General features: G+C 34.8%; 106 protein-coding genes, 1 tRNA gene and 1 pseudogene (1 of these 108 running past the window's edge). 61 read left to right on the forward strand and 47 right to left on the reverse strand.

Translation table 11 applies throughout. The features are described 5' to 3' along the window. Nucleotides 1-3,015: DUF7507 domain-containing protein (locus KBJ98_RS08905; RefSeq protein ID WP_449536184.1), on the reverse strand; the 3,015-nt coding region annotated here is incomplete at its 3' end. Nucleotides 3,016-3,336: 321 nt separating this feature from the next. Between KBJ98_RS08905 and KBJ98_RS08910 the strand changes: the two genes are divergently transcribed. Together KBJ98_RS08910 and KBJ98_RS08915 are read left to right on the forward strand one after the other, a co-directional pair. Next, nucleotides 3,337-4,806: a sensor histidine kinase gene (locus KBJ98_RS08910; RefSeq protein ID WP_210789707.1), complete on the forward strand. Its 1,470-nt coding sequence runs from the start codon at nucleotides 3,337-3,339 to the stop codon at nucleotides 4,804-4,806. Between the two features lie 26 nt (nucleotides 4,807-4,832). After that, on the forward strand, nucleotides 4,833-5,471 hold the full coding sequence (locus KBJ98_RS08915) for a response regulator transcription factor (RefSeq protein ID WP_210789709.1): 639 nt from the start codon (nucleotides 4,833-4,835) through the stop codon (nucleotides 5,469-5,471). Nucleotides 5,472-5,500: 29 nt separating this feature from the next. Here the strand turns inward: KBJ98_RS08915 and KBJ98_RS08920 are convergent, their stop codons facing one another. From KBJ98_RS08920 to KBJ98_RS08930, 3 genes are all read right to left on the reverse strand, one after another. Continuing rightward, nucleotides 5,501-6,355, reverse strand: a complete 855-nt coding sequence (locus tag KBJ98_RS08920; RefSeq protein ID WP_210789711.1) for an EamA family transporter — start codon at nucleotides 6,353-6,355, stop codon at nucleotides 5,501-5,503. A 124-nt stretch (nucleotides 6,356-6,479) separates the two neighbouring features. Beyond that, the gene (locus KBJ98_RS08925; protein WP_225899099.1) at nucleotides 6,480-7,937 is read right to left on the reverse strand and encodes an AAA family ATPase; all 1,458 of its coding nucleotides are present in this window, start codon (nucleotides 7,935-7,937) and stop codon (nucleotides 6,480-6,482) included. A 142-nt stretch (nucleotides 7,938-8,079) separates the two neighbouring features. Next, the gene (locus KBJ98_RS08930; protein ID WP_210789713.1) at nucleotides 8,080-9,198 is read right to left on the reverse strand and encodes a vWA domain-containing protein; all 1,119 of its coding nucleotides are present in this window, start codon (nucleotides 9,196-9,198) and stop codon (nucleotides 8,080-8,082) included. Nucleotides 9,199-9,481: 283 nt separating this feature from the next. Between KBJ98_RS08930 and KBJ98_RS08935 the strand changes: the two genes are divergently transcribed. Beyond that, entirely contained in the window at nucleotides 9,482-10,114 is a 633-nt protein-coding gene (locus KBJ98_RS08935) for a hypothetical protein (RefSeq protein WP_210789715.1), read from the forward strand. Between the two features lie 196 nt (nucleotides 10,115-10,310). Here the strand turns inward: KBJ98_RS08935 and KBJ98_RS08940 are convergent, their stop codons facing one another. Genes KBJ98_RS08940 through KBJ98_RS08950 form a run of 3 tightly spaced genes read right to left on the reverse strand, consistent with a single transcriptional unit; the run spans nucleotide 10,311 to nucleotide 11,112 of the window. Beyond that, nucleotides 10,311-10,694, reverse strand: coding sequence for a YchJ family protein (locus KBJ98_RS08940; RefSeq protein WP_210789717.1), 384 nt, complete (start codon nucleotides 10,692-10,694; stop codon nucleotides 10,311-10,313). 7 nt (nucleotides 10,695-10,701) lie between these two features. Further along, nucleotides 10,702-10,944 carry a hypothetical protein gene (locus KBJ98_RS08945; RefSeq protein ID WP_210789720.1) on the reverse strand — a complete coding sequence of 81 codons (243 nt, stop codon included), beginning with the start codon at nucleotides 10,942-10,944 and terminating at the stop codon, nucleotides 10,702-10,704. Nucleotides 10,945-10,962: 18 nt separating this feature from the next. After that, the gene (locus KBJ98_RS08950) at nucleotides 10,963-11,112 is read right to left on the reverse strand and encodes a hypothetical protein (protein WP_210789724.1); all 150 of its coding nucleotides are present in this window, start codon (nucleotides 11,110-11,112) and stop codon (nucleotides 10,963-10,965) included. Nucleotides 11,113-11,430: 318 nt separating this feature from the next. Here KBJ98_RS08950 and KBJ98_RS08955 point away from each other — a divergent pair, with 318 nt between their 5' ends. Both KBJ98_RS08955 and KBJ98_RS08960 read left to right on the forward strand, forming a co-directional pair. Then, complete coding sequence (locus KBJ98_RS08955) at nucleotides 11,431-14,277, forward strand: PAS domain S-box protein (protein ID WP_210789727.1); 2,847 nt, start codon at nucleotides 11,431-11,433, stop codon at nucleotides 14,275-14,277. Beyond that, nucleotides 14,274-14,675, forward strand: a complete 402-nt coding sequence (locus KBJ98_RS08960; protein WP_225899100.1) for a response regulator — start codon at nucleotides 14,274-14,276, stop codon at nucleotides 14,673-14,675. The genes KBJ98_RS08955 and KBJ98_RS08960 overlap by 4 nt, the downstream gene beginning before the upstream one ends. A gap of 27 nt (nucleotides 14,676-14,702) precedes the next feature. Here KBJ98_RS08960 and KBJ98_RS08965 read toward each other — a convergent pair whose 3' ends face one another. Continuing rightward, a complete protein-coding gene (locus KBJ98_RS08965; protein WP_210789729.1) occupies nucleotides 14,703-15,257 on the reverse strand; it encodes a hypothetical protein in 555 nt (184 codons plus the stop codon). An 86-nt stretch (nucleotides 15,258-15,343) separates the two neighbouring features. On the opposite strand from KBJ98_RS08965, the gene KBJ98_RS08970 reads away from it, so the two are divergent. The 6 genes and pseudogenes from KBJ98_RS08970 to KBJ98_RS08995 all read left to right on the forward strand — a co-directional run bounded on the left by KBJ98_RS08970 (nucleotide 15,344) and on the right by KBJ98_RS08995 (nucleotide 20,220). Beyond that, nucleotides 15,344-15,589 (forward strand): hypothetical protein, encoded by a 246-nt coding sequence (locus KBJ98_RS08970; RefSeq protein WP_210789731.1) that lies wholly within the window; start codon nucleotides 15,344-15,346, stop codon nucleotides 15,587-15,589. 136 nt (nucleotides 15,590-15,725) lie between these two features. Next, nucleotides 15,726-16,166, forward strand: coding sequence for a KTSC domain-containing protein (locus tag KBJ98_RS08975; protein WP_210789734.1), 441 nt, complete (start codon nucleotides 15,726-15,728; stop codon nucleotides 16,164-16,166). Between the two features lie 215 nt (nucleotides 16,167-16,381). Then, a complete protein-coding gene (locus tag KBJ98_RS08980; protein WP_210789737.1) occupies nucleotides 16,382-17,146 on the forward strand; it encodes a DUF4369 domain-containing protein in 765 nt (254 codons plus the stop codon). An 18-nt stretch (nucleotides 17,147-17,164) separates the two neighbouring features. Then, nucleotides 17,165-17,551 (forward strand): annotated as a pseudogene (locus KBJ98_RS08985) (TlpA family protein disulfide reductase); the annotation flags it as partial. Between the two features lie 173 nt (nucleotides 17,552-17,724). Then, nucleotides 17,725-17,805, forward strand: a tRNA-Tyr gene (locus tag KBJ98_RS08990). Nucleotides 17,806-18,066: 261 nt separating this feature from the next. Further along, on the forward strand, nucleotides 18,067-20,220 hold the full coding sequence (locus KBJ98_RS08995) for a S9 family peptidase (protein ID WP_210789740.1): 2,154 nt from the start codon (nucleotides 18,067-18,069) through the stop codon (nucleotides 20,218-20,220). A 78-nt stretch (nucleotides 20,221-20,298) separates the two neighbouring features. On the opposite strand, the gene KBJ98_RS09000 is transcribed toward KBJ98_RS08995, so the two are convergent. After that, nucleotides 20,299-21,342: an NAD(P)-dependent alcohol dehydrogenase gene (locus tag KBJ98_RS09000; protein ID WP_210789743.1), complete on the reverse strand. Its 1,044-nt coding sequence runs from the start codon at nucleotides 21,340-21,342 to the stop codon at nucleotides 20,299-20,301. Between the two features lie 216 nt (nucleotides 21,343-21,558). On the opposite strand from KBJ98_RS09000, the gene KBJ98_RS09005 reads away from it, so the two are divergent. Beyond that, complete coding sequence (locus KBJ98_RS09005) at nucleotides 21,559-22,128, forward strand: pentapeptide repeat-containing protein (protein ID WP_210789746.1); 570 nt, start codon at nucleotides 21,559-21,561, stop codon at nucleotides 22,126-22,128. 114 nt (nucleotides 22,129-22,242) lie between these two features. On the opposite strand, the gene miaE is transcribed toward KBJ98_RS09005, so the two are convergent. Together miaE and glyA are read right to left on the reverse strand one after the other, a co-directional pair. Continuing rightward, nucleotides 22,243-22,836 carry a tRNA-(ms[2]io[6]A)-hydroxylase gene (miaE, locus tag KBJ98_RS09010; protein ID WP_210789748.1) on the reverse strand — a complete coding sequence of 198 codons (594 nt, stop codon included), beginning with the start codon at nucleotides 22,834-22,836 and terminating at the stop codon, nucleotides 22,243-22,245. Nucleotides 22,837-22,957: 121 nt separating this feature from the next. Then, entirely contained in the window at nucleotides 22,958-24,232 is a 1,275-nt protein-coding gene (gene glyA, locus KBJ98_RS09015) for a serine hydroxymethyltransferase (RefSeq protein WP_210789751.1), read from the reverse strand. A gap of 108 nt (nucleotides 24,233-24,340) precedes the next feature. Here glyA and fahA point away from each other — a divergent pair, with 108 nt between their 5' ends. The 12 genes from fahA to KBJ98_RS09075 all read left to right on the forward strand — a co-directional run bounded on the left by fahA (nucleotide 24,341) and on the right by KBJ98_RS09075 (nucleotide 38,547). After that, a complete protein-coding gene (fahA, locus tag KBJ98_RS09020) occupies nucleotides 24,341-25,624 on the forward strand; it encodes a fumarylacetoacetase (protein WP_210789754.1) in 1,284 nt (427 codons plus the stop codon). A gap of 145 nt (nucleotides 25,625-25,769) precedes the next feature. Further along, a complete protein-coding gene (locus KBJ98_RS09025; protein ID WP_210789758.1) occupies nucleotides 25,770-26,954 on the forward strand; it encodes a hypothetical protein in 1,185 nt (394 codons plus the stop codon). A gap of 464 nt (nucleotides 26,955-27,418) precedes the next feature. Further along, the gene (locus KBJ98_RS09030; RefSeq protein WP_210789760.1) at nucleotides 27,419-28,042 is read left to right on the forward strand and encodes a GNAT family N-acetyltransferase; all 624 of its coding nucleotides are present in this window, start codon (nucleotides 27,419-27,421) and stop codon (nucleotides 28,040-28,042) included. Between the two features lie 102 nt (nucleotides 28,043-28,144). Then, nucleotides 28,145-29,347, forward strand: a complete 1,203-nt coding sequence (locus KBJ98_RS09035) for an argininosuccinate synthase (RefSeq protein WP_210789763.1) — start codon at nucleotides 28,145-28,147, stop codon at nucleotides 29,345-29,347. Nucleotides 29,348-29,540: 193 nt separating this feature from the next. Continuing rightward, nucleotides 29,541-30,518: an N-acetyl-gamma-glutamyl-phosphate reductase gene (gene argC / locus KBJ98_RS09040; RefSeq protein ID WP_210789767.1), complete on the forward strand. Its 978-nt coding sequence runs from the start codon at nucleotides 29,541-29,543 to the stop codon at nucleotides 30,516-30,518. Between the two features lie 87 nt (nucleotides 30,519-30,605). Continuing rightward, nucleotides 30,606-31,751: an aspartate aminotransferase family protein gene (locus KBJ98_RS09045; RefSeq protein ID WP_210789770.1), complete on the forward strand. Its 1,146-nt coding sequence runs from the start codon at nucleotides 30,606-30,608 to the stop codon at nucleotides 31,749-31,751. Between the two features lie 91 nt (nucleotides 31,752-31,842). After that, a complete protein-coding gene (locus tag KBJ98_RS09050) occupies nucleotides 31,843-32,784 on the forward strand; it encodes an N-acetylornithine carbamoyltransferase (protein ID WP_210789773.1) in 942 nt (313 codons plus the stop codon). 75 nt (nucleotides 32,785-32,859) lie between these two features. Continuing rightward, a complete protein-coding gene (gene argB, locus KBJ98_RS09055) occupies nucleotides 32,860-33,645 on the forward strand; it encodes an acetylglutamate kinase (RefSeq protein WP_210789776.1) in 786 nt (261 codons plus the stop codon). A 78-nt stretch (nucleotides 33,646-33,723) separates the two neighbouring features. Beyond that, entirely contained in the window at nucleotides 33,724-34,794 is a 1,071-nt protein-coding gene (locus KBJ98_RS09060; protein ID WP_210789779.1) for a M20 family metallo-hydrolase, read from the forward strand. 191 nt (nucleotides 34,795-34,985) lie between these two features. Then, entirely contained in the window at nucleotides 34,986-36,266 is a 1,281-nt protein-coding gene (gene argH / locus KBJ98_RS09065) for an argininosuccinate lyase (RefSeq protein WP_210789781.1), read from the forward strand. A gap of 132 nt (nucleotides 36,267-36,398) precedes the next feature. Then, complete coding sequence (locus tag KBJ98_RS09070) at nucleotides 36,399-37,400, forward strand: DUF2157 domain-containing protein (protein WP_225899101.1); 1,002 nt, start codon at nucleotides 36,399-36,401, stop codon at nucleotides 37,398-37,400. Next, nucleotides 37,384-38,547, forward strand: a complete 1,164-nt coding sequence (locus tag KBJ98_RS09075; RefSeq protein WP_210789784.1) for a hypothetical protein — start codon at nucleotides 37,384-37,386, stop codon at nucleotides 38,545-38,547. Before KBJ98_RS09070 ends, KBJ98_RS09075 begins: the two co-directional genes overlap by 17 nt. Before the next feature lie 124 nt (nucleotides 38,548-38,671). Here the strand turns inward: KBJ98_RS09075 and KBJ98_RS09080 are convergent, their stop codons facing one another. Beyond that, nucleotides 38,672-39,349: a hypothetical protein gene (locus KBJ98_RS09080; protein ID WP_210789787.1), complete on the reverse strand. Its 678-nt coding sequence runs from the start codon at nucleotides 39,347-39,349 to the stop codon at nucleotides 38,672-38,674. 41 nt (nucleotides 39,350-39,390) lie between these two features. Beyond that, nucleotides 39,391-39,780 carry a bacillithiol system redox-active protein YtxJ gene (gene ytxJ / locus KBJ98_RS09085; RefSeq protein WP_210789789.1) on the reverse strand — a complete coding sequence of 130 codons (390 nt, stop codon included), beginning with the start codon at nucleotides 39,778-39,780 and terminating at the stop codon, nucleotides 39,391-39,393. A gap of 144 nt (nucleotides 39,781-39,924) precedes the next feature. On the opposite strand from ytxJ, the gene clpB reads away from it, so the two are divergent. From clpB to KBJ98_RS09105, 4 genes are all read left to right on the forward strand, one after another. After that, entirely contained in the window at nucleotides 39,925-42,528 is a 2,604-nt protein-coding gene (gene clpB / locus KBJ98_RS09090; RefSeq protein ID WP_210789792.1) for an ATP-dependent chaperone ClpB, read from the forward strand. Between the two features lie 287 nt (nucleotides 42,529-42,815). Beyond that, on the forward strand, nucleotides 42,816-44,147 hold the full coding sequence (locus KBJ98_RS09095; protein ID WP_210789795.1) for an amidohydrolase family protein: 1,332 nt from the start codon (nucleotides 42,816-42,818) through the stop codon (nucleotides 44,145-44,147). Nucleotides 44,148-44,502: 355 nt separating this feature from the next. Further along, nucleotides 44,503-45,378, forward strand: coding sequence for a DUF808 domain-containing protein (locus tag KBJ98_RS09100; RefSeq protein ID WP_210789798.1), 876 nt, complete (start codon nucleotides 44,503-44,505; stop codon nucleotides 45,376-45,378). Nucleotides 45,379-45,621: 243 nt separating this feature from the next. After that, nucleotides 45,622-45,876: a PH domain-containing protein gene (locus KBJ98_RS09105; protein ID WP_210789801.1), complete on the forward strand. Its 255-nt coding sequence runs from the start codon at nucleotides 45,622-45,624 to the stop codon at nucleotides 45,874-45,876. A 701-nt stretch (nucleotides 45,877-46,577) separates the two neighbouring features. On the opposite strand, the gene KBJ98_RS09110 is transcribed toward KBJ98_RS09105, so the two are convergent. The 3 genes from KBJ98_RS09110 to KBJ98_RS09120 all read right to left on the reverse strand — a co-directional run bounded on the left by KBJ98_RS09110 (nucleotide 46,578) and on the right by KBJ98_RS09120 (nucleotide 53,055). Beyond that, nucleotides 46,578-47,582: a PorP/SprF family type IX secretion system membrane protein gene (locus KBJ98_RS09110; protein ID WP_210789803.1), complete on the reverse strand. Its 1,005-nt coding sequence runs from the start codon at nucleotides 47,580-47,582 to the stop codon at nucleotides 46,578-46,580. A gap of 16 nt (nucleotides 47,583-47,598) precedes the next feature. Next, a complete protein-coding gene (locus KBJ98_RS09115; protein WP_210789805.1) occupies nucleotides 47,599-51,957 on the reverse strand; it encodes a PKD domain-containing protein in 4,359 nt (1,452 codons plus the stop codon). 267 nt (nucleotides 51,958-52,224) lie between these two features. Next, entirely contained in the window at nucleotides 52,225-53,055 is an 831-nt protein-coding gene (locus KBJ98_RS09120; RefSeq protein WP_210789807.1) for a M57 family metalloprotease, read from the reverse strand. A 544-nt stretch (nucleotides 53,056-53,599) separates the two neighbouring features. On the opposite strand from KBJ98_RS09120, the gene KBJ98_RS09125 reads away from it, so the two are divergent. After that, complete coding sequence (locus tag KBJ98_RS09125) at nucleotides 53,600-56,305, forward strand: S8 family serine peptidase (protein ID WP_210789809.1); 2,706 nt, start codon at nucleotides 53,600-53,602, stop codon at nucleotides 56,303-56,305. A 134-nt stretch (nucleotides 56,306-56,439) separates the two neighbouring features. Continuing rightward, nucleotides 56,440-57,327, forward strand: a complete 888-nt coding sequence (locus KBJ98_RS09130; RefSeq protein WP_210789811.1) for a carbon-nitrogen hydrolase — start codon at nucleotides 56,440-56,442, stop codon at nucleotides 57,325-57,327. Nucleotides 57,328-57,403: 76 nt separating this feature from the next. Here KBJ98_RS09130 and KBJ98_RS09135 read toward each other — a convergent pair whose 3' ends face one another. After that, nucleotides 57,404-58,924 carry a choice-of-anchor I family protein gene (locus tag KBJ98_RS09135; protein WP_210789813.1) on the reverse strand — a complete coding sequence of 507 codons (1,521 nt, stop codon included), beginning with the start codon at nucleotides 58,922-58,924 and terminating at the stop codon, nucleotides 57,404-57,406. 183 nt (nucleotides 58,925-59,107) lie between these two features. Between KBJ98_RS09135 and KBJ98_RS09140 the strand changes: the two genes are divergently transcribed. Next, the gene (locus KBJ98_RS09140; RefSeq protein WP_210789815.1) at nucleotides 59,108-60,148 is read left to right on the forward strand and encodes an agmatine deiminase family protein; all 1,041 of its coding nucleotides are present in this window, start codon (nucleotides 59,108-59,110) and stop codon (nucleotides 60,146-60,148) included. 70 nt (nucleotides 60,149-60,218) lie between these two features. On the opposite strand, the gene KBJ98_RS09145 is transcribed toward KBJ98_RS09140, so the two are convergent. Next, on the reverse strand, nucleotides 60,219-62,489 hold the full coding sequence (locus KBJ98_RS09145; protein ID WP_210789817.1) for a M1 family metallopeptidase: 2,271 nt from the start codon (nucleotides 62,487-62,489) through the stop codon (nucleotides 60,219-60,221). Nucleotides 62,490-62,651: 162 nt separating this feature from the next. On the opposite strand from KBJ98_RS09145, the gene KBJ98_RS09150 reads away from it, so the two are divergent. The 3 genes from KBJ98_RS09150 (at nucleotide 62,652) to KBJ98_RS09160 (ending at nucleotide 64,732) form a co-directional block, all read left to right on the forward strand. Beyond that, the gene (locus KBJ98_RS09150) at nucleotides 62,652-63,503 is read left to right on the forward strand and encodes an aldose 1-epimerase family protein (protein WP_210789820.1); all 852 of its coding nucleotides are present in this window, start codon (nucleotides 62,652-62,654) and stop codon (nucleotides 63,501-63,503) included. Nucleotides 63,504-63,515: 12 nt separating this feature from the next. Next, nucleotides 63,516-64,064 carry a GNAT family N-acetyltransferase gene (locus tag KBJ98_RS09155; protein ID WP_210789823.1) on the forward strand — a complete coding sequence of 183 codons (549 nt, stop codon included), beginning with the start codon at nucleotides 63,516-63,518 and terminating at the stop codon, nucleotides 64,062-64,064. Nucleotides 64,065-64,180: 116 nt separating this feature from the next. Next, the gene (locus KBJ98_RS09160) at nucleotides 64,181-64,732 is read left to right on the forward strand and encodes a DUF3575 domain-containing protein (RefSeq protein ID WP_166133852.1); all 552 of its coding nucleotides are present in this window, start codon (nucleotides 64,181-64,183) and stop codon (nucleotides 64,730-64,732) included. A 5-nt stretch (nucleotides 64,733-64,737) separates the two neighbouring features. Here KBJ98_RS09160 and KBJ98_RS09165 read toward each other — a convergent pair whose 3' ends face one another. Next, nucleotides 64,738-64,968, reverse strand: a complete 231-nt coding sequence (locus KBJ98_RS09165) for a VF530 family protein (RefSeq protein WP_166133850.1) — start codon at nucleotides 64,966-64,968, stop codon at nucleotides 64,738-64,740. Nucleotides 64,969-65,014: 46 nt separating this feature from the next. Here KBJ98_RS09165 and KBJ98_RS09170 point away from each other — a divergent pair, with 46 nt between their 5' ends. The 3 genes from KBJ98_RS09170 to KBJ98_RS09180 all read left to right on the forward strand — a co-directional run bounded on the left by KBJ98_RS09170 (nucleotide 65,015) and on the right by KBJ98_RS09180 (nucleotide 67,049). After that, nucleotides 65,015-65,500, forward strand: a complete 486-nt coding sequence (locus KBJ98_RS09170) for a SixA phosphatase family protein (RefSeq protein ID WP_210789827.1) — start codon at nucleotides 65,015-65,017, stop codon at nucleotides 65,498-65,500. Nucleotides 65,501-65,540: 40 nt separating this feature from the next. After that, nucleotides 65,541-65,996 (forward strand): SsrA-binding protein SmpB, encoded by a 456-nt coding sequence (gene smpB, locus KBJ98_RS09175; protein WP_166133846.1) that lies wholly within the window; start codon nucleotides 65,541-65,543, stop codon nucleotides 65,994-65,996. 81 nt (nucleotides 65,997-66,077) lie between these two features. Further along, a complete protein-coding gene (locus tag KBJ98_RS09180) occupies nucleotides 66,078-67,049 on the forward strand; it encodes a helix-turn-helix domain-containing protein (RefSeq protein WP_210789830.1) in 972 nt (323 codons plus the stop codon). Nucleotides 67,050-67,104: 55 nt separating this feature from the next. Here KBJ98_RS09180 and KBJ98_RS09185 read toward each other — a convergent pair whose 3' ends face one another. After that, nucleotides 67,105-67,746: a protein-L-isoaspartate(D-aspartate) O-methyltransferase gene (locus KBJ98_RS09185; protein ID WP_210789833.1), complete on the reverse strand. Its 642-nt coding sequence runs from the start codon at nucleotides 67,744-67,746 to the stop codon at nucleotides 67,105-67,107. 156 nt (nucleotides 67,747-67,902) lie between these two features. Between KBJ98_RS09185 and KBJ98_RS09190 the strand changes: the two genes are divergently transcribed. The 9 genes from KBJ98_RS09190 to KBJ98_RS09230 all read left to right on the forward strand — a co-directional run bounded on the left by KBJ98_RS09190 (nucleotide 67,903) and on the right by KBJ98_RS09230 (nucleotide 76,423). Continuing rightward, nucleotides 67,903-68,868: a Gfo/Idh/MocA family protein gene (locus KBJ98_RS09190; RefSeq protein ID WP_210789836.1), complete on the forward strand. Its 966-nt coding sequence runs from the start codon at nucleotides 67,903-67,905 to the stop codon at nucleotides 68,866-68,868. Nucleotides 68,869-68,949: 81 nt separating this feature from the next. Continuing rightward, nucleotides 68,950-69,837 carry a 3-hydroxyacyl-CoA dehydrogenase family protein gene (locus tag KBJ98_RS09195; RefSeq protein ID WP_210789839.1) on the forward strand — a complete coding sequence of 296 codons (888 nt, stop codon included), beginning with the start codon at nucleotides 68,950-68,952 and terminating at the stop codon, nucleotides 69,835-69,837. Between the two features lie 89 nt (nucleotides 69,838-69,926). Further along, nucleotides 69,927-71,150, forward strand: a complete 1,224-nt coding sequence (locus tag KBJ98_RS09200; protein WP_210789842.1) for a DUF1015 domain-containing protein — start codon at nucleotides 69,927-69,929, stop codon at nucleotides 71,148-71,150. Nucleotides 71,151-71,171: 21 nt separating this feature from the next. Continuing rightward, complete coding sequence (locus KBJ98_RS09205; RefSeq protein WP_210789846.1) at nucleotides 71,172-71,831, forward strand: YggS family pyridoxal phosphate-dependent enzyme; 660 nt, start codon at nucleotides 71,172-71,174, stop codon at nucleotides 71,829-71,831. Between the two features lie 31 nt (nucleotides 71,832-71,862). After that, nucleotides 71,863-72,111 (forward strand): four helix bundle protein, encoded by a 249-nt coding sequence (locus KBJ98_RS09210; protein ID WP_225899102.1) that lies wholly within the window; start codon nucleotides 71,863-71,865, stop codon nucleotides 72,109-72,111. A 250-nt stretch (nucleotides 72,112-72,361) separates the two neighbouring features. Then, entirely contained in the window at nucleotides 72,362-73,723 is a 1,362-nt protein-coding gene (locus tag KBJ98_RS09215; RefSeq protein ID WP_210789848.1) for an exonuclease domain-containing protein, read from the forward strand. 20 nt (nucleotides 73,724-73,743) lie between these two features. Beyond that, entirely contained in the window at nucleotides 73,744-74,574 is an 831-nt protein-coding gene (locus KBJ98_RS09220; protein ID WP_210789852.1) for an ion transporter, read from the forward strand. Between the two features lie 160 nt (nucleotides 74,575-74,734). After that, nucleotides 74,735-75,652, forward strand: coding sequence for a tRNA (adenosine(37)-N6)-dimethylallyltransferase MiaA (gene miaA / locus KBJ98_RS09225; protein WP_210789854.1), 918 nt, complete (start codon nucleotides 74,735-74,737; stop codon nucleotides 75,650-75,652). Nucleotides 75,653-75,682: 30 nt separating this feature from the next. Next, nucleotides 75,683-76,423, forward strand: a complete 741-nt coding sequence (locus KBJ98_RS09230) for an acyl-[acyl-carrier-protein] thioesterase (RefSeq protein WP_210789857.1) — start codon at nucleotides 75,683-75,685, stop codon at nucleotides 76,421-76,423. 56 nt (nucleotides 76,424-76,479) lie between these two features. Here the strand turns inward: KBJ98_RS09230 and KBJ98_RS09235 are convergent, their stop codons facing one another. The 12 genes from KBJ98_RS09235 to KBJ98_RS09290 all read right to left on the reverse strand — a co-directional run bounded on the left by KBJ98_RS09235 (nucleotide 76,480) and on the right by KBJ98_RS09290 (nucleotide 88,389). Continuing rightward, nucleotides 76,480-77,196, reverse strand: a complete 717-nt coding sequence (locus tag KBJ98_RS09235) for a response regulator transcription factor (RefSeq protein WP_210789861.1) — start codon at nucleotides 77,194-77,196, stop codon at nucleotides 76,480-76,482. 3 nt (nucleotides 77,197-77,199) lie between these two features. Next, nucleotides 77,200-78,783 (reverse strand): sensor histidine kinase, encoded by a 1,584-nt coding sequence (locus tag KBJ98_RS09240; protein WP_210789863.1) that lies wholly within the window; start codon nucleotides 78,781-78,783, stop codon nucleotides 77,200-77,202. 59 nt (nucleotides 78,784-78,842) lie between these two features. Then, on the reverse strand, nucleotides 78,843-79,439 hold the full coding sequence (gene coaE, locus KBJ98_RS09245; protein ID WP_210789866.1) for a dephospho-CoA kinase: 597 nt from the start codon (nucleotides 79,437-79,439) through the stop codon (nucleotides 78,843-78,845). A 1-nt stretch (nucleotide 79,440) separates the two neighbouring features. Further along, a complete protein-coding gene (locus KBJ98_RS09250) occupies nucleotides 79,441-80,439 on the reverse strand; it encodes a glycosyltransferase (RefSeq protein ID WP_210789868.1) in 999 nt (332 codons plus the stop codon). Nucleotides 80,440-80,562: 123 nt separating this feature from the next. Continuing rightward, entirely contained in the window at nucleotides 80,563-81,753 is a 1,191-nt protein-coding gene (gene fabV, locus KBJ98_RS09255) for an enoyl-ACP reductase FabV (RefSeq protein WP_210789870.1), read from the reverse strand. A 93-nt stretch (nucleotides 81,754-81,846) separates the two neighbouring features. After that, the gene (gene recN, locus KBJ98_RS09260; protein WP_210789872.1) at nucleotides 81,847-83,499 is read right to left on the reverse strand and encodes a DNA repair protein RecN; all 1,653 of its coding nucleotides are present in this window, start codon (nucleotides 83,497-83,499) and stop codon (nucleotides 81,847-81,849) included. A 55-nt stretch (nucleotides 83,500-83,554) separates the two neighbouring features. Continuing rightward, nucleotides 83,555-84,439: a type IX secretion system protein PorD gene (gene porD / locus KBJ98_RS09265; protein ID WP_210789874.1), complete on the reverse strand. Its 885-nt coding sequence runs from the start codon at nucleotides 84,437-84,439 to the stop codon at nucleotides 83,555-83,557. A 63-nt stretch (nucleotides 84,440-84,502) separates the two neighbouring features. Then, nucleotides 84,503-85,714, reverse strand: a complete 1,212-nt coding sequence (gene coaBC, locus KBJ98_RS09270) for a bifunctional phosphopantothenoylcysteine decarboxylase/phosphopantothenate--cysteine ligase CoaBC (protein WP_210789877.1) — start codon at nucleotides 85,712-85,714, stop codon at nucleotides 84,503-84,505. 9 nt (nucleotides 85,715-85,723) lie between these two features. After that, nucleotides 85,724-86,041, reverse strand: coding sequence for a DNA-directed RNA polymerase subunit omega (locus KBJ98_RS09275; RefSeq protein ID WP_026709525.1), 318 nt, complete (start codon nucleotides 86,039-86,041; stop codon nucleotides 85,724-85,726). Nucleotides 86,042-86,049: 8 nt separating this feature from the next. Next, nucleotides 86,050-86,844, reverse strand: a complete 795-nt coding sequence (locus KBJ98_RS09280) for an outer membrane protein assembly factor BamD (RefSeq protein WP_210789880.1) — start codon at nucleotides 86,842-86,844, stop codon at nucleotides 86,050-86,052. Nucleotides 86,845-86,972: 128 nt separating this feature from the next. Beyond that, entirely contained in the window at nucleotides 86,973-87,860 is an 888-nt protein-coding gene (gene dapA, locus KBJ98_RS09285) for a 4-hydroxy-tetrahydrodipicolinate synthase (protein ID WP_210789883.1), read from the reverse strand. Nucleotides 87,861-87,870: 10 nt separating this feature from the next. Continuing rightward, on the reverse strand, nucleotides 87,871-88,389 hold the full coding sequence (locus tag KBJ98_RS09290) for a DUF6913 domain-containing protein (RefSeq protein WP_210789885.1): 519 nt from the start codon (nucleotides 88,387-88,389) through the stop codon (nucleotides 87,871-87,873). 47 nt (nucleotides 88,390-88,436) lie between these two features. On the opposite strand from KBJ98_RS09290, the gene KBJ98_RS09295 reads away from it, so the two are divergent. Further along, a complete protein-coding gene (locus KBJ98_RS09295) occupies nucleotides 88,437-89,216 on the forward strand; it encodes a 5'-nucleotidase C-terminal domain-containing protein (protein ID WP_210789888.1) in 780 nt (259 codons plus the stop codon). A 149-nt stretch (nucleotides 89,217-89,365) separates the two neighbouring features. Next, nucleotides 89,366-90,277, forward strand: a complete 912-nt coding sequence (locus KBJ98_RS09300) for a bifunctional metallophosphatase/5'-nucleotidase (RefSeq protein WP_210789891.1) — start codon at nucleotides 89,366-89,368, stop codon at nucleotides 90,275-90,277. Between the two features lie 65 nt (nucleotides 90,278-90,342). On the opposite strand, the gene KBJ98_RS09305 is transcribed toward KBJ98_RS09300, so the two are convergent. From KBJ98_RS09305 to rpsF, 7 genes are all read right to left on the reverse strand, one after another. Then, nucleotides 90,343-91,053 carry a hypothetical protein gene (locus KBJ98_RS09305; RefSeq protein ID WP_210789894.1) on the reverse strand — a complete coding sequence of 237 codons (711 nt, stop codon included), beginning with the start codon at nucleotides 91,051-91,053 and terminating at the stop codon, nucleotides 90,343-90,345. 7 nt (nucleotides 91,054-91,060) lie between these two features. Beyond that, complete coding sequence (gene ligA, locus KBJ98_RS09310; protein ID WP_210789896.1) at nucleotides 91,061-93,061, reverse strand: NAD-dependent DNA ligase LigA; 2,001 nt, start codon at nucleotides 93,059-93,061, stop codon at nucleotides 91,061-91,063. 74 nt (nucleotides 93,062-93,135) lie between these two features. Next, nucleotides 93,136-93,609, reverse strand: coding sequence for a DUF6495 family protein (locus KBJ98_RS09315; protein WP_210789899.1), 474 nt, complete (start codon nucleotides 93,607-93,609; stop codon nucleotides 93,136-93,138). 127 nt (nucleotides 93,610-93,736) lie between these two features. Beyond that, nucleotides 93,737-96,913: a TonB-dependent receptor gene (locus tag KBJ98_RS09320; protein ID WP_210789902.1), complete on the reverse strand. Its 3,177-nt coding sequence runs from the start codon at nucleotides 96,911-96,913 to the stop codon at nucleotides 93,737-93,739. A 98-nt stretch (nucleotides 96,914-97,011) separates the two neighbouring features. Further along, nucleotides 97,012-97,452, reverse strand: coding sequence for a 50S ribosomal protein L9 (rplI, locus tag KBJ98_RS09325; protein ID WP_210789905.1), 441 nt, complete (start codon nucleotides 97,450-97,452; stop codon nucleotides 97,012-97,014). 62 nt (nucleotides 97,453-97,514) lie between these two features. Further along, complete coding sequence (gene rpsR, locus KBJ98_RS09330; protein ID WP_026715037.1) at nucleotides 97,515-97,811, reverse strand: 30S ribosomal protein S18; 297 nt, start codon at nucleotides 97,809-97,811, stop codon at nucleotides 97,515-97,517. A gap of 5 nt (nucleotides 97,812-97,816) precedes the next feature. Then, nucleotides 97,817-98,158, reverse strand: coding sequence for a 30S ribosomal protein S6 (gene rpsF, locus KBJ98_RS09335; RefSeq protein WP_166133788.1), 342 nt, complete (start codon nucleotides 98,156-98,158; stop codon nucleotides 97,817-97,819). A 166-nt stretch (nucleotides 98,159-98,324) separates the two neighbouring features. Here rpsF and KBJ98_RS09340 point away from each other — a divergent pair, with 166 nt between their 5' ends. Continuing rightward, nucleotides 98,325-99,020, forward strand: coding sequence for a LytR/AlgR family response regulator transcription factor (locus KBJ98_RS09340; RefSeq protein ID WP_210789907.1), 696 nt, complete (start codon nucleotides 98,325-98,327; stop codon nucleotides 99,018-99,020). Here KBJ98_RS09340 and priA read toward each other — a convergent pair. The 4 genes from priA to nadC all read right to left on the reverse strand — a co-directional run bounded on the left by priA (nucleotide 99,017) and on the right by nadC (nucleotide 103,772). Then, nucleotides 99,017-101,464, reverse strand: a complete 2,448-nt coding sequence (gene priA, locus KBJ98_RS09345; protein ID WP_210789910.1) for a replication restart helicase PriA — start codon at nucleotides 101,462-101,464, stop codon at nucleotides 99,017-99,019. The genes KBJ98_RS09340 and priA overlap by 4 nt on opposite strands. A 69-nt stretch (nucleotides 101,465-101,533) precedes the next feature. Beyond that, a complete protein-coding gene (locus KBJ98_RS09350) occupies nucleotides 101,534-101,962 on the reverse strand; it encodes a DUF2147 domain-containing protein (protein ID WP_210789913.1) in 429 nt (142 codons plus the stop codon). A 47-nt stretch (nucleotides 101,963-102,009) separates the two neighbouring features. Then, nucleotides 102,010-102,918, reverse strand: a complete 909-nt coding sequence (locus KBJ98_RS09355; protein WP_166133780.1) for a YihY/virulence factor BrkB family protein — start codon at nucleotides 102,916-102,918, stop codon at nucleotides 102,010-102,012. Next, nucleotides 102,915-103,772: a carboxylating nicotinate-nucleotide diphosphorylase gene (nadC, locus tag KBJ98_RS09360; RefSeq protein ID WP_210789916.1), complete on the reverse strand. Its 858-nt coding sequence runs from the start codon at nucleotides 103,770-103,772 to the stop codon at nucleotides 102,915-102,917. Before nadC ends, KBJ98_RS09355 begins: the two co-directional genes overlap by 4 nt. A 194-nt stretch (nucleotides 103,773-103,966) precedes the next feature. On the opposite strand from nadC, the gene KBJ98_RS09365 reads away from it, so the two are divergent. From KBJ98_RS09365 to rlmH, 3 genes are read left to right on the forward strand one after another with little or no spacing between them, the layout of a single operon-like run. Then, on the forward strand, nucleotides 103,967-104,389 hold the full coding sequence (locus KBJ98_RS09365) for a hypothetical protein (protein WP_210789919.1): 423 nt from the start codon (nucleotides 103,967-103,969) through the stop codon (nucleotides 104,387-104,389). A gap of 3 nt (nucleotides 104,390-104,392) precedes the next feature. Further along, the gene (locus KBJ98_RS09370) at nucleotides 104,393-104,902 is read left to right on the forward strand and encodes a CIA30 family protein (protein ID WP_210789923.1); all 510 of its coding nucleotides are present in this window, start codon (nucleotides 104,393-104,395) and stop codon (nucleotides 104,900-104,902) included. Between the two features lie 59 nt (nucleotides 104,903-104,961). Further along, nucleotides 104,962-105,435, forward strand: a complete 474-nt coding sequence (gene rlmH / locus KBJ98_RS09375; RefSeq protein ID WP_210789928.1) for a 23S rRNA (pseudouridine(1915)-N(3))-methyltransferase RlmH — start codon at nucleotides 104,962-104,964, stop codon at nucleotides 105,433-105,435. Between the two features lie 12 nt (nucleotides 105,436-105,447). Here the strand turns inward: rlmH and folP are convergent, their stop codons facing one another. Further along, complete coding sequence (gene folP, locus KBJ98_RS09380; protein WP_210789931.1) at nucleotides 105,448-106,269, reverse strand: dihydropteroate synthase; 822 nt, start codon at nucleotides 106,267-106,269, stop codon at nucleotides 105,448-105,450. 151 nt (nucleotides 106,270-106,420) lie between these two features. On the opposite strand from folP, the gene KBJ98_RS09385 reads away from it, so the two are divergent. The 4 genes from KBJ98_RS09385 (at nucleotide 106,421) to tpiA (ending at nucleotide 109,602) form a co-directional block, all read left to right on the forward strand. Then, nucleotides 106,421-106,969, forward strand: coding sequence for a DUF1599 domain-containing protein (locus KBJ98_RS09385; RefSeq protein ID WP_210789935.1), 549 nt, complete (start codon nucleotides 106,421-106,423; stop codon nucleotides 106,967-106,969). Between the two features lie 9 nt (nucleotides 106,970-106,978). After that, on the forward strand, nucleotides 106,979-108,079 hold the full coding sequence (locus KBJ98_RS09390; RefSeq protein ID WP_210789938.1) for a BT_3928 family protein: 1,101 nt from the start codon (nucleotides 106,979-106,981) through the stop codon (nucleotides 108,077-108,079). A 220-nt stretch (nucleotides 108,080-108,299) separates the two neighbouring features. After that, nucleotides 108,300-108,797, forward strand: a complete 498-nt coding sequence (locus tag KBJ98_RS09395) for a TlpA family protein disulfide reductase (protein WP_210789942.1) — start codon at nucleotides 108,300-108,302, stop codon at nucleotides 108,795-108,797. Nucleotides 108,798-108,849: 52 nt separating this feature from the next. Continuing rightward, a complete protein-coding gene (tpiA, locus tag KBJ98_RS09400) occupies nucleotides 108,850-109,602 on the forward strand; it encodes a triose-phosphate isomerase (protein ID WP_210789944.1) in 753 nt (250 codons plus the stop codon). A gap of 56 nt (nucleotides 109,603-109,658) precedes the next feature. On the opposite strand, the gene KBJ98_RS09405 is transcribed toward tpiA, so the two are convergent. Further along, nucleotides 109,659-110,882, reverse strand: a complete 1,224-nt coding sequence (locus KBJ98_RS09405) for a porin (RefSeq protein ID WP_210789946.1) — start codon at nucleotides 110,880-110,882, stop codon at nucleotides 109,659-109,661. Between the two features lie 94 nt (nucleotides 110,883-110,976). Between KBJ98_RS09405 and prmA the strand changes: the two genes are divergently transcribed. After that, on the forward strand, nucleotides 110,977-111,810 hold the full coding sequence (prmA, locus tag KBJ98_RS09410; RefSeq protein WP_210789949.1) for a 50S ribosomal protein L11 methyltransferase: 834 nt from the start codon (nucleotides 110,977-110,979) through the stop codon (nucleotides 111,808-111,810). Nucleotides 111,811-111,858: 48 nt separating this feature from the next. Then, entirely contained in the window at nucleotides 111,859-112,134 is a 276-nt protein-coding gene (locus tag KBJ98_RS09415) for an ATP-dependent Clp protease adaptor ClpS (RefSeq protein ID WP_210789951.1), read from the forward strand. Nucleotides 112,135-112,223: 89 nt separating this feature from the next. Here the strand turns inward: KBJ98_RS09415 and KBJ98_RS09420 are convergent, their stop codons facing one another. Both KBJ98_RS09420 and KBJ98_RS09425 read right to left on the reverse strand, forming a co-directional pair. Next, entirely contained in the window at nucleotides 112,224-112,640 is a 417-nt protein-coding gene (locus KBJ98_RS09420) for a DUF6691 family protein (protein ID WP_210789953.1), read from the reverse strand. A 19-nt stretch (nucleotides 112,641-112,659) separates the two neighbouring features. Further along, entirely contained in the window at nucleotides 112,660-113,220 is a 561-nt protein-coding gene (locus KBJ98_RS09425; protein WP_210789956.1) for a YeeE/YedE family protein, read from the reverse strand. A gap of 162 nt (nucleotides 113,221-113,382) precedes the next feature. Here KBJ98_RS09425 and KBJ98_RS09430 point away from each other — a divergent pair, with 162 nt between their 5' ends. The 3 genes from KBJ98_RS09430 to KBJ98_RS09440 all read left to right on the forward strand — a co-directional run. Next, nucleotides 113,383-113,832 (forward strand): 2-dehydro-3-deoxyphosphooctonate aldolase, encoded by a 450-nt coding sequence (locus KBJ98_RS09430; protein ID WP_210789959.1) that lies wholly within the window; start codon nucleotides 113,383-113,385, stop codon nucleotides 113,830-113,832. A gap of 158 nt (nucleotides 113,833-113,990) precedes the next feature. Beyond that, a complete protein-coding gene (kdsA, locus tag KBJ98_RS09435; RefSeq protein WP_210789962.1) occupies nucleotides 113,991-114,809 on the forward strand; it encodes a 3-deoxy-8-phosphooctulonate synthase in 819 nt (272 codons plus the stop codon). A gap of 18 nt (nucleotides 114,810-114,827) precedes the next feature. Continuing rightward, a protein-coding gene (locus KBJ98_RS09440; RefSeq protein ID WP_210789964.1) for a hypothetical protein crosses the window boundary here: on the forward strand, nucleotides 114,828-115,343 show its 5' portion. It continues 330 nt past the right edge of the window; the window shows 516 of its 846 coding nt (coding positions 1-516); its start codon is at nucleotides 114,828-114,830; its stop codon lies off the right edge, out of view.

A 115,343-nucleotide genomic window follows, 5' to 3' on the forward strand; every position in this document is an offset into this window, starting at 1 on the left:
GGCTGTTTTTACTAACGCTACGCTTGATGTCTTTGGAAGATTTGTAACCGTTGCGGTATCGTTTGTAGTTGTTGTTCCCGATGTATCTGAAACAGTAACATTTGATGTATCTGTTGCGCTTCCTACTGCCGAATTCGTTACCGTTCCCGCATCGATATCAGCTTGGGTAATGGTATAGTTTTGTGTTAAAGTGCCGCTTGCATTTGGAGCTAAAGTACTCGGACTTACCGCTACATTGGTCAATCCTAATTTAGCATCCGTAACCACTGCATTGGTAAGAGTTGTATTGCCTGTGTTGGTGATGGTGAAGGTATACGTAATGGTATCGCCTACTTGAGCTGCTGTCGCATTGCCATTGTAAACGGCTGTTTTCACTAATGCGATAGAATTAACTTGAGGTAATGCCGTAGCAGTACAAGTGGTACAAGACGGGTTAGGAGGACATACCAAACATAAAGTTGGATCTGTAGAAGTTGCGGTAATAATTGTCCCAAAAAAAGTACGAGCTGATACAGTAGCTAAATTATACACGACACCAGCATCAATATCCTGCTGGGTAATGTTATATAGCGCAGAGTAAGAAGTTGTATCGGTCGCACCGGCAGGCATTGATGCAATTGGAGAACCAGAAACAACAGCATTATTATCAGTAAGAGTAACATTTGTTAAAGTATCTGTACTAGTGTTTTTTATTTCAAAAACATAATCTATTCTATCTCCAACATTAACAATACCATCAGCATTAAAATCATTGTATGTGCCATCCTTGGTTAATAATAAAGAAGAAGGAAAACAATTAAAATTTCCTGAAGCCCCATCATTACTTTCTGATGTATTTACAAAAGCACCGTAAACATTTATAGAATTAATTACTGATGCTAATCCATTTACGCTGATTCTAACCTCATCAAATTCTTGTGAGGTTTTAAAACCCACATTATAAACTCCGGGAACAGAACCTAAAACATTTATTCCAAGTGCGGCAAGATCAATCAAATTGGCAGCTGATTTTGATTCAACAAAGATTCCATTGTTGTAAGTGCTAATAGTTAACGATTGAAACAAGTCTACCTGTGCCAAAGTACCCAAATCATCAATAACAAATCCTGCAAAGGTACCAGGAGGATAGGTGAACAACTGATCTTGAACAGCAATAGAACCAGTACTTGCTACACCTGCAACCAATGTAATATTTGCAAAATCATTAATATCAGCAGTTACAACATTTGATGCATTTGCAACATCACAACCCACGCAAACAAGACCAGAAATTCCGCTACGAGATGAATTAACTTGAACTGGAAATTCTGGATTTGATAAAAAGTAAGTCGCATCACATACAACCGTTGGTGCACAAAACTGTTGAACTACTGCATCATAAACTCGAATAGTTCCGAAACTTACCGCAACTGTATTTTCAAAATTAATTTGCACCTCATCATAGGCTGTTGTTGTCACAAAACCAAGTGTTTGCTTTCCAGAACCAGTCAATAAATTAGATCCTACTGCAACTAATGCTCCAGAACCTGATTTAGTTTCTTGCACTACACCATTTAGATAGGTTTTAATGGTAATACCGTTTAATGCATCTACATTTGCTAGAGCTGGCGTTTCAATAGTAAATCCAGCAAATGATCCTGATGAATAATCTGTTATTTGATTTTTAACCGCCAACTTACCTATTACACCAACTCCTACTGTGTTATTTATGGTTGCAAAATTAGAAGGATCACTATCTACCAAAAATTGAGTATCAGTTGCATTACAACCTACACAAAGTACACCATCAAAACCTGTGTTTGCTGAATTTACAAAAACAGGATATAGCGGAGCAGTCATAGCTGTTGGTGTATTACAAACTAAATTAGGGCCAGCACAAAAATTTTGCAAAACGGAGCCATACACTCTAGTTGTACCTAAATTTAAAGCCAAGGTTTGATTAATGGTGAGTCGAATTTCATTAAAAGTTTGAGTAGCCACAAATCCTACTGGCATACGACCACCAGCATTTAATAAACCAGCATTTGCAATCAAATTACTGCCGCTGCTTTGTTCTCTAAAAACACCATTTAAATAAGTCGCAACAACCACATTGCCCAAAGCACCAACTGCAGCTAAATTTGAATTTTCGATTTCAAAACCTGCGAAAGTGTTTATTGGGTATATATCTACTTGATTTTTAATCGCAAACGTTCCTGTAGCAACAACACCCACATTCAAATTTATGGCTGCAAAATCATTTGAATCGGAATTAATGGCGTTTTCAGCATCGGCTATACTTCCTAAAGAAACTCCTGACAAACCGGTAGCAGCTTGATTTATTGCAACGGGAAAGTTAGGAAGTTGTGGTTTTGTACTTACATTACAAACCAAAGCTGGACCAGCGCAATATTCTCTGATTACCGCATGGTAGATTGATGTTGAACTTAAAGCTGAAATGCCTGAGTTTATAGCAATTTCTATTGAATCAAAAGCAGAAGAGGTATTGAATCCAACTATAAAATCGCTAGGATTACCCAAAACACTTAAGCCAAGTAAAGACGTTCCCGAAAAAGATTGCACTAAAGTACCCCCTAAATAAGTGTTGATACTGATGCCATTCAGTACATCAAGATTTAAAACACCCACCGATGATTGTATTTTAAAACCGGCAAATGAACCAGCACTGTATACTGTGTTTCCATCAGAAACACGCAAGCGATGTGTAGTACCCACACCGAGCGCTCCAAAACTAGCAGTAGCGCTATTAGTTAAATCTGCGTCAATCAAATTATTTCTATCTGATATACCACATCCTAGAAGAGCAACACAAAGACCACTAGTAGAAGAGGAAACGGATAAATTATCAAAATTTGTCGTCGTAAAAGGACGAGGTATTTCAGAATTACATTGGCTGTGTGCGACGTTAACCCCGGAGAAGAATAGACTTAAAATAACTAGCTGCAGAATGTTTATTTTCAAAGTTTTATTAAGCTTTAGCCAATTTAAACTGGATAGTAGGTAGTGCTGTTTCATAAGGACTAATTTTAATTTAATCGAAAAAACTTTGTTGTTGTTGTGCGGCTGCTCCTACAGCCTAACACTGATTTGTATATTACATGATTTGGGTTTCCCTAAAGTAAAATAATTTTTTAGTAAAAAGTAGGAAAAAATACAAACAAAAAACTATCGACAACTAAAATTAAATCGACTTAAAAATCATTATAAATAAATAATAAAGTTGACACTTTCTTACAAAACTAACATGAACCACTCTTTTTTAAGCAATTAGATATACTAAACAAAAAAGTTTTTAATTATATTTGGTAAGAAATAACAAACTTAAAACGATAACACTTGGTCAACAAATTACCAAAACTGAATTTGAAGGCATTAAATTTGCAACAAGTTATCAGCATAACTGTTATAGCTTGTACTATTTTAATTCTCGTAAATTACTATACGATTAAGATCATGTCAGCCACTAGGTCTTACGTAAATGGTGAATCTCTTTACTCCAAAGGTCACAATAAGGCAGTTAATAGCTTACTCCTATTTTTGTTCACCGAGCAAGATTTGTATTGGCAACAATTTGAAGATGGTTTAGCAGTAAATTTTGGAAATGAAAAAGCACGAATTGCTATGCAAAGTGGCGCCGAAAAAAAGATTATTGAAAATGCATTAAGTGAAGGAAAAAATTCTGTTGAAGATTTAGACGATATGATTTGGTTGTTTAATACCTTTAAATCAGTACCATTTTTTAAAAAAGCTATTTATCATTGGGAACTTGGTGATCAACTAAACAGAGAACTATTTCAACTTGGTCAGAATATCCATCAGGAAAACAACAAAAATAAATTAAATGAAAATTATCGATCCGAAATGGTTCTGAAAATTAACGTATTGAGTTCTAAAATCGAACTTAATCAAGATGCTTTTTCACAAAGTTTTGGCATTGGCACTCGCGCCACAAAAAAATACCTTATCTGGTTCAATGTAATGTTCAGTTTAATTCTCATCAGTACAATCACGCTATACTACTATGCTAGTGCCAAACGCATACAAAGATCACAATTAAAGATAAGCGCTCGAACCAAGCAACTTTTGAGCACTATCAAGGATTTAAAAAAAGCCAAATACAACCTGTCAAAAGAAATCATACAACACAAAAAAATTATTGGAACCATAAGTCACGATATACAAAGTCCTTTAAAATATATTCAAGTCATTGCAAAGCATCTTTTAGATAATCCGCAGCAAGACCCTTTGTCTAAAAAATATATTGCTTCCATTTATAAGTCATCAACACAACTGAATGATTTTACAAAAAATCTAGTTGATTATTCGAAAATTTATATTGAAGATCGACACGGCGAAAAAAAAACCTATTCTATCCTTGAACTAATTGAAAATAAAATTTTGTTCTTTGGGGAAGTTGCTGCAAACAATGCAACAACCTTTATTGCAGAGGTCGCCGTTGATTTGCTATCAAATATCAACAGCCGAGTCGTTTCGGTAATTATTCATAACCTAACAGATAACGCGGTCAAAAACACACATAATGGAACGATAACTATTGGCGCTAAAATAGAAAACCAAAATCTTATATATTACGTAAATGACACAGGGATAGGGATGAAAGAGGAGCAAATAAACTATTATATGACGCTTCAAAACAACCGAGACCTTGAAAAATTAATACTAAGCACCTACGGAATTGGTTTACATTTAGTACTAGAGTTACTCCTAATAATTAAAGGAAAAATACATTTTGAAAGTAATGTAAGGCAAGGAACAAAAGTAACAGTTACCATACCACTCGAGTAACTTGTATAGAATTAAAATAGAATACAATGCAAAAAAATGTCTTAATCGTCGATGATCATTTTGTAGTAAGCATAGGGATTTCCATAATACTAAAGGAAAGGTTCCCTGAATTTAGTATTGATACTGCCGATACTTATTTTGAATTGCTAAATAAATTAGATCAAAGTAACTTGGATTTAATCCTATTGGATATCAATATACCAGGGGGTAAAAATACCGATATGATTCAAGAAATTAAGAGCATTCAGCCCGAGGTGAAAATTCTAATGGTTTCTGGCTACGACGAAAAAACTCATGCTTGCCCTTACATAATGGCTGGTGCCAATGGATATTTAAATAAACTTTGTGATAAAAATCAAATTACAACAGCTGTTGATTTAATTCTGCAAAATGGTTCGTACCTACCGCCAAGTACCTTACAAAATTTAATCCAAATTAGTACCAATAAAATCAGTTTGAATCCTTTGGAACAACTGTCTAAAAGAGAAAAAGAAATTACTGAATTGCTGATTTTAGGGGATGGCAATATCGAAATAGCAAACAAGCTAGACATAAATCTAACTACTGTAAGCACGCATAAGAATAAAATTTTCAGCAAATTGAAAGTCAAGAATGTGATAGAACTTTCTCAACTAAGCAATAAAATGCCTGGTTTGAATATTTAATAGATGATCAATATCGGAACTTTTATAATCTATGATTGTTGCGAGAGAACTATCAAAACAATGGCGGTAATTGCCGCAAGAAGTCCTACGTAATTAAGTTTAGACAACTTTTCCTTAAATGCTAATACGCCAACTAAACTGCCTAGCACAATAACTCCCATATTCATTCCTGCGAAAACAGTAGAAGGATTTTGGGCAAATTCTTGATGTGCTTTCAAATAAAACAAAATATTCCCGAAATTAAAAAGTCCGACCCCGATGCCAAAAAGAATATTTTTGAAAACAAATTTTTGCTTTTGAATACCTATTTGATACAATAACACACCAACCATAATTGTTAGTGAAATAGCGAAAACTACAAATAGAGATGTGGTATATGGCAAAGTAGTATTCAGTGCCACTTGTTTGAACAAAATATCAATAGCACCAAAACCTACCAATACGATCGCAGGATAAATCCATTGCGAATTTTGATCTTGATTCGGCTTATTTAAAATACAAAGCAAAGCCGGAAAAGCAATAACTAATGCACTTACTTTAAAAACAGAAAAGCTCTCACCAAAAAGTAACCAAGCTGCAAGAATGGGAATAAACAAGGATAAGCGCTGAGCTGCATCGGTTTTTACAATGCCTACTTGTTGAATTGATTTTGCTAAAACTAAAAAAATAGTAGGTAGCAAAATACCTAAAAGTATATACAATTGCCAAGGAAAAACTACTGTTTCATCGGCAAAATTAGGTTCAAAAAAGAAGTAACAAAGTAGTATAGCAGTAGCATAATTAAAAGCTACAATTTGTTTTGGATTTGCATCATAATGACGTGACAGTTTAAAGATAACGCCAACGGTAACACTGCAAACAACACTTAAAAGTAAAAACAACATCTTATTTTATTTTGAACTGCAAAAATACATTTTTTAAAACGCTACATATGCAAGTTTTTCTTGGATAATTTTTTTAAATGAAGAAGTAAAAAAAGGGTTTAACCGAAGCTAAACCCTTTTAAAATTACAATTTACTGATAAAACTACCGTAAATATCTTTGAACTGATAGCCTTCTGCAAAGCGGTCTTTACTCAGTTTTTTATATTCAACTAATCCCCACAAGATAAATTCTTTCATGAAATTTTGATCCTGCTTTTCTAACTGCGGTTGGTATTTTTGAATCAGCGCATCTAATGGCGCGATATTACTCAAAATTCTTTCGTATTCTGCATTGCTGCAATCGTCTAGCAACTCAAAACCGCTTTCCGCAAAAAACCATTCAATTAAATCAGTGTATGGCGTTTTTTGATCTTGTTTTTCTAACTTTTCAATTTTTGGAAAAAAGGCCGGGAAAAAAGTATGAATAGCATCATTAAGTAAATGTTGTGCAACGGCTGCAGCTCCTTCTTGCTCTCCTTCGTACACCAATTCTACCTTTCCAGTAATGGCAGGAATGATTCCCATAAAATCAGACAAGCGTAAGGTTGTTTTGTCATCACCTGCGCGCAATGCACGTCGCTCCGCAGTGCTTAGTAAATTTTCGAAAGCTGTAATGCTCATTCTGGCACTTACTCCACTTTTGTTATCGATATATTCACTTTCTCTAGCTTCAAAACTAATTTGCTCTAACAAATCACGCGCTAACGAAGGTACGTAAACCAAATCGCTCTGATTTGCATCGAGCTTTGCTTCTTGCTCCGTGATAGTACGTGCAATTTTTATCGATTCTGGATAGTGCGTTAATATTTGAGAACCAATTCTGTCTTTTAATGGCGTAACAATACTACCACGATTGGTGTAATCTTCAGGGTTTGCGGTAAAGATAAATTGCATATCGAGCGGCATACGCAATTTAAAACCACGAATTTGAATATCGCCTTCTTGTAGAATATTAAACAAAGCAACTTGAATTCGGGCTTGTAAATCTGGCAACTCGTTGATGACAAAAATACAACGGTTGGCACGCGGTATCATTCCGAAATGAATGACACGGTCGTCAGCATAAGATAGTTTTAAATTAGCAGCTTTGATAGGATCTACATCGCCAATTAAGTCGGCAACAGTTACATCTGGAGTAGCTAATTTTTCAAAAAAACGTTCACTACGGTGCAACCATGCAATTGGTGTGGCATCGCCATGTGCGGCAATTAAGTCTTTTGAAAAACGTGAAATGGGCGCCAACGGATCATCATTAATTTCAGATCCAGCCACATACGGAATATACTCATCAAGCAATTCAATCATTTTGCGAGCCAATCTCGTTTTAGCCTGACCACGTAGGCCTAATAAATTGATGTTGTGGCGGGATAAAATTGCGCGCTCTAATTCTGGAATTACGGTGTTTTCGAAACCGTGAACGCCTTCGAAAGTTGGTTTTCCTGATTTTATTTTATCGCGTAGGTTGTTGCGCAATTCGTCTTTGATACTTTTAGTTTGGTATCCGGCTTGTTTTAATTCGCCAAGTGTTTTTATGTGGTTCATTGAGATCTATTTTGAAAATGTATATTATTTTTATGGTATTTGAGTTTGCGTTAGGGATGGAAGCGGCATCCTTTTGTGCAGCGACAGCGAAACAAAAGATACAGCCTACAGCCCGACCCGCCGCCGCGGGTAACGCCCTACTCTACTTTATTCTTTTTTTTCGATTGGTTTCATAATCTTCAAAAATCATTTCGCCTAAACCTTTTAATCCGGTATAAAAGGCTTTCCCTTGGTTGGACTCTGTGAATTTGTTGACGAATTTTTGCAAATACGGATCGTTGGCAATCATAAAAGTCGTAATCGGAATGTGTAACTTTCGAGCTTGTTGCGCCTGATTGTAGCATTTGTCAACGATGTATTCGTCGAGACCGTTGCTATTCATATAATACGATCCGTCTTTTTCGCGCACGCAACTTGGCTTTCCATCGGTAATCATGAAAATTTGTTTGTTGGTGTTTCTTTTTCTACGTAAAATATCCATGGCCAACTGCAAACCTGCTACTGTGTTGGTGTGATACGGTCCAACTTTCAGGTACGGTAAATCGCGAATAGCAATTGTCCAAGCATCGTTGCCAAATACCAAAATATCAAGCGTGTCCTTTGGGTAGCGCGTGGTGATTAATTCGGCCAACGCCATGGCAACTTTCTTAGCGGGCGTAATACGATCTTCGCCGTACAATATCATACTATGGCTGATGTCAATCATCAAAACTGTACTCATTTGAGCTTTGAATTGCGTGTCTTCAACAATCAAATCATTTTCAGTAAGCATAAAGTCGGCCACACCATTATTGATTTGGGCGTTGCGTAAACTCTCTGTTAACGAAATGCGTTCGAGACCATCGCCAAAATGAAATTCGCGAAACTCACCAGTGTGCTCATCACCATTTCCGCTGTGTTTGGTTTTGTGATTTCCGTTTCCAGCTCGTTTTAAGTTTCCGAAAATTGTATCTAAGGCTTGCTGGCGAATGGCTCTTTCTGTTTTGGCGGTAATTCCCAAGCCTGGAGTTCCGTCGTCTTTGATTTCCTCACGTAGGTAACCTTTTTTCTTTAAGTCTTCGATAAAATCATCGATGGTATATGAATCGTCTGTGAGTTTGTACTCTACATCAAGTTCTCGCAACCAATCAATAGCTTCATCAAAATCACCTGAGGTATGGGTGATTAGCTCCTTGAATATACCAAAGAGCCTATCGAAGGGCGACTGATAAGGCGCCTCATACGACTTGAAGTAAAATCCTTTAGTAGTCTTGTTTCTCATAATTGTTAAAATTACGGCTTTTTGAAAGTATGCTGTAGAAACGTTTATTAATTTTTAGTTAAAAACTTTTGGATGCTAAATAATCCATTATCGAACGTGCATTGTAGTTATTTGGAAATAAAAAAAAAGTAAAAAAACCTACAAACTATAAAAAATGATATCTTTGATTTTTAAAATTACGTGAAGCAATACTTTATTCCTGACAGCAGTAATTCTTGAAGTTATTTACCAAAAAATGATCACCCTTAAAACCACAAATCAATTCCTCAAAATCAATTAAAAAATGAAAAAATCAATTCTCTTTTTAACATTACTATTGTTTACCTGTTTCGTTGTCCATTCACAAACCTTTGAAGGCAAAATTGTTTATCAAAACAATATTAAAAGTAAATTACCCAATGTAACTGATGCTCAATTTGCAGCAATGATGGGCAATACAATGGAGTATTACATAAAAAATGGTGATTATAAAACGATTTCTAATGGTAGCTTACTGCAATCTCAAAATTACATTAATTCCGAAAATAAACTGTATACAAAAATGGCTAACTCCGAAACATTTATGTGGAATGATGGCGCTACTAACCCCGACGAAGTACTCAAGGTAGAAATTAATAAAGCAGTTACTACTGTAGCAGGCCATAGCTGTGATGAAGTAATTTTAACCTGCAAAAGCGGTATTCAAAAATATTACTACAATGCCAAAATAGCTGTAGATGCTGATAAATTTGTGAATCATAAATTTGGAAATTGGTATGCCTTTGTATCGCAATCAAAAGCATTGCCACTAAAGTACACCATTGAAAACCCTCAATTTTCAATGGAAGTAACTGCAACTAGTGTTGAAAACATAGTTTTAGAACCTAGTTTTTTTGCTTTACCAGCAAATGCAAAAACGGCTAAAAATCCGTATTAAAACGTTATAAAATAATGCTTTCGCAATACAAAAAAAGTCGCACTGCTTTTGATGCTATAAGAACTGTAAAAAAACAAGGTACTGCTTATTTTTTCTTTACACATAATTAAAAAATGCCCCAATTAATATTTTACTTTTTGTGGCATTTTCTTGTTTTAAACAAATTTATTTATTGCTGCCGAGAGGTTGGGTTATATTATAAAAAGATTCCATCAACATAATACCAAAAACCACCTTCGTAGGCAAAGGTAGATCGTTCGTGATGTACGCACAATATTTGCTCTTCATTGCGATACCACGCTTTAAACTCAATAACGGTGGCTGTTGCGCTTATAATTTGTAATTCAATCCACTCGTTTTTGGTGGCCCATTCAAGTAACTCAGTCTTACAATAAAGTTTTCTTTGGGTTTCGTGTGTTGTTGACAATAAATAATCGGCGTTGTGCAAAGCATAGGCACTATATCGAGAACGCATCAAGGCCTCGGCAGTATTTGCTTTTGAATGGTCTAAATGTGCCAATTGACAACACTTACAGTAGGTTTTACCAGAGCAACAAGGACACAAATCGTCAGTTTTCATTCCTGTCCTAATTTATTTGTGAACTCGAATCATTAAAACTAACAATTTTTTGCTGCAATTGATTCAGCAAAACTTGGTATTTACTAATTTCAATTAGATCATCGTCTTCATCAGAATAGTCGAGTAATTCATCCAGTTCGTCACTTACATCTGCTAAAGTTAATAAGGCTTCTTGTGCATTCTTTACAGCGATACAATCAATAATATGCTGTACACTTTTTTTTATATCTTCAAATTTAGGATTTTCCATTTTTATTTGCTGTTAACCTTATTCTTGACTGTTTTTATCCTCATTAAATTTCTTGGTAATTTGCTTCAACTTTTCTTTTCTAGCAATTACGGCTTGCTTTGCTTTGTCCTGCGCTTTGTGCAATTTATCATTGTGTTTTTTGATATTGCGTTCGTTATTTCTTCCCACAATTTGTAGTTTATTTATTTTCAATTCTGGTGACAAAGTTCGGCTTTATTGTTCAAACAGAATTGTTTTTTTAACATTGTTTCAACTTAATTTATTTTGTTACCTACAAATACAATTGATTTTCAATTATTTAAATAAAAAATTTTAAATGTTACATGATTTTAGATTAATCAAATATTAAAATATTTAAAAATTACTTTTTTATTCCTACAAAACAGTCGTCAGAAAATTTAATTCTCTATCTTGCATGACATAATAGATATTTTTCTTATCTTTAGTTGCTGAATGCCTAGGCTTTGTTAACATATCTTTAAATACATGAACTTTGACAAAAAACACAATAAGCTCATTACTTGGTTTTTAGAAAGACCTGTTAGCACCAGCCTTCTAACATTTTTGCTTTTGACGGTTTTGGCAGCTTACGTTGTGCATCAGCAATACCAATTATTAAAAGAGCATGACCAAAAAGAAATGAACAATATCCTTCAGGTTGTGCATCAAAACATTGAGCAATCTCTTAAAAATTATACCACAACAACACTCACTTTGGCGCTTTCGATAGATGATGAAGGAATTCCCAAAGATTTCGAGTACGTAAGCCGACGATTAATAGAATCTAACAAATCGATATTCGCTGTACAATTGGTGCCCAATGGAGTAATTAAATATCTTTATCCTTTAGAGAAGAACAAAGCAGCGCTTAATGTAAATATATTAACAGACCCTTATTTAAAAAATGAAGCCCTACGTTCTATTGCAAACCGTAAAATTTATTTTGCAGGGCCTTTGAAATTGCGCCAAGGTGGTTTAGGAATTGTAGGGCGTTTTCCTATTTTTTACAAAAATAAATTCTGGGGATTTTCTGCTGTAGTTATCAAATTAGATACCTTTTTAGATGTTTCAGGGATCAAAAATATTGATAATTCAAAATATTATTTTCAATTCTCAAAATTTGACACTACACTCAAAAAAGAAGTTTTCTATTTGCCGAATGCAAATGATGACTTTTCGAAACATTATAATATTTCAACTAGAATATCAGATGGAGACTGGAAATTATACCTAATTTCCAAAAATAAAAATTCTTTGTATTCCCAAATTCTAATTCCTGGTATTATAGGGGTTATCCTTGCTGCTATGCTCAGTTTTTTATTGTACAGATTACTGCATTTACCAAGAGAATTGCGGTCTTTAGTTACTATGCAAGCAACCAAATTATTAGACTCTGAAATTAAATTCCGATCTATTTTTGATCAAGCAGCGCTCGGTATTGCTCATGTAGATGCCAATTCTGGAAATTTTATTGAAATTAACAACCAATTTTGCTCCATATTGGGTTACTCGCAGCAAGAAATGAAAGAAAAAAACTTTCAAAACATTACGCATCCTGAAGATTTGGCATTAGATTTACACATGTTGGAGAAATTAATGAACGGTCAAATAAATGAATATGCTGTAGAAAAAAGATATTTTACCAAAAGCGGAACAATTGTTTGGATGCATTTGACCGTTTCACCTTTACTTAGAAAAGAGAAAAAATTAAACTCGGTTATTTCAATTGTAGAAGATATTTCACAAAAAAAAGAAGCTGAATTTTTAATTAAAAAAAATGAAACTCGCTTTAAAAGTCTTTTTGATGATTCTCCTTTACCATTACGAGAAGAGGACTTTTCTGCTATTAAACACTATTTGAAAGAAAATAATCTTTACAAAAAAAACAAAACACTGTTAGTTGAATTTTTCAAAAACAATCAAGACGTTGTCAATACTTGCTACTCTTTGATCAAAATGATTAACATTAACAAGGCCTGCCTTAAATTGTACAAAGTAAAAACCAAAGAAGAATTAACCTTGCACCAAGCAGCTTTACAAAACACCTATTCACATCAACATTTCATAGAAAGCTTAATTGCTATATCTCAAGGCAAAAAACAGTTTGCTATTGATACTCAAATGAGAAACGCAGAAGGCGAACTTAGAGATATAAATTTAAGATGGAACGTTATTAAAGGAAACAAAAAAAGTTTTGAGCGCGTAATTGTTTCTAGTGAAGATATTACCGAACGACTTATTTCTGATAAAATCATCCTCGAAACCAAACAAAAAGTAGAATCGTTAATCAATACCATTGATGGAATTGTATGGGAATGTGACGCTAGCACTTTGACATTTAATTTTGTAAGTCAAAAAGTAGAAGACATATTAGGTTATACACCCGAGGAATGGTTGTCAAAGCCTTCTTTTTGGCAAGAACATATCTATCAAGAAGATATAGATTGGGTACAAGAATATTGTCAAACAAAAACCTTACAACGTGAAGATCATGACTTTGAATACCGCATGATAGCCAAAGATGGTACTGTAGTATGGCTAAGGGATATTGTCAACATTATCTATGAAAACGGAAAAGCTGTTAGTTTGCGCGGTATCATGATTGATATCACTAAAACAAAGCAAGCGCAAGATGAATTAAATAATTCGTTCACCATAGTAAGCGAACAAAATAAACGATTACTTAATTTCTCTTATATCGTTTCACATAATTTACGATCGCATACTAGCAATATAGCCTCTGTTATAGCATTGATAGAATCGTCAGAATCCGAGAAGGAACGCCAAGAAATGATGGAATTATTAAAGTCTGCTAGCGATTCCTTAAACGAAACCATGTTGCATTTGAATGAGGTAATTAATATTCGAAATAATATCGGACTGATATCTGAAACCGTAAATTTAAAAGAGTATGTCGGTAGAGCAGCTACTATATTATCCGATGAAATCTCAACACAAAATGTTATCTTTCAAAATCAAATTCCAGACAACGTTTTAATTAAATACAATCCGGCATATTTAGAGAGTATATTATTTAATTTAATATCTAATTCCATTCGATACCGAGATCATTCGCGTCAACCTCTGATTGCAGTTAGCCTGCATGAAGAAAATAAAAAGAAAGTAATTCAAATTACAGATAATGGAATCGGAATTGATTTGGTTAAAAACGCAGATAAAATTTTTGGTATGTACAAAACTTTTACCTCACATGCCGATGCTCGAGGAATTGGCTTATTCATAACAAAAAACCAAATTGATGCAATGGGTGGAAACATTACAGTAGAAAGTGAACCAAATATTGGTACAACATTTAAAATTTATATAAAATGATCACAAAAAAATCAATATGGATTGTAGATGACGACCCAATTTATCAAATTATCGCCAATAAAATAATCCAGAGATCTGATATGTTTTCAGAGGTAACAACCTTTAAAAATGGCAGAGAAGCAATGAACATTGTGCATCAAGTTTTAGAAAACAAAAATACAATTCCTGACATTATTTTACTGGATATCAACATGCCTGTAATGGACGGTTGGGAATTTATGGAAGAACTAACGGCAATAAAACCACAAATTCAAAAAGAATTTTCGGTTTACATTGTTAGTTCTTCTATTGCGGTAGAAGACAAAAGCAAATCGAAAAAATATAATGACATTTTGGGTTACCTTTCTAAACCAATATCAGTTAATGACCTTCTATTAATTGCTTTAAAAGACGAGTAGTTGTATTTTGCAAAGATAAAGCGAAGTTTAGCTCTCTAGCTTCACTTCGTTTTTTATTTCATCTAACCCTTTATCTGTTTCAATTAACCTTGTAATTATTTTTTTTCGCAGTAGATCAATGTCTTCCTCATCAAAATATTTAGACCAAGATTCCAATTCAAACAAGTTACGAACTTGTTTGATACGTTTTCTTGTATCTAGACTATTCCTTACTACTGCTTTTTTATCATATAAAGGATTATTAATATGCTGATATTGCACCGTTTTTGTTTCAAAATTAGCTTCTAAATAATATAATTTATCTGTTGCATTATCCGGATAGAAGGAATCCCATTTAGCAAAACCAAGCTTTCTTTTTGATACTGACTCAGGATTCATCGGTTCTAAACGCCACTTACTATTTGCAAGCCGCCCCCAATGATTAGAATAGCGATACATCCCTTCTTTAGTGTAATAATAGGTACTACCTGCTTTGCTTTCGTATTGAATTTTTAAATTATCAATAGCTGTCAATTCAACTTCGGTAAAAATACAAAAAGTATTTTTAAATGATCCGGGACGTGGTTTAAAATTAGAATTCATACTACAAAGGTACACACATCTTATAAAATAAAACAGAGCTAAGGATATTTGCATAACTTTGCAACCTGAAAATTAAAAATTACAACATGACAAAATCTCAAGACGATAAGATATTACAAAAAGGAATTTACACCGGAATCATGGAGAAAGACGATAAAAATAACTTTTTTTGCGGCATTTATCTCCTTGATTATAAAATGGCTTTGAAACACACATTGGGAGAATTAATTACCATCAAATCTGTAATTGAAAACCCAAGTGATATCAGTCATGGACAGTATCCTAAAAAGTCAAAAAACTTTGACAAAGCCAATCATAAACCACAACAGTAAAGAAAACTAAACTTTTACAGTAATTTTTGAGGTGACAAACGTCAAAAATAAAAAAAAGTGTACCTTTGCAAAAAATTGTCGATTTTGAAATCAAGACCTATTCATTTCATCTTAAAAGACAAGTAGTTACATATTTATGAAAAAAATAGTTGAATACCGCAAATTGCTTAATGTAGACAAAACTGCAGAGCTGAAAGATTTAAAAACCATTTATCGCAACGCGATGAAAGAAGCACATCCTGATAAGTTTCAAGGTGACGAAGCTGGATTGAAAGCAGCAGAAGAAAACAGTAAGAAGATTATTGAAGCTTACCATTTCCTTGTTAGTATCAACCCAGAAACTATCAAAGCTAATTTACCTGAGTATACTGAAACTATTTCTACTTCAACTATTACAGATTACAAATTTGTTGACGGTAGATTAATCATTAATTTCTCTAACGGTAGTGTTTACGAATACATTAGCGTACCTAAAGCAACTTATGTAAAAATGGTAAATGCTGACTCACCAGGTCGTTTTGCTAAAAGACACATTTTAAATGCTTATACTTGGAGAAAAACAACAAACCAAGACTAAGGTTTACATATCAATATATAAAAGGCATTCTTGTTTCAAATAAGAATGCTTTTTTTTTGGTTATAAATTGTGATTTCTAAAGCATACAATTTGATAATTTGACTTTTAGATACAGAATAAATAGTGAATTATAACAAAAAATTAGGTTGAAAAATTATTTTTATTTTACAATTTTTAAATACTTTTGCAACCATAACTCAATTAACTAATTAATAATGAAAAAAATAATTTTATTACTTTCAGCAGCTCTTGTTTTTATTTCATGTAGTAAAGTAGGAAAAGATGAGTACTTAATTACTGGAACTGCAAAAGGAATTGACAATGGCAAAACAATCATTTTAGAAACTCAAGATGTTACTGGAATGATGTTGGCAAAAGATACTGTAAAAGTTGAAAACGGTAAGTTTGAAATGAAAGGTAACATTACAGAACCTGCTTTTTATACACTTCAATTAGAAGGTGCACAAGCAAAAATTCCTTTTATTCTTGAAAATGCTGAAGTTGTAGTTGAAATTAACAAAGATAGCATCCAAAAATCAAAAGTTTCAGGAACGTATAACAATGACGAATACATGACTTTTAACGAAGAAATCACAAAAGTGCAAAAACCACTAATGGATTTCCAAACTAAAAACATGGCTGCAATGCAAGCAGCACAACAAAAAAATGATCAAACTGTCATTAACCAATTGATGGGTGAATTTGCAAAGATTCAAGAAGACGTAACTGCAAAATCAAAAGCAAAATACAACTCTTATGCTGAATCACACCCAAAATCATTCATTTCTGCTTTAATCGTGCAAGGTATGTTGAATGACCCTAGTATGGATGTAGCTAAAGCTGAAAAAATGTACAATGGTTTAGACGAATCATTGAAAAAAACAAAACCAGGTTTAGCTATCAAAACTAAATTGGCTGAAATGAAAGCTCCTGCTGCTGTTGGTGCAACTCCTGCTCCTGCTGCACCAGCTGCTAACTGAAGAGCAGATTTTTCAGCACCTAATCCCGAAGGGAAAGTAATTTCCTTAAAAGAAAGCTTAGGAAAAGTAACTATCGTTGATTTTTGGGCGTCATGGTGCGGACCATGCCGAAGAGAGAATCCTAATGTAGTTGCACTTTACAAAGAACTCCATAGTAAAGGATTAAATATTGTTGGTGTTTCTTTAGATAAAGATGCTAAAGCATGGAAAGAAGCCATTGCAAAAGACAATTTAACTTGGACACACGTTTCCAACTTAAAATTTTGGGATGAGCCAATAGCTGCACAGTACAAAGTACAATCGATACCAGCTACTTTTATACTAGATGCCTCTGGTAAAGTAGTTGCTAAAGATCTTCGAGGCGATGCACTACGTGCAAAAGTTATCGAATTATTAAAGAAATAACGCTTGAAAAAGCAACATTTAAAAAAATCTCCTTCTTGGAGATTTTTTTATTTTATTCACTACCAATACGTTAAAAAAAAGTACAAAATTAAGTTCATTTTTTGTTTGGAAACATCAAAACAGTTCCTATATTTGCACCCGGTTAGCAAAACAAGTACACTTGTTTAAGTCTTGGGGAGATACTCAAGCGGCCAACGAGGGCAGACTGTAAATCTGCTGTGAAAACTTCGCAGGTTCGAATCCTGCTCTCCCCACTAAAGCGTTTCAAATTTCTGAAGCGCTTTTTTTATTCCCAAAATTTACATTACCTATTTAAAAATTATTGTTTATTCAAAACGATAGCACAACACTCCATTTTATGACTTAATAAGATTTTAGACATTTCCATAAGAATAGAAGCAACATAGTTTAAAGTCCAATTACATTCCAATTAGAATTTTGAATCCTGACAAAGAATAATTAACTTAGGTCTTTTAAAAGCAGCTTCGACAAGCCGATTAACAAACAAAAAAACTATGAAAAAAATTCTAATCCTTTTACTGTTCATTCCCATTCATTTTGCAAGTGCGCAAAATGACAGTGATCGAATTGAACTAACCGATCTCTTAAAAATAAAAAACGTAAACAGTATCACTAGTTCTCCAGATGGAAAAAAAGCGGCCTTTACAGTAACTTCCATTGAAAACGACGAAAACAGTTCGTTAGACTACACTTATCGCACTCAAATTTACACTTGGACAAAAGATGCTAAAAATACTTTAAAGCAACTTACATCGGATAAAAATGGCGCATCTAGACCAGCATGGAGTCCTGATGGTAAAAAGCTAGCTTTTACGAGGTTTGTAAAAGATAAAACTCAAATTTTTGTCCTTGATATGGATGGCGGTGAGGCGACTCAGCTTACTAATTTTAAATATGGAGCCAATAACCCAAAATGGTCGCCTGATGGTAACAAAATACTGTTTTCAGCTAGCATTTCGCTTCAGGAACTTTTGAAAGACTCCATTTTAAATCCTAAGAAAACAGTTCCAAGTTGGAATACAGAAAAGCCTGGTTTTACATCAAATGATTATTTAGCCAATACTAAAATCAAAGCCAATCCGAACGGTTCATTGGCAGAAGTAAGAGCCTATTTGAACCAAAATGCTACCGATAAAAAAGCCATTGTTTTAAACAAGTTAAACTTTCAAAGCGAAAGTAATTTATCGTCTGAAATTAACTTTAATCACTTTTTTGAGACCGATGCAAAAATCAACAGCACACCAAAAGCCATTACCACCGGATTCTATAGCTTTTCATCAGCAGATTATATTACAAGTGGAACTCAAATCCTTTTGTCTGGCGATGTAGACAATATCGAAAACCCTGACCGTTCCCAAGAAAGTGAAATATTCACGGTAGCCACAGACGGTAGAAATTTCAAAATGATTTTAGGCGAGAACGGTAAACGCTACAGCAATGCGTCTGTTAGTACTTCTGGAAAATGGATTGCATTTTTATCAGGAGCAACTTCATTCGTAAGCATACCAACTTTATCAATTATGCCATTGAACGGCGGGCCAGAATCAATTCAGACGATTCTGTTTGACCGCAACATCTCTAATCTAAAATGGAGCAAAGACGACAAATTCCTTTATTTTACATCGCAAATGAACGGTGGGAATGTTTTACACCGAATTGCGCTATCATCTAAAAAAATTGAGGCTTTATCAGCAGCAGATCAAGGAATCTCTAGTTATGATTTAGTTGCAGATGGTTTTCTTTACAGCAAGACTCAAGTAAGCAATCCATCAGAGTTGTATACAGCTGACTCCAATTTCAAGAAAGAAAACAAAGTAAGCACCTTCAACAATTGGGTTTTAGCCAAAAAACTATCTTATCCGGAAAAGAAAAGTTTTGTAAACGAGTTAGGACTAACCGTTGAATATTGGGTAATGAAACCAACTCAAACCACAAGTGGTGAAAAAGCGCCTTTGTTACTAGAAATTCATGGCGGACCATCTGCTATGTGGGGACCGGGTGAGGAAAGTATGTGGCATGAATACCAATATTTTTGTAGCAAAGGATATGGCGTAGTATACAGCAATCCGCGTGGATCTGGAGGTTACGGTCTTGATTTTTTAAGAGCTAATGTTAATGATTGGGGCAAAGGACCCGCAAGTGATGTTTTAACCGCTCTCGACAAAACAGTTGCCGAGGGTTGGGCAGATCAATCTAATTTATTCATCACCGGTGGTTCTTACGCAGGATATTTAACCGCATGGATTATTAGTCATGACAACCGATTTAAAGCGGCTTGTGCTCAAAGAGGTGTGTACGATTTGAATACATTTTTTGGAGAAGGAAATGCATGGCGATTGGTTCCAAATTATTTTGGAGGATATCCTTGGGAACCAAAAGTTAAAGAAATACTAGCTCGCGAATCGCCAATTAACTACGTTCAAAACATTACAACGCCTTTTATTATTTTTCATGGAGCCAACGATCGCAGAACAGGATTTGTTCAAGCCGAAATGATGTTTAGAAGTTTAAAAGTTTTAGAACGTCCAGTAGAATTTGTGGTTCATCCTGGAGCTACACATGAAATTACTCGAAATGGAGATAACAGACAACGCATGGATCAAATGTTGAGAACTTACGAGTTTTTTCAGCGTTTTTTGACCAAGTAATAAAATCTCCTAAAATGAAAAAAATCGCTACCAACAATTTGCTTGTAGCGATTTTTTATTTGAATGCAGCTCTTTTTTTTACAAAGTAGCCATATCGATTACAAAACGATAACGAACATCCCCTTTTTCCATACGGTTGTAGGCCTCGTGAATGTTTTTGATATCGATCATTTCAATTTCTGAGACAATACCGTGTTCTGCGCAGTAATCTAACATTTCTTGTGTTTCTGGCAATCCTCCAATTAACGATCCGGCTAAACTACGTCGGCCACCAATCAAACTAAAAGCATGCACTTGATAAGGCGTAGGTGGCACTCCAACACAAATATGAACTCCGTTTACGCGTAACAATGACAAATACAAATTTAGATCATGTGGCGCAGAAACCGTATCTAAAATAAAGTCAAAAGTCCCCGCTACACTTGCTAATTGCGCTTCATCTGATGTTACCACAAAATTGTGAGCTCCTAATTTTTTAGCATCTGCCTCTTTACTTGCAGAAGTACTTAATACCGTAACTTCAGCACCAAAAGAAACTCCAAATTTAACAGCCATATGTCCTAATCCGCCTAAACCTAAAACAGCTAATTTATGCCCCTTTCCTACTTTCCAGTGACGCAACGGAGAATAGGTTGTAATTCCGGCACACAATAATGGTGCAACAGCCGCTAAGTCAAGTTTATCCGAAATATGCAATACAAAATCTTCATGCACTACAATAGTATCCGAATAACCTCCGTAAGTAGGCGTCACTCCATCTTGACCCAAAGCATTGTAAGTATCTGTGCGTCCTTTTAAACAATATTGCTCTAAACCTTCTTTACAATTGTCGCAACTTCTGCAAGAATCAACCAAACATCCCGTACCAGCAATATCTCCTACTTTAAACTTGGTAACATGACTTCCTACTTGTACCACCTTACCTACTATTTCGTGACCAGGAACCATTGGGTAAATTGAACCTCCCCAATCGTCTTTTATTTGATGTAAATCACTGTGACAGACTCCACAAAACTGAATATCAAATTGTACATCATGCGGCCCTAATGTTCTTCTTTCAAAATTCCAAGGAGCTAAATCTGAAGTAGCACTTTGAGCTGCGTAACCTTTTGATGGTATCATATTTTTTCATTTTTAATTAAGTTTTAAATTTACACATAAAGCAGCAGTAAAAACTGTTTTTTAACGTTTTTTAAGAATCGTTCATCATGTAAAAAATTCGAACAACTGCCAATCAAGAATTTAGAAACAAAGGCGAGAGCCTTACTCCTATTTTAAATTGATAAGGTTTTTTTGAGTAATTTTAGCCAGTAAAATATAAATAAGTAATACTTCCACATGGCTCAATACAAGGTAGAACAAATTTTTCTAGACACAATATTTAGTGAAACAGCATTGAACTTTCAAGAGTTCGAATCGTGCACTTTTACGAATTGTATTTTTTCTGCTTGTAGTTTTATCGATGTTACTTTCATTGACTGTACTTTTACTAATTGTACTTTTAACAAGGCAAAAATCAATCATGTCGCACTGCGAACAGTAACTTTTGAGTCTTGTAAAATTGTAGAAGTCAATTTTGCTATGTGCGATCGGCTGATTTTTGAAATTACTTTCAAAAATTGCATTTTAGATTTCTCACAGTTTTACGATTTAAATTTGAAAGAAACCGTCTTAACCAATTGCAGTTGTGTAGCTGTCGATTTTATGAAAGCCAATTTGACTGCTGCCATTTTTGAAAAATGCGACTTGTACCGAGCTGAATTTGCGCAAGCTAACCTTAGCAAAGCAAACTTTGCAAGTAGTTTTAACTTTGCCATCAATCCTAAAAAAACTAAAATTACCAAAGCAGTATTTAGTAACGCTAACGTAAAAGGATTGTTACAACATCATGATATTGTAGTGCAATAAAAAACCAAATAAAATCAGTTTAAGTGCAGGAATAATGCTAAACTGATTGTATTTGGTTCTTAAAAATTATAAGCTGTAAAAATAATGCTTATTAGGGCATCATAAAAAAACTTATTATCCGTGGATAGTTTGACCTGTACCGTAATTAGCAATTACAGATTCTTCAAAAGCCAGCCATTCTCTCCAGCGTTTTTCAACATCAATTCCTTTTCCATACTTGCGTGCATAAGTAATAAAAGTGGTGTAATGACCTGCTTCGCTTTCCATTAATTCTCTGTAAAACAAAGCCAATTCTTCATCTTGAATATTTTCAGAAAGTACTTTGAATCGTTCGCAACTTCTAGCTTCAATCATTGCCGAAAAAAGTAAACGTTCTACCAAACCGGAAACGCGACTACCATCTATACTTTTTTTCATGTACATATATAGCTCATTCACATAATCGTCTTTGCGCTCGCGACCAAGTGTCAAGCCTCTTTTGATGATAATGTTGTGTACTTGTTCAAAATGATCTAACTCCTCTTTGGCTAAAGCCAATAAATCCTTAACCAAATCCTGATGCTCTGAGTTGTTGGTAATGATTGTAATGGCGTTGGTGGCGGCTTTTTGTTCGCACCAAGCATGATCTGTTAGGATTTCCTCTATATTTTTTTCTACAATATTTACCCATCTTGGGTCAGTAGGCAATTGCAATCGTAATACTCCCATTTTTTTAGTCTTAAAGTTAGAAAGTCATAAAGTCAAAAGTCGAAAGCCAAAAGTAAGACAGAATATTAAATTCTATACAAAGACTTTCGACTTTCGACTTTAAAACCTTGTGACGTATTTATTAGTATACGAAAATAGCTCTCTCGCTCATCATTTCGTTTACTTCATTTGCTACCTGTTCGATAACATCTTCGTTCGTGTGATCAACTAAAACTCTGTCGATTAAATCAACAATTGTTTCCATATCCGCCTCAACCAAACCACGAGTGGTAATTGCAGCTGTACCCACACGAATTCCAGAAGTTACAAATGGTGATTTATCATCAAAAGGAACCATGTTTTTATTTACTGTAATTTCAGCTTTAACCAATGCGTTTTCAGCTTCTTTACCAGAAATGTTTTTGTTTCGTAAATCGATCAACATCATGTGATTATCAGTTCCGCCTGAAATAATTTTATATCCTCTTTTTACAAAAGCTTCTGCCATGGCAGTCGCATTTTTTTGCAATTGTAAAGCATAAGTAAAAAACTCATCTTGCAAAGCTTCACCAAATGATACTGCTTTCGCAGCAATAATGTGCATTAAAGGTCCACCTTGATTTCCAGGAAAAACGGCTAAGTCAAGTAATGAAGACATCATTCTGATTTCTCCTTTTGGAGTAGTTAACCCAAACGGGTTTTCAAAATCTTTGCCCATCAAAATCAAACCTCCACGCGGACCACGTAATGTTTTGTGCGTAGTTGTAGTTACAATATGACAATGCGGGATTGGATCACTCAACAATCCTTTAGCAATAAGTCCCGCTGGATGTGAGATATCTGCTAACAAAATAGCACCAACGCTATCAGCAATTTCTCTAAAACGAGCAAAATCCATGTCACGTGAGTAAGCCGAAGCTCCTGCGATGATTAATTTTGGTTGCTCTTTGGTAGCTATTTCTTGTATTTTATCATAATCTAAACGTCCTGTTTCTGGATCAACTCCGTAAAAAGAAGGAGAATATAAACGACCAGAAAAATTAACTGGTGATCCGTGAGTTAAATGTCCACCGTGCGACAAATCAAAACCTAAAATCTTGTCACCTGGTTTTAAACAAGCATGAAAAACAGCAGTATTGGCTTGAGAACCAGAGTGTGGCTGCACGTTTGCGTAAGCAGCACCAAACAATTCCTTTGCTCTATCTATTGCAATTTGTTCTACCACATCTACTACTTCGCAACCTCCGTAGTATCTTTTTCCTGGGTATCCTTCAGCATATTTGTTGGTTAATACAGATCCTGCTGCTTCAAGCACTTCGTCACTTACAAAGTTTTCTGATGCAATAAGTTCTAATCCGTGAATTTGTCTTTCTTGTTCTTCAAGAATAAGGTCAAAAATTTGTTCGTCGCGTTGCATTTTTTTGATTTTCGTTAATTTGATGCAAAAATACAAAAAAACGTTTGCTTAGTACTTAGATTATAATATATTTGATGAGTAATTTTTTAACAAAACAATTAACAAAATATGCCAATAACAGCTAACGATACGAATAGAAAATCATGGCTTGAAGTACCTTCAAACAGCGATTTCCCTATTCAAAATATACCTTTCGGAGTTTTCCTTACCAAAGAGAACATCGTAACAGTGGGAACTAGAATTGGCGATTACGCCATTGATTTGGGTGCTTTACAACAATTGAACTATTTTGAAGGTATAGAATTGACCGATGATATGTTCATGCAAGATACATTGAACGATTTTATTTCGGACGGTAAAAAAACATGGCGTTTAGTGCGTAACCGAATTGCAGACATTTTTGATGTTAACAATCCAAAATTGCAAAACAATCCCAAAGACAGAGATATTGTTATTTTTGATATCAAAGATGTCGAAATGCAATTACCAGTTCTTATTGGTGATTATACTGATTTTTATTCTAGTAAAGAGCACGCTACCAATGTAGGAAAGATGTTCCGCGATCCAGAAAATGCTTTGCTACCAAACTGGTTACACATTCCCGTAGGTTATCACGGAAGAAGTTCTTCAATTGTGCCATCTGGAATTCCGGTACACCGACCAATGGGACAAACTTTACCTAACGGAGAAACCACTCCGGTATTTGGTTCTTCACGCTCTGTTGATTTTGAATTAGAAACCGCTTTTATCACCACTGATGTTAACATCATGGGCGAAAATATTCCAGTTACTGAGACCGAAGATTATATTTTTGGAATGGTTTTACTAAATGACTGGAGCGCGCGTGACATTCAAAAATGGGAATACGTGCCACTTGGACCATTTTTAGCGAAGAATTTCGCATCTTCTATTTCACCGTGGATTGTAACTATGGATGCTCTAGAGCCTTTTAGAACAAAAGGTCCAAAACAAGAGCCTACACCATTGCCATATTTACAGCAAAAAGGAAAGCACTCTTTTGATATTAATTTAGAAGTAGCAATACAACCAGAAAACGCTGAAGCAACGGTAGTATCTCGCTCTAATTTTAAATACTTATATTGGAGTATGTGCCAGCAATTGGCTCATCATACTAGCAACGGTTGCCGTGTAAATTCAGGTGACATGATGGGATCTGGAACCATTTCAGGACCAACTCCAGACAGTTTTGGATCGATGCTAGAACTTACTTGGGGAGGTAAAAATCCATTAAAAATGAGCGACGGAACTGAACGTAAATTTATTAACGATAACGACACTGTTATCATGAAAGGTTTCTGTCAAAACGGACAAGTTCGCATTGGTTTTGGTGAAGTTTCAAGTAAATTATTACCGCCTTTTGTACGTCAATAAAAAATCATCAAACTAAAAAATCAAACCTAACAATTAACTTATTTTTGTTAGGTTTTTTTTTGGCATTATATTTGAATTTTTCAAAATAGAAACAACCTAATTATCAATCAAAACAATAATCAATTACGAACTCAATCATTCGCTTATGAAAAAAATTACGCTCCTAATCGCTTTTATCGTTCTTGCCTCAGCTTGCGGAGTCAAACAAACACAAAACGCATTGAGTTCAGGCAATTATGATCAAGCTATAGAAAATGCCGTATCGAACTTACGCAGTAGCAAAGATAAAAAAGGCAAACAAGATTACGTTTACATGCTTGAAGAGGCATTTGCCAAAGCAAAAGAACGCGATTTAAACACCATTAATTTGCTAGTCAAAGAAGCTAATCCTGCGCAGTTAGAAAAAATTTACAACATTTACCTGCAATTGAATCAACGTCAAGAGTTAATTAAACCCATTTTACCATTGAAACTGCTCAAAGAAGGACGCAATGCAATATTTCCTTTAGACAATTACAATGACAAATTAGTTGAGAGTAAAAATGCGCTCTCTGCTTATTTATTTGGAAATGCTAAAAAGCTAATGGGAACGACTGATAAAATGAAGTACCGTGCAGCTTATGATGATTTGCAGTATTTGAACAAAATCAATCCCAATTACAAAAATACGATTGATTTAATTGACGAATGCCTAGCAAAAGGCGCTGACTATGTGCATGTTTATACCAAAAACGAAACCAACATGATCATTCCGGTTCGTTTGCAAAATGATTTACTCGATTTTAGTACTTTAGGATTGAACGACAGATGGACAGTATATCATAGCAACAAGGTTAGAAATTTAACTTACGATTATGGCATGTTGATCAATTTTAGACAAATCAATATTTCACCAGAACAAATCAAAGAACGTGAATTTGTAAAAGAGCGAGTTGTTAAAGATGGCGTAAAAAAACTCATTGATGCAAACGGGAAAGAAGTCCTAGACGAAAAAGGAAAACCAGTTATGGTAGACAATTTAGTTACGGTTAATGCACGTATTTACGAGTTCAAACAATTCAAAGCTTGCCAAGTCACAGCTAAAATTGACTATATCAACTTACGATCGAACCAACTTTTACAATCTTTCCCATTGGCGAGTGAGTATGTTTTCGAGAATATTTATGCTACGTACAAAGGCGATCGTCGTGCTTCTGACGACAATTATTTCTCCTATTTTGATCGCAGAGCAGTGCCTTTTCCAAGCAGCGAACAGATGGTTTATGATTCTGGCGAGGACTTAAAAGCGAAATTAAAAGACATTATTACAAGAAATCGCTTTCGAAATTAAAATATAAAACAAAAATTTTTTACATTACAACTCCTTGATAAACAATAATCAAGGAGTTTTTTTTATTCCAAAAATCAAACATACCATTAAAAATTTGTTAGATTTTTTAAAAATAGGTTTCACTTTTAAAAATAAGTGTACTTTTGCAGCAATGAATCAGACAAGTTTACATACTACATTGTCACGGACAAACACACCTACTACTTCGCCCGAAGTACGGACGCTATCTGTATAGTCTCCACGTTGTTCGTTTAGTATTCATATTTCATTTTTCTCGTTTTGATTTTATCGCTCAAACCTATTGGATATTCGCATCCAATACCAACTCATAATTTATTTACAAACTATTCAAATACAATAAGTTACACTTATTTATTGGCAATAACCCTTATTCTTAGGTATTATTTCATTGATACCAATCCAATTTTTTATTCCTTTTCTAACTCTAAAATTCAGCTTTTGAAATGAATATTTCTATTGTAACCGCTCAGGAAGAACACTATAAATATGCGCAAGAAATTTGCGATACCATCGAACTTTCAGCCTTGCTGAGAGGCACTGGTATTGCCAAAAGAACGCCTGAGTACATCCAGAAAAAAATGGAAACCAAAGATGCTGTAATTGCTCTTGAAAACGGCAATTTTGCAGGATTTTGCTATATCGAAAGCTGGCAACACGGCCAATTTGTAGCGCATTCTGGTTTAATTGTGCACCCAGATTATCGCAATCATGGTTTGGCCAAAAAAATCAAAACTTTTGTATTTACGTATTCTCAACAAAAATATCCAGGCGCCAAAGTATTTGGAATTACAACGGGATTGGCGGTGATGAAAATCAATTCAGACTTAGGTTACAAACCAGTACCTTTTTCAGAATTGACCAATGATCCTACTTTTTGGGCAGGCTGTAAAACCTGTACTAATTTTGAAATTTTAAAAAGTAAAGAATACAAAATGTGCCTTTGTACAGGAATGTTGTATGATCCTGCAGAGAAACCGAAGATTCCACCAAAACACGATTTTAATGTCCGGATTTGGAACCGTTTAAAGAAAATAAAGCAAGCCCTCTTTTTACCAAAAATTTTTTAAAAGGTTCACTATTAAAAAATTAAAAGTATGCTGTAAAATTAAAACAGCATCTAGAAAAAACAGACATTAAGCGGCAATAGCCCAACAAAAAATAAAACACAAATGGAAAATAAAAAAGTAGTTTTAGCCTACAGCGGCGGATTAGATACCTCATATTGTTTAAAATATCTAAAAAACGAAAAAGGCTTTGAAGTACACACCGTACTAATCAACACAGGAGGTTTTGATGAGGCCGAATTACAAGCTATCGAAGCAAGAGCCTATGAATTAGGAAGTGCCAAACACGCCAATCTTACCATTTTAGATAAATATTACAACAAAGCCATCAAATATCTTATTTATGGTAACGTCTTAAAAAACAATACGTACCCACTTTCTGTAAGTGCTGAACGTGTTTTTCAAGCTATTGAAGCCATCAAATACGCCAAATCTGTGGGAGCTACCGCAATTGCACATGGAAGTACTGGTGCCGGAAATGACCAAATTCGTTTCGACCTAATCTTTCAAACCATTGCTCCTGAGATTGAAATCATCACTCCTATTCGTGACTTAAAACTTTCGCGTCAAGAAGAGGTTGATTATTTAGCCAAAAACGGCGTGCACTATTCTTGGGAAAAGGCCCAATATTCTATCAACAAAGGACTTTGGGGAACAAGCGTAGGTGGAAAAGAAACCCTTACCTCGGGAAAACCTTTGCCTAATGAGGCTTATCCCTCGCAGTTAATCAAAGAAGGGCACGAAAAAGTAACATTGGAGTTTCAAAAAGGTGAACTCGTTGCTGTAAACGGCATTTCAGACAAACCATCAAACAACATCGTCACTCTCGAAAAAATTGCCAGCGCGTACGCCATCGGCCGTGACATCCACGTAGGCGACACCATTATTGGTATCAAAGGTCGTGTTGGTTTCGAGGCTGCGGCTCCTATGATCATCATCAAAGCGCACCACTTGCTCGAAAAGCACACTTTGGGCAAATGGCAGCAATACTGGAAAGAACAACTAGGCAATTGGTACGGCATGCTTTTTCATGAAGGTCAATTTCTTGATCCCGTAATGCGAAACATCGAAACTTTTCTTGAAGACACCCAAAAAACTGTCAACGGAATTGTGACCGTGACCTTGCAACCCTATCATTTTTCGCTTGACGGCATCGAATCGGAAAACGATTTAATGAACACTGGTTTTGGTCAATACGGCGAAATGAACAATGCGTGGACCGCTGATGATGCCAAAGGATTCATCAAAATATTAGGTAATGCGCAAAATATCTTTTCATCGGTAAACCAATTGACATACGAGGATTAAGCTGCTATTCTTTTGGGCGTGACCCTTCGTAAAAACTGCGGGTCGGGTCATCCGCTTTATCTTTTGCTCGGCAAAAAGCCTCACAAAAGGATACCGCTGCTACCCCTCACGCACACGCGCAGGAATACAACAATACATTTACATCGCTACAAGAATCAAATAGGCAACAATGCCAAGGACAAAAAATAGAATTATGATAACAATTGGAATTATAGGAGGATCAGGCTATACAGCTGGCGAACTCATTCGTATTTTACTATACCATCCGTACGCTACTATCGATTTTGTTTACAGCACCACAAATGCAGGCAAACCAATTTCAGTAGCGCACCATGATTTATTAGGCGATACTGATTTGCATTTTACCAATGTCATAAATCCAAACGTCAACGTAGTTTTTTTATGCCTCGGACATGGCAAGTCAAAAGCTTTTCTTGAAGGCAATCAATTTGCAAATCATACCAAAATAATCGATTTAGGTAATGATTTTAGATTGCACGATGATCAAAAATTTCAAAACAAAAACTTTGTTTACGGACTACCTGAATTGCAAAAAAGCAAAATTAAAACTGCCAATTACATTGCAAATCCAGGTTGTTTTGCTACCGCAATTCAACTTGCCTTATTGCCTTTGGCGCAAGCCAATCAAATTACAACCGAAGTGCATATTAACGCCACAACGGGAAGCACAGGCGCTGGTGTAAGTCCATCAGAAACAAGTCATTTCAGCTGGAGAAACAACAACATGTCGCACTACAAAGCTTTTGAACATCAACATCTTGCAGAAATCAATCAAAGTATAGCTTCATTACAAGAAAATTTCAGTCAAGAGCTTCTTTTTATTCCCAATCGCGGAGATTTTCCACGCGGAATATTTGCAACGTTGTACACCCATTGCACTAAAAGTTTAGAAGAAATAGTAGCACAATACGAAGCCTTTTATAAAGAACACCCATTTGTTACCATCACCACAACCAACATCAACATGAAGCAAGTGGTACAAACCAACAAATGCATTATCAGTTTAATGAAAAAGGGCGACCGACTATTAATCACCTCTATTATTGACAATCTTGTAAAAGGAGCCTCAGGACAAGCCATTCAAAATATGAATTTAATGTTTGGCCTTAATGAAACAACTGGTTTACAATTAAAACCATCAGGATTCTAAAAAAATCATAAGATTGATGGATTTAAAATTTTATACAAAACTAAATTTTTGAATTCTTAAATCTTTAAATCTTTAAATTTAAACAAAATGAACTTATTCGACGTTTACCCATTATATCCAATTACTCCCGTAAAAGCCTTAGATTGCATCATCACTGACGACAAAGGAATTGAATATTTAGATTTATATTCTGGCCACGGAGTGATTTCTATTGGCCACAGCCAACCAGAATATGTTGCCAAAGTTAGCGCACAGCTTGCTCAATTGAGTTTTTATTCAAATGCCATTCAAAATCCACTACAAGTTGAATTAGCTGAAAAACTCGGTCAAATGTCTGGCTATACGGATTACAGCCTATTTTTATGCAGCTCTGGTGCCGAAGCAAACGAGAACGCTTTAAAAATGGCTTCTTTTCATACGCAAAAGTCTAGAATTATTTCGTTTGACAACGCTTTTCACGGACGCACATCAGCAGCCGTAGCTACTACCGATAACAAAAAAATTGTAGCACCAATTAATGCGCAACAAGTGGTTACTTTTTTACCACTCAACCAAATCGAACTTGTTGAAGCCGAATTAGCCAAAGGCGATGTTGCAGGCGTAATTATCGAGCCAATTCAGGGAGTTGGTGGACTTGACCAAGGAACCACGGCCTTTTTTCAAGCCTTAGAAAAAGCTTGCAAAGCACATGATGTGGTTTTAATTTTAGATGAAGTACAATCAGGTTTTGGACGTAGCGGTAAATTTTTCGCACATCAGTTTCATGGTATTCAACCTGATATCATTTGCATGGCAAAAGGTATGGGCAACGGTTTTCCTATTGGCGGAATTTTAATAGCACCACATTTTAAAGCGAGCTATGGTTTGCTTGGGACTACTTTTGGAGGCAGTCATTTGGCTTGTGCAGCTAGTATTGCCGTTTTAGACATCATCGAAAAGCAGCATTTAATGCAAAATGCGCAAAAAGTCGAAGCTTACTTTATGGAAGCCATCAAGGTTATTCCAGAAATCATCAAAGTAAAAGGACGCGGCTTAATGCTTGGTGTAGAGTTCGATTTTGATGTAAACGACTTGAGAAAGAAAATGATCATCGAAAAACACATTTTCACCGGAGGATCAAGCAATAAAAACATATTGCGCATTTTACCACCTCTTACAATTACAACTGCTGCAATAGATACTTTTATCAAAGCGCTTAAAGAATCATTAGTAGAATTAAAACAATTAGGATAAATTGATTACGTATATTACTTAAAGTAAACAATTACCTTAAATCAATACATTGCACAACAAATCGATTTTAAAAAATTAAATCAATTGTACCATGAATTACACTTCAATTAAAGACATAGATAATTTGGACCAATGGGTTCAACAAGCCATAAAAATCAAGAAAAAGCCTTTAAAGAATAAAAAACTAGGAAAAAATAAAACCTTAGTAATGTTGTTTTTTAACCCAAGCCTTCGTACCCGTTTGAGTACGCAAAAAGCAGCCTTAAACCTTGGCATGAATGTTATGGTGATGAACTTTGGCAGCGAAGGTTGGACACTTGAGTACGAAGATGGCGCTATAATGAATTCTGGTTCGTCAGAGCATATCAAAGAAGCCGCAGCCGTGGTTTCACAATACTGTGATATTATTGCTGTACGTGCATTTGCGGGATTGCAAGACAAAGAAAAAGACAATGCCGAAACAGTAATGTCGGGCTTTTTAAAATACGCTACAGTTCCTGTTGTCAATATGGAAGGTGCTACTGGTCATCCGCTACAAGCTTTGGCCGATGCCATCACGATTGCCGAGTACAAAACAAAAGCTCGACCCAAAGTAGTACTCACTTGGGCACCACATCCTAAAGCTTTGCCTCAAGCCGTAGCCAATTCTTTTGTAGAAATGATGCAGTTACAAGATGCCGAGTTTGTAATCACTCATCCGAAAGGCTATGAGCTTAATCCCGAAATCACAAAAGATTCGCACATTGAATACGATCAAGACAAAGCATTTGAAAATGCTGATTTTATTTACGCCAAAAACTGGAGCAATTACAACGAATACGGTCAAATTACAAATTCAGACCCAAATTGGACAGTTACGGCCGAAAAAATGAAACTGACCAACAACGCTAAATTCATGCATTGTTTGCCAGTACGTAGAAATGTAATTGTCACTGATGAAGTACTTGACGGTCCCAATTCTGTTGTAATTGAACAAGCCAATAATAGAACCTATTCTGCGCAATTGGTCTTGCAAAAAATATTAAAAAAATAAGGCATTGAGATGCAAAGTTCTAAGGCCATAAGTCCTCAGACGGTTTGTATCTCATCGCCTCAGAACCTTTTTTAAATGGAAAATAAAAAACCGATCACGATAATAAAAATTGGTGGCAATGTCATTGACAATCCAACCGAATTAGCGCTGTTTTTAAACGATTTCGCAAACATGGAAGGGTTTAAATTACTAGTTCACGGTGGCGGAAAATCAGCTACTAAAATGGCTGAGAGCATTGGCTTAACTCCTGTTTTAATTGATGGACGACGTATCACTGATGCCGCAATGCTTGATGTTGCCGTAATGATTTATGCAGGCCAAATCAATAAAAACATTGTGGCACAGTTGCAAGCCAACCAAATCAACGCAATGGGATTTACCGGTGCTGATGGGAATTTGATCCAATCACAAAAAAGAAATCACCCCACTATTGATTACGGCTTTGTCGGCGATGTCACCCATGTAAATTCGAGTTTGCTACAAATACTAGTAAATACCGGAATTGTACCTGTTTTTTGCGCCATAACGCATGATAAGCAAGGGCAATTACTTAATACGAATGCTGATACTATTGCTAGTGAATTGGCTATTGCACTTTCATCTCATTTTGAGGTAACTTTAAATTACTGTTTTGAAAAAGCAGGCGTTCTATCTGATAGCAATGATGATAATTCGGTAATCGAACATCTAAACGCAAGCTTGTATGCCAACTTAAAACAAAAAGGCGCCATACATTCAGGCATGATTCCAAAACTTGATAATTGTTTCAATAGCTTAAAACAAGGTGTACAAAGCATCAAAATTGGCCAACGCCAAATGTTACAAAACAACAAAACCATTTGTACCACTATTAACTTATAAACCACCAAGGAACTGTACTATTTACAATTTATTGAAACCTTTTACCGTTCCTAACCCATATTTGTGGCAACCCAACTTATGAAAAACACAGCACAACTTACACAAGAGGCCATCAGTTTGCTCAAAGCACTCATCGCAACACCTTCTTTTTCCAGTGAAGAGCAGCAAACCGCATTATTGATTGAAAATTGGTTTCGCACCAATGCCATTCCTTTTGAGCGCGAAAACAATAATATTTGGGCCTACAATCGCTTTTTTGATGCATCAAAACCAACCTTACTGCTCAATTCACATCATGATACGGTAAAACCCAATCAAGGTTACACCCTCGATCCATTTGAGCCAATCGAACAAGAGGGCAAGCTTTTTGGCTTAGGTAGCAATGATGCTGGAGGTTGCTTGGTATCGTTATTGGCTACTTTTACACATTTTTTCCCACTTGAAAATTTACCATACAATTTAGTAATGGTAGCTTCGGCAGAAGAAGAAAGCAGCGGGAAAAATGGTTTAAACAGCGTTTTGCAACACTTACCTGAGCTAGACTGCGCCATTGTGGGCGAGCCAACTTTGATGCAACTAGCCGTTGCCGAAAAAGGATTATTAGTGCTTGATGTAGTCGTTAAAGGTACCGCGAGCCATGCCGCACATCACAATCCGGATAACGCGATTTACAACGCCATTCCGGTTATCGAGTGGTTTAACAGTTTTCAATTCGATAAAGTTTCAGAAGTTCTTGGGCCGGTTAAAATGACGGTAACGCAAATCAATGCAGGCAAACAACACAACGTAGTTCCCGCCGAATGCCATTTGGTGGTCGATATTCGAGTAAATGATTGCTACAGCAATGAAGAGATTTTACAAACCATAGCAGCACATCTTACAGCGCAAGTTACCCCAAGATCCATGCACCTCAACGCCTCGTCTATTTCTTTAAATCACGGGCTAGTTCAGGCAGGAGTTGCGCTAGGCCGAACAACATATGGCTCTCCTACCCTTTCTGATCAGTCGGTTTTGAGTTGCCAATCTTTAAAACTTGGTCCTGGCGATACACTGCGGTCACACTCTGCTAACGAATTTATATACCTCAACGAAATCGAAAAAGGAATTCAATTGTACATTCAAATCCTAAGCGATTTTTTTAGGAGCTAATCCTGCTATCCTTTGCAATCTTTCTTGGCGAACCCCGCCATAAAAGGATTTTCACTTTAAACGGAGTTCACTGAACTCCTCTGAAAATAGAAATCAAGTGAAGTAATCAGGGCTACAAACAACACAAATAAAAACCTATTTTACCTTTTCAACCACAAAATCGAAACGGTAAATATGAAACAAAAACGAATATGAAACTTTGGGAAAAAGGAATACCTACCGACAAACAAATAGAACATTTTACCGTTGGCAACGACCGAGAATTAGACTTAGTACTTGCTAAATACGATGCACTGGGCTCAATTGCACATGCCAAAATGTTAGGCTCCATTGGCTTATTAAGCAACGAAGAAACGCACTCTTTGGTCGAAGCCTTGGAACAAATCATAAAAGATGTGGAAGCTGGCCAATTCGAAATTGAAGATAGTTTTGAAGATGTGCATTCAAAAATTGAATACCTACTAACCGAAAAACTCGGCGATGCTGGTAAAAAAATACACACCGCTCGTTCTCGTAACGATCAAGTTCTTGTAGACGTGAATTTGTACCTTAAAGATGTCGTAACCGATTTTAAAACTCAAGTAAAAGCATTATTCGATTTGTTGATGGATTTGGCTAAGCAGCATCAAAACGTGCTGCTGCCGGGTTATACGCATTTGCAGATCGCCATGCCTTCCTCGTTCGGGATGTGGTTTTCAGCATACGCAGAAACTTTAATTGACGATGTAAGCATGCTCAATGCTGCACTTGCAATTGTCGACCAAAATCCGCTTGGCTCCGCAGCCGGTTATGGCAGTTCATTCCCCATCAATCGAAGTTTTACTACTACCGAATTGGGTTTTAAAACTCTAAAATTCAACTCGGTAGCTGCACAAATGAGCCGAGGAAAATCAGAAAAAAGCGTTGCTTTTGCTATGAGCAGTGTAGCAGCAACTTTGGCAAAATTCTCAATGGACGTATGCTTGTACATGAGTCAGAATTTTGATTTTATTGGTTTACCTGCTCATTTAACCACCGGTTCGAGCATTATGCCTCATAAAAAAAACCCCGATGTTTTTGAATTAATTCGTGGAAAATGCAACAAAATTCAAGCTTTGCCTTATGAAATTACGCTAATAACCAACAATTTACCAAGTGGTTACCACCGTGATTTACAACTTTTAAAAGAAGGCCTGTTTCCGGCCATTCAAAACTTAAAAGCTTGTTTGGATATCGCTTTATTTTCAATCAAAGACATTCAAGTTAAGGAACACATCCTGAACGATAAAAAATACGATTATTTGTTTACTGTAGATACCTTAAATGAAATGGTAGTAGCTGGAATGCCTTTTAGAGATGCCTACAAAGCCGTAGCAGAACAATTGGAAAACGGCAGCTACCAATCGCCTCAAGCTACGCAACACACTCACGAAGGCAGTATCAACAACCTCTGCCTAGATGAAATAAAGCATAAAATGAACAACACATTTTAAAAATGCAACTACTGCAACAACTACAACTACTTTTAAAAATCCATTCGCTCTGAATGGATTTTTTTTTACAATTGTCCGAAAGATTTCATTAGCAATTAATGTTTATATTTGAAATACAAAAAGTCAATTTCAATGATGCATAACCACCAAGAACAACTTACTCAGGAACTTTTTGATCGAAAACTTATCGACAAATCACAGTTCGATGCAGTTCAAGACTACCGAAAATTGAAGATATTTTCATTGCACAACGAACTAAAATTGTTGCTTTATGGATCAGTATTGGCAATAAGTAGCGGTATCGGAATACTAATTTACCAAAACATTGATTCCATTGGCCACACGATACTTTTAGCATTAATTTTAATGGCGACTATTGGTTGTTTTTACTTTTGCAATAAGAATGCAAAAGGTTTTCACAAGCAGGAAGTTTCCTTTGACAATCCGATTTTGGACTATCTCCTTTTAGCGGCTCAGTTGTTAACTTGTGTGTTTTTTGGCTATTTGCAATACCAATATAAAGTTTTTGGCACTTTTAACAACTTAGCCACATTGGTGCCAACCGCAATTGGTTTTTATTGCGCATACTATTTCGATAACAAGAGTATTTTATCGCTTTCTATTACCGGACTTGCTGCTGCAGTTGGACTAACTGTAAGTCCACAGGCTTTACTAAATAACGAAACCATCGCCACCGATTTTCTTTGTTACACCTCAATTATACTTGGATTTGCATTAATAGTTTGGTCGCAATACAGCAAACGAATCGGTTTAAAAACCCATTTTACATTTTTGTACCTCACTTTCGCACTGCACCTTATTGCATTGGCTTGTCTTTCGCAGCTTGTTGAAACATATTGGCCTATTTTTACCATTATACTTGGTTCAACTTGTTATTTGTTTTACAAATTTAGTTATCAGGAAAAAGCAGTTTCGCTTTTTGTCTTTACTTGTCTTTATGGCTATATCGGCTGCAACATTCTACTAGGAAGACTGCTTTCGCTTATTGATCTTGGTGAATTAGTAAGCCTATTTTTTATGATAATTCCAGGCTATTTTATAGGTTCCATTGTTTTGTTCATAAAAGTAATTAAAGACTTCAATAAAAAAATTGCACATGATAGTACACGATAAAACACTACTACAAAATAAATACCTGCGCGAAGAAGCCAAAGCATTACAGGATGCCGGCTTCATTTCTGAAGAGCATTACAGCAACATTAAAAAAGATTTAGCCGATTTTAAAAGTAACCAAAATTGGTTTTTACGAGTTGCATTTTTACTACTTGGGAGTTTTTTATATTCATCGATATGTGGATTTATTGCACTATCAATTCTTCAAGTTACAGGTGAGCATTTTGAAGTTCTCTTTTTTGTATTTGCTTTAATTGGTCTTGCAGGAACTGAATTTTTTGCACGACAAAACTATTTCGGTCATGGCTTAGATGATGCTTTTATCATCGGATTTCAAATATGCTTGGCAGCTACCATCGGAATTTATACCTCGGGAAACGAATTTTTGATAGCCATTGTAGTAACAACATCAGCCGCATTCTGTTATTTGCGTTATTTACACCGTAGCATGTTGCTGTTAGCTTGTGTTGCCGCAACGGCAAGTATTTTTTACGGAATCCTTAACCTTGGTACTGAAATTGCAATAATACTACCATTTGTAAGCATGGTGTTTGCATTGCTCCTTTTTTTACTTTGGAACAAAAAGCTACAGCATACTTCAACGTTTTATAAATTTGATTTAAATTTAATTCGTTATTACAGCTACCTGTTGTTTTATCTTTCGGGGAATTATTTGGTAGTTCGTGAACTTTCGGTAGTTTTACTGCAGCAAGCCATCAATCATGGTCAAGATATACCTTTTGCATGGTTTTTCTATATTTTTACTTTTATTATACCTGTTGGTTATATCTATCAAGCATTACAACAAAAAAATAAAATTATACTTTGGCTTGGTTTTGCAGCATTGGCATTTTCAATTTATAGTATACGGTTTTACTACGCTTTACTGCCATTGGAATTAGCACTAACTTTTGGCGGGTTATTTTTATTTGGAGTTACCTTGGTGTTGATCAAAAAATTACAAAATCAAACAACTGGAATTACCTTTAAACCTGACCGTTTTAGCAATTCTACTCCCTTTCAAGCGGCTGAAATTATAGTCTCCACACAAGTTGGTGGTACGCAATCCAATCAACAAACAACCGATTCACCGGTGGAATTTGGTGGCGGCGGCTACAGTGGCGGTGGCGCTTCAGGAGAATTTTGAGTACAATAGACTATCGTATATAAACTAATCTTGCTCAAGTGTACAACAGAAAAACCGCAATTTTACAAACTAGGCTTCAATCCTGATTTAGTAAAACTGCGGTTTTTTCGATATGTTTCTTAACCTAGAATTTTATATTTCCTGTCTTGAGATAAATCGTTGCATTTTTAATTGAGTTATCTATCGCACTATTAAGGGCTGACTCAAATGCAAAAAACACTACACTCCCACTTCCTTTTGACACGAAATCTAGGACTTTTTTCTTAGACTTGATATCGTAAATTTGAAAATGAGAATTTACAATACAACTCTCACTTTGTCCTCCACCCATCATTCCCATACCACCACCGGCCATTGGCATCATCATGCCTGGGTTGCCTTGGATGCTATTTGTTATTTCATACCTAACAATTCGTATCAAATAATCAGTTGTCGCATTTGTAAACAAGGAATCTACTTTTTTTTGTTGCTCCAGATTAAATATAAATGAATCATTTGAAACCAAATCTCTTGATTTTTCGGTTTTAATAGTACCAAAAACACTCTCATTTTTTAATGTAGTAACAAGTAGACTATCAAACTCCTTAATAAAATCTTCTTTTTCCTTGTACTTTTTACCAAAAGTTTTGGTAAACTCTTTCAATAAAACCTCATCACTACTAACTAGTAATGCTGTTTTATTTGTTCCAAAGGTAAATTCGGATTTATTGTATTCCTTAACTTCACTAATTCGAACCGTTGTACATGAGAATAATAAAGGAAAACTTATTAATCCTGTTAGTAGCCATTTGTTTAATTTCATCAACACTGTATATTTCAATTATTTATTTCAAAAGAAAGTATTTACAATTTAGTTTTCAATTCTCCAGCATCAATATCACTATGCGAAACATTGTAAACCGCTTTCCCTTCTTTGATCAAAATTAATTGTGGCGATTGATGAACAACTCCAAAACGAGCTGCAATTTCATTTGAAACCTCGCGAAAAGAAATTAAATCTAAAAAATAAGGTTGTACACTATCTGCAAAATCAAACTCACTTTCAAATTGTTTTAAAGCCATACGACTAATACTGCAACGTGTACTGTGTTTAAAAATCACAACCGCTTGTTCTTGTGACAAAGCCACTAATTCATCTAGCTGTGAAATTGTCTCTAAATTGTTCCACTGCATTTTTGATTGGGCTTGTTCTTGATTCTCAGAACTACCAAAAATATTCTTCAAAAAACTCATAATTGTCTGTTTTTAAGACATTTTGACATTTTAAAAAAGCAAAAAAAAGCTTAAATATGTCAATTTGTCGTATATTTACTAATGGAATATAAATTGAATATTCTCACGCAAAGTTACTTAATTCAACCTAAAAATACCGAAAAGATGAACTTAAATAAATTTACCATCAAATCGCAAGAAGCCATTCAACGCGCACAGCAGTTGGCGCAAGAATTGGGACAACAACAAATTGAAAACGAACACCTATTAAAAGCTATTTTTGAAGTAGACGAAAATGTAGCGCCCTTTATATTAAAAAAGCTGAACGTAAACCTTCCGTTATTTCAACAAATTCTCAATAGCAGTTTGCAGAATTTTCCCAAGGTTTCTGGAGGCGAAATCATGCTTTCCCGAATCGCAAACAACACCTTGAACGAAGCTGAAATCATCAGTAAAAAAATGAATGATGAATACGTTTCTATCGAACATTTGCTACTGGCTATTTTCGAATCGAAAGCCAAAGTCGCTCAAATTTTAAAAGATCAAGGCGTTACCTCAAAAGGACTAAAAGCTGCTATTGACGAACTCAGAAAAGGCGAAAGAGTAACTTCAGCATCAGCAGAAGAAACGTATAATTCCTTAAACAAATACGCAAAAAATCTCAACGAACTGGCACGCTCTGGAAAATTAGATCCTGTTATTGGTCGCGATGAAGAAATCAGAAGGGTATTGCAAATATTAACCAGAAGAACCAAAAATAATCCAATGTTGGTTGGTGAACCCGGAGTAGGAAAAACAGCTATTGCCGAAGGTTTGGCACATCGAATTGTGGATGGCGATGTACCTGAAAATTTAAAAGATAAATTGGTTTTCTCTCTTGACATGGGCGCCTTAATTGCTGGTGCCAAATACAAAGGTGAGTTTGAAGAACGCCTAAAATCGGTAGTGAAAGAAGTAACCGCTGCCAATGGTGACATTGTTCTTTTTATCGATGAGATTCACACACTCGTAGGTGCGGGCGGTGGCGAGGGCGCTATGGACGCGGCCAATATTTTGAAACCGGCCTTGGCACGTGGTGAATTACGCGCCATTGGTGCTACAACGCTTGATGAATATCAAAAATATTTTGAAAAAGACAAGGCACTTGAAAGACGTTTTCAAAAAATCATGATTGAAGAACCGGATACCGAAAGCGCCATTTCAATTTTACGAGGTATTAAAGAAAAATACGAAACGCACCATAAAGTTCAAATCAAAGACGAGGCAATTATTGCTGCTGTCGAATTATCACAGCGCTATATTACCAACCGTTTTCTTCCAGACAAAGCCATCGATTTGATGGACGAAGCAGCTTCAAAATTGCGCATGGAAATCAATTCGAAACCAGAAGAATTAGATGTTTTGGATCGTAAAATAATGCAACTGGAAATTGAAATCGAAGCTATCAAACGAGAAAAAGACGAAAACAAACTCAAAATTTTAGGCTTAGATTTAGCTAATTTGAAGGAAGAACGCAATGAGATTTTTGCCAAATGGAAATCAGAAAAAGATGTGGTTGATGGCATTCAAATAATTAAAACACAAATAGAAGACCTGAAATACGAGGCCGAAAGAGCGGAACGAGATGGTGATTATGGTAAGGTAGCCGAAATACGTTACGGAAAAATCAAAGAAGCGCAAGAGCAACTTGCTGCTTTGACAAAACAATTACAAGAAAATCAATCGGGCACCTCTTTGATAAAAGAAGAAGTAACCAAAGAAGATATTGCCGAAGTTGTTGCTAAATGGACAGGAATTCCGGTCATGAAAATGCTGCAAGGCGAACGCGAAAAACTATTAAAACTAGAAGATGAATTGCACCTGCGTGTTGTAGGTCAAGAAGAAGCGATTCAAGCCGTGAGCGATGCCGTTAGACGAAGTCGTGCAGGATTACAAGACATGAAAAAACCAGTAGGCACTTTTCTTTTCTTGGGAACAACTGGAGTTGGAAAAACCGAATTGGCCAAAGCCTTAGCGGAATACCTTTTTGATGATGAAAGCGCCATGACCAGAATAGATATGAGTGAATATCAGGAACGCCATAGTGTAAGTAGATTGGTAGGTGCGCCTCCCGGATATGTGGGTTACGACGAAGGCGGACAATTGACTGAGGCCGTACGCAGAAAACCTTATTCCGTAATATTACTCGATGAAATTGAAAAAGCACATCCAGATACTTTCAACATCTTGCTACAAGTTTTAGACGAAGGACGTTTAACGGATAACAAAGGACGTTTGGCCGATTTCAAAAACACGATTATCATTATGACTTCTAACATGGGAAGCCAAATCATTCAAGATAAATTTGAAAATTTAAAAGGAAGCGTTGAAGCCGCAACCGAAGCTGCCAAAGTAGAAGTTTTAGGATTATTAAAACAAACGGTTCGCCCAGAATTCATCAATCGTATTGACGAAATTGTAATGTTCACGCCACTATCTCATTCTAATATCGCTCAAATTGTAGGTTTACAATTAAAAAGTGTGGTGAAAATGTTGGCAGCTCAAGGAATCACGATAGATGCAACGCCCGAAGCAATTGATTACTTATCTAAAAAAGGATACGATCCGCAATTTGGCGCCAGACCGGTAAAAAGAGTGATCCAAAGAGAAGTACTCAATGAACTTTCAAAAGAGATACTTTCTGGAAAAATTACCACCGATAGCATTGTTCTAATCGATGCCTTTGATGGAAAATTAGTGTTCAGGAACCAAACGGAGTTGGTAAATTAATCACACACAATCAAATTACGTTAGGTAATATCTTCAAAACACCTTCAAAAGAGAAAATTCTTTTGAAGGTGTTTTTTTATTCTATCATAAGACACAAGTAAAGCGATGAGCAATTCAACATTCAAGTTTTATATGGGTATCAGACAAATAAGAAAAATAATAAAAGAAAACTACTAAGTGCGGTGGCAACAACATTATTATAAGTCATTTAGCCTTTAATTTTTGGTAGCTAAAATTTGATTAAAAAAATTTTATGCTTTTCTTTGACTTCTAAACTAACTACCACTATGAAAAAACTTGTACTTACTTTTATTCTTTTTGCTTACACTGCTAGTTACTGCCAAAAACTAGATCTTGCTTTGGTTAATGGCAATATCATTACAATGAAAAACGACAAAGTACTATTAAATCAAACCGTTTTAATAACTGGAAATAAAATCTCTAAAATAATTCCAAGTACGAAATGGAAAAACACTGAAAACGTAAAAACTATTGATTGTACTGGTAAATACATCATGCCTACGCTAGTAGATATGCACATGCACTCTAACCCTTACATGGATACGTATGCACTACCGTTTTTTATGAAATATGGAGTAACTACCATTAGAGTAATGGCCGGAAACGATGCGATACGCGTTAAAAGAGACAGTATTCGAACCAATAAACTAAAAAGACTACCCGATATTTATATTGCATCCGAGTTAATTGATGGCAATCCACCGTCCTTTGGTGCTGACCATCAAGGCCCAATCGTGACAAAAAAAGAACAAATCATTCCAATAATACAAGAGCAACTTAAAAAAGGATATGATTTCATAAAACTTTATAGTAGACTCAAACAAGACGTTTTTCAGGAAGCGGTTGCGTATTGCAAGGCTAATAAAATTAAAGTTACTTACCACATTCCGACCGACGTAGAAAAATCAAAATTCTTTCAAAATGCTACTGGCGAAATTCAGCATTTAAGCGGTTATGCCCGTTTTGCGCACGCCCAAGATAGCTTACCTAAAAAAATTATGCTGAAAAATTATGACGTCCCGTTTGACGAAGTTTCATCAAAGTCAATAAATGACGAAAAGCTTAAAACCGCAGTCAGCCAAACAGTCAAAAATAAAATTTGGAACTGCCCTACTCTAGTCCTATTTTACAATAAAACAGACACTATTTTTTGTAAAAACATTTTAAAAACTAAAATTCATCCCGGTTTAGATGGCCTATTAGGTTGGTGGCAAAGCACCGGTTTTGGCAATAGTCCTGAACTCACTAATTACACTAAATTTCAGCATCAAACGGTTGCGTTATTGCACAAAGAAAAAGCACAACTACTAGCCGGAACCGATTTCCCAAATCCATGGTTAGTTCCCGGCCTGTCCTTACATCAAGAAATCGAACGATTTACCATGGCTGGTTTAAGTAACTACGAAGCCTTGAAAACTGCTACCGTAAATCCCGCCATTTGGTTTGGACCTACCTACGAAAAAGGATATGTGGCAGAAAATAAAATTGCCGACCTCCTAATTTTAAATCAAAACCCTTTAACGGATATAAAAAACACAACTGCAATTTACCAAGTTATACACAACGGAAATCCTTATTTGAACCAAGATCAAAAGTAAAGTAGTACTTCAAAAATCACGACTTCAATTATCTGGTAAAATACTGATAAAATTAGGAGCACATAAATCGTATTTATTCAAGACTATTAGTCCTGCTCTACGCTAAATCACTTTGCTACGCGCCGTGGATACCGCTTCGATCAGGGCTATGATCGATAACTATTTTTCAGCAGTCGCTCACATTTGCGTAACCCTTCAGAACAAAGGCATCAAATATTGACTAAAACTGCTACAAAGCATATCTTTAATACTTTTTTTTAAAGCAAAAAAGTTTTAGCTTCGCACCACAAAACAATAAAATGGGTTACTGCTTTAAAGCAATAAGTTATTGCACGCCCTACTAAAAACTAGAATTATGGCATCAGGATTTTTCGCATTATTAGATGATATCGCAGCAATGATGGACGACGTGGCTGTCATGAGCAAAGTAGCTGCAAAAAAAACAGCTGGAATTTTGGGCGATGACTTGGCCGTAAATGCTGAAAAAGCTTCCGGCTTCGTTTCCAATAGAGAATTACCTGTGCTATGGGCCATCTCAAAAGGCTCTCTGTTGAACAAAGTAATCATTCTACCCATCGCATTTGTACTCAGTGCTTTTTTGCCAACAGCTGTTACTATCATTTTAGTATTAGGTGGTTTGTACTTGGCGTACGAAGGAGCCGAAAAAATCTACGAATATTTTTTTCCACACGAACACGCAAAAGTAGAACTTACAACCACAGAATGGACCGAAGAGCAAGTACTATCGTTTGAAAAAGAAAAAATCAAATCGGCTATTGTAACCGACTTTATTCTATCGGTCGAAATAGTAATTATTGCACTGGGTACCGTTTTGGGCGAATCAATTGGTAAGCAAATAGCAGTAGTTTCGATTATTGCCTTAATTGCTACAGTTGGCGTTTATGGTATTGTGGCTGTTATTGTTCGTATGGATGAAGCAGGGTTAAAACTAATTCAATTGAACTCAAATGAAAAAAGCTTTACCTATAAATTCGGAACAGCTTTAGTCAAAGCATTACCGCTAATCATCAAAGCTTTATCTGTAATTGGTACCATCGCTTTACTTTTGGTAGCCGGAGGGATTTTCGCACACTACATTCCATTTTTACACCATATTAAAACGCCACTTCCTGCATTTGTAATGGAATTCGCTTACGGTTTAGGATTTGGCTTAGCTGTATTGATCGTAGTAATGTTAGTTAAGAAAATTTTTGGTAAGAAAGCACATTAAGTGTTCACTTTATACACGGATTACAAAATCAGTCTTCGGACTGATTTTTTTTTGATAGCAGTTTTATTCGAAACAAAAATTCAAAAGATTATTTTCGAATACAATTAAAGATTATTCAAAAAGACCCTCTTTTGACCATTGTATTTATAGAAATTTCCAGTAGTTTTGAAGTATCAAATAAAAGTACAGCAGTAGCTAAATAAGCAAGAAAGAAAAGAGAATCAGCGTTAAAAATAAAGTAATATGGATATTGTAAAATTTAAAATCACACCCAAAACCATTAAAGTTGAAGTTCGAAACTCGAACAACTATGTTTTTGATTTTAATAACTCCGTAGCCATTGCAAAAGAGGATAGAGACGTTCTTTTAAAACTTTATAATGCTTTAGATTTACTATTTAAAAAAGATACTCCTACAGAAATAAAAAACTACATTTCACCCAATCAAACCAACATTCTAGATCAAATTGAAGAAGTTGGTGAGCTTGATTCAGAATAATATAGTAAACCATTCTGAAACCTTTAGCGCAAACCAATCAAAAAAAAATCTAGTTAAAATATTTAAATCGAAGTGTTTAGATGCTTAAAAGGTTCCCTTTTAAGCAGAAATGAAAAATAATAACAACCTTTACTACCAAGATTGCGCTGAAAAGAATACAAACCTAAAAACATGCTCGAAGATTTCTCTTTTATTGGTTTGATATTAATTCCAGCAATTTTTTTCATTAGCCGAAAAGCATTGCGCGAAAGACAACCATTTTTAATAATTTTTTGTGTTTGCATAGTTTGCGGAATTTTGGCAATCTTAAACTTTGAATCAGCCGAAAGAGGAAAACCGAACTTTGCATTTATTTGGTTTTGTCCATTATATTCTCTTCTCCTATACAGAATATTATTAATCGCATTTTGGGCAAGAAAAAAAAGAGACCCGAAAATTCCACAGCCTGAACTATTTTATAATGGAAATGTAGATCTTTTTGCTGACAGAATTTTTGGTTTAATTTTTATAGTATTGAGTATACTATTGCCAATGTATTTGATCACAAAAAATTATTTGTAAAAACTACCGCTAGCAGGCGTTTGACAAGATCGGGACTGTAAGCTGAATTTAAAGATAGTTTTGTCTTTAAAAACTTTGTCTTTAACAGAAAATCTCGAATCTCTTATCCCGACCTCGCAAAGCGGTAGAAAGAAATAATCCTAACGTCCGGTATAATTAGGACAACCAAAACATTTTTTATCCAGATTAAATTGATAGGTTAAGGATAGCTCATAAATCCCGCCTGTTTTACCAATTTTTGAAGTATTTAAATCGTAAGCCAAGCCCAATCTTAAATGATCGTATTGCAAGCCTGTAAATAAATTGACAGAAGTTAGCAACTGACTATTCAAACCATTTTTAGCAGGATTGGTCACTGCAGTGGCACCAAAAAACATTTTTTCAAACAATAATGAGGCTCCTAAATCAACTCTATTGTAGCGACCTTGTTGCATATAATTAGAAGTTAAAAACAACTTTGTTTCGTATGGAAAGAATTTAACATCAATGTAATTGGCTAATAAAAATTCATATCCTGCACTCAATGAAAAAAATGTGTTGAGCGGTAAATTTCCATCTTGAGTAAGCGCAATATTTGGCTTATTTAAATGTTTCATTGAAAGACCAATCCACATATCATCCGTATTAAAAACCATTCCTGCACTCACATCAAAAAAGCTAATTTTATCGTTTCTAAGCAAAGGGTCAATCGAACTAGCATTGATAATTCCTGTTCTAATATTAATTTGATCTTCAAGAAGTAAGTTTTGAAATGCAAATGATTTAAAGCCAAAACCTACCTCTATAGCTGGTCGAAATTGCCAATTATCACTAATTTGAACACGATAAGCATAATTGGCATTGAGTTGCGTGAACGTGTAATTGCTGGCATTTTCTCTTTGATTCAAAATGCTAATTCCAAAACCAGAATTCATTTCTTCGTTCCAAGTATTTAAAAAAGCATAATCTGTATCAATTTTTAAAGCCAAATCAGGCCATTGCTCACGGTGAATTATACCCGTGTAAGTTGTTTCCATAAAACCTGTAAAACCCGGATTTAGTGTTTCAGGAACCAAAAAATATTGTGTAAAAATAGGATCTTGTGCAGTACTTGTCGCAAAAAAGCAAGCAGTAATAATAGTGGTAATAAAAAATTTAAAATTCATTCTACAATGCTTTTCATTATTTAATTAATGTAAATGCGCCTTCTTCGACAACTGTTTTATTGTAAAAAGTAGTTGCTGAAAGTTTGAAATAGTAATTTCCATTTTCTGCATCTAAATCTTTTACTTTCCCGTTCCAACCGGCAAGTGTTTGACCTTTTTCAGTATAAACGATGCTTCCCCAGCTATCATAAACATCTAATGTCATCTCAATAAAACCTAAAAAAACAGGCACAAACGAATCATTTACTCCATCACCATTTGGCGTAAAGGCATTAGGCATAACTACACTATAGCCTTTTTGCACAAGCAGAGTTTTAGTATTTACATATTGACATCCAAAAGGATAATTTACCGTTTGTTTAATTGTATAGGTTCCTGGCTTCGTATAAATATGTTGTGGACTAGCTTGATCTGAGAAATTTCCATCTCCAAAATCCCAAGAAATACTAGTGAAATCGCCAGTAGCTAAATTAGAAAATTGAACCGGATCATGAATGGAGTAAAGCTGGTAAACATCGTTACCATACGAACTTGTTTCAAAATTTGGAGTTCCTAGAACTGGCGTAGCAACATTAAAATTAATCGCTGCGCTACAACCAAAACTATCTGTTACACTAAAAATGATCAAACCATTATTGTTGGTATTCATAATCTCGTTGTTGCTTCCAGAAACGATACCATCAGACCAACTCAAAGTATAGGGTGGTATTCCTCCTTTTACTTTACCCACAAACGTTTGTTTTACAAATTTAGTTTCACAATTATAATCCGTAAGCACCTCAACAGTCGGAGTTAATTGTTCAAAACGTGTTATTTTCCATGACTGTGTCTCCGTGCAACCATTTGCATCGGTAACAATTACGGTATAGTTGTCAGGAGGTAAATTTTGCAAATCTTCAGTAGTTGCACCATTTGACCATAAGTATTTAAACGGCTGTGCACCACCTGTTACTACCAAATTGATAGCTCCAGTATTGGCATTTGAGCAGCTTAATGTATTAGTTACATCAGCTTTCAATTCTAATAGTAAGGGCTCATTAATTATAAAAGTTCTTTTAATTTGACACATTTTAGCATCTGTAATCGTAACAGTGTAGCGGCCTGGCCCTATATTATTTCGCTCAATTCCAGCAGTTGAATCATCATCCCACACTAATTTTACAGGAGTCAATCCACCAACTAAATTCAAACGAATGTAAGCATTCTTAGCCCCAAAACACGATATGTTTTTAACATCAGGATTGATTGTAAATACTGGTGCATTGTCAATAATAACTGGGAAAATCTTCGAACAATTTAAGGCATCTGTCACGGTAATTAAATACGTTCCCGCAGATAAATTATTCTGAACCAAACCAGTTCCTAAATTGCTCCATTGTACTTGGTACGGCGCTCCTGTTGCAAAAGGAATTCCACCTTTAATATTCGTAATTGTAATAGATGCATTCGCGTCGTTGTAACAAGCTATTTCCGTTTTGGTAAACTCAAGTGCTATTTCATCGTTTTGGGAAAGAATCACTTGTAAATTTGCTGTGCAATTTGAATTATCTGTAACCACTAAATTATAAGTACCAGCGGGAACATTTCTTAGGTTTTTATTGCTGCTGCTAAAACCATTTGGACCTGTCCAATTGTAACGATAATTAAAATTTCCAGGAGTGGTTTCAACTACACGCCCACCACTAGGTGTAACATTTATTTCTCCCGTGCTAAAACCATAGCATAAAATATCTACTTTACTTTCTAATTTCACCTCTAGCAATGGCGGATTTATTACATTATAAGTACCTGTTAAAATATCGCAATTATTAGCTTCTTTAATTGTAACCTTATATGTACCCTCTTGCAAATTTCTAACATCTTCAGTTGTTGAAAATGAAACCCCATCTTTGGTCCATTCATAAGTATAAGGCAAATTACCTCCTATCACATTCAAATCAATAGTTCCGTCATTTTTATTAAAGCAACTGATATCAATTTTTGATGCTCCAAACTGAAACTTTCCTGGCTCTTCCACCAAATATGATTTGACAAATGGACAATTACCATTATCAATAACTCGTAATGTATATAATCCAGGTTTTAGATTAATGATAGAGCTGGTATTGGCAGAAAATCCGTCAGGACCTGACCAAGAAAACTGGTATGGACTACCTGTTGCAAATGGAATTCCTCCAGAAACTACAATACTCAAAGAAGCATCATTTGCACCAAAACAACTTGATTTTTTATTCGTTTCTACTACTTTAATCAAAGGGTTTACTACAACCGTTATTGTAAAGGCTGGCCCAGGGCAACTTCCTGCCGTTGGGTTGATGGTATAGGTAACTGTGGCAGGAGTGTTCGTATTATTTACTAATGTTTGACCAATAGCGCTAACGGGAGAAAACTGTCCGACAGCACCACTTACCGCTCCCGCAGGCGAAACAACCGGATTAGTCCAAGTATAAGTCGTATTTGCTGGAACGTTATCAATACCATTAGAAATAGGGCGAACAAAAAATGAAGAACCACTACAAATTGATTCGGATTTTGGACTAATTATTGGCGAAAGAACCGTATTTACTGAAAAATTTCGTGTTGCAGTAGTAGTACCACAACTATTGGTTACACTAAAAGTGGCTTGGTAATTTCCACTAACCGAATAAGTAATAGAACCCGGATTCAAAAGAGTTGATGTTGATGGAGTTCCACCCGGGAAACTCCATAAGTAAGTCAACTCTGATTGCGGAGCGCAACCATCTACTACGGTACCAACAGGCTGAATAGTAGCCGAATTACAAAAATCGGATATTGGATTAAGCGTAATTTTTGGTGGTGTTTTAACTTCTATAAGCTGTACATTAACTCGTTCTACACCACATGAATTTATGGTTGTAAGGCGTAAATAATAAGTTCCTGGAGTTACAAAATTAATCACTGGATCCTTTGAATTCCGTCCAGTACCATTAGCAAAAAACCATTGTTCTGGCTTTTTACCACAAAAACCTTCAAAATAATTTATTACCTCCCAAATGTACGTTTCTGTTCCACAACTTTGCCTTACATCTGTTGTATTGGTTATTTGAGTATTTGAATTGGCACATGGCTTTGAGTAGGTGAAATTAGGTTGCAATACAGGTTCTACGCAAATTGTTCTGGTTACTGTTCTTCCAATTCCGCACGGCGTTTGGGCAAACATAGTTATTGTATAAGATCCTGGATTGTTATAAACATGTGATGGATTAACTGCTCTTGAAACAGGACTGCCATCTCCAAAATCCCAAGTATAAACATTAAAAGTACTACAGTCATTAGTGTAACCTGCAATGGTATTATTATTGAAAAACACTGATCTACCTACACAATTAACGCGATTCACGTTAAAATCAACCACAGGAACATCTAAAATAATAATAGGACCAGCTGTTAAATAAGTGCTCCCGCATGAGGTAGAAATAATTAAAGCAACTGTATTTCCGTTGGGACAATTGAATCTAGTGAAGGTATGTGGAATTGGAAAATTTTGAGAAGCTGCTGGATTGGCCTTGTTGTAATAAATCGAGCTCTCTAATTGTGCCTGAGTATAATTTACGATAGTTCCATCTCCATAATTTACCTGATATTTTGTATCAGAGGGATTGAGAGCCCAAGACCCAATTGCAAAATTCATTGGCGCCACTGGAAGACAGAAATTGGTTGTATTTCCGGGAGCAATTAAGGCTCCAATTGGGTTATTAGAATTTTTAACAATATACGAAACACGGTTATTACAACCAATGGCACCTACTGCAGTGATTACCATATTAAACGACCCCAACTTTTCATAAGTATGTTGCTTAGGAAAAATAACATTAGTCTCTTTTCTACCATCTCCCCAATCAACATTATAAGAAGTTATACATGAAGTAGATGCCGATACATTTTCAACATCTATCGTATAACTTAAACTGGAATTATTATCACCGCAACGTTCAAAAACCGAATTAGACCCTGCCACTCGATTAACAAATTTCAGATCAGGTTTTTGTTGTACCAAAACCGGTTTACTAACTGTGCTTTCTTCTCCATTCCTGTCTTTAACTGTTAATTTGACAAGAAAAGTTTGGATACCGCAACCTAAAGCCGAAAAAGCATGAGTCGGATTACTGTCTGTAGATGTTTTACCATCCCCAAAGTCCCAAACAAAAGTATAAGGAGCATTACCGCTCAACGTTGGGTTAAATGTAATGGGTGTATCAGAGCAACTACTATTGTTATTAAAATTAAAATCTACGCTTGGAGCAAATTCTTTAATCTCGTTGTTAGGGTATATCGTATTTGCTAGTAACGAATTAATTCCAAAAAAGAATCCCAAAAGCAAATACCAGCGGAACAGAAGCGTATTTTTTTGCATGAAAACAAAATATATAATTTTCTCACAAAAATATAGTAATTAATCAACTACACAATTAAATCATGGGTTATTTTAAAATAATATTACACAAAAAATATTTTTAATACTAGTTATGTAAACATCAGATTTAAACTTAAATAATCAAATTACAAGCACTGTTTATTAACTATAACTGAAATTAAAAAAGAATAGAATATAAAAAAAAGGCTATTTCTCAACAGAGAAACAGCCTTCTTAAAATTTGCAAAGTGTTTATAATACTACTTATTAGTATAAATAATTTAAAGCAGTAACATCGTTAGTATTAAATACACCAGTGTCACTTGAACTGAAACAAGCTCTCATGTAAGAAGTAGCATCATATCCAGTTGGAGTACCAGGAATATGAATTGCTCCTACACCAGCTGTTCCTTCATTGGTATTTTGACCACAACTTTGACGGCTAAACCAATCTGTGTGACGCATTCCAATACAGTGTCCGATTTCGTGAGCAGCTACATGCGAGTTTACACCAACTGAATACGTGTCCATACCAGAGTATAAAGTCACTGTATTGAATGGGTTTCCTCCTGATGGGAATCCGGCTACTCCGCCTGCTCCACCAACTTCTCTGCGTACAACAATATTAGCACCAGTGGTATTAGAACTAAATGTTAAAGAGAACTTAAGCCTTAAGTTAAGACTATTGTATCGATTAACTGCCGCTTGTAATCCCGAACGCATGTTAGTACTTAGAGCTGATGAACCAGTACCTGATAAACCAACAACTTTAATCGTTCTTGTTCCTGAAACAAGATTAGTTGTACGATATTGCTCCGAGGTAATACCTCCATGCAAGTCCATGCTATTAATTTGTTTTTCAGTCATGATAATATCGCCTTCAATTAAAAAAGCATCTTCTGAAACTCCATTTGCATTGGTATGTTTGATTACTTTCACATCTTTATTGTTGAATGAAAGCGCACTAAGTTTAGCTAAGATTTCCGGTGTTACTTTTGTAGCTTCCGCTTTTACAGCTGTAGTTTCGTCATCTTTTGTACATGCCACAAAGGCTAAAACAGCACAAGACAACATTAAAATTCTTTTAATTTTTTTCATCGTTTGGTTAATTTTAAGAAAAGTTAAATAATTATTTTTTTGAAACACTTTGCAAATTCCAAAAGCCGAAAATAGACAATAAATTTTGTACGAAAATCACAATTTACATAATTTAACAATTTTAACATATTAAGTTACAAATATAACAATTTAACAAAAGAAATGATAAATAAGCAGCATTTTAGAATTAAGACTCATTTATCAATACAGTAATTTTATTGTTAAAAAAAAACAATATGTACTAAATATGAATAATAAAATATCATACTATAAATTTTATTTAATAAAATGAAAAATACAAATAGAAATTATTTTTTTATATTTGAAAAAAAGTAAACAATAAATTTAGTTAAGTAAAAAAGTATAAACAATAGTAATTTTATATTTTTTAACATAATTTTTGTAAGGTGTTAAAATGGAAAAAACCCTAACGCAATAGCTCCAAAATAATACAAAATCACAAATTCTTACAAATAAATCATCAGAAATTAGAGCTACAAGACACAAAAAACTTTAAAAAACTGCGCTTACAATATTTAAACATATGAATTGCAAAATCATCTTAGCATTACTTTTCATTCCTCTGATTACATTTTCTCAAAAAATAGATCAGTGGAAACATTTAATTGTTACCACAGACAAAAAACTATCTTCAAGCTTCTTTTTAACCACTGTTGCTAATGCAGTAAATACTAAACAACAAATAGTAAAACAATTAGACGCAAAATTTTGTATCATATCCGTTTCAGAAAAATCATCAGCAAAATTTAGGGAACAAATTTATCCAGTTAACAATGATTGGAAACTACCGCAACAAACTTTAAAAAAAAATAAAAAGATCAATTTCAATCTCTCAACTTCTAACATTGATTTACTACAAGCCACATTAAACAAGCTGCAAATAGCACATATAATTATTGGTAATTATATTGTTTTGCGTACTGATTTAAAAACCATACAAAGCCATATTTTGCCATTACCCTTCGTTTTGTCAATCACAACAGAATCCTTTACTCCTACTCTGGAATCTAAAATCAGAGATCAAAATTTAACTGTAAATCAAATAAACGGGCTTTCAGAAAAATTTCCGCTCATCGAAGGTGCCAATCAAATAATTTCTATTAAAGATGATTTGTTTGACAGAACAGATATTGACCTACTCGGAAAATATATTCCGTCTAGTACAGAGTCAGCACAAGTAGGTTCCCATGCTACTGCTATGGCAACTATTTCAGCAGGATTAGGCAATAGTTCAGCATTAGGTAAAGGTGTTGCGCCTAAGGCTAAAATACAATCCTCTAATTTTAATTCACTTTTTCCTGATCCAATTAATTCCCTACAAGGTGTAACTGTTCAAAATCATTCGTATGGAACAACTATTGAAAATTTTTATGGTCTACTAGCAAACTCTTACGACAAAAATTTATTTGAAAACACCAGCCTAAACCATGTCTTTTCGGCAGGAAACAGAGGAACTGAGGGCTATAAAACCATTACAGGCAACTTTAAAAACTCTAAAAATAGTATTGTAGTTGGTTGTGTAGATACTAATGAACAAATACTGCCTTTTTCGTCAAAAGGACCTGCTAATGACGGTCGAATAAAACCCGAAATTGTTGCTTACAGCACAGAAGGTACCTCCAATAGCGCAGCCATTACTACTGGAGTTATCGCCTTGATGAACGAACTACATACTGCAAAAAACAAACAGCCGTTACGTAATGATACTGCCAAAGCCATTTTAATAAACAGTGCTAAAGATTTAGGCAATAAAGGCCCTGATTATACCTTTGGTTTCGGGAATATAAATGCTACGAAATGCTTGAATACTATAAATGAAAATCGGATTATATTAGGTAAAATTGGATCCATGCAAACTAACACACATCAAATAGAATTGCCTGCCTCCGCAAAAAATCTAAAAATATCATTAGTTTGGACTGATCCAGAAGCGCCTGCCAATAGTACCTTTTGTTTGGTAAATGACCTTGATTTATCTTTAAATTCAGCTACAGAAAATGAATTGCCTTGGATTCTTAATGCAGCAAATCCAGTAGCTCCTGCAACTAAAGCGCCGGACCATCTCAATACAATCGAACAAATTGAGTTAGCAAATCCTCAGGAGCAAACTTATACTTTGACAGTAAAAAGTCAGCTTTTACAAAATGATTTTCAAAATTACAGTATCGTTTATGATTATGAATCAGCCGATACCTTTGAATGGTTGTATCCAAAACGCAATGATAATTTCCCATTTGATGGAAAAAATCCTTTTCCTTTTAAATGGAAAACCAATCAAACGAATACAATCGGAACATTATCTATAAGCTTCGACAACGGATTATCATGGACACCAATTCAAAATAATATCGATATACAAAATCAACGCTATTTGTACTTACCAGCTCAACCCCTTTTTGCGCAAGCTAAACTTAAAATGAAGATTAACGAACGAGAATATCTAAGTGATTCCTTTATTTTATCGTACGACTTAAACGTTACCACAACTTTGGCTTGCAGTGGAATTACAGAAATTACTTGGTCTAATCCACCTACTGTCAACGCTTTCAATATTTATACATTGCGAGACAATAGCTTACAATTTAAAGAGCAAATAACAACTAATACCTACACCTTTACCGATGCCACAAATTATACGGTAGCACCCGTTTTTACAGGAATTGAGGGCATCAAAAGTGAATCAACTGCAGTCACAACACCTAATACAGATTGTTACTTTGAGTCGACTCTAGCTGAAATTGAATCAGAAAATCAAATTAAAATTAGCGCTAGTCTTTTTAGTCTTTTTCAAATAAAAAAAATAGAAATACTCAAAACAAAAAATAATCAAGAAACTGCTGTAAATACCATCTTAAATATCAATTCAAAAACAATTACCGTAACAGATGACAATCCCGAAATTGGTATTAATCGCTACTTTATAAGATTAACTTTAACTGATGGAACCGTATTTGACTCGTCCGTATTTGAGACTAATTATTACTTCGAACAGTTATTTTTTGTTACTCCAACCTTAGTTCAAAAAGACAACAAACTTTTAATTGAAGCTAAATCCGAAGGCGCTAGCGAATTACAACTTTTTAATAGTAGCGGACAATTAATACAAACCAATCCTATTAGTTCAAAATCCTCAGAAATCACGCTTATTAATTTCACATCTGGCGTATATATTTATAAGCTTATTACCGCTAAAGGCGAGACTCAAACCGGGAAATTGATCAAAATCTAGTGGTAAAGTGCTAATGAAATTGCCAAAAAAAGGACCGCAATGAAAAAGCGAGCCTTTCTAAAAACAAATTGGCTAACACCCTATTTTTTACTCTTTCTAAAATTCACTATTTTTGCAGTCTAAAATTAGAAAGCATGTCAAATAAAAAATACAAAATAGCGGTTATTCAGTTGAATTTGAATGATGTTGCCGAAAACAACTTGAAGAAATGCATCAGTTGGGTTCGCGATGCCGCAAAACAAGGAGCAGAAGTTATCTCTTTGCCTGAGTTATACAGCAGTCATTACTTTTGCCAAAGCGAGGATGTTGAAAATTTTTCGATTGCAGAGCCTTTGTACAGCACTTCTTTTACTGCTTTTAGTGCTTTAGCAAAAGAACTAGGAGTGGTTATTATTGTTCCTTTTTTCGAAAAAAGAATGGCGGGTATTTATCATAACAGTGCGTACATTATTGATACTGACGGGACAGAAGCTGGCTTGTACCGCAAAATGCATATTCCAGACGATCCCGCTTTTTACGAAAAATTTTATTTCACACCAGGTGATTTAGGATTTAAAAACAATCCAACCAAAAAAGGAAATATTGGAACTTTAATTTGCTGGGATCAATGGTATCCTGAAGCAGCTCGTTTGACCGCTTTGAAAGGTGCTGAAGTATTGTTTTATCCTACTGCAATTGGGTGGCACCCACAAGAAAAAGAGCAATATGGCGAAAACCAACACAATGCTTGGATGACTGTAATGAAAGGGCATGCCGTAGCAAATGGTGTGTATGTTGCAGCAGCTAACCGCATTGGCTTGGAGCAATATTTACCTGACACGGCTGGTATTCAATTTTGGGGTTCCTCATTTATTGCTGGACCGCAAGGAGAAATTTTGGCACAAGCCTCACATGATCAAGAAGAAATCCTAATTGCCGAAGTGGATCTTGATTTACAAGAAAACGTTCGTCAAAACTGGCCGTTTTTTAGAGACCGCCGTATTGATGCTTTTGGAGACATTACAAAAAGAGCCATCGACTAAATTTATATTGTAAAAACAAAACAAGCCTGCTAATTTTAAATTCAGCAGGCTTTTTTGTTTTAAATAATGACTTTATTTAATTCAAATCCGGTTGGAAAAATTTCACTACACCATCTCCTTCACTACTTACAACGAGTAAACTTCTTTTAGTTGGACTCTTTGATGCTGGTATAAAAAGTAAACCTTCTGGTGCATCGCCAGTTTTAAAACTTTGCAAATACTGTGGAACTGATGGGTTAGTAATGTCATAAACCATTACTGTATCTGTTCGTTCTAAGCCAACAAATAAAATATTTTTATTTCCCATTTTTGCCACCACAACAGCCTCTGGTTCTGAACCTTTGTCATCACTACGTGCATCGTCATAGGTTCCAAAATCTTGAGAACGTTTATCTAAATCATTTTTGCTATCAAAAACCAAAGCGCCTGAATTTCCGTTCCAGATGGTAAAAGAACGCGCTCCAAAACTAATTAATTCATCCAAATCACCGTCAGTGTCAGTGTCACCTTCGGTAGCTACTAAATTCAAACGTCCCATTTTAGGATCAGTTTTTAAAGTTACAGCATCAAGGAAAACAGTTGGATCTAATGATAAGGATTTCAAACGGGTAACATCACTATAGTTATCATATTCTCTAGCGTCACCCTCATTAGCTGTTACAAAATAAGTAGTTCCGTTTACTGTATAACTGGCAATTGCATCAGGCATGAACAATCCTTTTAATTTCCATGGAGTGAAGGCAATTACATTGTCTCTATCACTTACGTCGATGCCATTTTCAACGCTATTGAAATCTTTATAACCCAATCCAAAAAGAGCCGTTATGGTTTTGCTAGTCAAATCTACTTTAGCTACTCCATTGTTTTCTTGTAAAGTGATCCAAGCCGTTTTAGAATCTTCAGATATAGTAACATATTCAGGCTCAATATCTGCTGCAAAAGATTTTGCTTTTTTAGAAATTCGGAATCCTTTAGCTTTCAAAGTTGTTAATTGATTTTCGAATCCCGAAAAATTTAAAGTTGTCACAGCATAGTTATTGTTTACATCAATAATCGAAATAGTTCCATCAGGATCTATAGAATAGTCTGCATTTGGCTCCCCTTCATTGGCCGTCATAATAAATTTCCCATCAGGCGAAAAGGTTATCATATCAGGTAATGCACCAACAGTAATTTCTTTAATCAAGGTATAGTCAGACGTTTTAAAAACAATTACTTTTCCATTTCCTTGTTTGTTAGTAGTAGATTCTAATGCAACCGCTAATTTGCCATCATAAACAGCCACACTATTTGATGCTCCATTATAAACCGATAAATCAATCACAGCTAATTTTTTAGGACTAGTAGGATCTGATAAATCAATTACATCAATTTGATTGGTGTTGCTGTTATTTACTGTAAATAATTTTTTACCCACTTCATCATAGGCACTAATTTCAGCAGCACCCGTTCCTCCTATAGCAAGAGAACCGATTTCCTTAAAACTTGCAGCATTTTCATTAACGATTAACTCGGGTTCTTGGTTTGCATTCAAATCTTTCTCGCAACCTACCAACACGGCACCGGCAACCAAGAACATCATAAATTGTTTTTTCATAATTGTGTGTTTTTTGTTTTTGCCAAAACTAACACGCAACTGTATTTTTGAAATTAACACAACATTATATAATTATTACCAAAACAATCCAGGTTCATTTCAAATGTAAAATCAGTCAATACATAGTTTTCGAGAATGAAGTTGAATGTTTATATTTGCAATCTTTCAAATAATAACTTCTTTATGACTACAACTACAAGACGATTTCCTGCAGAGTGGGAAAAACAACAAGGAATGTTACTTTGTTTTCCTCACAATGGAAAAGATTGGCCTGGAAAATACGAAGCCGTTCAGTGGGCATTTGTTGAATTTATTAAAAAAGTAGCCGCTTTTGAAACCGTTTATTTGGTTGTAGCAGATGAGCAACAAAAGCAAAAAGTGCAAGAAATGCTAGAGATGGCACATGTTTCAGCCGACTCGATATCTTATATTTTATACAAAACCAATCGCAGTTGGATGCGTGACTCAGGACCAATTATCGTATACAATGGTTCTGAAAGAGAAGCTTTAAACTTTAATTTCAACGGTTGGGCCAAATACAAAAACATACAGTTAGATAAATTAGTTCCTGAAAAAGTAGCCACTCATCTTGGCTTACCGCTAACGCAAGTGGTATACAAAGGAAAACCTGTCATTGTAGAAGGCGGTGCGATTGATGTAAACGGTCGAGGTACTTTGTTAACTTCTGAAGAATGTTTATTGCATCCAGACATTCAAGTACGAAATGCTGGTTTCACAAAAGAAGATTACGAAGCCGTGTTTAAAGAATATTTAGGTGTTACCAATGTCATTTGGCTTGGAGACGGAATCGTAGGAGATGATACGCACGGCCATATTGATGATTTGTGCCGCTTTGTCAACGAAGATACCATTGTGACTATTGTAGAGACAAATCCAGAAGATAAAAATTACCATGCCCTACAAGACAATTTAAAGCGCTTGCAAAATGCAAAACTAGAAAATGGTAAATCACCAGTGATTGTAGTGTTGCCAATGCCTAAAAAAGTACTTTTTGACGGACTACAATTACCCGCAAGTTATGCGAATTTTTTAATTTTGAACAACTGCGTTTTAGTACCTACATTTAATGACAGTAATGACCGAATTGCATTGAATATTTTATCAGAATGCTTTCCTGATAGAGAAGTTATAGGAATCAGTGCTACTGATTTCATTTGGGGATTTGGAACTTTGCACTGCTTAAGTCAACAAATTCCACAGTAACAATTAAAATTCTAAATAAAAATAGGCTGCCTTTATGGGCAGCCTATTTTACTTAATAACAATCAAACTTTTATTTTTCCTTAGTAAAAGGAATTTTTTGTCCATCTGGAACCAACATTTCGAAACCATTTAAACTATCGTTGAATTCAAAAGTCAATCCTGCCAGTTTAGATTCAAACTTGTTTTTACCAATTGGCTCTACACTAAAACTTGGATAACCTGTAATCAATGCATTCAAAACGCCATTTTTCTCTGTGAAAGTGATTTTAAGCGGAGCCATTTTTGTAGAATAAGTTCCTAAATATCCATCCAAAATCACATCTTTTTCAAGTGTACCAGCAGTTGATGTCCAGGTATTGTTTTTAGTATTGCTGTCTGGTAAAACGTGGTCTGGATCTAGAGTAATACTCTCAATTTCTTCAGTTGAATTGTGTTTGAAAGACCATGCTTTGTTACGTTGCCAAATTTCAACTGGTAAATTCACACGTGTAACTTTTCCAGCTTTAGTTTTTACATCTAAGGCTACTGGCATAGCCATTTTTTCGAAGTTTTCAATGGTAATTACCGCACCTAGTTTAGGATCATTTTTAACGTATTTCACATTATTTATACCTTGATCTAAACGCCAGTTGTATTGAAACCAACCTCTCCAAAACCAACTTAAATCTTCTCCAGCAACATTTTCAATTGTTCTGAAGAAATCATCTGGTTGTGGGTGTTTAAAAGCCCAACGCTCAATATATGTTTTCAAAGCCAAGTCAAATCGTTCAGGTCCTAGAACTTGTTCTCTCAAAATTACCAATCCAGAACTTGGTTTAGAGTACGCTAATAAACCAATATTACGTTCCTTCATATTGTCAGGAGAACTCATGATAGTTTCTAAATTCGGGCTTGTATACGTTTCAGCTCTCTGGTGCATGTCGGCTTTTGGCTCTTTATATTCACCATTGTTAAAATCAAGTGAACTTAATGAATTGATAAATGTATTAAAACCTTCATCCATCCAAGCAAACAAACGTTCGTTCGAACCAACAATCATTGGGAACCAAATGTGTCCGAACTCGTGATCAGTAACTCCCCATAAGTCAGCACCTTTAGACTCCCAACTACAAAATACAATTCCTGGATATTCCATTCCACCCTCATTTCCAGCGACGTTAATTGCAGCAGGATAAGGATATTCATACCATCTTTTTGAGTAATTTTCAATAGAAGCCTTGGTATATTCTGTAGAGCGTCCCCAAGCTGCATCACCAGCACTTTCGATAGGGTACACTGACATTGCTAACGATTTTTTACCGCTTGGCAAATTGATTTTTGCAGCATCTAAAACAAAAGCCGCAGAAGAAGACCATGAAAAATCTCGTGAATTTTTAATTTTATAATTCCACGTTTTGGTAGCTGAAGTTGCTGATTTAGCGAGCGCCTCAACCTCTGAAGCAGATCGGATGATAACCGTTTTATCGCTTTGTTTTGCTTGTGCCAAACGAGCTTGTTCCGCCGCAGAATAAACAGCAGTTGTGTTTACCAATTCTCCCGAAGCCACAACTATGTGGTTTGATGGGGCAGTAATACTTACATCAAAGTCACCATATTCTAGGTAAAACTCAGAAGCTCCCAAGTACGGGTTAGTGTTCCAGCCGCGCACATCATCGTACACACACATACGTGGATACCATTGGGCAATTGTGAAGATTTTTCCGTTTTTAGTTTCCAAAACTCCCATTCTATCTGATCCTTCGAAAGGCGCAACAAATGAAAATTCAATTTTTACTTTTACAACGCCACCTTTTGCACTCAAAGCTTGAGGTAAAAAAACTTGCATCCTAGTATCAGTGATTACATACTTAGCTACTGACTCGGTTGTTACTCCTTTATTAGTGCTAAGAATTTTAACCGATTTAATTTTGTGACCTCCGTCAAAAACTTGTCCTTGAGCACCATTTCTACTTCCTGTTAAGGGGACAACGGCATTTCCACGAGAATCAGCTTTGAATAAATTTTGATCCAAATTCATCCATAAAAAGCCCAATTTATCCGGACTATTATTGGTATAAGTGATAATTCCCGTACCTGCGATTTCATTTTTTTGCTCATCTAATTTAGCCGTCAATTTGTAATCAGCGCTATTTTGCCAATATTCGGCTCCAGGTTGACCACTTGCAGAACGAGTATTTGTTCCGTTTTTCGAGTAAAAATGAGGTGCAAAAGCATCATGATAATCATACTTTGAAATCGGTGCTGCTGCTCCATTTGCAGGAGCCTGCTGCGCTGACAAAGTATGAACTCCTACAGACAGTAAAGCAACTGGTAGTAGAAATCCTAATTTTAAGTTTTTCATTGTTTATAATTTTTTATACAAATTAAATAAAAAAAGAGGAATTTAAGCCTTAAAAACACAATCATTACCAGCTGCATGAATAAAAAAAGTGCTTCAAGCAACTATTAGATATTTTATAAATACTTTTACACTATTGCAAATTCTCATTTTAAATCAACTAACGTGATTACAACGCTACAAAATTCAAAACTTACCGTTCAAATCAAGCAGCTTGGAGCCGAATTATTTTCGATTACAAACTCTGAGGAAAAAGAATACATGTGGGGAGGTGACCCAGCTATTTGGGGAAAGCACGCTCCTATTTTATTCCCAATTGTTGGAACTTTAAAAAACAACACCTACAATTTTAATGAGCAACAATACCAATTAACACGTCATGGTTTTGCAAGAGATATGCCTTTTGATATCGTACAATCGTCAAAAACAGCAGTTACTTTTTCTTTGCAAGCCGATCCAAAAACTTTAGCAGTTTACCCATTCCATTTTGAATTGCAGGTGAGTTACACACTTCAAAATGCTACTATTCTTGTTGATTACAAAGTGATCAATAAAGGAGAGCATTCGATGCCGTTTGCCATAGGTGCACATCCTGCATTTGCTTTAGAAGATAATTTTAACGATTATAGTTTAGTTTTCGAAAAAGAAGAAACTTTGAAATACTTTATTTTGGTCAACGATTTAGTATCTGATCAAACCAAAGTTCTTGCTTCAAATAATAAAAAAGTAGCATTAGATTATGATTTGTTTGCAAACGACGCTTTGATTTTCAAAACCACTGAATCTAAAGAGCTGACCATCGTACATCAAGAAAAACCACTTTTAAAAGTAAAATATGCTGGGTTTCCTAATTTAGGCATTTGGACAAAAATAAACGCTCCATTTGTTTGCATTGAACCTTGGTATGGTTATTCTGATACTCAAACTGCAAATGGTAATTTGTTTGAAAAAGAAGGAATGCAAAAACTTAATGCAAATCAATCTTTTACGGCACAATATCAAATTGAAATACTTTAAATTTTCATTCTCATGATGGTAATTAATTTTTCTCCATTCCCTATTTTACAAACCGAGCGATTGGTTTTGAGACGTTTAGATGATAGCGATGCTGCCGAATTACATGCGCTACGTTCCAATCCTCAAACAATGGAATTTATTCCACGACCACTTTTACATACTACTGAACAAGCCCTTGAACATATCAAAACAATCAATGATAACATTGATGCCAACTTAGGAATAAATTGGGCTATATCATTTCAAGACAACCCGAAAATGATTGGTATTATTGGACATTACAGAATTAAACCTGAGAGTTACAGAGCCGAAATTGGGTACATGTTATTACCTGAACATCACGGCAAAGGAATTATTACAGAGGCAGTACAAAAAGTTGTGAAATATGGATGGGACGAGATGAACTTGCATTCCATTGAAGCCATTATCGATCCAGAAAATTATGCTTCCGCAAAAGTACTAGAGAAAAACGGATTTATTAAAGAAGGTCATTTGCGAGAAAATGAATTTTTTGACGGTCGCTTTTGGGATAGTGTTATTTATTCGATTTTAAAAAAATAAAACAATCACTTTAAAAGTGATTTTTAAACCACAATGCCTATTTGGTACCTATTATATTCTAAATTTGCTCCAAACCATTTTACAATTTGAATACCGTTGGTAGTAATTCGATAATTATGAAAAAACTAATTTACTTCAGTCTCCTTTTAATTAGCACTTTCGCTCAAGCACAAACCTATGTAAAAGCCAATGCGATAACTACCTTGCTAACCGTACCAAATGTTGGGATTGAAACCAGCATTGGTGAAAAATCAACTTTTCAGTTTGATATTACCGCATCTATGTGGAAATCTATCAATGGAAATCCAGCGCAATTCTATATGTTTATCCCAGAATACCGTTATCACTTCAAGGAAAAATTTAATGGTTTTTATGCTGGCGTTCACTTAGGTGGAACCGTGTATAATTTTCAAAAATGGAACTACTGGAAAACGGATAATTATGAAAAAGGTGTGGGATACATGGCCGGGGCAACAATTGGCTACCAAAAGAGAATTAAAGAACGCTTTGTTTTGGATTTCTTTTTAGGTGGCGGAAACCATCAGGGTTTTTACAAAGGGTATTTAGTAAGTACAGGTGAACGTGTGGATGAGGCCAAAAAATACAACAAAAGTGGTGAATGGCTTCCTTATAGAGGTGGCATAATGCTTTCTTACCGAATTAAGTAATGGAATTACTTTGAGAATTTTGGAATAGTTTTTACATACAACTCCTCAACTTGCTGACGTGCCCAATCGGTTTTACGCAAAAAAGTAAGGCTTGATTTTACACTTGGGTTGTCTCTAAAACATTTAATTTTGACCAATTCTCCTAAAGTATCAAACCCATAATAAGCAACCAATTGCTCTACAATAGATTTTAGGGTAATACCGTGAAGTGGGTCTTTTGATGTAGAATTTTGCATAATGCAAAGATAACTAATTTTCAACCGAAGCAAAATACAATTGATCATGAAAACAAAACTGATTTTATTCCTATTAATGGCATGGCAACTTAGTTTTAGTCAACAAAAAAGCACTACTTATTATTTTATTAGACATGCCGAAAAAGTAGACAACTCTAAAGATCCAAATTTATCAGAGTTAGGAATGCAACGAGCACAAAAATGGAAAGCTATTTTTGAATCAATTGATTTTGACCAAATTTACAGCACTAATTACAAAAGAACTCAGCAAACAGCGACTCCAATTGCTACTGCCGATAAAATTGAAATACAGCTTTATGATCCTCAAAAAATTGAGTTAAAGGCGTTTAAAAAAATAACTTTAGGTAGAAAAGTACTGATTGTAGGTCATAGCAATACCACTCCAGACTTTGTCAATAAGATAATAAACCAACAAGTATTTAACGATATTGAAGATACCACCTTTGGAAACCTCTATATAGTAACAATTATTGGTGACACCATTAGTTACCAACTACTCAAATTTCCTTAATTTGACAAAACCATTTTAAATTTTATTACCTTTGTCACCTATGGTAAAAACAATAAACATATTCAACAAAAGAGCGAAATTCGATTATGAAATTCTCGATACCTACACTGCTGGAATTGTATTAGCAGGTACTGAAATTAAATCTATTCGTTTGGGCAAAGCCAATATTACAGAAAGCTTTTGTGAGTTTAACAGCAATGCTGAGCTTTTTGCAATCAATACCTATATTGAAGAGTATGCTTTTGGTAATCAATTCAATCATAAATCCAGAAGTGAAAGAAAATTACTTTTAAAAAGGAAAGAATTAAAAGGTTTACTAAAAAGCGTACAAGCCAAAGGTTTAACCATTGTTCCTTTGAAATTGTTTACCAATGAAAAAGGGTTAGCTAAACTACAAATAGGCCTTTGTAAAGGTAAAAAAACCTACGACAAACGCGAATCATTAAAAGAACAAGATACCAAACGCGACTTAGAACGAATCAAAAAATCGTTCTAAGTTGTTAACTTGAATTTTACTTAAAGAAGTAATTTCTTTGATGACTTAAATCGTCAAGACTCAAAAAAACATTTCAATTATATGCACCAAATGCTTAAATTAGCGCGCGTACAAAAAGGTTTGAAAACTCGAGAAGTAGCGCAATTATTAGGCATTGATCAGGCTTTAATTAGCAAATTTGAAACCGGAAACCGTAAGCCTACAAAAGACCAATTAGTCAAACTAGCTCATTTACTTGAAATAGATATTGAAAAAATTGTGATACTTTGGCTTAAAGATAAAATCCTAAACGAAATCAATAACGAAGAATGGGCAATGCAAGCCTTACAACTCGCTCAGCAGGAATTACAAGTAATTACTAAACCAAAAAAGTTCGAGCCTTCAAAAATCCTTTTACGATTATTAGATGAAGTTGCTTCTTTGAAAAATGACTTAAGTACAATTAGTCACTTTGACCGATACCGCATCTCCAAAGCTTTAGAAATAGAACTCACTCATGAAAGTAATCGTGCTGCAGGCAACAGCATGAGTCTTGAGGAAACAGATTTGATTATCAACAAAGGCCACACGATTTCAGGTAAAAGCATGCGCGAACACCTTGAAGTCATTAATCAGCACGAAGCACTCGCCTACCTTCGTGACCTTGCTCAAAACAATACAGTTATCAGTTCTAAAGAATTACATACCCTTTATCAATTGTTAATTCGCGGAATTTCATCAGATGCAATTGAAAATCAGACAAATGAATCAAACAAGGAATTGGAAAGCTTTTTCACATGGTTCGAAAGCCAAAAAAATGAGCTTCATCCTATGATTTTTGCTGTACAAACCTATCAAAAGTTAAGAAGGCTGTCTGTTTTTGATGTTGAAATTGAAAAAATGGCGTGCCTAGTAACAAATTATTTATTCTTACTGAATGGTTATACACTTTTACCGATTATTCAAACCTTATTAAACACAACAAATTCAAGCGAAGAAGAAAATTATATCGCTGTGATTAATGAACAGAAAAACATTTTGAAACGATATGGTTTAACTACTTCAATCGAATGAAATTGAAATAGAAGCTGAAAATCTAGTAATAAGGAAAGAATATTAGCAACCTCAGTTAATTTTTATCTTCCAAAAGCGGTACAAATCGAAATTCACCAAATTCGTGTTTTTCAAATTGTGTTTCATTTTTACGAATAAGTAGCGTCATGATTTGAACGTCTTCGCCAAGCGGAATTACCAATCGACCTCCAATTTTTAACTGAGCCATCAAAGGCTGCGGGATAAAAGGAGCGCCTGCAGTGACAATAATACTATCAAATGGTGCATAGTTTGGTAAACCTTTGTATCCATCGCCAAAAGAAAGATGCTTGGGTCTAATATGCAATTTCGGAAACAAATTAGATGTCTTTTTGAACAACTCTTTTTGTCGTTCTACGCTGTATACTTTAGCTCCCATGGTACACAAAACAGCCGTTTGATACCCAGAACCAGTACCAATTTCTAAGATTTTATCTTCTTTTTTAACTTCTAACAATTGCGATTGAAAAGCTACCGTGTAGGGTTGCGAAATAGTTTGCCCTGCACCAATAGGAAAAGCCATGTCCTGATAAGCGTAATCTTCAAAACTAGAATCTAAAAACAAGTGTCTTGGTATCTTTTTAATCGCATCAAGTACATTTTTATCTACAATCCCTTTTTGCTCTAAAATGCTTGTTAGTTGATTTCGAAGTCCTTGATGTTTGGCTGTATCTCTCAAAATGGGGTAGTTTTATTTTGGTAAAAATAGAGGGAAAAATGCCAAAAAGCAAATGGCAATTTGCAAAAACAATCCTTGCAATTATAGCCTGAAATTGGACTTTTTTAAATTGAATTTTAATCATATTATTGCTATTTTTGTAAAAATTACATCGTTATGCTAAAAATTGGAGTATTAGGTGCGGGTCATCTAGGAAAAATACATTTACGTTTATTACAACAATCTGAAAAATATGAATTAGTAGGTTTTTACGACCCCAATCAAGAAAATGCTGAAAAAGTAGCTAAAGAATTTGGTTACAAACATTTTAGCACTATCGCTACTTTAATACATGCTGTAGATGTAATTGACATTGTTACTCCTACTCTTTCGCATTACAAATGTGCCAAAGTCGCAATCAAGTCAGGAAAGCATGTTTTTATTGAAAAACCAATTTCAAACACAGTTGAAGAAGCCGAAGAAATTATCGCTTTGGCAAATGAATACAATGTAAAAGGGCAAGTTGGGCATGTGGAGCGCTTTAACCCAGCGTTCATTGCGACCAAAAACATGATCGAAAACCCAATGTTTATTGAAGCGCATCGTTTGGCAGAATTTAATCCTCGTGGCACCGATGTTCCTGTTGTTTTAGATTTAATGATTCATGATATTGATGCTATTTTAAGCGTAGTACAATCTAAAGTAAAAAATATAAGTGCGAGCGGAGTTTCTGTTATTTCTGACACTCCTGATATTGCCAATGCTAGAATTGAATTCGAAAATGGTTGCGTTGCCAACTTGACCGCAAGCCGAATTTCGATGAAAAACATGCGTAAATCACGCTTTTTCCAAAAAGATGCTTACATCTCAGTTGATTTCCTAGAAAAAAAATGTGAAGTCGTTAAAATGAAAGATGCTCCAGAAGTTCCAGGTGATTTTGATATGATTTTGCAAAATGCCGAAGGCGTAAAAAAACAAATTTACTTTTCGAATCCAGAGGTTGAGCAAAATAATGCAATACTTGATGAATTAGAATCGTTTGCAGATGCCATTACCAACAACACCACTCCTACTGTAACCTTAAATCAAGCAACAGAGGCGCTGCGAGTAGCGTACCAAATCATTGAATGCTTTAAAAAATAAACATAATTACTTTCAAGTTTACAGTTTTCAGTTACTCACAATAACTTTGAACTTTAAACTTTTAAACTTTAAACTTAAAATATGAAAACAATAGCCGTAATTGGTGCAGGAACAATGGGCAATGGAATCGCTCATACTTTTGCACAAAGTGGTTTTACCGTAAAATTAATAGATGTATCTGAAAAATCATTAGATAAAGGAATGGCAACTATTGCCGCTAATTTAGATCGAATGATTGCTAAAGGTACTATCACCGAAGAAGATAAAACGAAAACAATTACCAACATTATTACTTACAATGATATCGAAGATGGAGTTGTTGGCGTTGATTTAGTTGTTGAAGCGGCAACTGAAAACGTAGCTTTAAAACTAAGCATTTTTGAAAAGTTGAATAAACTTTGTTCTCACGATACTATCTTGGCTACGAATACATCGTCTATATCTATTACACAAATCGGTGCTGTTGTGGCACACCCAGAACGTGTAATAGGCATGCACTTTATGAATCCAGTGCCAATTATGAAATTGGTAGAAATCATTCGCGGTTACAACACCAGCGATGAAGTTACTAAAACCATCATGAGTCTTTCTGAAAAATTAGGAAAAACTCCTGTTGAAGTAAATGACTACCCTGGATTTGTTGCCAACAGAATTTTAATGCCAATGATCAATGAAGCTATTGAGACTTTGTACAATAAAGTTGCAGGTGTGTATGAAATTGACACGGTAATGAAACTAGGAATGGGACAACCAATGGGACCATTACAACTAGCTGATTTTATTGGTCTTGATGTGTGTTTGGCGATTTTGAATGTGATGTACGATGGATTCAAAAATCCAAAATATGCGCCTTGTCCATTACTTGTAAACATGGTTCGCGCCGGAAAATTAGGAGTAAAATCTGGTGAAGGTTTCTATGATTATTCTGAAAGCAAAAAAGCGGAAAAAATATCTAAACAATTTATTTAATGTCATAAATTTTGAAAGTCAAAAGTATCAAGGTAAACTTCTGTCGACCTTGAACTTTTGACTTTTGACCTTTGACTTTTGACTTAATTATGGCAAAAATAATTCCTTTTCAAGCAGTTCGTCCTACCCGTGATAAAGTTTGTCTTGTAACGTGCAGGTCCTACGAGGAATATGTCAATGCAGAGCTTGCTGCACAATTGGATTTTAATCCGCTTTCTTTTTTACACATTCTAAAACCCGCTTATACCAATCAAGAAAGCGTTTCTTTCGAAAAAAGATACCGCCAAGTGCATCAAAAATACCAAGATTTCAAAAATGAACTCATCTTGGTAAAAGATAAAAAACCAGCGCTATACATTCATAAAATTGTCAACAAAACGCAATCCTTTACTGGAATTATTGCAGGAACAAGCGTTGCGGATTATTGTGAAGATCACATCAAAAAGCACGAAGATATTATTGCGTTTAGAGTGCAAGTACTTAAGGAGTACATGAAACACGCTGCCTTCAACACGGAGCCGGTTTTAATGACCTACCCTGACAACAAAACTATCGAAAATTGGATTTTTAATTGTACCCAAAAATTAGCTGATTTTGAATTTTCAACTACCAAAAAAGAAATTCACTATCTCTGGAAAATTGATGACGCATTAGAAATAAGTTGGTTGCAAAAAATATTCGATCAAACAGAAAGCTTGTACATTGCCGATGGTCATCATCGAACAGAAGCCATGCGCATGCTTGCTGCGGAAAATGCTAATCCTGAAAACACGACAACGAATCATATTTTGAGTTATTTAATTTCTGAAAATAATGTCAAAATATACGAGTTCAATCGATTAATTAAAGACTTGAATAGCTTGACCAAAGCTGAATTTTTACAGCAAGTTAGTGCTCATTTCACTATCGAAAATAGAGCGCAACAACCATTTCAACCGAGTCAAAAACATCAATTTGGAATGTATCTTGAAGAGGAGTTTTACAGTTTGACTTTAAAATCTGAAAATCTAAACTTCGAAAGTCCGTTAGATTCATTAGATGCTCAAATTTTGTACACGACGATATTGTTGCCAATTTTGGGTATTGAAGATTTGCGTAATGACGAACGAATTGATTATCTTTCAGGGAAACAAGCTGTTTTAGAATTAAAAAATAAAATAGATCAAGGCGAGTTTGCGTTAGGATTCTTTCTTTTCCCTTCCAATATTAGCGAAATCAAAGCCTTAGCAGATGCTAATTTGATTATGCCACCGAAAAGCACATATATCGAACCCAAATTCAGAAGCGGATTGGTCGTTTATGAATTTGATTAGGTTAATAAAAAAAACAAAACCATGTCTATCACAAATAATTTACAGAGCATAAAAGCAGCCTTGCCGGACCACATTACATTAGTTGCAGTTTCAAAAACGAAACCTGTATCTTATTTAATGCAAGCTTATGATGCAGGTCAACGAATTTTTGGAGAAAACAAAATCCAAGAAATGGCCGATAAATGGGAACAAATGCCCAAAGACATTCAATGGCACATGATTGGTCACGTTCAGACCAACAAAGTAAAATACATGGCGCCGTTTGTAAGCTTGATTCATGGTGTAGACAGCCTAAAACTATTACAAGAAATCAACAAACAAGCGTTAAAAAACAACCGAATTATAGATTGTTTATTGCAAATATATATTGCCGAAGAAGAAAGTAAATTTGGTCTTGACGAAGCTGAACTGGCTTCCCTCCTTTCCTCAAATGAATTTGAAGAACTAAAGAACATTAAAATCGTTGGATTAATGGGAATGGCAACTTTTACTGACAACAAAGATCAAATCAAGAAAGAGTTCACGCAATTGAAAACAATTTTCGACAAAACGAAGGCTCTAACAATTTCAAACTGCCAGCTAGAGACTCTATCAATGGGAATGTCCGGTGACTATCAACTTGCGATTGAATGTGGTAGTACTATGGTTAGAATAGGAAGTAGTATTTTTGGGGGGCGATAATATGTGGTAACAAAATTCAATTTAGATAAAAATGCTTGTAAACGAACCAAATTTTGATAAAATATACAATTTTGAAGACCGTTTAGTAAGATTTGCGGGAGAATGTATTTTGTTTGTCAGAAAATTGGAAAAATCATTTGAAATTGAATATTACAAAAACCAACTTATACACTCTTCCGGAAGTTCAGCATTAAATTACGGAGAGGCTCAAGGTACGATTACAAATAAAGATTTTATTTTTAAAGTGTCGCTTTCTGTGAAAGAACTCAAAGAGTCTTGAAACTCATTAAAAGTTCTGAATTACATAAAAGCAGGAGAATTAGAGGAAAGAAAATGGCTTTTGACAGAAGTTGAAGAACTAATTGCGATCGCTTCAAAAATGATTAATAATAAAAAATAATTCAATCACAAATACAATGTGTTTTCAATGACAATAGCAATGGTAATAACAATTTTCAATTTTTAGGAATTGCCATTGATTTAAGAATTGACTTTGACATTGCTATTGATTTTTGAAATTGACATTGAAAATGTACGCAATACTCGACATAGAAACCACAGGAGGCCAATTTAACGAAGAGGGAATCACTGAAATTGCCATCTATAAATTTGATGGACACGAAATAGTAGATCAATTCATCAGCTTGGTCAATCCTGAAATTCCCATACAGCCGTTTGTTGTAAAACTTACCGGTATCAATAATGCCATGCTTACATCTGCGCCCAAATTTTTTGAGGTAGCCAAACGCATCATTGAAATTACGGAAGGTTGCGTGATTGTAGCGCACAATGCTTCTTTTGATTATAGAATATTGAGAACAGAATTTCGCAGATTAGGCTATGATTTTGAAGCCAAAACACTTTGCACCGTCGCTCTTTCACAAAAATTATTACCCGAACAACCCTCACATAGTTTAGGTAAATTGGTGCGTGCACTTGGTATCCCAATGGCCGACAGACATCGTGCCAGCGGAGACGCATTGGCTACCGTAAAATTGTTTAAAATCCTTTTAGAAAAAGATCTGGAAAAAGAAATCGTAAAAGATTTCATCAAACTAGAAGTGCAAAAAGGTATTGCTCCTAAACTCTTAGACATTGTGTCAAGTTTACCATCAAAAACCGGTGTTTACTACATTCATAATGAGAAAGGAAATCTCATTTACATTGGCAAAAGCCGAAACATAAAAAAAAGAATCAACCAACATTTCACTGGGACTACAAAAAAATGCAAAAAAATTCAAGCCGAAGTTTATACCGTAACTTATGAAGAAACGGGTAGTGAACTAATCGCTTTGTTAAAAGAAAGCGAGGAAATCAAAGTTAACAAACCCATATACAACAGGGCACAGCGCAAAAGTATCTTTCAACTCGCTTTGTATGTAGAGAAAGATGAAAAAGGATATTTGAACTTAAAACTTCAAAAAGCCGATGGCCGTAAAAAAGAAATCACATCCTTCACTTCAATCCAAGAAGGAAAAAATGCTTTGTTCAGAATCACATCTCATTACAATTTATGCCAAAAACTAACGGGCTTGTACGCTAGTAAAACAAATTGTTTTCAGTATACCATTAAAGAATGTGATGGCGCTTGCGTAGGAAAAGTATCTACAGAGGAGTACAACGCAAGAGTACAAGCTTTTATCGACAAAAATAGTTTTGACAATCAAAACATGATTTTAATTGACAAAGGCCGAACCATAAGCGAGCGCTCAGCGGTTTTGATAGAAAACGGAATTTATAAAGGGTATGCTTTTTATGATTTGAACTATCAAATAACAAATGTTGAAATTCTAAGAAACATCATTATCCCCATGCAAAATAATCGCGATGTGAAGAATATTATTCAAGGACACATCCGAAAAAACAAGACCTTAAAAATAGTTCATCTGTAAGCGCCTAAATAGTAGTAAATATGCAAAAAATGAAGTCAAAATTTGACGCTTTCAGGCAAAAAATAAACGTCATCATTTATGGCACAAATACAGTTTACGGTCGCTTATTTGACCTTGTTTTACTGTGTGTTATTCTGCTAAGTGTGATCATTGTAATGCTTGAAACAGTTAAAAGTTTTGATGCAAAATACCACAGCGAGCTCATTATTTTAGAGTGGATAATCACTATTTTCTTTACCCTAGAATATGTTCTGCGAATTATTTCACTAAAAAAACCTTGGCAATACATTTTTAGTTTTTACGGTATTATAGATTTAATTGCTACGTTACCCATGTATTTCTCGCTTTTTTTTGCAGGAACAAGTATCTTGACGGTTGTTAGAGCACTCAGGCTGTTGCGTTTATTTAAAATATTAAAGCACCCGCAATTCTCCAGCCAATCAATACACCTTAAAGAAGCACTGCTAGCCAGCCGCGGTAAAATACTAATTTTCATCTACTTCATGCTCATTAGTAGTATTATAATAGGATCAGTGATGTATGTTGTAGAAGGCCCCGCAGGAGGTTTTACAAGCATTCCAATAAGTATTTATTGGACAATTGTCACCCTAACAACAGTAGGATATGGTGACATCTCCCCAATTACACCGCTTGGTCAATCCATAGCATCTGCAGTCATGATTATGGGTTACGGAATTATTGCAGTACCAACCGGAATCGTATCGGCAGAGTTTGCTAATAGTCATCGAAAAAAATTAAAAGCCGAAAAAATAAATCCATGTGCCACCTGCGGAACAGATGGACATGAGTTTCACGCTAAATATTGTTTCCATTGCGGAACCGAATTATAATTTATTAACCTTGAAGCCAATCCAGCTGTTCACTTCAACTCCTCGTGACTTCAGTTGTTTTTCTAAGGCATAAAAGGAGCTTCCTACGGTCGCTCTTTTACACCAAAAAAAACAAACTTCAATCACTGCGGGGTTTACGTTGCCATCTGGGCTAAAAAATATGAAATACCTAATCACTATCGTCGGACCTACAGCTATCGGGAAAACTTCTTTGAGCATTGTTTTGGCAAACCACTTCAATTGCGAAATTGTTTCATGTGATAGCCGACAGTTTTTTAAAGAAATGACCATTGGCACCGCTGTTCCAAGCATAGCTGAATTGGCAGCAGCCAAACACCATTTTATTCAAAACAAGTCTATTTTTGAAAATTATACAGTCGGCGATTTTGAAAAAGAAGCCATTGCAAAACTTAACGAACTATTTCAAAATAATGATTATGCCATTTTAGTAGGAGGTTCAGGTTTGTATGTTGATGCCATTTTAAAAGGTTTTGATGAATTTCCTGAAATTGATCCTGAATTGCGTCTTCAAATAAATACACAATACGAAAAATTGGGAATTGGATATTTACAACAAAAGCTAGAAGTTTTAGATCCAACTTATTACAGAACCCTAACCACAGAAAATCCGCAAACTTTACAAAACCCACAGCGTATGATGCGTTTTGTAGAAGTATGTTTGGGAACAGGAAAACCGTATTCCTCTTTCTTGAACCAGAAAAAAAACAACCGAGAGTTCACTCCTATTGTAATCGGTTTAGAAGCTGATCGAAAAATAATCTATAACCGAATCAACCAACGTGTAGATATCATGATGAATGAAGGATTACTAAACGAGGCCAAAACTTTATATCCCAATAAAGAACTAAATGCATTGCAAACCGTAGGGTACAGAGAATTATTTAGCTATTTTGACAAAGAGTTTTCATTAGAATTTGCCATCGAAGAAATAAAGAAAAACACTAGACGATTTTCTAAACGACAATTGACTTGGTTTAAAAGAAATGAAAACACCAAATGGTTTGACTTTGAAACCCCGTACACAACCATTATAGATTACATTAAACAATACAAATAATTCATTAAATCATAATTCATACTTAATTACATGCCTATTTCCCCTAATTTCAATTCCATTATCAGCAAACAATGGGATATTAATTTTACACAATGTGCGCCAAATGGCTACTTAAAGTATACTGATTTATGCAATATGTTACAGCTTACAGCAGCTACCCATTCTGAACTTGGAGGTATCAGTTTTTATGATATGCAGGAATTTCACCAAGCTTGGGTTTTAAGTCGCATGCGCGTTGAAATAGCAGAACTTCCAAAATGGGGCGATACTGTAACGGTAACAACATGGATCAATTCATTAGAAAATTCGCGTTCCGTTCGCGCCTTAGAAATGCATTTGAACGGAAAAAAAATTGTGGGCGCCGAAACCTTTTGGGCTGTATTTAACACCCAAAAACGCCGTCCAGAAGCATTGGCTTTACCATACGATCACTTTGAACTTTATCCTGAAAAAAGAGCTACCGTACACGGATTTAGTAAAGTAAATGTAAGCACTGCCATTACCAAAATTGCCGATAAAACAGTGTATATGTCAGATTTGGATATTGTAAACCATGTAAACAATGTCAAATATTTGGAATGGTGCCTTGATTACACTGCGACACCTCTACTATTAAAACAACAATTACAAAGCCTAGAAATGAATTTTTTAAAGGAATTATCACTTCAGGATCAAGTAGAAATTTTAAACCAAGAAGATGATAACGAAAGCCTTTTTAATATTACCAAAGAAGGCAAAACTTGCTTTGCTTTACAACTCAATTGGAAATAAAAAAATGCCCTAAGAAATTAATCTTAGGGCATTTTTTTATCTATTGTGAATTTCGATTATTGGGCAACTTTGTTTTTTACAACTAACCTGAAACCTTCACCGTGAATGTTTAAAATTTCAACATCCTCATCTAATTTTAAGTACTTACGCAATTTTGCAATATAGACATCCATACTTCTTGAGGTGAAATAATTATCATCTCTCCAAATTTTGGTTAATGCTAATTCTCTTGGCATCAAATCATTTTCATGTAAAATAAGCATTTTAAGCAACTCATTTTCTTTAGGAGAAAGTTTGATTGGCTCCTCATCTTTGTACGTTAAAAATCGAAGTTTAGAGTTCAAATGGAATTTACCAACTTTGAATTCAAACTGTACTTGTTCAGCCTTGGTATCAGATGATTTTCTCTGAATAATGGCTTTAATTTTCATTAACAAAACCTCAGAGTCAAACGGTTTATTTAAATAATCATCAGCTCCTGCTTTGTAACCTTTCAACACATCTTCCTTCATAGATTTAGCGGTTAAAAATATGATTGGAACATCAGTATTTTTTTCCCTGATCTCTTTTGCTAGTGTATATCCATCTTTATAAGGCATCATGACGTCTAAAATACAGAGATCATAGGTATCCTTTTTGAATTTTTCAAATCCTTCCATACCATTTTTAGCTAAAGTCACATCAAAATCATTTAGCATCAAATAATCTTTTAAGACTGCTCCAAAATTAAGATCGTCTTCTACTAAAAGTATTTTTTTATTTACATTTTCCATATTCTAATTTATTAATGGTAATTTTATTATGAAGGTACTTCCTTTTCCCTTTTCACTTTCTACATAAACTTGACCGTTATGGTCGTCAACTATTCTTTTCACATAAGCAAGGCCTAAACCGTGCCCTTTTACATTGTGGATGTCACCAGTATGTTCTCTATAAAATTTTTCAAAAACACGTTTCTGAGCTATTTTACTCATTCCTAAACCTCTATCTTTAACTTTAATAATGATAACATCTTTAATGTTTTCAGTATAAATATCTATCTCAGGTGCGTTAGGAGAATACTTAATCGCATTCTCTAAAATATTCACAATTACATTCGTAAAATGAACATCATTGATAAGAACGGTTGTTCTAACGGCCTTAAAATAACATTGTACTTTTCCGCCTCTGTCTTCTAATATTAAATTCACGTGATCAATAGCATCCTCTATTATATCATGAATATTGTTTGAATCCTTTGTGATATCAAGCTCTTTCTTCTCTAATTTCGATATTCGCAAAACGTTTTCAACTTGGGCATGCATCCGTTTGTTCTCGTCTTTAATCATTTGCAAATACCTGAGAACTTTTTCCTTGTCTTCAATTATTTTTGGGTTCTTTATAGCATCAAGAGCTAGGTTAATGGTAGCAATTGGTGTTTTGAACTCATGCGTCATATTATTGATAAAGTCGTTTTTTATTTCTGATATCTGACGTTGTCTGATTAACTGATTTAATGCACTTGTGTAGGCTATCAAAATAATTAATGTAAAAACAATTGAAAGAATAGTAATGCTCACCAATTCTGATAACAAAAACTTCTTTTTCTGCGGAAAAGTAACCAGCAATTGGTATTTACTATTCCCCTCGTTATCTGTAAAAATCGGAATCGAATAAGTTGCCTCTTTGTTGTATTTAAAATCATTAGATTTAACAGCTGTAGCAATATTGTTGTTGTAAACACTAAACTCAAACTTGGTATTAACACCAGATTCTGCCAATTCTTTTTTAATTAATTTACTCAGTGTTTCTTTCGAAACTCGCTCCTGAATGGGCAAAACCGAAGCAAAATCTTTATAAAAAATTTCAAATGAAGCATTATCTAAAACATTCAAATTACCTGATTTTTCAATTTTAATATCAGGAATCATACTTTGGTTCAATCCTGAGTTATCTATTGAATTATCATCATAAACCTCTGTTACCCTCTTGGCACTAAAGCTTTTGAATTTATCGTTGTTATATTTTTTATCAAAGAACGAAGGCGAAATATTATAATCTTCAGAAATAATACTGTTTGAATAAATGATCGTTTTTTTGGTACGCGGATTTTTTTGAACGTAGTAAAATTCCAAGATATCATCTCTCTTTGGCACCTTACCTGTACTATCCTTGTAATGATTTATCTTATCGTAAAAATTATAAGCTTCTTGTTTCTGAATCTTTTCGGCAACATTGCCAATCACTTGGTTCACATGAAACTTGAACTGCTCATCGTTATTTTCAAAAGAATTGTTAAACCAATATACCTGTACCAGAATTATCCCGATGAGGGACAAACTCATTAACAATACAAGCAGTCTAAAGAAAAGTTTATTCATCGAAACAAATTTAGTATTTTAACAATATATTAAATGATAGATTAACCAAACATTAACATCTAGGACTGTTTTTGTTTAATCTCTAAAATTTTAAGAATTTTAGCAATTTGTACTTTAGCTAAATCTAAATCGTCATTTTCAATAACAAAATCACTTAAAGGAATTCGTTGATCATCAGCCCATTGCGCATTAATTCTTTGTAAAACAAGCTCTCTTGTAGTTTGGTCTCGTTCTACAACCCTTGCAATTCGGGCCTCAAGGGATGCAATTACAGTTATAACGCAATCACATTCTTTATATTTTCCACTTTCAAATAAAATAGCAGCTTCATAAAGTACGTAAGGAAAATGTTTTTGCTTTAGCAACCAATTGTCAAAATGTTTTTTAACTGCTGGATGAACAATTCTATTCAATTTTTGCAATTGTTGAGATTCATTAAAGACAATAGCTGCTAATTTTTGTCTGTTAATTACACCGTTTTCAATTATACTAGTACCAAATACATCTACGATAGCGGCTATAATGCTAGGATCTTGCATTACTTCCCTACCCGCGTCATCGGCTAAATAAATAGGAATACCTGCCTCTTTGAAATAAGTAGCAATAGTAGATTTTCCACTACCAATACCTCCAGTTAACCCGATAATTTTTGTCATATTATTTTTTAAAAAATAACTCTGGAAATGCTAGTTGGGGTTTTTGTTTTAAAACAATCACTTTAATGTAAGAGTTTAAAAAACCAATACCGTAACCATAAAATTGTTTCCAAACAGCAACTAGCGACAAATAGCCAATTTTAAAGCTTTTAGTTTGATAAGTTGCCGTTACAAAAAGTATAGCAAAGTATAGGAAATACAACTGTAATAAATAATCAAAATTGCAAAACACTGCTACAAGAGCTACCAATAAACCAACGATAAATACACTTGGAAAGAAAAAAGTTAATTTGTTATGCTCAGGATACCAACTGTTCAAAATAGGCCTTGCTTTACCAAACTTGTTTACTTGAATAGAGAATTTATCCCAATCAATTCGGCGTTTATGATACACATAAGCTTCTGGAAACAATTTGGTTTCAAATCCTAAATTCCACAAGCGAATGGATAAATCTGGATCTTCGCCTGGATGAATGTTGCCAAAGCCTTTTGAAGCTTGAAAGGCTTTCCGCGACAATCCCATATTGAAACTACGAGGCTGGAATTTATCTATTTTTTCTGATCCACCACGGATTCCGCCGGTTGTCAAAAAGGATGTCATGGCAAAATTGATTGCTTTTTGAATATCTGAAAAACTATCTAAAGCACGATCTGGACCACCAAAACAATCCACGTAATTTTTTTCTAATGCACTTGCCACATTATTCAGATAATTAGCTGGAATGATACAATCCGAATCAAAGATGATAAAATAATCACCACGTGCTTTATCCATACCGTAATTTCGAGAATCACCTGGCCCTGAATTTTCTTTGTAATAATAACAAATATCCAATCGATCACCATATTTGCTAGCCACATCTTGACACCTAATGGTCGATCCATCCTCAATCAAAACAATTTCAAATAACTCTGTATAGGTAGTTTTGGATAGGCTCTCTAGTAATTCATCAACTTCGTCTGGCCTATTGTATACTGGAATAATTAAGGAAAATAACATAATAGAAAATGGTGGTTTTACAACACTTTTTTAATTCAAAAAATTTTAACAAAGATACTCTAATCCATAAAAAAACCATCAACTTTTCAGCGATGGTTTTTTATATAATTTTATGATTTCGGATTAAGCAATGCTTTCAATTCCCATCATTTCATTCGCTTCCGCTTTGTAATCAACACCAGCTACGTCAAATCCGAATAAGTTATAAAAGTCTTTTCTATATCCTTCAAGATCACCAATTTCAGCAACATTTTCAGTTACAGCTTGATCCCAAAGTAATGCTACCTTTTCCTGAACATCTGCACGCATCTCTAAATCATCGATTCTGATTCTGCCTTTTTCATCAACAGGAACTTCACCGTTAGTATACAAACGCTCTTGATACAAACGTTGAATTTGCTCAATACAACCCTCATGAATTCCTTCTTGTTTCATGATTTTGTATAATAATGAAATATACAAAGGAATAACTGGAATAGCAGAACTCGCTTGAGTTACCAATGCCTTATTTACTGATACGAAAGCTTTTCCATTCAAATCAGCTAAGCTATTTGTAATTTCAAAAGCTGTAGCTTCTAGGTGATCTTTAGCGCGACCAATGGTTCCTTTTCTATAAACAGCCTCTGTCAACGCAGGCCCAATGTATGAATACGCAACAGTTGTTGCTCCTGGAGCAAGCAAATTAGCTTCTTTCAAAGCGTCAATCCACATAGCCCAATCTTCACCACCCATTACGGCTACAGTATTTTGGATATCTTCATCATTGCATGGAGCAATTGAAATTTCAGAAACTTTACCAGAGTGAAAATCAACTGTTTTATTGGCAAAAGTATCACCAATTGGCTTTAATACCGAACGGTGCAAAACACCTGTTACAGGGTGTAAACGCACAGGACTTGCTAAACTGTATACAATTAAATCAATTTGACCTAAATCTGCTTTGATTAAATCAATAGTTTGTTGTTTGATTTCTTTTGAAAATGCATCTCCGTTTATACTTTTGGCGTATAAACCTGCTTTGTGTGCTTCTGCCTCAAAAGCTGCAGAATTGTACCATCCTGGCGAAGCTGTTTTTCCTTCTGCTGGTGCTTTTTCAAAAAACACACCAATAGTAGCGGCATCAGATCCAAAAGCACTAGTAATTCTTGAGGCTAAACCAAATCCAGTAGAAGCTCCAATTACCAATACTTTTTTAGCACCATCAATACTGCCTTTTGATTTAATATATTCAATTTGATTTTTTACATTTTGCTCGCATCCCGCTGGGTGAGATGTTGTGCAAATAAATCCTCTCATTCTTGGTTCAATAATCATATTCTTGCTTATTCGTTTATGTACAGTTTTAGTTTTTTTGTGTGAATGCTTTGCAAATGATTGCCAAAACGCTGACAAATATAATTTAAAAAATTAGTTCAACAAGGCTTTTGCATGATTTAAGGCCGAGTCAGAGACTACAGTTCCAGACAACATTTGAGCGATTTCTACTACTCTATCTTCAGCAGACAGCAATCTCAATTCCGATTGCGTATCTTCTCCAACAGTTGATTTTAGAACTTTGAAATGCGCATTTCCTTTGGCAGCAATTTGCGGTAAATGCGTAATTGCAAATATTTGCATCTGTTGACTCATTTGCTTCATGATTTCGCCCATCCTAATAGCGATTTCTCCTGAAACTCCAGTATCAATTTCATCAAAAATTAAAGTAGGTAGTTTTGAATACTGTGCCAAAATAGCTTTTACGGCCAACATAATTCGCGACATTTCACCACCAGAAGCTACCTTTTTCAAAATCCCGAAATCAGTTCCTTTGTTTGCCGAAAACAAAAATTGAAGTTCATCTTTACCATTCGTATGATATATTTTTGAAGGCAATACTTGAATATCAAAGCGAACGTTAGGCATACCCAAAGATGCTAAAATAGTAACCAATTGCTCTGTCAAGACCGGAATAGCAACGTGTCTATTCTTACGAATTAGCTCTGCCATAGCATCTAATTGCTCTGTATAAGAAGACAACGAAGCAGTTAAAGATGCAATATCCTCTTCCATTGTTCCTAACTCTAAAACAGCATTCTCTAATCCAGTTTGAATAGCCAATAACTCTTCAACGGTTGCTACTTGATGCTTTTTCTGCAAAGAGAAAATCAATTGCAATTTTTGACTTAGTAAATTGAGTTGTTCTGGATCATCGATCAACTTCTCCGCATTGCGATTCATTTCAGCAGAAATATCATCAAACTCAATAGCTAAACTTGTAATGCGATCTAACAAAAGCGCATAGTCATTAGAAAAAGGAGCTATTTTTTGTAAAGCAGCTTTAATTTCATTCAAATTATGGAAAACTCCAATTTGCTCCTCGTTCGAAATTGCTAAAGCCTTTTGAAGGGATTCTTTGATGATTTCAACATTATTTAATTTTTCAAATTCTGTCTCTAAAACTTCTTGCTCACCAGCTTTTAGTTTGGCAGCCTGCAATTCTTGCAATAAAAAGGTATTGTAATCTTGTTCTTTTTTAGATTCAGCTTGTTTTTTAAGTAGCGCATTCAATTTAGATTGATCTGCTTTGAATTTTTTTAATAACGACTGATATTCTGATATCGTTACATTATTTGAAGCAATTGCATCAATAATTGCAAACTGTACTCCTTCATCAGATAATTCTTGAGTTTGTTGCTGTGAGTGAATGTCCAAAAGAAAAACACTCAAATCCTGCAACTCTTGTAAATTCGCTGGACTGTCATTAATAAATGCTCTCGATTTTCCCGAAGGCAAAATCTCACGTCTAATAATAGTTTCATCCTCGTAATCCAGATCGTTTGATTCAAAAAACGGACGAAGATTGTATTTGCTAATTTCAAACTGTGCTTCAATTACACATTTTTCTTCTTTATTTTTTAGAGAACTTAGGTCGGCTCTTTTGCCCAAAACTAATCCTAAAGCACCTAAAATAATAGATTTTCCTGCACCAGTTTCACCTGTAATAATAGAAAATCCAGAAGAAAAATCAATACTCAGCTTTTCTATTAAAGCGTAATTTTTTATCGAAAGTGACGTAATCATTAGTTTGATTTATTAATAGATAATTGGCAGTAAAAAGAGGATTTTTTTTATGAAATTAAAAAGTCATCATAGCCCACTTACTAGAGTTTAAAGGCGAAATTTTATTCAACCCATCAACCAAATCTGCGGTAGGTACAGATGGTCCTCCTGAAAAAATAGAAACTATTTCATCAGACTTAGCATCAAAAAAAACTCTTGACAAAAAAGCATTTGGCCTTGATGAATTTAATTTGGAAAGGTTGATCAGCGCTGTTTTTACGTTATTTTTCGCACTCTTACTATCCTGACTCATAACATCGAGTGCGGTGTGGTAATCAAACATTGCTTGCCTTATTGGCTGGAATGGTGGCGACAATAAATCATTAATTAGAAAGAAGCGGGTTTGATTTCCATCTGCTTGACTCCAACCTTTAGCACCACCTTGTTGTGCGACCGTTGCAATGTTTTGGGCGATTTCTAAACTACTTGAACCTGAATTGGCTACAAAAGTGTCAGCATCTAAACCCAAAATCATATAGCTGTAAAAAGCTAAAACAGAAACTAAATTAGAATCGTACGAAGCCGGGTTAAAAAACAGGTTTTCAAACTCAACGTATCTAAAACTAAAATCTTTATCGTTATAATTTAAAACTGGCGAAGCGTAAGTAGAATTATAAATTGGTCTAGAGGATTGCACCTGAATAGTAGCCGAAAATTGATCTGAACTATTAGAATTGATAGTAATATACATCGAGCAGTTAATCTTTTCAGACTGTTTTAAAACTTGGCCTGTCCAATCAGTTTTGTTAACAAACTCTGTTATCGATGTTTGTAAAGTTTTAAAAACCTGCTGATTAGTTGCACTTAACCGCTGTGAATCAACAGTAACTGTGCAGTTAAGCTGTTGTGCTTGTCCGTATCCACAAATAAAAAGGAGCAAAAAAGTAACTAATTTATTCATCTTTAACTTTCTGTATTTGTTTGACTCGGTTTTTTAAACAGCAGTTTTTTAGCTCTGTTTTAACTACAAATTAAAATGTTTCAAAACTTTTGCGACAATGTCAGCGGCAACTGCTTCTTTGGATTTCAAAGGCATTGGCTCAATCGAAAAATTCTTATCGATGAAAGTAATTTTGTTGGTAGGTGTACCAAATCCTGCACCGTCATCTTGCAACGAATTTAAAACAATCAAATCTAAGTTTTTTTTCTGAATTTTCAATTTGGCATTCTCAATTTCATTTTCTGTTTCTAAAGCAAAACCTATCAAAAACTGTTGTTTTTTCTGAGCTCCAAAAGAAGATAAAATATCTTTTGTTTTTTCCAGTTCAATTGTAAAATCATCTGATGCTTTTTTAATTTTCTGATCAGCTTTATACTTAGGCTTGTAATCGGCCACAGCAGCGGCAGCAATTGCAACATCTACATCCTTATAAAACTCGTGACATGCTTGGTACATTTGTTCTGCAGCCACAACAGGTACAACTTGAATTAAGGAATGATTTATTTTTAAATGTGTAGGACCTGTAACTAAGGTCACCGAAGCACCTAAATCAGCAGCTACTTGTGCAATATCAAAACCCATTTTTCCAGACGAATGATTACCTATAAAACGTACAGGATCTATAGCTTCATATGTTGGGCCAGCAGTAATTAGAATTTTTTTCCCTTTCAAAGGCAATTTACTCTCTAAATCAGCCTCTATAAAAGCAATTATGTTCTCCGGCTCAGCCATTCTACCTTCGCCCGATAAACCACTTGCTAACTCTCCTGTTTCAGCAGGTATCATTACATTACCGAAACTACTTAAAGCCTGAAAACTAGCAACAGTCGATGGATGCTTGTACATATCTAGATCCATTGCTGGAGCAAAATAAACTGGACATTTAGCTGATAAATAGGCCGCAATAAGTAGATTATCACAAGTGCCGTGAGTCATTTTCGATAAGGTGTTGGCTGTTGCAGGAGCAATAACTATAAAATCAGCCCAAAGTGCTAATTCTACGTGATTGTTCCATTTTTCATTCTCGTCGTCTTGATTGTAAAAACTAGAGTGAACCGGATTTTTGGAGAGCGTAGATAAAGTAAGCGGCGTTACAAAATCCTTAGAAGCAGGTGTCATGATCACTTGGACATGTGCACCTGCTTTTATGAAAAGTCGAACTAATGACGCTGTTTTATAGGCTGCAATTCCACCAGAAATTCCTAGTAGAATTTTCTTCCCGTTTAAAACTGACATAGTACTTTATTATTTGTTTGAATCTCTGTGGTAGATTTTACCGTCTAACCATTCTTGAACAGCTAAAGCGTGTGGCTTAGGCAATTTCTCGTAAAATTTAGACACCTCGATTTGTTCTTTATTTTCAAAAACTTCTTCAAGACTATCATTGTATGTAGCAAACTCTTCTAACTTCTCAGTCAATTCTTTTTTGATTTCAGAGTTAATTTGATTTGCTCTTTTAGCCATAATGGTTATCGCTTCATACACATTACCAGTAGGTTCTTCAATAACTGTTTTATTGTAAGTTATTGTATTTACTGGAGCATTCGTCTTTTTTAAATCCATGACTTTATTTATTTAGTAAATTTTTGTAAATCTTTTTCTATTCGAGCTAACATTGCTGTTACTTCTTTTTTATATTTTGTTTCCGCATTAAACTTAATCAAACTTGACTGTGCTACTTTAGCTGCATTTAAACGCTCTTCCATCTTAGCTGGAATACTATTTATCGCCAATTGGTATGCCGAATCAAATTTGTAAAACAAAGCATCCTCTTTAAAAGGCGTACCTGGGTAATCAGCTACGAAATTATCTAGAGCCACGATAGCAGCTTTGTATTCTGAAATTGTATGATAACCTTTGGCATTTTCGAACACCTTTTTTTGAATTTTTCCACTCAAAGTCTGCACAATCGCATTTGCTTCTGCTAGATAAGTTGAATTCGGATAAGCATCAATAAAAGTTTGCAATTTATCAAGCGATTTGTTAGTTTCTGTTTGATCTAAACTATACACTGGAGACAACATTGAATAACTCTTGGCGCCAAGAAACGCAGCTTCCTCTAATTTTTCACTTTTTGGATAACCTGAAACAAAACTCTCAAACTGATATCCAGCCAAATAATATTGTTTGGTTTTAAAATAAGACTGAGAAAACATGTAAAACAACTTTTCTGCTTGAGGTTTTCCGCGATACGAAGGCGATATTTGTTCAAAAAGACGAATAGCTTTATTGTATTTACCTGCATCATACATTTTAGTTGCTAAATCAAATTTAACAGCCATATCTTCTGATTTTAAGGCTTTTTGATACTCATTACAAGAACACAACAGAACAACTACAATAAAAAGCGATATTATTTTTTTCATTTTCTTACTTATTTCATGATTTGCAAGCTGAAACTACTTACAGAATCACGCCGAAGTTTCGTCGGCAAATTTAGTTATTAATTTAGCGACTGCAAAATATATTTTTTATTTAAAAAAAAGTAGCTTTTTTAGCTAATTTTTGAAAGTTTACCCACAAAAGCTGCAATTCGAGTAGACAAATCATCATTAACGGTAACCAAAGGCAAACGTACCGTATTTTCGGTTAGTCCTAATACACTAAAAACTTCTTTAATACCGGCTGGATTTCCTTGTTCAAAAATCATATCAATACTTTCTGCTAGGAGGTATTGTGTTTTAAAAGCCTCATCAACTTTGCGATTAAGCCCCAAACGAATCATCTCTGAAAATTCTTTTGGAAATCCTTGACCTATAACTGAAATCACACCTGCTCCTCCTGCCAAAACCATTGGTAACGCAATCATATCATCCCCAGAAATAACCAAGAAGCCTTTTGGTGCATCTTTGATTAATTGCATGGCTTGAACGATATCGCCTGCTGCTTCCTTAATTGCAACTACATTACTGAACTCATTTGCTAATCGAACAACAGTAGAAGGCAACATATTACTTGATGTTCTACCTGGTACGTTATATAAAATAACGGGAATTGGCGATGCTTGCGCAACAGCCTTAAAGTGCTGGTAAATTCCTTCCTGTGTTGGCTTATTGTAATACGGAGAAACCGACAAAATAGCTGCAAATGCTGATAAATCTCTCGTTTTTAACTCTTCTACTACTTTTGCAGTATTGTTTCCACCCACTCCTAAAACCAAAGGCAACGTTCCTTTATTCGCTTCGATTACAGTTTTAATTACCAATTCCTTCTCCTCGTGAGATAAGGTGGCATTTTCGGCAGTAGTACCTAAAACTACTAAATACTCAATTCCCCCATCGATTGAAAATTGAACAATTCTTTTCAAAGCTTCTATATCGATTGAAAAATCTTTTTTAAATGGAGTGATTAAGGCAACTCCGGTCCCTATTAATGCCTGCATGATAGTCTATTTATATTTTGTTAAGTATTTTTAGGTATTTGAATAATTCATCTACAAAAACCGCAGGCTTTGTATCAGCGGATTGTATCAGCAAATGGTTCAATCGTTGGTCTACGGTATCAAACCCCACTTTAAATTCTGCTTTTGATTGTTGAGCTACTTTAATCAAAAAGGGATTAGGTTCGTTAAAAAAATTAATCAGTAAATCAAACTTTATATCACAAAAATCAGTTGTCAATTTGTCATTAACACCACCGCTCCAACCGAAATCGTTCGGGCTGAAATAAGTGACATTTTCGGCAAAACAATTTGTATTATCTGATTTAAAAACTAAAAACGAACTTTTTTCGACTTTAATCCCGTGTGTCAAAACTCCCTTTAATAAATCATTGTGATACTCTTTCTTTTGATCATCTGCTAGTATTCCAACTGTTTTAATACGGCTGTTTACCACGTTTGTTCTTAAATTACCCCATCCAGAATTTAATGTTTTTTTTACCAAAAAACGCTTTAAATAATTTAAAAACATAGTACTTTTACCTGATTACAAATTTAATTAATAAAGTCGCATTTAAAATGGTAAATTTAAAAAAGTATAACGATTTTTTGAAACTTTTTGTTATATTCTTAACACTTAATAGTATTGCATCATGTAGCAATCAGCAATATTACGTTACAAAAATTGAGGGAAAGAAAGTTCCAATTAACAATACGAATTCGCAAGTTGCTGCAATTGAAAACTTTGTAGCTCCATACAGAGAGCACATCAATAAAGATTTGGATAATGTTTTGGCAATTTGCCCTGAAACACTTGACAAAAGTACCGGGAAATGGCAAACCAAAATTGGAAATTTAATGGCTGATGTAACATTACAATATGGTACCAAAGCATTTCAATTAAGAGACAAAAAAAGTATTGATATTTGTTTGCTTAATAGTGGCGGTATTCGTTCTATTCTTCCAAAAGGTAATGTAACAGCTCGCACTGCCTTTGAAATCATGCCTTTTGAAAACAGTCTAGTTGTAATTGCACTAAAAGGAGAGCAAATTATTGAAATGGTAAATTTCTTTATTGCCGAAAAAAAACCACATCCTTTAGCAGGAATTACTTTTACAATTGACAAAAACAAACTTGCAAAAAATATAGTAATACAAGGAAAACCGATTCAAAACGACGCTATTTACTACGTTGGTACCAACGATTACTTAGCCAACGGCGGAGACAATATGAACTTTTTCAAAAAAGGAATTCAAAAATTTGATTTGGAATACAAATTACGTAACATCTTAATTGACTATTTCAAAGATGTTGAAACTATTGCGGTTCCAAACGACGTGCGAATCACAGAAGAATAAAAATATAGTTTTTAAACAGAACTAAATATAAAATAGTAGTAGCAAAATAGATTAAAACCGATTAGGATTTTCTATTTAGCAATAACAAAATTAGGAACAGCATTCTAAGTTAAAAATATTGTTCCTGCTTTTAATAAAAAAGTATACACATGAAAAGAAGAGAGTTTATAGAAAAAACTGCTGCCGGTTCTGCACTACTTGGCTTAGGAGTATCGTTAAGTAGTTTTGGTACTTCAAAAACAAAACATTTGACTATTTTACACACAAATGACGTACATAGTTACATTGATCCGTTTCCAGCTGACCATCCAAGAAATGCAAATATGGGCGGTGTTGCACGCCGCGCTGCATTAATTGAAACCGTACGCAAAGAAAATCCAAATGTATTATTATTAGATGCGGGAGATATTTTTCAAGGAACTCCCTATTTTAATTATTACGGAGGTGAATTAGAGTTCAAATTAATGAGCATGATGCAATACGATGCTTCTGCTATTGGGAATCATGATTTTGACAACGGAATTGATGGTTTACGCGCACAATTGCCTCATGCAAAATTTGATTTTTTATGTGCTAATTACGATTTTAAAAATACTGTGATGGACGGTTTTGTAAAACCATTCAAAGTATTTAACAAGGATGGTATCAAAGTGGGTGTTTTTGGACTTGGAATAGAATTAGCCGGTTTAGTTGATAAAAACTTATCGAAAGAAACAGTCTACAATGACCCACTTGAAATTGCGCAAGATATGGTTCGCATTTTGAAAAAAGAACAAAAATGCGATCTTGTAATTTGCCTTTCGCATTTAGGATACAAATACAGAGACGAACCAAACAAAATATCTGATATAAAATTAGCAGAACTAACACAAGATATCGATTTGATTATTGGAGGGCACACGCATACTTTTTTAGACAAGCCAACAGTTGTAAAAAATAAAGCTGGTCAAGATGTACTAGTAAACCAAGTGGGCTGCTACGGCATAAATTTGGGGCGTATTGACTTTTACTTCGATAATGATAAGGCAAAAGCTATCGATGGCAAAACTATAATTGTATAAAACCTTCCTATTGAAAATAGGTTTTACAAAAAAAGAATCGATTTAGTTAATCGATTCTTTTTTTTTTACGAAAGCGTAACGAAATCTGACTTATCCTCAATGTCACGTACATACTTATAAAAAGAATAATAACAACATACGTGAAGTATCATTATTAAAGGTTCGAAATGAGATAAAGGAAATTTTACCAAAAAGCATTTTTCGATTAGTAATAAAAAATAAAGCGAAGCATACAGGATTCCAAAAATAAACAACCAAACTGTATTATTACTTAAGTATTGATTTATGTACAAAGATGCGATAATACCTAATGCAACAGCAACAACTACATTCTGAATTATAATTACAGTGTAACTATTGGCTGGCAATCCTTCTGAATTGATCAGTAAATAAGAGAAAATACTTAAAAATGGCATAACGGCCAAGATTGCAATTCCTGTTTTTTTGACCCTTTGTAGTTTTAAAATTAAAACAATCAATAAAATCCGAAAAATTACAATCGAAATTACTCCTAGAATCACAAATAACATCGAAGGATTCATCATCAATACACTTGCGGCCAACAAAAAAATGCAACAAATAATAAAAATAGGATTTCTTCTTTTTGATGATAACCAATACAAGGCTATTAAAAAAACAGCTATCGTTGGCTTATATAAAACTGTAAATAGATGATTTTCTCTCCATTCCGCAACTACAGCTACTAACGAAAATGCAAAAAGCAAAAAAACAAGAATGTTTTCAGTCGAAAATTGAGTTTTTTTAAATGATACCATAATTATTTTAAGCTATTAAGTTCATAAAATCATCCTCCGAAATAATCGAAACATTCAACTTTACAGCCTTGTCCAATTTTGCAGGACCCATATTTGCTCCAGCGATCAAATAATTTGTTTTGGCAGAGATAGAACTTCCTACTTTTCCGCCGTTATCTTCAATTGCTTTCTTCAACTCGTCACGAGAAAATTTCTCAAAAACACCAGAAACCACAAATGTTTTTCCAACCAACAAATTAGTTGCATTAGGATTTGTATTTTCTAATAGCTCAAACTGTAAACCATAATCTTTTAAGCGCTGTATGGTAATACTGTTTTGTTGGTTTTGAAAAAAGTCCATGACACTTTGAGCAATGCGCTCTCCTATTTCATCAACTAACATCAACTCTAACAAATTTGCCGCTCGCAAAGCATCAATACTTTTATAATACTTGGCCAATTTTTTAGCGACAGTTTCACCAACAAAACGGATTCCCAATGCATAAAGTACACGCTCAAACGGTATACTTTTTGATTTTTCGACACCATTTACTAGGTTTTCAGCTGATTTTTGAGCCATCCTTTCTAATGGTAAAATATCAGCAACCTTCAAGTCATAAAGATCTGCGTAATTTTGAACTAAATTGTTTTGATACAATAGCGCAACTGTTTCGCCACCCAATCCTTCAATATCCATAGCTTTTCGAGAAATAAAATGCTGAATACGACCTATAATTTGCGGCGGACAACCATAAAAATTGGGACAATAATGATTAGCTTCGCCAGCGTTCCTTACTAGATTACTTTCACATTCCGGACATTTATCAATATACATCGTAGGCTCAGCGTGAAGGAGTCGTTGGGTTAAATCAACAGCAATAATTTTCGGGATAATTTCGCCGCCTTTTTCAACAAAAACAGTATCTCCAACCCGAATATCTAATTTTTCAATTTGATCCGCATTGTGTAAGGAAGCTCTTTTTACAATTGTACCTGCCAACTGTACTGCCTTTAAATTAGCAACAGGTGTTATTGACCCTGTCCTACCTACTTGATACGAAATAGATTCTAAAATGGTAGCAACCTGCTCTGATTTAAATTTATAAGCCATCGCCCATCTTGGTGATTTAGCTGTATAACCCAATTCGTCTTGAAATTGTAGGTTATCCACTTTTATGACTACACCATCTGTTTCGTAAGGCAAATTGCTTCGGTTTTGATCCCAAAATTCAATAAATTCAAAAACCTCGTCTAAATTTTGAGCCAATTTTGATTCTTGAGGAACTTTAAAACCCCATTTTCTCGCAGCTTGTAAGCCTTCAAATTGAGATTGAAAAGGAAGGTTGGGGCCAATCATAAAATACAACAAACAGTCTAGCGGGCGTTTGGCTACTTCGGCACTGTCTTGTAATTTTAAACTTCCTGAAGCTGTATTCCTTGGATTTGAATAAGGTGTTTCACCAAGGGCAATCAAATCTTGATTCATTTTTTCGAAACCTGCAAAAGGCAAAACGATCTCACCACGAATATCGAATTTTTCAGGAAAATCATTTCCGTTCAAAGAGAGAGGAATTGATTTGATAGTTTTTATGTTATTCGTAACATCGTCTCCTTGAAAACCGTCACCACGAGTTAATGCCCGTTTCAACTGTCCGTTTTCATAGGTAATACTTATAGAGGCGCCATCGTATTTAAGCTCACATGTATATTGCAAAGGTACATCACCTAAAGTTTTCTTTATTCGGTTTTCCCATTCTATTAAATCTTCTTTTGAATACGAATTATCTAGCGAATACATGCGGTATTCATGTGCAACAGTTTCAAAATTCTTAGTTACAGCACCACCAATTCTCTGCGTTGGAGAATTAGAATCGTACCATTCTGGATGTACATTTTCAAGATCTTGAAGGGCCTTTAGTTTCATATCAAATTCATAATCCGAAATTAATGGTGTATCTAACACATAATAATTGTGGTTATGAAAGTGTAATTCTTCGCGTAATTTTAATATTATCTTTTGGTCATCCATAAAAAAAAATTGGTCATTTTAGTACCTATAATCAGTGTACTAAAATAACCAAATTAAACCAAAAAACAACATAATTAGGATGTGATAATCGAGTTTATTTGTTGGTATAACTGACCGTCGCTCAAAAAAGCTCCTTGTTGTATCAATTGAAAAATTGATGAATTTCGCTCTTCTGTGAATTCTTTTTTACCTACTTTCATTTCAATAGTATCAGTAAACATATTGTCACTCAACCATTGTAAACCTTCACGCGTTAGAAAATCAACATCAGGAACTAATGATTTTAAAACAATTGATTGTACGTGTGTATCAAAACATTCAAAAAGAAAAATATGATTTTTAGAAAAATGCTCTAAAAAAGTTGCTCTAGACAAAACACCTTCCCAAATCAAATCAGAGAAAACATCTAATTCTTGCTCTGCTACTTCAGGTTTTTCTAATTTAATTTTATCCCATTCCGCTTTATCAATTGCTTGGGTTGCTAAGAAATTAGTAAACTCTTGCGTTAATTCTTCAAATTGCTCTTTTGTAAGTCTTGAATATTTCATGAAATATATAATTGCTATTGGTCCGAATACGGACTTTGATTAAAATAAAAATGGGTGCAAATTTATAATTTTAAAACCAAAAAAGCCTTCTTTTTCAAGAAGGCTTTTGGGTACTTTAAAATATCTACTAAAAGATATATCTTAATCCGAATTGTGCTTGCCATCTTGACAATAAGCTAGCATCATAATTGAATGTTTTTGTTTGCGTTCCGTTAAAAGTATAAGTAGGTACTTTTGTAGTTTGATTAACGCTAACTCCAATAGGTTGGATACTTGTAGGAACCTGTACTAATCCCCAATCAGAATTGATTAAATTTCCAACATTTAAAACATCAATACTAAATTGAATAGTGTTAGTTTTAGACGATTGAGAAGAAGGCTTAAAGTTAAAATCTTGAATTAATTTCATATCCCATTTTCCTCTCCAAGGTGCTAAAGCTCCATAACGTTCTGCGTACTGCCCTCTTCTACCACTCAAATACTTATCTTGACTAATAAATGCATCAAAAGCAGCACCTTGACCAGGAGCACTAAATGCCATAGCACCAATTTCAGTAGTAGTTGGAACGTAAATTAAGTCGTTAGTTCCTGATCCGTCATTATTAATGTCGCCACCGTAAATGTAGTTAAAACGACCTCCTTGAGCATATTCAAAGAAAGTTGAAATTGTTGTAGCCCATGCATCATTAGAACCGTATTTCCATTTTTTTGAACCTACACCAATAAAACGGTGTGTATCTCCATATTTAGAATTTGATAAAACAGCATTGTTTACATTTCCTAAAGCAGGATTAAATGCAAACGCATCACCTGTAATTTCAGCTTCGATAGAGTTCACATCTTTGGCAACTAGGTAGTTGTAAGCTAAACTAGCGAATACTCCGTTATCAAATGTTTTTTGCAACTTTACAGAAGAGTTCAAAACATAACCTTTACTAGAATTGGTCATTACATAAGCATTGTTAGCACCTTTATCTGAAGCATTGTAGATTAAACGATTATCTACACCTGCCAAAGTACCTGATGGAGTTCTTAATCCCCAGTTTTGAACGTGTACCCCATTAATATCTTTATTGTAAGCAACATCAAGTGTAGCAATATAATTATTTTTGAAACGGTGATCCAAACCTAAACTACTTCTCCATACTTGTGGCCACTTAAAGTCTTTATCCATAATTTGGAAGAAACCATCATCAGCACCACTTACTTGATTTCCTAACCAAACGAAAGGAAGTTTTCCTGTAAAAATTCCAGAACCTCCACGCAATTGTGTTGTTTTATCACCTTTTACATCCCAATTAAAACCAAATCTAGGAGACCACAACAATTCAGCAGTAGGTAACGTAGTTGAGATTAATTGCTCATTCATTTTAGTTGTTGGATTGTAATACAAAGTGTTATTGTTTCTTGTAGCTCCATTTTGCGTATCAATATATTTCTGAATCAAATCTGACGTATTAAAATACAATGGCTTATCAACTCTAATACCATACGTGAATTTGAAATTCTCAGTAATATTCCAATCATCTTGCACATAGAATGCAGCTTGACCTACATTTAATTCCGCTAATTTCCAGCCGTTATCAGCACCAACAGCAAAAGTGTTTTTTGTTGCAGCTGTGTTTTGCGCGTAAAGTAAATTTTGTGCAATAATACTACTAGCAAATGGTTTAGCAGCATCTGTTAAAAAATCTTGTACACTGAAGTACGGAGAAAAGAAAGTTCCAGCATAACCATTTGGATTACCAAAATTATCATAACCAGCAAGATTAAATGAGTTTTCAAATTGGTACTTTTCAAACGAACCACCAAAGGTAAGTGCATGTGTTCCTACAGTATAATTTAAATTATTTGTAATTTGTAAAACCTTTTGACTTAAAGTATTATTGATAGAGAAAGGCTCGTGTCCTGCGATAATATAATTAGATCCATTACTTTGAATATTAATTACTGGTGCTGGTGTCGAAAAAGGGTTTCTAAAATCATTGAATGTTGTGTATCCGGCTTGTAATTTGTTAGAAACAGTTTCACTCACTTTTGAATTAAGCTCTACTAAAAATGAACTCAACTCATTGTTAATTTGGTAACCTGATTTTTCAAATTGAAGTGTATTTGCATCCGGTCCTCTAAATCCTAATGCTGATGGATGTGCTGGTTTATCTTTACTAGCATCTAAAAAATTGTAGATAACTGCTAATTTATTGTTGTCATTGATATTCCAGTCCAATTTAAAAATTCCTTTATTAGAATTTGAGTTGTGCTTGAAACCTTGATAAGCTCCAGCATTGTATCCCAATCTACTCAATGCAGATGAAACAGCAATTAAATCAGACTCTAAAACTCTTGATTCATTCACTCCGGCAACTCCATCACCATTATTAGCCACGAAATTAGACCCCAAATCACTTCTTTGGTCAATTTCATAATTGGCAAAAAAGAAAAGTTTGTCTTTTACAATTGGTCCACCTATGCTAAAACCTGCTTGAGTTTGCTCTAAAGAAGGAACAAAAATATCTTGTCCTTTAATACGTCCACCTGTAAGATCTTGATTTCTAAAAAAAGCATAAGCTGTACCATGAAACTCATTAGTACCTGATTTAGTAACTGCATTCACAGATGCTCCTGTAAAACCAGATAAAGTAACATCATAAGGAGCAGTAGCTACTTGAATTTGATCAATTGCATCTAATGAGATTGGTTGAGAACCCGTTTGTCCACCTGGTGTAGCAGCATCTAAACCAAAAGGGTTGTTAAACACAGCTCCGTTCAATGAATAACTATTATATTGATCATTGCGACCACCAAAAGACCCTCCACTTGCAGATGGCTCTAAACGTGTAAAGTCCTCTGCAGATCTAGAAATTGTTGGCAAAGCTGATAACTCTTTTCTACCAATTGTAGTCTCAGCACCTGTTCTACCGTTACCAAATACTTTGTTTTTAGCTCCTGTAACTTTCACCTCGCTCAATTGCATACTTTCGTCTGATAATTCTGCATCCAAAATTAATGCTTTACCAAGTTCTAAATAAACCTCATTAAATTCTTGAGATTTGTAACCTACAAAGGAAACGGTAATCTTGTACGGTCCACCAATACGCATGTTAAGCATATTGTATCTTCCATCTACGTTTGAAACTCCAGAATATTTAGATCCTGTAGGAGTGTGAACTGCTAAAATTGATGCCGAAGGTAATGTTTCACCCGTTGTGCTTTTTACAATTCCTTTAATACTAGAAGTTGTAGTTTGACCAATCATGGTGACCGAACTACAAAAGATAAGTAATAATGTAATGATTTTTTTCATTTGTTTGAGTATGTATTGTTTGTGGCGCGAAATTAAGCAAAAAAAAATCACTCCGAAGAGTGATTTTAGTAATTTATTAACGAAATGCTAACAAAATATTATTTTTCTGCAACAATTTCATAGTCTAATTCAACTATAACATCTCTGTGTAAACGTACACTAGCAGTATATTTACCAGTACGTTTCACAATTCCGCTTGTGATGAATTTTCTATCAACCGATTGACCACCTTTAGCTAATGCCTCAGCGATATCACTGTTAGTGATTGAACCGAATAATTTTTCTCCACCTGCTTTTGCAGAAATTTTGATTTCAATTGCTTTTAAAGCTTCACCAAGTGCTTTTGCATCTGCAACCACTTTAGCTTCTTTGTGCGCTCTTTGTTTTAGGTTTTCAGCCAATACTTTCTTTGCAGAAGAAGTAGCTAATTGAGCGAACCCTTGTGGGATTAAGTAATTACGACCGTAACCATTTTTTACAGTTACTACATCGTCTTTAAACCCTAAATTTTGAACGTCTTGTTTTAAAATAAGTTCCATGTTGTTGTCCTTGTATTGTAGAAGTTAGCCCGCCTAGGCGAGGCAACAACTTTGATTAATTATTATTTAAGTAAATCCGCTACGTACGGCATTAAAGCTAAGTGACGTGCTCTTTTCACAGCTACAGACACTTTTCTTTGGTATTTCAAAGAAGTTCCTGTTAAACGACGAGGAAGAATTTTTCCTTGCTCATTTACAAATTTCAATAAGAAATCAGCATCTTTGTAATCAACATACTTGATACCTGATTTTTTGAAACGACAGTATTTCTTAGTTTTGTTAGTTTCTATGTTCAAAGGCGTTAAATATCTGATATCTCCGTCTTTTTTCCCTGAAGCTGATTGTTGTAATGTTGCCATGATAATTAAGCTTTTGTAGATTTTAATTTAGTTCTTCTTCTTTCAGCCCATGAAATAGCATGTTTATCAAGACTTACAGTCAAGAAACGCATAACTCTTTCGTCACGTCTAAATTCAGTTTCAAATGCAAGTAGTACTTCTCCAGATACTTTAAATTCAAACAAATGGTAAAAACCACTTTTTTTGTTTTGAATTTCGTAAGCCATCTTTTTAAGACCCCAGTCTTCTTTCGACACCATTTCAGCACCTCTACTAGTAAGAAAATCTTCAAATTTGCTTACTGTTTCCTTTACCTGAACTTCAGATAAAACGGGATTTAAAATGAAAACAGTTTCATAATGATTCATAAAAATATATTTATTGTTAATTTGGGTGCAAAAGTAATCATTTTTTTAAAATAAGCAACATTATTTCATTTTTATTCGACGTATGACAAAAAAAGGAATAGCAAGTGGTTACAGATTAAAAAATAATTATTATGTTTACAATGCCAAATCTAAAAATTGAAAAATTATGAAACTAAACTGTGTAGTTGTAGATGATAGCTCCATTCAGAGAATGATTATCGCAAAGTTAGTTAATAATCACCAAAGCCTACATTTAATCGGTGATTTTTCTAATGCTATTGAAGCGCGTAGTTGTATGTCTATTCACAATGTTGACCTGATTTTTCTCGACATTGAGATGCCAGTAATTAGTGGATTTGATTTTTTGGATGGTTTAAAAGTCAAACCGCAGATCATTTTTATCACCTCAAAAGCAGAATACGCAATGAAGGCTTTTGATTATGATGCCACCGATTATTTACAAAAACCAATTGCAATTGATCGTTTTAATTCGTCTGTAAAAAGAGCTATTGATTTTCATTTACTTAAAAAAGAAAATAAAGACGAAGAAGGTGATCACATTTTCATTAAAAGTAATCTTAAGAAACTAAAAATATTTACATCAAAAATCAAATGGATTGAAGCATTTGGAGATTATGTAAAAGTAGTGACAGAGGATGATAGTAATTTGGTTTTGTCTACAATGAAGGCTTTTGAAAGCGACTTACCAAAGGATAAGTTTGTTCGTGTACACAAATCGTATATCATCAATATTGACAAGGTAGAACGTTTTAATAGTAAATTTGCCGAAATAGGTTCGACAAAAATACCATTGAGTCGTCACAAAAAAGAAGATTTAGTAAAAGCTTTGTCTTTTTCTTAATAAAAATCAACATTTACAGAAACTTTAATTGCTCTGTATTGCGCAACAGCTTCAAAACTATTCAGGATTTTCTGGATAGTTTTTTTTGTTGTAGCAACCCCAACATTTTGAGGCATTTTAATCATAATTGTACGCAAATATTCATTACGAATCCTACTTATCGCTGGCTCTTCTGGACCCAAAACAGGCATATCTAAATTTTGTTGTAAAACCTGATACAACCACAGAGAGCCTTGCTTCAATTTATCATAATCACGCTGCTTTAAAGTAAGCTTAATGATTCTAAAGTAAGGAGGATACTTATAAATTTGCCTATCATACAATTGCTCTTTATACATACCAACATAATCATTTCTGGTAACTTGTTGAATCGTATTGTGATTGACATTGTAGGTTTGAATAATTACTTTTCCTTGTTTTTGAGCGCGCCCTGCCCTACCTGCAACTTGTGTCATCATTTGATAACTACGCTCAAAAGCACGAAAATCAGGATGGTAGAGCATATTATCAGCGTTTAAAATCCCAACTAAGCTTACGTTATCAAAATCCAGTCCTTTGGCCAACATTTGCGTACCAACCAAAACATCAATTTCTCTATTTTTAAAGGCATCAATTATACGTTCAAAGCCAAATTTACCTCTTGTCGTATCTTGATCCATACGTCCTATTCTTGCATTCGGCAAAATAGTAAGTAACTCTTGTTCTATTTGCTCGGTACCAAATCCTTTAGTCAACAAATCAATACTAGAACATGAATGACAATTAGTTGGTTTCGCCATAGTATAGCCACAATAATGGCATCGCAATTGATTTTTATTTTTATGATAAGTCAAACTTACGTCACATTGCTGACATTGCGGAACATGCCCACAAGTCATACATTCTACCACAGGTGAATAACCCCTTCTATTCTGAAATAAAATTACTTGTTCTCCCAACGAAAGTGCTTGCCCCATCTCAGCAATTAAAACATCACTAAAATGACCTGTCATTTTTTTCCTGAAATATTTATCTTTTAAATCAACCAATTCAATGACCGGTAGCTGCACGTTACCGTATCGTTTACTAAGCTCAACTAATCCAAACTTTCCGGATTGTGCATTGTAATAGGTTTCGATACTTGGTGTTGCAGATCCTAGTAGCACCTTAGCTTTATGAGAATGAGCCAATACAATAGCCGCATCTCTCGCATGATAACGTGGCGCAGGATCTACTTGTTTAAAGGTTTGTTCGTGCTCTTCATCTACTATAACCAAACCTAGATTTGAAAATGGTAAAAACAAAGCAGAACGGGCACCAATAACAACTTGCGCTTTTTCTGAATTTGACAAAACTTGCCTCCATACTTCAATACGCTCGTTATTATTGTATTTGGAATGATAAACAGCCACTTTGTTACCAAAATAAGCATTTAACCGGCTGACTAATTGAGTGGTCAACGCAATTTCAGGCAACAAATACAGGGTTTGTAATCCTGAGTTTAGATACTCTTGAATAAGCTGAATGTAGATTTCCGTTTTACCACTTGAGGTTACACCATGCAATAAGCAAACTTCTTTAGACTCAAAAACTGCCTTGATAGCCAAGCTCGCTTCCTCTTGTTGCTCACTCAATTTCAATTCGCTGGCATTTTTGGCTCCAAATTCTACGCGATCTGTTTCTAAAAAATACTCTTCGAAAATTTCTTTTGTTATTAAAGCTTTAACAACTGCAATTGATGACTGTGTTATTTCTACTAATTTCTTTACTGTTACCGGCTTTTTTTCACTTGCACTAAGTTGAAAAAAAGCCATCACAATTTCTCGTTGTTTTTGAGCGTTTTTTAAGTTGTTTAGCAAAACACCCAAACCCAAATCGCCATCATATTGAGAGTGCAAGCGCACATATCGAATTAATTTGGGCTTATAACTTTCTTGAATCGCTTCCTGAAGTACTAAAATATTTTTATCAACTAACTTTTGAATGACAGGAAAGATATTCTTCTTGTTCAATATTGCAATAATATCGTTGACTTTTAAGGTAGCTTGTTGTTGTAGCGCCTCGTACACTAAAAACTCATCGTCACTTAATAGTGAAACATCTATTATTGTACTATTTTGCTGCGAAATAACTGTTTCACTCTCCAACAACAAAGCGCTTGGCATGGCACCGCGGTACACATCACCAATAGCACACATGTAATACGATGCAATCCATTGCCAGTGTTGTATTTGAATCTCAGTAACAACTGGTTTTTCATCTAATATTTGGTTAATTTCTTTTGCTTCATACAAAACAGGCGCGTTTTGATGCGTAGCTATCGCTAAACCAGTATAAATTTTACTTTTACCAAACGGAACCGCTAAGCGCATCCCTATTTGAATAAACTTATATTCTTCCTCGGAAATAGCATACGTAAAGGTCTTAGCCAAAGATAGCGGCAAAATTACTTCAACAAAATACATGTATTATTTTTTTACTTTGAAAGCTTATTACTTTACGTTTTTGATTTATTCAAAACCTAAATGAGGCGTTTATTTAACTCTATTCCAAGTTTGAGTACGACCAAAAAGAGATACTCCAATGTACCCTCGTACATTTAATTTATCATTCCCCTCAAGTGCAATAAAACATTTGTACTGCTTTCCGGTTGTTGGATCTACAATTTTCCCTCCATTGTATTCTTTTCCGTCTTTTTTAAGACCTTTAATGATAACAAGACCCATTACTGGTTTGTTTTTATCTTCTCCAGTACATAAAGTACAAAGGCTTTTTCTTTTATCTGCCTCTACGATATCAACAATTTTACCATACAAAAGTCCAGCACGTTCATAAATTTCGACCGTAGATTTAGGCTTACCTGTTTCATCGTCAATAGTTTTCCATTTACCAACTACTTGATTATTTTGGCCATAAAATGCCATTGAAATCATAATTGCTACTGCGGTAATCACTTTTTTCATTCTAATCTTATTTTTATTATTTTTTACTAAAACTATTCCCTTTTAAACTACTCTTTTTTTGCACGCAACTTAGAGACTGTTGCATTCAATTCAAATCCCAACAACAAAATTACACAGTTAATCCAGATGTAAAACATCAAAATTAAAAGCGTTCCAATGGAGCCATACAACTCATTGTACTTAGAAAACTTGGTTACCCAAATCCCGAAAAGATAAGAATCAATTAAAATTAAAATTGTTGTGAATACAGATCCTATCGAGATAAATGCTCTATTGCCTACTCTTTTAGTTCCGAATTTAAAAAGTACCGACGTAGTAAGCAAAATCATCAAAATTACAAAGGCATATCTACCTGCAACGATGAGTAAAACTTGATCACTAAATACTGTTTTTTGCAACAAAACTTCAAAAACAACAATGGTTGCTACGGTAACCAAAAGTAAAACCGACAACAACAAAGACATTGCTAAAGCCACCAAATACTGCCTAACAAAACCCCTTTTTACAATAACATGTCTTGAAGTTTGAAAACCACCAAGAATTCCGTTTAAACCATTTGCCATCAAAAAAATAGATAACATAAAACCCGAAGACAGCAAACCAGAATCACTATTATTCAAAATATCACTGATGATTTTATAAATAGCATCATAGGTATTGGGCGGAACACCATCTTTAACGAATAGTAAAAAATCCTCCTGAAAACCATCAATTGGAATAAAAGGAATCAAATTCAAAATAAAAAGTGCAAAGGGAAACAAAGCCATAAAAAAACTAAAAGCAATGGCACTGGCATGATACGGAACGGCACTTTCAACAATTCCTTTACTGTAAAGAACAATCAAATCATATAAAGACAAACCTTGTAACCATGGTAACTTCAATTTTTGAAGTCCCGAGATTACATGCCTAATCACAGGCATTTTAACAAGTTTATCTTCTAATAAGAGATTCATATTGCTTTTAAACTCAAGTCCATGTTATAAACAGAGTGAGTCAATGCTCCTGAAGAAATGTAATTTACTCCACATTCTGCATAGGCTCTAATCGTGCTTTCGTTGATATTTCCGGACGATTCCGTCAGACATTTATCTCCAATTAGCGCAACTGCTTTTTTGGTATCTTCAAAGTTAAAGTTGTCAATTAGAATTCTGAAAACACCTTCACTTTCTAAAATTTCCTCAATTTCAGCTAAATTTCTTGCCTCTACAATAATCTTTAGATCGAGCTTATTTGCTTCAAGGTAAGCTTTGGTTTTTGCAATTGCCAACGTAATTCCCCCAGCAAAATCATTATGATTATCCTTAAGCATTACCATATCATACAAAGCAAATCGATGATTTTCTCCGCCACCAATTTTTACAGCCCACTTTTCACAAGCTCTAAATCCCGGTGTGGTTTTTCGAGTATCTAAAATTTTAGTCTGAGTTCCTTCTAACAATTGTACATATTGATTGGTTTTCGTGGCGATTGCGGACATTCTTTGCATCGAATTTAAAACTACTCTCTCTGCTTTCAAGATGGATTGTGAACTACCACTTACGTGAAAAACGACATCTCCTTTTTTTACAAAATTCCCATCTTCAATAAAAGTTTCAACTTGCAAATCAGCATCAACGTATGCAAAAACCTTTTTTGCAAAAGCTACACCAGCGATGATCCCATCTTCTTTTACCAATAACTTCGCTTTTCCTGCTGCATCAATAGGAATGCAAGCTAGTGAACTATAATCTCCGGTTCCTACATCTTCTCGAATTGCATTTTCAATAATTAATTGTAATTCCTTTTCGAACTGTTTTTCGCTGATCATTTTTCGATAATTTTTGAATTGCTAAAATAGGTTATATTTTGCGGACTAGGAAATTTGGAAACAAGCAACTTTATTAAAAAATTGATAAATAAAGACTTTTTCACATGTAACTTCTGAGAACCAAAACCCTACCCTAATTATTTTGGCAAATAGCAATAATCAAGTATCTTTGAGTTTCTAAAGAATGAACTATTATGAAATCTTTGCTCTATTATAGCGCTGTTGCGCTCCTTACACTGACTTCTTGCAACAAAGAAACTCAAAAGCCTGCGCCAAATAAAATTGTAGTTCCTTTTACAGAAGTAGGACGCCAAATGAAAAGCGAAGTTCCAAATGCTACTCCAGCAACTAGTTTAGCCGTTGCGCCTACTAGCGCTGACGTAAATCCAGCACATGGCCAGCCAGGACACCGATGTGACATACCCGTAGGAGCTTCATTAAGCACACCTGCAGCTCCAACTCCTGCAGCAACACAAAAATCGGTACCACAAAGTACTACAACACAGCCCGCAACAATTCCAGCACCTGTAGTCACTGAAGCAGGAATGAATCCGCCACATGGCCAAGAAAATCACCGCTGTGATATTGCCGTTGGTGCTCCATTACCAAAAGTGTAAAAAATGGAAACAAACTCTTTGGAAACCATTATTCTTTTCGATTCAAGCCGAAAAGAAGATTTTGAAACTTGGCGTACCGTAAACGACACCGTGATGGGAGGCGTTTCAAACAGCGAGATGAGAATTGAACGCGAAAACTTCGTGCTTTTTAAAGGTAAAGTATCCCTAGAAAATAATGGCGGTTTTTGCGCAACTAAACTAGATTGTCAAAATAGCGGTATATCACAAAAAGCTACAGTTTTTCTACGTGTAAAGGGCGATGGTAAACAGTATCAATTTCGTGTGAAGCAGTTTAAATCAGAACAACACGCCTTTACTTATACATTCACTATAGGTCCAGACTGGGAAGTAATCAAAATTCCAGTTGAAGAATTAACTCCTTTTTACAGAGGACGACAATTAGATTTACCTAATTACACCGGCGGAAATCTCGAAGAAATCACTTTTTTAATTGGTAACAAAGTAGCAGAAACTTTTGAATTGTACATTGACAAAATCTGGATTAAATTTTAATTCAATCCACTTTTCCTTATCCAAGATTAGGACTACCTTTGCCCAAAAGCATTACTTTTATGAATATTAAGCTTATTGCAATAGGAAAAACCGACAACAAAGCGTTACAAACTTTAATTGACGATTATACAAAACGGTTGTCGTTTTACATCAAATTTGACCTAGAAATCATCCCTGACATCAAAAATGTAAAAAATCTTAGCGAAAGCCAACAAAAGGAAAAAGAAGGAGAATTGATACTTTCTAAAATTACTGCAACTGACCAATTGATTCTCCTGGATGAAAACGGTAAAAATTTTTCGAGCGTAGGTTTCTCGGCCGAATTACAAAAGAAAATGAATTCAGGAATAAAAACTTTGGTATTTGTAATTGGAGGTCCTTACGGATTTTCTGATACTGTTTACGCAAAAGCACAAGGCAAAATTTCCCTTTCGCTCATGACTTTTTCGCACCAAATGGTTCGGCTATTTTTTATTGAGCAATTATATCGTGGCTTTACTATTTTGCGAAATGAACCCTATCACCATCAATAAATTGATTAATAATTATTTCAAGTTTTGAAGCAAAGTAACACACTCCTTAGCTTCTTTCACATCATGCACTCTCAGTATCTTAGCGCCCTTGGTTAGTGCAACCGTATTTAAGATCGTTGTACCATTTAAGGCTTCCTGAGCGGTTGTTTCTAAAGTTTTATAAATCATAGATTTACGAGAAATACCCACAAGCAAAGGCAACTCAAGAATGTGAAAATGCTCTAATTTTTGGAAAATTTCAAAATTTTGAACTAAAGTTTTAGCAAAGCCAAAGCCAGGATCTACAATAAGATCATTAATACCAAAACTGCGTGCCAATGCTATTTTTTCAGAAAAATAAGACAATAAATCTTTTACTACATTATCATAATTTGTCAAAGTTTGCATCGTTTGCGGATTGCCACGCATGTGCATCATGATATAGGGAACTTGGTATTTGGCCACAACTTCAAACATGGCAGCATCTAAACTCCCCGCCGAAATATCATTAATAAGAGCTGCTCCGCGATCAAGAGTAGCTTTTGCAACAGCGCTCCTAAAAGTATCTATTGATAATAACGTGTCAGGAAAATATTTTAAAATCAATTCAATTACGGGCACAATGCGGTCAATTTCTTCTTGCTCGGTTACAAATTCGGCGTTAGGCTTACTAGAATAAGCACCTACATCAATAAAAGTAGCGCCTGCCTGTAGCATTTTTTCTATCTGAGTCAAAATAGCAGTTTCCTCTTTATATTTCCCGCCATCAAAAAACGAATTGGGTGTAATATTTAAAACCCCCATCACCTTCGGACTGCTTAAATCGATTAAATTTCCTTTACAGTTAATTGTCATTTTATACTTGTTTTAATTCAATTCCTTTTGCAGTAGAGCCCAAACCAGCAAGATGAAATTTTAATATGAGTGGCGTAACAACTTTGGAACTTTGTACTTCGGTCTTAATTCTTTACTTTTGAAAAAAATTGAATACAAATATACAGCAATAATGAAGAATACTTCACAAGAATATGATGCCGTGATTGCCATATGTCGCAGCCTTTTTGTTAACAAAATGAAAGATTACGGTTGTGCTTGGCGCATTTTACGACTCCCATCGCTAACTGATCAAATTTACATCAAAGCACAGCGCATTAGAAGTCTTCAAGAAAACGCTACACGCAAAATTGATGAGGATGAAACGGGCGAATTTATCGGTATCATCAATTATGCAGTAATGGCTTTAATACAATTGGAACTTGGAGTTGTAGAACAACCCGATCTTGAAGTGGCCAAAGCAACCGCTTTGTACGACGCTAAAATTACTTTAACCAAAGAACTCATGGAAGCTAAAAATCACGATTATGGTGAGGCTTGGCGCGAAATGCGTGTGGCATCCTTAACCGATTTAATTTTGCAAAAACTACTTCGCGTAAAACAAATCGAGGATAATAAAGGAAAAACCTTGGTATCAGAAGGAATTGATGCCAATTATCAAGACATGCTTAATTATGCTGTTTTCGCACTAATTTTAATGGGCTTTGGCTCTCAAAAATAATTTCTTCACATGAAAAATGCAATTACTCAATTTTCTAGAATATTTGTTGGAATCCTTTTTATCATTTCAGGATTAATCAAATTGAATGACCCAGTAGGATTCTCGTACAAACTTGCCGAATACTTCAGCGAACCCGTTTTTAACTTACCTATTTTCGTTCCTTTTGCTTTAGCGATTGCGCTATTTCTTGTAATACTTGAAGTGGTTTTAGGTATAATGCTGTTAATTGGTTACAAAACAAAGTTTACTGTTTGGAGCTTACTTATTTTAATTGTCTTATTCACATTCTTAACTTTTTACTCGGCTTACTTTAATGTGGTAAAAGATTGTGGTTGCTTTGGTGATGCATTAAAATTAACACCTTGGGAATCATTTACAAAAGATGTGGTCTTGTTAGTTTTTATTTTGATTTTGTACCGAAACCAAAAACTAATCAAACCCTTATTTCCTGCCGCTGTGCAAAATACTTTGTTTTTAGGAAGCATTGCAGCTTCGGTATTCATGGGCTATTGGGTACTGAATCACTTGCCTATCATCGATTTTAGACCATACAAAGTGGGCAACAGCATTCAAGAAGGCATGAAAATTCCTGATGGCGCTCCAAAATCGGTAGTTGAAATGGTATTTATTTACAAAGTAGACGGTGTTGATAAAGAATTCAAAGAGGCTGATTTAATGGCGATACCAGAAGGAGCCGTATTTGTTGACCGAAAAGACAAGGTAATTACTGAAGGCTACGTTCCTCCTATTCATGATTTTATTATGGAAAAAGACGGTTCTGATTATAAAGACGAATTTTTGAATGCTCCTAAATTACTTTTAATTACGGCTTATGATTTACCAAATGCTGATGCTGATGGGATGAAAAAGTTAGCAAATTTAAGTAAAACCGCTATCGCAAAAGGGTATCAGGTTGTAGGAATGACGGCTTCATTACCAGAGGATATAGCTGCGGCTCAAAAAAAATACGGTTACAATTTTGATTTTTATTTTTGTGATGCAATCACAGTTAAAACTATTGAAAGAGCAAATCCAAGTATTATACTTCTTGAAAAAGGTACCGTAAAACAAAAAGTACACCATCAAGACTTGGATCAAATCAAGTGGTAGAAAAAAGTTAAAAATATAAAGTCGTAAATACTCTCATGAGTTTTACGACTTTTTTTATGACTTTAAATCAAAATATTGCATTGCAAAAACTCAAAAGTGTTACAAAATTACTATACGATAACGATATAATTTTGTGATTTTCGAATAATAATTTCAAAAATGCTTTTTCTCTATTTGGCATTACATTTGTTTGCGTAACTTTGTTAAAAACAAAATAAAAATGAAAAAATTAATAGCATTATTTCTTGTAATCTTGAGCTGTTCTTGTAATACCAATGCACAAAAAACTGCATTTTCAAAAACCGCTTTGAATGAAACACTTTTGGCATCTAATGGCAGCCAAGTAGCATTTAAAAACATTTTAAAGAAACACAAAGGTAAAACCGTAGTGATTGAAGTTTGGGCTTCTTGGTGTGGTGACTGCGTAAAAGCAATGCCGAAAGTAAAAGAAATGCAAGCTACTCATACCAATGTTGATTACGTTTTTATCTCGATGGATAAAACTGCTGACAAATGGAAGTCTGGTATTGAGAAACACGCTTTGGTTGGAGATCATTATATGGCCAATGACCAAATGAAAGGTGTTTTTGGAAAAGCAATGGACATCGATTGGATACCGCGTTACATCATCGTAGACAAAACGGGTAAAATCGTTCTTTACAGAGCCATTGAAACCGACTTTGATAAAATTAACGAAACACTAGAAAGTTTAAAGTAATCTACTACTTTGACACAAAAGAAAAAACTAATAAACTTACAAGAGAATTATAATGAGAAAAAAGATTGTTGCTGGAAACTGGAAAATGCATAAAAATGCGGAGCAAACAGAAGATTTATTGAATGAATTAATCGCTAAAATTCCAACTGATACTGATACAAACGTAATTGTTGCACCTACATTTGTCAATTTAGCATCGGCAGTAGATCATTTAGAGTTCACCAATATCAAGGTTGCAGCTCAAAACGTGCACCAAGCTGAAGGCGGTGCATTCACCGGAGAAATTTCGGCAGACATGTTAAAAAGTGTTGGTGTTGACATCGTAATTTTAGGTCACTCTGAACGACGTGCCATTTTTCACGAAACTGATGCACTCATTGCAAACAAAGTTAACACAGCTTTAGAACATGATATGACTGTTATTTTTTGCTTTGGCGAAGAATTAAAAGACCGTCAATCAGCCAATCATTTTAATGTGGTGGAAAACCAATTAAAAGATGGTTTGTTTCAAATTGAAGCAAAAGATTGGGAGCAAGTTGTTTTGGCCTATGAGCCTGTTTGGGCTATTGGTACAGGTGAAACCGCTTCGCCAGAGCAAGCACAAGAAATGCACGAATTTATCAGAGAAACTGTTCGTAAAACATACGGAAATGAAGTGGCTGATACCGTTTCTATCCTTTACGGAGGAAGTGTTAAACCTGAAAATGCTAAAGAAATTTTCTCTAAGCCAGATGTTGATGGCGGATTAATTGGTGGTGCTGCCTTGAAAGCAGATGATTTTGTTGCAATTGTTACTGCAATCTAAACAACTCCTATTTAAAACAAAAAAACCGATGCACTAACAGCATCGGTTTTTTTGTTTTAAATCCCAATCTCAATTTGAAAACGGGCGTACCAATTATTTTTTCTATCACCTGAATAAAAAGTCAGTGTATCAAAACTAATTTCACCTTGTACCTTAAAGGCATGTTCCCAGATGTACTTGGTGAGTCCTAAACTATACTGTTTGGTATTGGGAGCCAATGTTTGAATATCTGTTCCCACCTTTTGAGTTGAAAAACGACCAATTACTTCATAATTTGATACAAAATTATAGCTGACTTGATGGTCAAATCCATGACCAACATAAGCAAAATTAAAAAGACTTGCATCAGTAGGGCTAAAAGTAACAGCGTTCTTACTCGTAGTTCTAGACATATAACTACTCATGAAAGCCCAACCGTTGTATTTCAGCATGGCATCCAATAAAACGGATTGCATATTTCGAGCTTGAAATAAATCATTTCCTAATTGTCCTTGCGTTCTCTTGGCTTGATTATTTTGTTGAAAAGCTCCTGAAAGCATTAATTTAGGCTTTGGCTCTCGCACAATATCTCCTTCAAAATAAGTACCGTCTTTTGCAAAAGCGCCAAACGGAAACAATTCTACTTTACCAGTGACAGCTAAACCTGCATCAGCATTATCGGTAATATTTCGACCTTCTCCCGTTGAAATAGCTGTTTTAAAATTATAAGAGAATGCATCCTTAAATTCATTCAAATTGTGAACTTGAAAACCAAAATCACGATCAATCGTAAACTTGGCATTATTGATGGAGCGATCGGTTAACTGCAATCCTCCTGACGAATTTACACGTTGTCTGTTGCCGGGTAATTTCGTTTGACCAAAACTGAGATTCCAATTTTTGTTAGGTCTGTAAAACAAAACAGCATCCCGAATAATGTTTATATTCTCTCCTTCTCTAAATTCGCCTACATCGCCCGGGGCAAATGACAATTGCACCGCATATAAAAATTTTGGTGAGCCCACATAACCATCCAAGCGCAATCGCAACCTACGAATTTGACCATCATAAGAAGCCGCAGCTCCTTCATTATCTAAGTAGGTAACTCTGTTTTGCATACGGAACCTAATATTCAATTGGTACAAACTATCTGGCGAAGTAATCCCAATTCCTTTTCCAAAACTATAATAGGGTAAAGCAGAAAGTTTTAAATCATTGTCTTGTTTGCTTTGTTTAATAGACACTTGAGCAGAACTACTCACGTAAAAAGCAAGCGCAATGATTAAGGCAATTTTTTTCATTATTTTGTTGTGTGTTTGTCTTACAAATGTAAAATATTATTTAAATATCAAATGCATTTGCTACGCTATTGTTACCTTTGCAAAAAAAATAAGCATGTCAAACATTTATATAGGCTACCATTTTACGATAAGTCCAAAAGAATTAGGTTCAGAAATTTTAATTGCTGAATTAGGAGAAAAAGCATTTGAAAGTTTTACCGAAACAGAAAACGGAATCTCAGCTTTTGTACAAAAAGACCTTTGGGACGAAATGATTTTAGAAGGAATACAAATTTTAAGTTCAGAAGAATTTGAAATTGATTACACCTTTGAAGAAATCGAGCAAGTTAACTGGAATGAAGAATGGGAAAAAAACTTTGAAGCAATTGACGTAGACGGGAATTGCCATGTGAGAGCTCCTTTTCACCCAAAGACTGATGCCGAGTTTGATATTGTTATTGAACCCAAAATGAGTTTTGGAACTGGTCATCATGAAACTACACACATGATGATTCAGCATTTACTTGAAATGGATGTTACTGGTCTTAAAACATTAGATATGGGCTGCGGAACGGCCATCTTAGCTATTTTAGCCGAAATGAAAGGCGCACAACCTATTGATGCTATTGATGTTGACAATTGGTGTTATTTGAACTCGATTGAAAATGCAGCACGCAACAATTGCAAACACATTACCGTTTATGAAGGCGAAGCTGCTTTACTTGCAGGAAAAAATTACGACTTGATTATTGCCAACATCAATCGCAATATTTTGTTAAATGATATGCAAAGCTATGTGGATTGTTTAAATCCGGGTGGTACTTTGTTATTAAGTGGTTTTTACCAAGAAGACATCCCGTTTATCGATGCGTCATGCACTGAAAAAGGGCTGACCTATGTTAAAAAATTTGAAAGAAACAACTGGGTATCATTAAAATACGTAAATTAGAACTAGTATTTGTAAAAAGTAATAATCACAGTACAAAAAGCAAATAAAATGAGTACTAAAGAAAAAGTTAGAGAAAGAGTCAGTTTAAAAGAGGCTCTGCAGCTTGAAAATGAAATTATCGTGTACAACGACGATGTCAACACTTTTGATCATGTTATTGAAACTCTCATTCGTGTATGCGATCATACTCCTGAGCAAGCAGAGCAATGTTCCTTAATTGTGCACTACAACGGCAAATGTACCGTAAAAACGGGACCTATTGAAAAGCTAAAACCACAATGCACACAACTGTTAGAAGCAGGAATTAGCGCTGAAATAGTGTAATTAATTTATTTAAAAACAATAAAAAAACCTATTCTTGATTTGATCTCGAATAGGTTTTTTTGTTTGAATTTAAGTTCACTTGTTTTAGTTTAATGAGGCAATTTTGAACGAACAACACCGTACAAAAAAGTACCCAATAGCGCGCCAAACAACACAATAAGTACACTCCAGAAGCCTGCACCAATTAAAATAAAAATAGGTCCGGGACAAGAACCAACTAAGGCCCAACCTAATCCAAAAATAAGACCGCCAATCCAATATCTGGCATTTCCTTTTTCCTTATCTGGAATGTTAATCGCTGCACCTGAACTGTCCTTAACATTAAAACGCTTGATTAGCTGTAACCCTATTACTCCAGTTACAATTGCAACGGTAATAATACCAAACATATGAAAAGATTGAAATTGAAACATTTCGTAAATTCGGTACCACGAAACGGCTTCGGACTTTGTAAGGACAATTCCAAAAACAAAACCCACTAAAAGATATTTTATTATATTTTTCATTTTGAACTATTTAAAATGATTAGGATAAAAGATAAGGCAAAATAAAATGAGCCATCAATAAGCCTCCGATAAAAAAGCCAATAACCGCTTTTAAAGATGGAATTTGCAAATTGCTCAAGCCAGAAATAGCATGACCAGACGTACATCCGCCGGCATAACGGGAGCCAAAACCAATTAAAATTCCGCCAACAACTAATAAAATAAGAGTAGCAGGATTTGCAATTGCATCAGACCCAAAAAGAGCCGCAGGCATCAGTTTACCATTTGGCGCATCAATACCCATTTGTTCTAATTGCATGACTGTAGCAGGATTTAAACTAACGTTAGAAGGGTCGCTCATGAATTGAACTGCTACAAATCCACCAAGCATAGCACCCAGGACCACAACTAAATTCCAACGTTGCGATTTCCAATCAAAATTAAAAAATGACACCTTTTTACCCAATCCAGACATTGCACAAAGTGAGCGCAGGTTCGAAGACATCCCGAAAGCTTTTCCAAAATAAGTAAGTGCCAGCATTATCATACCAATCAAAAAACCTGAAATATACCAAGGCCAGGTTTGAAAAATTATTTCCATATTCTTGAATTTTTTAGACAAATATAAGAAGCATTTGCAAAGTTCAATTAACACTTGTAATTTTTGAATGTAGAAATACAATACATATTAGTTTCAATTATCTTTGTTTTAGAAATTGAACTCGTAAAAAGCGCTACAAACAAATATAAAAAACCACCTAGCATGAAAAAATTACTCCTCTTAACCATCTTGGCACTACAACTAAGCTCTTGCACTAGCACCAAATCAACTTTAAAAAACACCGATGACTCGGCACCAAACCTACGATTGAGCGAAAATAACACCTTTATAATTACTCAATTTAGCACTGATAAAAAATATGGATACGACAAAGATTACCCGATAAATTTATTTTTTAGCGGAACAGCAAATACAACCATTAACCAAGAACGATTTTTGAATGCATTGGCTGGGCCAAAAGGCGAAAAAATAAGTTATGAAAAATTAGAAAGCTGTTGTCCTTTTCCAACCACAAAAAGCGATATGGGTGCAGGTTTCTTAGATGTATATCAGATTAAATGGCAAGGTCAAAATAAACCTGTTTTACTTTACTTAAACATCTATGAAAAAGGAATTTTGATGGTTCCCGTGGGTTTTACTTTAAAAAAATAATCGTTCCTAGCCCTGATAGCAGTGGAAATCCTTTTGCTTTTTATTTTCAAAAAGCAAAAGATTGCAACGGATAGCAGGAAAGAGCTCCTAAAAAAAATAAAATCGCCAACAAATTTGTAAAACCTCACTATCTTTGCAACTTTAAAAAACAACACATTATGAACATACAAGATATCCCTTTAATTAAGCATACTGATAGCGGAAATTTTTTCTTATTGGCTGGACCTTGCGCTATTGAAGGCGAAGAAATGGCATTACAAATTGCTGAAAAATTAGTTGGAATTACGAATTCACTTCAAATTCCATTTGTATTTAAAGGTTCCTTTAAAAAAGCAAACCGTTCTAGAATAGATAGTTTTTCTGGCATTGGCGACGAAAAGGCGTTAAAAATTCTAAGAAAAGTTTCTGAAACTTTTAATATTCCAACCGTTACTGATATTCACACCAATGAAGATGCTGACATGGCTGCTCAATATGTTGATGTATTGCAGATTCCTGCTTTCTTAGTACGTCAAACTGACTTGGTAGTTGCAGCGGCCAATACTGGAAAAGTGGTAAATTTGAAAAAAGGACAATTCATGAGTCCAGAAAGCATGAAGCATGCCGTTCAAAAAGTGTTGGATTGCAACAATACCAATGTGATGGTAACGGATAGAGGAACGATGTTTGGCTACCAAGACATGATTGTTGATTTTAGAGGAATTCCAACCATGCAAAACTATGCTACAACGGTACTAGATGTAACTCACTCTTTACAACAACCTAATCAAACTGCGGGTGTTACTGGTGGACGCCCTGATATGATTGAAACGATTGCCAAGGCCGGAATTGCAACTGGAGTGGATGGAATTTTTATAGAAACACATTTTGATCCTGCTAATGCTAAAAGTGACGGTGCTAATATGCTACATTTAGATTATTTTGAGGCTTTAATGACTAAGCTTGTGGCAATTAGACAAACTGTTAATAAATTCTAATTTTTGAGAACTAAACAATTGAAAAAAATAATTTTTATATCTGCAATTTTTACCGTTTTGACTGGAAATAGGGTTCAAGCTCAAGATGATATTAAAATTCAAGATAAATATACTGCACACAATAAAGGGAAGTTTTTTGTATCATGGGGCGGAAACAGAGAAACCTACAGTAAATCTGACGTTACTTTTAAGGGAGCCGATTATAATTTTACCCTAAATAACATAACGGCGCATGACAAACCTAAGGGTTGGCATGTAGATTACATCAACCCCACTAAAATGACCATCCCACAAACTAATTTGCGTTTGGGATACTTCATTAATGACCATTACAGTATAGCCCTTGGAGTTGACCATATGAAATATGTAATGACTCAAGGTCAAACGGCTAATATTAGTGGTACAATTGCAGCAGGAACGCCTTTTGATGGAGTGTATAATAATTCCCCGATTGAATTGACTGAAGATTTTTTAATGTACGAACACACCGATGGTTTAAACTATGTACATACTGAAATATCGCGTCATGATGAC

The organism is Flavobacterium erciyesense, from assembly GCF_018069925.1.
Classification (GTDB): Bacteria; Bacteroidota; Bacteroidia; order Flavobacteriales; family Flavobacteriaceae; genus Flavobacterium; species Flavobacterium erciyesense.

Bases quoted from the DNA above. Each gene is read 5' to 3' on its own strand.
- miaE (WP_210789748.1), bottom strand. From the start codon at position 22,836: ATGGGAGTATTACGATTGCAATTGCCTACTGACCCAAGATGGGTAAAT.
- KBJ98_RS09275 (WP_026709525.1), bottom strand. From the start codon at position 86,041: ATGGATTTAAAAAAGACGAATGCTCCAGTAAATACAATAACTTACAAT.
- smpB (WP_166133846.1), top strand. From the start codon at position 65,541: ATGGTAAAAACAATAAACATATTCAACAAAAGAGCGAAATTCGATTAT.
- KBJ98_RS09145 (WP_210789817.1), bottom strand. From the start codon at position 62,489: ATGAAAAACTTAAAATTAGGATTTCTACTACCAGTTGCTTTACTGTCT.
- KBJ98_RS09290 (WP_210789885.1), bottom strand. From the start codon at position 88,389: ATGTTTTTAAATTATTTAAAGCGTTTTTTGGTAAAAAAAACATTAAAT.
- KBJ98_RS09370 (WP_210789923.1), top strand. From the start codon at position 104,393: ATGGAAACAAACTCTTTGGAAACCATTATTCTTTTCGATTCAAGCCGA.
- KBJ98_RS09365 (WP_210789919.1), top strand. From the start codon at position 103,967: ATGAAATCTTTGCTCTATTATAGCGCTGTTGCGCTCCTTACACTGACT.
- KBJ98_RS09135 (WP_210789813.1), bottom strand. From the start codon at position 58,924: ATGAAAAAACAATTTATGATGTTCTTGGTTGCCGGTGCCGTGTTGGTA.
- KBJ98_RS09170 (WP_210789827.1), top strand. From the start codon at position 65,015: ATGAAAACAAAACTGATTTTATTCCTATTAATGGCATGGCAACTTAGT.
- KBJ98_RS09355 (WP_166133780.1), bottom strand. From the start codon at position 102,918: ATGAATCTCTTATTAGAAGATAAACTTGTTAAAATGCCTGTGATTAGG.
- KBJ98_RS09000 (WP_210789743.1), bottom strand. From the start codon at position 21,342: ATGATACCATCAAAAGGTTACGCAGCTCAAAGTGCTACTTCAGATTTA.
- KBJ98_RS09250 (WP_210789868.1), bottom strand. From the start codon at position 80,439: ATGTTATTTTCCTTAATTATTCCAGTATACAATAGGCCAGACGAAGTT.
- ligA (WP_210789896.1), bottom strand. From the start codon at position 93,061: ATGGATGACCAAAAGATAATATTAAAATTACGCGAAGAATTACACTTT.
- KBJ98_RS09025 (WP_210789758.1), top strand. From the start codon at position 25,770: ATGAAAAAAATTACGCTCCTAATCGCTTTTATCGTTCTTGCCTCAGCT.
- KBJ98_RS09425 (WP_210789956.1), bottom strand. From the start codon at position 113,220: ATGGAAATAATTTTTCAAACCTGGCCTTGGTATATTTCAGGTTTTTTG.
- KBJ98_RS09350 (WP_210789913.1), bottom strand. From the start codon at position 101,962: ATGAAAAAAGTGATTACCGCAGTAGCAATTATGATTTCAATGGCATTT.
- KBJ98_RS09305 (WP_210789894.1), bottom strand. From the start codon at position 91,053: ATGGTATCATTTAAAAAAACTCAATTTTCGACTGAAAACATTCTTGTT.
- KBJ98_RS09415 (WP_210789951.1), top strand. From the start codon at position 111,859: ATGAGTACTAAAGAAAAAGTTAGAGAAAGAGTCAGTTTAAAAGAGGCT.
- KBJ98_RS08940 (WP_210789717.1), bottom strand. From the start codon at position 10,694: ATGAAAACTGACGATTTGTGTCCTTGTTGCTCTGGTAAAACCTACTGT.
- KBJ98_RS09030 (WP_210789760.1), top strand. From the start codon at position 27,419: ATGAATATTTCTATTGTAACCGCTCAGGAAGAACACTATAAATATGCG.
- KBJ98_RS09205 (WP_210789846.1), top strand. From the start codon at position 71,172: ATGTCTATCACAAATAATTTACAGAGCATAAAAGCAGCCTTGCCGGAC.
- KBJ98_RS09060 (WP_210789779.1), top strand. From the start codon at position 33,724: ATGAAAAACACAGCACAACTTACACAAGAGGCCATCAGTTTGCTCAAA.
- coaE (WP_210789866.1), bottom strand. From the start codon at position 79,439: ATGACAAAAATTATCGGGTTAACTGGAGGTATTGGTAGTGGAAAATCT.
- rpsF (WP_166133788.1), bottom strand. From the start codon at position 98,158: ATGAATCATTATGAAACTGTTTTCATTTTAAATCCCGTTTTATCTGAA.
- KBJ98_RS09420 (WP_210789953.1), bottom strand. From the start codon at position 112,640: ATGAAAAATATAATAAAATATCTTTTAGTGGGTTTTGTTTTTGGAATT.
- KBJ98_RS09050 (WP_210789773.1), top strand. From the start codon at position 31,843: ATGAATTACACTTCAATTAAAGACATAGATAATTTGGACCAATGGGTT.
- KBJ98_RS09195 (WP_210789839.1), top strand. From the start codon at position 68,950: ATGAAAACAATAGCCGTAATTGGTGCAGGAACAATGGGCAATGGAATC.
- KBJ98_RS09095 (WP_210789795.1), top strand. From the start codon at position 42,816: ATGAAAAAACTTGTACTTACTTTTATTCTTTTTGCTTACACTGCTAGT.
- KBJ98_RS08935 (WP_210789715.1), top strand. From the start codon at position 9,482: ATGAAAAAATCAATTCTCTTTTTAACATTACTATTGTTTACCTGTTTC.
- KBJ98_RS09190 (WP_210789836.1), top strand. From the start codon at position 67,903: ATGCTAAAAATTGGAGTATTAGGTGCGGGTCATCTAGGAAAAATACAT.
- folP (WP_210789931.1), bottom strand. From the start codon at position 106,269: ATGACAATTAACTGTAAAGGAAATTTAATCGATTTAAGCAGTCCGAAG.
- fabV (WP_210789870.1), bottom strand. From the start codon at position 81,753: ATGATTATTGAACCAAGAATGAGAGGATTTATTTGCACAACATCTCAC.
- KBJ98_RS08945 (WP_210789720.1), bottom strand. From the start codon at position 10,944: ATGGAAAATCCTAAATTTGAAGATATAAAAAAAAGTGTACAGCATATT.
- KBJ98_RS09220 (WP_210789852.1), top strand. From the start codon at position 73,744: ATGCAAAAAATGAAGTCAAAATTTGACGCTTTCAGGCAAAAAATAAAC.
- ytxJ (WP_210789789.1), bottom strand. From the start codon at position 39,780: ATGAGTTTTTTGAAGAATATTTTTGGTAGTTCTGAGAATCAAGAACAA.
- KBJ98_RS09075 (WP_210789784.1), top strand. From the start codon at position 37,384: ATGATAGTACACGATAAAACACTACTACAAAATAAATACCTGCGCGAA.
- fahA (WP_210789754.1), top strand. From the start codon at position 24,341: ATGCCAATAACAGCTAACGATACGAATAGAAAATCATGGCTTGAAGTA.
- KBJ98_RS09230 (WP_210789857.1), top strand. From the start codon at position 75,683: ATGCCTATTTCCCCTAATTTCAATTCCATTATCAGCAAACAATGGGAT.
- porD (WP_210789874.1), bottom strand. From the start codon at position 84,439: ATGAATAAATTAGTTACTTTTTTGCTCCTTTTTATTTGTGGATACGGA.
- KBJ98_RS08915 (WP_210789709.1), top strand. From the start codon at position 4,833: ATGCAAAAAAATGTCTTAATCGTCGATGATCATTTTGTAGTAAGCATA.
- argB (WP_210789776.1), top strand. From the start codon at position 32,860: ATGGAAAATAAAAAACCGATCACGATAATAAAAATTGGTGGCAATGTC.
- priA (WP_210789910.1), bottom strand. From the start codon at position 101,464: ATGTATTTTGTTGAAGTAATTTTGCCGCTATCTTTGGCTAAGACCTTT.
- KBJ98_RS09035 (WP_210789763.1), top strand. From the start codon at position 28,145: ATGGAAAATAAAAAAGTAGTTTTAGCCTACAGCGGCGGATTAGATACC.
- KBJ98_RS08970 (WP_210789731.1), top strand. From the start codon at position 15,344: ATGACAAAATCTCAAGACGATAAGATATTACAAAAAGGAATTTACACC.
- KBJ98_RS09080 (WP_210789787.1), bottom strand. From the start codon at position 39,349: ATGAAATTAAACAAATGGCTACTAACAGGATTAATAAGTTTTCCTTTA.
- miaA (WP_210789854.1), top strand. From the start codon at position 74,735: ATGAAATACCTAATCACTATCGTCGGACCTACAGCTATCGGGAAAACT.
- KBJ98_RS08995 (WP_210789740.1), top strand. From the start codon at position 18,067: ATGAAAAAAATTCTAATCCTTTTACTGTTCATTCCCATTCATTTTGCA.
- KBJ98_RS08955 (WP_210789727.1), top strand. From the start codon at position 11,431: ATGAACTTTGACAAAAAACACAATAAGCTCATTACTTGGTTTTTAGAA.
- KBJ98_RS09240 (WP_210789863.1), bottom strand. From the start codon at position 78,783: ATGAATAAACTTTTCTTTAGACTGCTTGTATTGTTAATGAGTTTGTCC.
- KBJ98_RS08925 (WP_225899099.1), bottom strand. From the start codon at position 7,937: ATGAACCACATAAAAACACTTGGCGAATTAAAACAAGCCGGATACCAA.
- tpiA (WP_210789944.1), top strand. From the start codon at position 108,850: ATGAGAAAAAAGATTGTTGCTGGAAACTGGAAAATGCATAAAAATGCG.
- KBJ98_RS09070 (WP_225899101.1), top strand. From the start codon at position 36,399: ATGATGCATAACCACCAAGAACAACTTACTCAGGAACTTTTTGATCGA.
- KBJ98_RS09005 (WP_210789746.1), top strand. From the start codon at position 21,559: ATGGCTCAATACAAGGTAGAACAAATTTTTCTAGACACAATATTTAGT.
- rplI (WP_210789905.1), bottom strand. From the start codon at position 97,452: ATGGAACTTATTTTAAAACAAGACGTTCAAAATTTAGGGTTTAAAGAC.
- KBJ98_RS09385 (WP_210789935.1), top strand. From the start codon at position 106,421: ATGAAGAATACTTCACAAGAATATGATGCCGTGATTGCCATATGTCGC.
- KBJ98_RS08930 (WP_210789713.1), bottom strand. From the start codon at position 9,198: ATGAGAAACAAGACTACTAAAGGATTTTACTTCAAGTCGTATGAGGCG.
- KBJ98_RS09235 (WP_210789861.1), bottom strand. From the start codon at position 77,196: ATGGAAAATGTAAATAAAAAAATACTTTTAGTAGAAGACGATCTTAAT.
- argC (WP_210789767.1), top strand. From the start codon at position 29,541: ATGATAACAATTGGAATTATAGGAGGATCAGGCTATACAGCTGGCGAA.
- KBJ98_RS08920 (WP_210789711.1), bottom strand. From the start codon at position 6,355: ATGTTGTTTTTACTTTTAAGTGTTGTTTGCAGTGTTACCGTTGGCGTT.
- argH (WP_210789781.1), top strand. From the start codon at position 34,986: ATGAAACTTTGGGAAAAAGGAATACCTACCGACAAACAAATAGAACAT.
- KBJ98_RS09140 (WP_210789815.1), top strand. From the start codon at position 59,108: ATGACTACAACTACAAGACGATTTCCTGCAGAGTGGGAAAAACAACAA.
- glyA (WP_210789751.1), bottom strand. From the start codon at position 24,232: ATGCAACGCGACGAACAAATTTTTGACCTTATTCTTGAAGAACAAGAA.
- KBJ98_RS09120 (WP_210789807.1), bottom strand. From the start codon at position 53,055: ATGAAAAAAATTAAAAGAATTTTAATGTTGTCTTGTGCTGTTTTAGCC.
- KBJ98_RS08980 (WP_210789737.1), top strand. From the start codon at position 16,382: ATGAAAAAAATAATTTTATTACTTTCAGCAGCTCTTGTTTTTATTTCA.
- KBJ98_RS09280 (WP_210789880.1), bottom strand. From the start codon at position 86,844: ATGAAAAAAATAATATCGCTTTTTATTGTAGTTGTTCTGTTGTGTTCT.
- dapA (WP_210789883.1), bottom strand. From the start codon at position 87,860: ATGCAGGCATTAATAGGGACCGGAGTTGCCTTAATCACTCCATTTAAA.
- prmA (WP_210789949.1), top strand. From the start codon at position 110,977: ATGTCAAACATTTATATAGGCTACCATTTTACGATAAGTCCAAAAGAA.
- coaBC (WP_210789877.1), bottom strand. From the start codon at position 85,714: ATGTCAGTTTTAAACGGGAAGAAAATTCTACTAGGAATTTCTGGTGGA.
- rpsR (WP_026715037.1), bottom strand. From the start codon at position 97,811: ATGGCAACATTACAACAATCAGCTTCAGGGAAAAAAGACGGAGATATC.
- KBJ98_RS08965 (WP_210789729.1), bottom strand. From the start codon at position 15,257: ATGAATTCTAATTTTAAACCACGTCCCGGATCATTTAAAAATACTTTT.
- nadC (WP_210789916.1), bottom strand. From the start codon at position 103,772: ATGATCAGCGAAAAACAGTTCGAAAAGGAATTACAATTAATTATTGAA.
- KBJ98_RS09105 (WP_210789801.1), top strand. From the start codon at position 45,622: ATGGATATTGTAAAATTTAAAATCACACCCAAAACCATTAAAGTTGAA.
- KBJ98_RS09430 (WP_210789959.1), top strand. From the start codon at position 113,383: ATGAAAAAATTACTCCTCTTAACCATCTTGGCACTACAACTAAGCTCT.
- clpB (WP_210789792.1), top strand. From the start codon at position 39,925: ATGAACTTAAATAAATTTACCATCAAATCGCAAGAAGCCATTCAACGC.
- KBJ98_RS09405 (WP_210789946.1), bottom strand. From the start codon at position 110,882: ATGAAAAAAATTGCCTTAATCATTGCGCTTGCTTTTTACGTGAGTAGT.
- KBJ98_RS09160 (WP_166133852.1), top strand. From the start codon at position 64,181: ATGAAAAAACTAATTTACTTCAGTCTCCTTTTAATTAGCACTTTCGCT.
- KBJ98_RS09100 (WP_210789798.1), top strand. From the start codon at position 44,503: ATGGCATCAGGATTTTTCGCATTATTAGATGATATCGCAGCAATGATG.
- KBJ98_RS09130 (WP_210789811.1), top strand. From the start codon at position 56,440: ATGTCAAATAAAAAATACAAAATAGCGGTTATTCAGTTGAATTTGAAT.
- KBJ98_RS08975 (WP_210789734.1), top strand. From the start codon at position 15,726: ATGAAAAAAATAGTTGAATACCGCAAATTGCTTAATGTAGACAAAACT.
- KBJ98_RS09045 (WP_210789770.1), top strand. From the start codon at position 30,606: ATGAACTTATTCGACGTTTACCCATTATATCCAATTACTCCCGTAAAA.
- kdsA (WP_210789962.1), top strand. From the start codon at position 113,991: ATGAACATACAAGATATCCCTTTAATTAAGCATACTGATAGCGGAAAT.
- KBJ98_RS09340 (WP_210789907.1), top strand. From the start codon at position 98,325: ATGAAACTAAACTGTGTAGTTGTAGATGATAGCTCCATTCAGAGAATG.
- KBJ98_RS09110 (WP_210789803.1), bottom strand. From the start codon at position 47,582: ATGAATTTTAAATTTTTTATTACCACTATTATTACTGCTTGCTTTTTT.
- KBJ98_RS09315 (WP_210789899.1), bottom strand. From the start codon at position 93,609: ATGAAATATTCAAGACTTACAAAAGAGCAATTTGAAGAATTAACGCAA.
- rlmH (WP_210789928.1), top strand. From the start codon at position 104,962: ATGAATATTAAGCTTATTGCAATAGGAAAAACCGACAACAAAGCGTTA.
- KBJ98_RS09180 (WP_210789830.1), top strand. From the start codon at position 66,078: ATGCACCAAATGCTTAAATTAGCGCGCGTACAAAAAGGTTTGAAAACT.
- KBJ98_RS09165 (WP_166133850.1), bottom strand. From the start codon at position 64,968: ATGCAAAATTCTACATCAAAAGACCCACTTCACGGTATTACCCTAAAA.
- KBJ98_RS09295 (WP_210789888.1), top strand. From the start codon at position 88,437: ATGGTAAATTTAAAAAAGTATAACGATTTTTTGAAACTTTTTGTTATA.
- KBJ98_RS09320 (WP_210789902.1), bottom strand. From the start codon at position 96,913: ATGAAAAAAATCATTACATTATTACTTATCTTTTGTAGTTCGGTCACC.
- KBJ98_RS09215 (WP_210789848.1), top strand. From the start codon at position 72,362: ATGTACGCAATACTCGACATAGAAACCACAGGAGGCCAATTTAACGAA.
- KBJ98_RS09390 (WP_210789938.1), top strand. From the start codon at position 106,979: ATGAAAAATGCAATTACTCAATTTTCTAGAATATTTGTTGGAATCCTT.
- recN (WP_210789872.1), bottom strand. From the start codon at position 83,499: ATGATTACGTCACTTTCGATAAAAAATTACGCTTTAATAGAAAAGCTG.
- KBJ98_RS09200 (WP_210789842.1), top strand. From the start codon at position 69,927: ATGGCAAAAATAATTCCTTTTCAAGCAGTTCGTCCTACCCGTGATAAA.
- KBJ98_RS09125 (WP_210789809.1), top strand. From the start codon at position 53,600: ATGAATTGCAAAATCATCTTAGCATTACTTTTCATTCCTCTGATTACA.
- KBJ98_RS09210 (WP_225899102.1), top strand. From the start codon at position 71,863: ATGCTTGTAAACGAACCAAATTTTGATAAAATATACAATTTTGAAGAC.
- KBJ98_RS09155 (WP_210789823.1), top strand. From the start codon at position 63,516: ATGATGGTAATTAATTTTTCTCCATTCCCTATTTTACAAACCGAGCGA.
- KBJ98_RS08960 (WP_225899100.1), top strand. From the start codon at position 14,274: ATGATCACAAAAAAATCAATATGGATTGTAGATGACGACCCAATTTAT.
- KBJ98_RS09300 (WP_210789891.1), top strand. From the start codon at position 89,366: ATGAAAAGAAGAGAGTTTATAGAAAAAACTGCTGCCGGTTCTGCACTA.
- KBJ98_RS09115 (WP_210789805.1), bottom strand. From the start codon at position 51,957: ATGCAAAAAAATACGCTTCTGTTCCGCTGGTATTTGCTTTTGGGATTC.
- KBJ98_RS09395 (WP_210789942.1), top strand. From the start codon at position 108,300: ATGAAAAAATTAATAGCATTATTTCTTGTAATCTTGAGCTGTTCTTGT.